Annotated in this window: 100 protein-coding genes and 2 riboswitches (2 of these 102 running past the window's edge); of the genes, 52 read left to right on the top strand and 48 right to left on the bottom strand. The window is 68.8% G+C overall.

What is annotated here, in order from left to right; translation table 11 throughout:
* On the top strand, positions 1-517 hold the 3' portion of the coding sequence (locus ACX80J_RS03395; protein ID WP_459346808.1) for a GAF domain-containing protein. The gene continues 290 nt to the left of window position 1, outside the view; only the last 517 of its 807 coding nucleotides appear in the window; its start codon lies off the left edge, out of view; its stop codon occupies positions 515-517.
* 36 nt (positions 518-553) lie between these two features.
* Here ACX80J_RS03395 and ACX80J_RS03390 read toward each other — a convergent pair whose 3' ends face one another.
* Positions 554-796: a hypothetical protein gene (locus ACX80J_RS03390; RefSeq protein WP_459345241.1), complete on the bottom strand. Its 243-nt coding sequence runs from the start codon at positions 794-796 to the stop codon at positions 554-556.
* 317 nt (positions 797-1,113) lie between these two features.
* Between ACX80J_RS03390 and ACX80J_RS03385 the strand changes: the two genes are divergently transcribed.
* The gene (locus ACX80J_RS03385) at positions 1,114-1,395 is read left to right on the top strand and encodes a hypothetical protein (RefSeq protein ID WP_459345240.1); all 282 of its coding nucleotides are present in this window, start codon (positions 1,114-1,116) and stop codon (positions 1,393-1,395) included.
* Between the two features lie 18 nt (positions 1,396-1,413).
* Here ACX80J_RS03385 and ACX80J_RS03380 read toward each other — a convergent pair whose 3' ends face one another.
* The 7 genes from ACX80J_RS03380 to ACX80J_RS03350 all read right to left on the bottom strand — a co-directional run bounded on the left by ACX80J_RS03380 (position 1,414) and on the right by ACX80J_RS03350 (position 8,985).
* Entirely contained in the window at positions 1,414-3,150 is a 1,737-nt protein-coding gene (locus ACX80J_RS03380) for an amidase (protein WP_459346807.1), read from the bottom strand.
* Positions 3,150-4,199: an agmatine deiminase family protein gene (locus tag ACX80J_RS03375; RefSeq protein WP_459346943.1), complete on the bottom strand. Its 1,050-nt coding sequence runs from the start codon at positions 4,197-4,199 to the stop codon at positions 3,150-3,152. Before ACX80J_RS03375 ends, ACX80J_RS03380 begins: the two co-directional genes overlap by 1 nt.
* Before the next feature lie 219 nt (positions 4,200-4,418).
* On the bottom strand, positions 4,419-6,455 hold the full coding sequence (gene pabB / locus ACX80J_RS03370; protein ID WP_459346806.1) for an aminodeoxychorismate synthase component I: 2,037 nt from the start codon (positions 6,453-6,455) through the stop codon (positions 4,419-4,421).
* 3 nt (positions 6,456-6,458) lie between these two features.
* Positions 6,459-7,076: a LysE family transporter gene (locus ACX80J_RS03365; RefSeq protein ID WP_459346805.1), complete on the bottom strand. Its 618-nt coding sequence runs from the start codon at positions 7,074-7,076 to the stop codon at positions 6,459-6,461.
* A 23-nt stretch (positions 7,077-7,099) separates the two neighbouring features.
* Entirely contained in the window at positions 7,100-7,609 is a 510-nt protein-coding gene (locus tag ACX80J_RS03360; protein WP_459346804.1) for a low molecular weight protein-tyrosine-phosphatase, read from the bottom strand.
* A 79-nt stretch (positions 7,610-7,688) separates the two neighbouring features.
* Positions 7,689-8,486, bottom strand: a complete 798-nt coding sequence (locus ACX80J_RS03355) for a methyltransferase domain-containing protein (protein ID WP_459346803.1) — start codon at positions 8,484-8,486, stop codon at positions 7,689-7,691.
* Between the two features lie 28 nt (positions 8,487-8,514).
* Positions 8,515-8,985 (bottom strand): MarR family winged helix-turn-helix transcriptional regulator, encoded by a 471-nt coding sequence (locus tag ACX80J_RS03350; RefSeq protein WP_459346802.1) that lies wholly within the window; start codon positions 8,983-8,985, stop codon positions 8,515-8,517.
* Between the two features lie 98 nt (positions 8,986-9,083).
* Here ACX80J_RS03350 and ACX80J_RS03345 point away from each other — a divergent pair, with 98 nt between their 5' ends.
* The 6 genes from ACX80J_RS03345 to ACX80J_RS03320 all read left to right on the top strand — a co-directional run bounded on the left by ACX80J_RS03345 (position 9,084) and on the right by ACX80J_RS03320 (position 15,497).
* Positions 9,084-11,258 (top strand): MMPL family transporter, encoded by a 2,175-nt coding sequence (locus ACX80J_RS03345; RefSeq protein WP_459346801.1) that lies wholly within the window; start codon positions 9,084-9,086, stop codon positions 11,256-11,258.
* Between the two features lie 218 nt (positions 11,259-11,476).
* On the top strand, positions 11,477-12,223 hold the full coding sequence (locus tag ACX80J_RS03340; RefSeq protein ID WP_459346800.1) for a response regulator transcription factor: 747 nt from the start codon (positions 11,477-11,479) through the stop codon (positions 12,221-12,223).
* Positions 12,220-13,734, top strand: coding sequence for a sensor histidine kinase (locus ACX80J_RS03335; protein ID WP_459346799.1), 1,515 nt, complete (start codon positions 12,220-12,222; stop codon positions 13,732-13,734). Before ACX80J_RS03340 ends, ACX80J_RS03335 begins: the two co-directional genes overlap by 4 nt.
* 22 nt (positions 13,735-13,756) lie before the next feature.
* Positions 13,757-14,470, top strand: a complete 714-nt coding sequence (locus tag ACX80J_RS03330; RefSeq protein ID WP_459346798.1) for an AAA family ATPase — start codon at positions 13,757-13,759, stop codon at positions 14,468-14,470.
* A gap of 190 nt (positions 14,471-14,660) precedes the next feature.
* Entirely contained in the window at positions 14,661-14,921 is a 261-nt protein-coding gene (locus tag ACX80J_RS03325; protein ID WP_459346797.1) for a DUF6221 family protein, read from the top strand.
* Positions 14,922-15,041: 120 nt separating this feature from the next.
* Positions 15,042-15,497 (top strand): hypothetical protein, encoded by a 456-nt coding sequence (locus ACX80J_RS03320; protein ID WP_459346796.1) that lies wholly within the window; start codon positions 15,042-15,044, stop codon positions 15,495-15,497.
* A gap of 38 nt (positions 15,498-15,535) precedes the next feature.
* Here ACX80J_RS03320 and ACX80J_RS03315 read toward each other — a convergent pair whose 3' ends face one another.
* A complete protein-coding gene (locus ACX80J_RS03315) occupies positions 15,536-16,342 on the bottom strand; it encodes a response regulator transcription factor (protein WP_459346795.1) in 807 nt (268 codons plus the stop codon).
* Complete coding sequence (locus ACX80J_RS03310) at positions 16,335-16,475, bottom strand: hypothetical protein (RefSeq protein ID WP_459346794.1); 141 nt, start codon at positions 16,473-16,475, stop codon at positions 16,335-16,337. The genes ACX80J_RS03315 and ACX80J_RS03310 overlap by 8 nt, the downstream gene beginning before the upstream one ends.
* Before the next feature lie 19 nt (positions 16,476-16,494).
* Positions 16,495-16,569, bottom strand: a riboswitch (cyclic di-GMP riboswitch).
* Between the two features lie 424 nt (positions 16,570-16,993).
* On the opposite strand from ACX80J_RS03310, the gene ACX80J_RS03305 reads away from it, so the two are divergent.
* Positions 16,994-17,947 (top strand): DMT family transporter, encoded by a 954-nt coding sequence (locus ACX80J_RS03305; protein WP_459346793.1) that lies wholly within the window; start codon positions 16,994-16,996, stop codon positions 17,945-17,947.
* On the opposite strand, the gene ACX80J_RS03300 is transcribed toward ACX80J_RS03305, so the two are convergent.
* Positions 17,948-18,172, bottom strand: coding sequence for a hypothetical protein (locus ACX80J_RS03300; RefSeq protein ID WP_459346792.1), 225 nt, complete (start codon positions 18,170-18,172; stop codon positions 17,948-17,950).
* A 129-nt stretch (positions 18,173-18,301) separates the two neighbouring features.
* Here ACX80J_RS03300 and ACX80J_RS03295 point away from each other — a divergent pair, with 129 nt between their 5' ends.
* The 7 genes from ACX80J_RS03295 to ACX80J_RS03265 all read left to right on the top strand — a co-directional run bounded on the left by ACX80J_RS03295 (position 18,302) and on the right by ACX80J_RS03265 (position 25,324).
* Complete coding sequence (locus ACX80J_RS03295; protein ID WP_459346791.1) at positions 18,302-19,615, top strand: DUF2252 domain-containing protein; 1,314 nt, start codon at positions 18,302-18,304, stop codon at positions 19,613-19,615.
* A 139-nt stretch (positions 19,616-19,754) separates the two neighbouring features.
* The gene (dnaK, locus tag ACX80J_RS03290) at positions 19,755-21,626 is read left to right on the top strand and encodes a molecular chaperone DnaK (protein ID WP_459345222.1); all 1,872 of its coding nucleotides are present in this window, start codon (positions 19,755-19,757) and stop codon (positions 21,624-21,626) included.
* Between the two features lie 2 nt (positions 21,627-21,628).
* Positions 21,629-22,291, top strand: coding sequence for a nucleotide exchange factor GrpE (locus tag ACX80J_RS03285; RefSeq protein ID WP_459346790.1), 663 nt, complete (start codon positions 21,629-21,631; stop codon positions 22,289-22,291).
* Between the two features lie 159 nt (positions 22,292-22,450).
* The gene (locus tag ACX80J_RS03280; protein ID WP_459345220.1) at positions 22,451-23,443 is read left to right on the top strand and encodes a DnaJ C-terminal domain-containing protein; all 993 of its coding nucleotides are present in this window, start codon (positions 22,451-22,453) and stop codon (positions 23,441-23,443) included.
* A 51-nt stretch (positions 23,444-23,494) separates the two neighbouring features.
* Positions 23,495-23,923 carry a heat shock protein transcriptional repressor HspR gene (locus ACX80J_RS03275; RefSeq protein ID WP_459345219.1) on the top strand — a complete coding sequence of 143 codons (429 nt, stop codon included), beginning with the start codon at positions 23,495-23,497 and terminating at the stop codon, positions 23,921-23,923.
* Positions 23,924-24,006: 83 nt separating this feature from the next.
* Positions 24,007-24,573: a hypothetical protein gene (locus ACX80J_RS03270; RefSeq protein ID WP_459345218.1), complete on the top strand. Its 567-nt coding sequence runs from the start codon at positions 24,007-24,009 to the stop codon at positions 24,571-24,573.
* A 49-nt stretch (positions 24,574-24,622) separates the two neighbouring features.
* Positions 24,623-25,324: a PspA/IM30 family protein gene (locus ACX80J_RS03265; protein WP_459346789.1), complete on the top strand. Its 702-nt coding sequence runs from the start codon at positions 24,623-24,625 to the stop codon at positions 25,322-25,324.
* On the opposite strand, the gene ACX80J_RS03260 is transcribed toward ACX80J_RS03265, so the two are convergent.
* Positions 25,281-25,859, bottom strand: coding sequence for a DUF5655 domain-containing protein (locus ACX80J_RS03260; RefSeq protein ID WP_459345216.1), 579 nt, complete (start codon positions 25,857-25,859; stop codon positions 25,281-25,283). The genes ACX80J_RS03265 and ACX80J_RS03260 overlap by 44 nt on opposite strands.
* A gap of 102 nt (positions 25,860-25,961) precedes the next feature.
* Here ACX80J_RS03260 and ACX80J_RS03255 point away from each other — a divergent pair, with 102 nt between their 5' ends.
* Positions 25,962-26,645 carry an SDR family NAD(P)-dependent oxidoreductase gene (locus ACX80J_RS03255; RefSeq protein ID WP_459345215.1) on the top strand — a complete coding sequence of 228 codons (684 nt, stop codon included), beginning with the start codon at positions 25,962-25,964 and terminating at the stop codon, positions 26,643-26,645.
* 74 nt (positions 26,646-26,719) lie between these two features.
* Here the strand turns inward: ACX80J_RS03255 and ACX80J_RS03250 are convergent, their stop codons facing one another.
* The 5 genes from ACX80J_RS03250 to ACX80J_RS03230 form a co-directional block, all read right to left on the bottom strand.
* Entirely contained in the window at positions 26,720-27,763 is a 1,044-nt protein-coding gene (locus ACX80J_RS03250) for a DUF695 domain-containing protein (protein WP_459346788.1), read from the bottom strand.
* A 115-nt stretch (positions 27,764-27,878) separates the two neighbouring features.
* Complete coding sequence (locus ACX80J_RS03245) at positions 27,879-29,108, bottom strand: MFS transporter (RefSeq protein WP_459346787.1); 1,230 nt, start codon at positions 29,106-29,108, stop codon at positions 27,879-27,881.
* Between the two features lie 53 nt (positions 29,109-29,161).
* Entirely contained in the window at positions 29,162-30,040 is an 879-nt protein-coding gene (trmB, locus tag ACX80J_RS03240) for a tRNA (guanosine(46)-N7)-methyltransferase TrmB (protein WP_459345212.1), read from the bottom strand.
* Between the two features lie 155 nt (positions 30,041-30,195).
* Complete coding sequence (locus ACX80J_RS03235; RefSeq protein ID WP_459345211.1) at positions 30,196-31,611, bottom strand: ferredoxin reductase; 1,416 nt, start codon at positions 31,609-31,611, stop codon at positions 30,196-30,198.
* Positions 31,608-32,912, bottom strand: a complete 1,305-nt coding sequence (locus ACX80J_RS03230; protein WP_459345210.1) for an aromatic ring-hydroxylating oxygenase subunit alpha — start codon at positions 32,910-32,912, stop codon at positions 31,608-31,610. Before ACX80J_RS03230 ends, ACX80J_RS03235 begins: the two co-directional genes overlap by 4 nt.
* A gap of 150 nt (positions 32,913-33,062) precedes the next feature.
* Between ACX80J_RS03230 and ACX80J_RS03225 the strand changes: the two genes are divergently transcribed.
* Entirely contained in the window at positions 33,063-33,995 is a 933-nt protein-coding gene (locus ACX80J_RS03225) for a LysR family transcriptional regulator (RefSeq protein WP_459346786.1), read from the top strand.
* A gap of 200 nt (positions 33,996-34,195) precedes the next feature.
* On the opposite strand, the gene ACX80J_RS03220 is transcribed toward ACX80J_RS03225, so the two are convergent.
* On the bottom strand, positions 34,196-36,166 hold the full coding sequence (locus ACX80J_RS03220; protein ID WP_459346785.1) for a BCCT family transporter: 1,971 nt from the start codon (positions 36,164-36,166) through the stop codon (positions 34,196-34,198).
* A 345-nt stretch (positions 36,167-36,511) separates the two neighbouring features.
* Here ACX80J_RS03220 and ACX80J_RS03215 point away from each other — a divergent pair, with 345 nt between their 5' ends.
* A complete protein-coding gene (locus ACX80J_RS03215; protein ID WP_459345207.1) occupies positions 36,512-37,207 on the top strand; it encodes a GntR family transcriptional regulator in 696 nt (231 codons plus the stop codon).
* Between the two features lie 357 nt (positions 37,208-37,564).
* Here the strand turns inward: ACX80J_RS03215 and ACX80J_RS03210 are convergent, their stop codons facing one another.
* The 4 genes from ACX80J_RS03210 to purU all read right to left on the bottom strand — a co-directional run bounded on the left by ACX80J_RS03210 (position 37,565) and on the right by purU (position 42,655).
* Positions 37,565-38,440, bottom strand: coding sequence for a bifunctional 5,10-methylenetetrahydrofolate dehydrogenase/5,10-methenyltetrahydrofolate cyclohydrolase (locus ACX80J_RS03210; RefSeq protein WP_459345206.1), 876 nt, complete (start codon positions 38,438-38,440; stop codon positions 37,565-37,567).
* A complete protein-coding gene (locus ACX80J_RS03205; protein WP_459345205.1) occupies positions 38,437-39,063 on the bottom strand; it encodes a cyclodeaminase/cyclohydrolase family protein in 627 nt (208 codons plus the stop codon). The genes ACX80J_RS03210 and ACX80J_RS03205 overlap by 4 nt, the downstream gene beginning before the upstream one ends.
* 129 nt (positions 39,064-39,192) lie before the next feature.
* Positions 39,193-41,685 carry a GcvT family protein gene (locus ACX80J_RS03200; RefSeq protein ID WP_459346784.1) on the bottom strand — a complete coding sequence of 831 codons (2,493 nt, stop codon included), beginning with the start codon at positions 41,683-41,685 and terminating at the stop codon, positions 39,193-39,195.
* Between the two features lie 55 nt (positions 41,686-41,740).
* Positions 41,741-42,655, bottom strand: coding sequence for a formyltetrahydrofolate deformylase (purU, locus tag ACX80J_RS03195; protein WP_459345203.1), 915 nt, complete (start codon positions 42,653-42,655; stop codon positions 41,741-41,743).
* 122 nt (positions 42,656-42,777) lie between these two features.
* Between purU and ACX80J_RS03190 the strand changes: the two genes are divergently transcribed.
* From ACX80J_RS03190 to ACX80J_RS03125, 14 genes are all read left to right on the top strand, one after another.
* Entirely contained in the window at positions 42,778-43,455 is a 678-nt protein-coding gene (locus ACX80J_RS03190; RefSeq protein WP_459345202.1) for a GntR family transcriptional regulator, read from the top strand.
* A gap of 185 nt (positions 43,456-43,640) precedes the next feature.
* The gene (gene glyA, locus ACX80J_RS03185) at positions 43,641-44,939 is read left to right on the top strand and encodes a serine hydroxymethyltransferase (protein ID WP_459346783.1); all 1,299 of its coding nucleotides are present in this window, start codon (positions 43,641-43,643) and stop codon (positions 44,937-44,939) included.
* Positions 44,936-46,156: a sarcosine oxidase subunit beta family protein gene (locus ACX80J_RS03180; RefSeq protein ID WP_459345200.1), complete on the top strand. Its 1,221-nt coding sequence runs from the start codon at positions 44,936-44,938 to the stop codon at positions 46,154-46,156. The genes glyA and ACX80J_RS03180 overlap by 4 nt, the downstream gene beginning before the upstream one ends.
* A gap of 13 nt (positions 46,157-46,169) precedes the next feature.
* Entirely contained in the window at positions 46,170-46,577 is a 408-nt protein-coding gene (locus ACX80J_RS03175; RefSeq protein WP_459346782.1) for a sarcosine oxidase subunit delta, read from the top strand.
* Positions 46,574-49,516 (top strand): sarcosine oxidase subunit alpha family protein, encoded by a 2,943-nt coding sequence (locus ACX80J_RS03170; protein ID WP_459346781.1) that lies wholly within the window; start codon positions 46,574-46,576, stop codon positions 49,514-49,516. The genes ACX80J_RS03175 and ACX80J_RS03170 overlap by 4 nt, the downstream gene beginning before the upstream one ends.
* Positions 49,509-50,144 (top strand): sarcosine oxidase subunit gamma, encoded by a 636-nt coding sequence (locus tag ACX80J_RS03165; RefSeq protein WP_459346780.1) that lies wholly within the window; start codon positions 49,509-49,511, stop codon positions 50,142-50,144. Before ACX80J_RS03170 ends, ACX80J_RS03165 begins: the two co-directional genes overlap by 8 nt.
* Positions 50,145-50,211: 67 nt before the next feature.
* Positions 50,212-51,609: an L-serine ammonia-lyase gene (locus ACX80J_RS03160; protein ID WP_459346779.1), complete on the top strand. Its 1,398-nt coding sequence runs from the start codon at positions 50,212-50,214 to the stop codon at positions 51,607-51,609.
* 6 nt (positions 51,610-51,615) lie between these two features.
* Positions 51,616-51,789, top strand: a complete 174-nt coding sequence (locus tag ACX80J_RS03155; RefSeq protein ID WP_459346778.1) for a hypothetical protein — start codon at positions 51,616-51,618, stop codon at positions 51,787-51,789.
* Positions 51,790-51,907: 118 nt separating this feature from the next.
* Positions 51,908-53,107, top strand: a complete 1,200-nt coding sequence (locus tag ACX80J_RS03150; RefSeq protein WP_459346777.1) for a pyridoxal phosphate-dependent aminotransferase — start codon at positions 51,908-51,910, stop codon at positions 53,105-53,107.
* Positions 53,104-54,063 (top strand): 2-hydroxyacid dehydrogenase, encoded by a 960-nt coding sequence (locus ACX80J_RS03145; protein ID WP_459346776.1) that lies wholly within the window; start codon positions 53,104-53,106, stop codon positions 54,061-54,063. Before ACX80J_RS03150 ends, ACX80J_RS03145 begins: the two co-directional genes overlap by 4 nt.
* A 160-nt stretch (positions 54,064-54,223) precedes the next feature.
* Positions 54,224-54,808, top strand: a complete 585-nt coding sequence (locus ACX80J_RS03140; protein WP_459345193.1) for a TetR/AcrR family transcriptional regulator — start codon at positions 54,224-54,226, stop codon at positions 54,806-54,808.
* A gap of 347 nt (positions 54,809-55,155) precedes the next feature.
* Complete coding sequence (gene betA / locus ACX80J_RS03135; RefSeq protein ID WP_459346775.1) at positions 55,156-56,859, top strand: choline dehydrogenase; 1,704 nt, start codon at positions 55,156-55,158, stop codon at positions 56,857-56,859.
* 32 nt (positions 56,860-56,891) lie between these two features.
* Entirely contained in the window at positions 56,892-58,448 is a 1,557-nt protein-coding gene (locus ACX80J_RS03130) for an aldehyde dehydrogenase family protein (RefSeq protein WP_459346774.1), read from the top strand.
* A 149-nt stretch (positions 58,449-58,597) separates the two neighbouring features.
* Complete coding sequence (locus ACX80J_RS03125; protein ID WP_459346942.1) at positions 58,598-60,148, top strand: APC family permease; 1,551 nt, start codon at positions 58,598-58,600, stop codon at positions 60,146-60,148.
* A gap of 164 nt (positions 60,149-60,312) precedes the next feature.
* Here the strand turns inward: ACX80J_RS03125 and ACX80J_RS03120 are convergent, their stop codons facing one another.
* A complete protein-coding gene (locus ACX80J_RS03120) occupies positions 60,313-61,551 on the bottom strand; it encodes a cobalamin-independent methionine synthase II family protein (RefSeq protein WP_459346773.1) in 1,239 nt (412 codons plus the stop codon).
* A 388-nt stretch (positions 61,552-61,939) separates the two neighbouring features.
* Positions 61,940-62,066, top strand: a riboswitch (SAM riboswitch).
* 207 nt (positions 62,067-62,273) lie between these two features.
* On the opposite strand from ACX80J_RS03120, the gene ACX80J_RS03115 reads away from it, so the two are divergent.
* The 5 genes from ACX80J_RS03115 to ACX80J_RS03095 all read left to right on the top strand — a co-directional run bounded on the left by ACX80J_RS03115 (position 62,274) and on the right by ACX80J_RS03095 (position 67,555).
* Entirely contained in the window at positions 62,274-62,747 is a 474-nt protein-coding gene (locus tag ACX80J_RS03115; RefSeq protein WP_459345189.1) for a PIN domain-containing protein, read from the top strand.
* Between the two features lie 49 nt (positions 62,748-62,796).
* The gene (locus ACX80J_RS03110; RefSeq protein ID WP_459346772.1) at positions 62,797-64,152 is read left to right on the top strand and encodes an O-acetylhomoserine aminocarboxypropyltransferase/cysteine synthase family protein; all 1,356 of its coding nucleotides are present in this window, start codon (positions 62,797-62,799) and stop codon (positions 64,150-64,152) included.
* Position 64,153: 1 nt separating this feature from the next.
* Entirely contained in the window at positions 64,154-65,359 is a 1,206-nt protein-coding gene (locus ACX80J_RS03105) for a cystathionine gamma-synthase (protein WP_459346771.1), read from the top strand.
* A 158-nt stretch (positions 65,360-65,517) separates the two neighbouring features.
* Positions 65,518-66,033, top strand: coding sequence for a flavin reductase family protein (locus ACX80J_RS03100; protein ID WP_459345186.1), 516 nt, complete (start codon positions 65,518-65,520; stop codon positions 66,031-66,033).
* A gap of 259 nt (positions 66,034-66,292) precedes the next feature.
* Positions 66,293-67,555 carry an alpha-hydroxy acid oxidase gene (locus ACX80J_RS03095; protein ID WP_459345185.1) on the top strand — a complete coding sequence of 421 codons (1,263 nt, stop codon included), beginning with the start codon at positions 66,293-66,295 and terminating at the stop codon, positions 67,553-67,555.
* Positions 67,556-67,663: 108 nt separating this feature from the next.
* Here the strand turns inward: ACX80J_RS03095 and ACX80J_RS03090 are convergent, their stop codons facing one another.
* Positions 67,664-68,914 (bottom strand): M20 metallopeptidase family protein, encoded by a 1,251-nt coding sequence (locus ACX80J_RS03090; protein ID WP_459346770.1) that lies wholly within the window; start codon positions 68,912-68,914, stop codon positions 67,664-67,666.
* 253 nt (positions 68,915-69,167) lie between these two features.
* Here ACX80J_RS03090 and ACX80J_RS03085 point away from each other — a divergent pair, with 253 nt between their 5' ends.
* Both ACX80J_RS03085 and ACX80J_RS03080 read left to right on the top strand, forming a co-directional pair.
* On the top strand, positions 69,168-69,449 hold the full coding sequence (locus ACX80J_RS03085) for a hypothetical protein (RefSeq protein WP_459345183.1): 282 nt from the start codon (positions 69,168-69,170) through the stop codon (positions 69,447-69,449).
* 170 nt (positions 69,450-69,619) lie between these two features.
* Positions 69,620-70,564 (top strand): universal stress protein, encoded by a 945-nt coding sequence (locus tag ACX80J_RS03080; protein ID WP_459346769.1) that lies wholly within the window; start codon positions 69,620-69,622, stop codon positions 70,562-70,564.
* An 82-nt stretch (positions 70,565-70,646) separates the two neighbouring features.
* Here ACX80J_RS03080 and ACX80J_RS03075 read toward each other — a convergent pair whose 3' ends face one another.
* Positions 70,647-70,856: a hypothetical protein gene (locus tag ACX80J_RS03075; RefSeq protein ID WP_459345181.1), complete on the bottom strand. Its 210-nt coding sequence runs from the start codon at positions 70,854-70,856 to the stop codon at positions 70,647-70,649.
* 240 nt (positions 70,857-71,096) lie between these two features.
* Positions 71,097-71,750: a response regulator gene (locus ACX80J_RS03070; RefSeq protein ID WP_459345180.1), complete on the bottom strand. Its 654-nt coding sequence runs from the start codon at positions 71,748-71,750 to the stop codon at positions 71,097-71,099.
* A gap of 281 nt (positions 71,751-72,031) precedes the next feature.
* Here ACX80J_RS03070 and ACX80J_RS03065 point away from each other — a divergent pair, with 281 nt between their 5' ends.
* On the top strand, positions 72,032-72,868 hold the full coding sequence (locus ACX80J_RS03065; RefSeq protein ID WP_459346768.1) for a universal stress protein: 837 nt from the start codon (positions 72,032-72,034) through the stop codon (positions 72,866-72,868).
* A 17-nt stretch (positions 72,869-72,885) separates the two neighbouring features.
* Here ACX80J_RS03065 and ACX80J_RS03060 read toward each other — a convergent pair whose 3' ends face one another.
* The gene (locus ACX80J_RS03060) at positions 72,886-73,695 is read right to left on the bottom strand and encodes an ABC transporter permease subunit (protein WP_459346767.1); all 810 of its coding nucleotides are present in this window, start codon (positions 73,693-73,695) and stop codon (positions 72,886-72,888) included.
* Complete coding sequence (locus ACX80J_RS03055) at positions 73,685-74,644, bottom strand: ABC transporter ATP-binding protein (protein ID WP_459345177.1); 960 nt, start codon at positions 74,642-74,644, stop codon at positions 73,685-73,687. Before ACX80J_RS03055 ends, ACX80J_RS03060 begins: the two co-directional genes overlap by 11 nt.
* Before the next feature lie 367 nt (positions 74,645-75,011).
* Between ACX80J_RS03055 and ACX80J_RS03050 the strand changes: the two genes are divergently transcribed.
* Complete coding sequence (locus ACX80J_RS03050; RefSeq protein ID WP_459346766.1) at positions 75,012-76,685, top strand: DEAD/DEAH box helicase; 1,674 nt, start codon at positions 75,012-75,014, stop codon at positions 76,683-76,685.
* A 106-nt stretch (positions 76,686-76,791) separates the two neighbouring features.
* Positions 76,792-77,193, top strand: coding sequence for a YccF domain-containing protein (locus ACX80J_RS03045; protein ID WP_459345175.1), 402 nt, complete (start codon positions 76,792-76,794; stop codon positions 77,191-77,193).
* A 40-nt stretch (positions 77,194-77,233) separates the two neighbouring features.
* Here ACX80J_RS03045 and ACX80J_RS03040 read toward each other — a convergent pair whose 3' ends face one another.
* Positions 77,234-78,736: a flotillin family protein gene (locus ACX80J_RS03040; RefSeq protein WP_459345174.1), complete on the bottom strand. Its 1,503-nt coding sequence runs from the start codon at positions 78,734-78,736 to the stop codon at positions 77,234-77,236.
* Positions 78,737-78,872: 136 nt separating this feature from the next.
* Positions 78,873-80,861 (bottom strand): penicillin-binding transpeptidase domain-containing protein, encoded by a 1,989-nt coding sequence (locus ACX80J_RS03035; protein ID WP_459346765.1) that lies wholly within the window; start codon positions 80,859-80,861, stop codon positions 78,873-78,875.
* Positions 80,862-81,056: 195 nt separating this feature from the next.
* On the opposite strand from ACX80J_RS03035, the gene clpB reads away from it, so the two are divergent.
* Entirely contained in the window at positions 81,057-83,681 is a 2,625-nt protein-coding gene (gene clpB, locus ACX80J_RS03030) for an ATP-dependent chaperone ClpB (RefSeq protein WP_459345172.1), read from the top strand.
* A 71-nt stretch (positions 83,682-83,752) separates the two neighbouring features.
* Here clpB and ACX80J_RS03025 read toward each other — a convergent pair whose 3' ends face one another.
* Positions 83,753-84,826 carry a septum formation family protein gene (locus ACX80J_RS03025; protein ID WP_459346764.1) on the bottom strand — a complete coding sequence of 358 codons (1,074 nt, stop codon included), beginning with the start codon at positions 84,824-84,826 and terminating at the stop codon, positions 83,753-83,755.
* A gap of 299 nt (positions 84,827-85,125) precedes the next feature.
* On the opposite strand from ACX80J_RS03025, the gene ACX80J_RS03020 reads away from it, so the two are divergent.
* Positions 85,126-85,365 (top strand): DUF3073 domain-containing protein, encoded by a 240-nt coding sequence (locus ACX80J_RS03020; protein ID WP_087074409.1) that lies wholly within the window; start codon positions 85,126-85,128, stop codon positions 85,363-85,365.
* Between the two features lie 104 nt (positions 85,366-85,469).
* Here ACX80J_RS03020 and ACX80J_RS03015 read toward each other — a convergent pair whose 3' ends face one another.
* Both ACX80J_RS03015 and ACX80J_RS03010 read right to left on the bottom strand, forming a co-directional pair.
* Positions 85,470-86,609 carry an ROK family transcriptional regulator gene (locus tag ACX80J_RS03015; RefSeq protein ID WP_459345653.1) on the bottom strand — a complete coding sequence of 380 codons (1,140 nt, stop codon included), beginning with the start codon at positions 86,607-86,609 and terminating at the stop codon, positions 85,470-85,472.
* Positions 86,610-86,703: 94 nt separating this feature from the next.
* Positions 86,704-87,762, bottom strand: a complete 1,059-nt coding sequence (locus ACX80J_RS03010) for a LacI family DNA-binding transcriptional regulator (protein ID WP_459345652.1) — start codon at positions 87,760-87,762, stop codon at positions 86,704-86,706.
* 175 nt (positions 87,763-87,937) lie between these two features.
* Here ACX80J_RS03010 and ACX80J_RS03005 point away from each other — a divergent pair, with 175 nt between their 5' ends.
* The 5 genes from ACX80J_RS03005 (at position 87,938) to ACX80J_RS02985 (ending at position 93,739) form a co-directional block, all read left to right on the top strand.
* Positions 87,938-89,239, top strand: coding sequence for an extracellular solute-binding protein (locus ACX80J_RS03005; protein ID WP_459345651.1), 1,302 nt, complete (start codon positions 87,938-87,940; stop codon positions 89,237-89,239).
* An 8-nt stretch (positions 89,240-89,247) separates the two neighbouring features.
* Positions 89,248-90,195 (top strand): carbohydrate ABC transporter permease, encoded by a 948-nt coding sequence (locus tag ACX80J_RS03000; protein WP_459345650.1) that lies wholly within the window; start codon positions 89,248-89,250, stop codon positions 90,193-90,195.
* Positions 90,195-91,013, top strand: a complete 819-nt coding sequence (locus ACX80J_RS02995) for a carbohydrate ABC transporter permease (protein ID WP_459346763.1) — start codon at positions 90,195-90,197, stop codon at positions 91,011-91,013. The genes ACX80J_RS03000 and ACX80J_RS02995 overlap by 1 nt, the downstream gene beginning before the upstream one ends.
* A gap of 2 nt (positions 91,014-91,015) precedes the next feature.
* A complete protein-coding gene (locus ACX80J_RS02990; protein WP_459345649.1) occupies positions 91,016-93,358 on the top strand; it encodes a beta-xylosidase/alpha-l-arabinosidase in 2,343 nt (780 codons plus the stop codon).
* 192 nt (positions 93,359-93,550) lie between these two features.
* Complete coding sequence (locus ACX80J_RS02985; protein WP_459346762.1) at positions 93,551-93,739, top strand: hypothetical protein; 189 nt, start codon at positions 93,551-93,553, stop codon at positions 93,737-93,739.
* 120 nt (positions 93,740-93,859) lie between these two features.
* Here the strand turns inward: ACX80J_RS02985 and ACX80J_RS02980 are convergent, their stop codons facing one another.
* The 3 genes from ACX80J_RS02980 to ACX80J_RS02970 form a co-directional block, all read right to left on the bottom strand.
* Positions 93,860-95,347 (bottom strand): xylulokinase, encoded by a 1,488-nt coding sequence (locus ACX80J_RS02980; RefSeq protein WP_459345647.1) that lies wholly within the window; start codon positions 95,345-95,347, stop codon positions 93,860-93,862.
* A 3-nt stretch (positions 95,348-95,350) separates the two neighbouring features.
* Positions 95,351-96,541: a xylose isomerase gene (gene xylA, locus ACX80J_RS02975; protein ID WP_459345646.1), complete on the bottom strand. Its 1,191-nt coding sequence runs from the start codon at positions 96,539-96,541 to the stop codon at positions 95,351-95,353.
* Between the two features lie 102 nt (positions 96,542-96,643).
* Positions 96,644-97,669 carry a LacI family DNA-binding transcriptional regulator gene (locus tag ACX80J_RS02970; protein WP_459346761.1) on the bottom strand — a complete coding sequence of 342 codons (1,026 nt, stop codon included), beginning with the start codon at positions 97,667-97,669 and terminating at the stop codon, positions 96,644-96,646.
* Positions 97,670-97,847: 178 nt separating this feature from the next.
* On the opposite strand from ACX80J_RS02970, the gene ACX80J_RS02965 reads away from it, so the two are divergent.
* Positions 97,848-98,984 (top strand): endo-1,4-beta-xylanase, encoded by a 1,137-nt coding sequence (locus tag ACX80J_RS02965; RefSeq protein WP_459345644.1) that lies wholly within the window; start codon positions 97,848-97,850, stop codon positions 98,982-98,984.
* 147 nt (positions 98,985-99,131) lie between these two features.
* Positions 99,132-102,173, top strand: coding sequence for an endo-1,4-beta-xylanase (locus ACX80J_RS02960; RefSeq protein WP_459346760.1), 3,042 nt, complete (start codon positions 99,132-99,134; stop codon positions 102,171-102,173).
* 116 nt (positions 102,174-102,289) lie between these two features.
* Here ACX80J_RS02960 and purM read toward each other — a convergent pair whose 3' ends face one another.
* The 12 genes from purM to ACX80J_RS02900 all read right to left on the bottom strand — a co-directional run.
* The gene (purM, locus tag ACX80J_RS02955) at positions 102,290-103,402 is read right to left on the bottom strand and encodes a phosphoribosylformylglycinamidine cyclo-ligase (protein ID WP_459346759.1); all 1,113 of its coding nucleotides are present in this window, start codon (positions 103,400-103,402) and stop codon (positions 102,290-102,292) included.
* A complete protein-coding gene (purF, locus tag ACX80J_RS02950) occupies positions 103,399-104,958 on the bottom strand; it encodes an amidophosphoribosyltransferase (RefSeq protein WP_459346758.1) in 1,560 nt (519 codons plus the stop codon). Before purF ends, purM begins: the two co-directional genes overlap by 4 nt.
* Before the next feature lie 124 nt (positions 104,959-105,082).
* A complete protein-coding gene (locus ACX80J_RS02945) occupies positions 105,083-105,559 on the bottom strand; it encodes a hypothetical protein (protein ID WP_459345640.1) in 477 nt (158 codons plus the stop codon).
* 19 nt (positions 105,560-105,578) lie between these two features.
* Positions 105,579-107,114: a DUF2079 domain-containing protein gene (locus ACX80J_RS02940; protein ID WP_459345639.1), complete on the bottom strand. Its 1,536-nt coding sequence runs from the start codon at positions 107,112-107,114 to the stop codon at positions 105,579-105,581.
* Entirely contained in the window at positions 107,111-107,476 is a 366-nt protein-coding gene (locus ACX80J_RS02935) for a sterol carrier family protein (RefSeq protein WP_459345638.1), read from the bottom strand. The genes ACX80J_RS02940 and ACX80J_RS02935 overlap by 4 nt, the downstream gene beginning before the upstream one ends.
* Before the next feature lie 9 nt (positions 107,477-107,485).
* Complete coding sequence (locus ACX80J_RS02930; RefSeq protein ID WP_459345637.1) at positions 107,486-108,490, bottom strand: asparaginase; 1,005 nt, start codon at positions 108,488-108,490, stop codon at positions 107,486-107,488.
* A 96-nt stretch (positions 108,491-108,586) separates the two neighbouring features.
* Entirely contained in the window at positions 108,587-109,405 is an 819-nt protein-coding gene (locus ACX80J_RS02925) for an HpcH/HpaI aldolase family protein (protein ID WP_459345636.1), read from the bottom strand.
* The gene (hpaH, locus tag ACX80J_RS02920) at positions 109,390-110,175 is read right to left on the bottom strand and encodes a 2-oxo-hept-4-ene-1,7-dioate hydratase (RefSeq protein WP_459345635.1); all 786 of its coding nucleotides are present in this window, start codon (positions 110,173-110,175) and stop codon (positions 109,390-109,392) included. Before hpaH ends, ACX80J_RS02925 begins: the two co-directional genes overlap by 16 nt.
* Before the next feature lie 2 nt (positions 110,176-110,177).
* Positions 110,178-111,257: a 3,4-dihydroxyphenylacetate 2,3-dioxygenase gene (gene hpaD, locus ACX80J_RS02915; protein WP_459345634.1), complete on the bottom strand. Its 1,080-nt coding sequence runs from the start codon at positions 111,255-111,257 to the stop codon at positions 110,178-110,180.
* A 39-nt stretch (positions 111,258-111,296) separates the two neighbouring features.
* On the bottom strand, positions 111,297-112,835 hold the full coding sequence (gene hpaE, locus ACX80J_RS02910) for a 5-carboxymethyl-2-hydroxymuconate semialdehyde dehydrogenase (RefSeq protein ID WP_459346757.1): 1,539 nt from the start codon (positions 112,833-112,835) through the stop codon (positions 111,297-111,299).
* Complete coding sequence (locus tag ACX80J_RS02905) at positions 112,832-113,518, bottom strand: GntR family transcriptional regulator (RefSeq protein WP_459345632.1); 687 nt, start codon at positions 113,516-113,518, stop codon at positions 112,832-112,834. The genes hpaE and ACX80J_RS02905 overlap by 4 nt, the downstream gene beginning before the upstream one ends.
* On the bottom strand, positions 113,511-113,836 hold the 3' portion of the coding sequence (locus ACX80J_RS02900; RefSeq protein WP_459345631.1) for a fumarylacetoacetate hydrolase family protein. The gene runs 1,135 nt beyond the window's last position; 326 of the gene's 1,461 nt are visible here — the last part of the coding sequence; its start codon lies off the right edge, out of view; its stop codon occupies positions 113,511-113,513. Before ACX80J_RS02900 ends, ACX80J_RS02905 begins: the two co-directional genes overlap by 8 nt.

Here is a 113,836-nt window from a genome sequence, read left to right as displayed (position 1 = left end):
GGCACTCGGCCTCGCCGGAGCCTTCCTGTTCACCGACGAGGAGCAGGAGGTCGAGCGGCTCGACGCGGTGTCGCGCACCGGACTGCTCGATACGGGGCAGGAGGAGCGCTTCGACAGGATCACGAGGGAAGCCAGGGAGTACTTCCAGTGCAGTTCGGTGATCATCGCGCTGATCGACGACCACCGGCAGTTCCTCAAATCCGTGATCGGCCCGATCCAGCAGAACATGCCGAGGGAGATCTCCTTCTGCAATGCCACCATCCGGAACGCAGGCGCCCTGATCGTGCGGAACGCACTCGAGGACGATCGTTTCCGGCACAACCCGCTCGTTCTCGGGGAGCCCTACATCCGCTTCTATGCCGGCTACCCGCTGCGCGGTCCGGGCGGGTGGACCGTCGGCACCCTCTGCGTGATCGACCAGGAACCCCGGGACTACTCCCACCGCGACGGCAGGAAGCTGCGGGCCCTGGCGCGTGCCGTGGAGGACGAGATCAACGGCCCCCGAAGCCTTCCCTGAGGTACCCGGGTCGTACCTGTGGCAGTCGCAGGGTGGCTAGAGCTGGGCGGCGTCGGCGGTAGAGGTCGACGCACGCGCGGCATCCGCGTCGTCGCGTCGGTCCAGTTCCTCGGTGAGCTCCTCGTTGCGCTGATCCGTCTCGGGGTCGACTTCGCCGTCGTGGACGTACTCATGCGCCATCTCGCGCTGGATCCTGCTGTTCAGGACTTCGACCTCGGACAGCTCGAGGGGCGTCAGATCCTCGGGGAAGGGTTCGGAAGGGGTAAGCCGGGAGTTCATAGCACCTGTCTTCGGGAAACGAGCACGGTGGATACCCGGCTCGCTTCTGAACCGTCGCCGGCACCGCCGGTTGATCATCATCCTACTGACCCGGCGCGCTGAACGGCCATCAGGGCCCGGCGGGCGCGGCGCGTCGCGCCTGTCCATCGTCCGGGAGGAGCGCCGCTTCGATAACGAAGTGGGACGCGCGCTGGTGTTGGAGGGCTGGACAGGCACAATGGAGGTGCAAACGAATGCCACGAGCGACGACAGGGCCCTCCGGTTCCCATCGTCGCTCTCCCTGTGTTCGCCATTGGAAGAGAAGGGCTGGGCGCATCATGTCAGCAGAGGACCGTCACCGGCTTGCCGTCGCAGCAGCGGACAAGGAGGCAGCGGCGTTCGAATTGGATCATGCCGAACTGAACCTCCAGGAAGCCATCGTGGTCGCGCTCGAGCACGGCGAAGACCCGGAGGTCATCGCGGAGGTGGTTGATCTGGAGCCGGAGAAGGTCCTCGAGCTGAAGGGCTCCGTCGACCAGCCGCCCTTGCCCAGCCTGGAGGACCTCACCTCGGTGGCTCCCGACATGGCCCTGCCGGGAAGCGTCCCCGACGCGAGCTAGCGCCCCGGACCACGCCGGTCAGGGGTGTCCGGGCCGTTCCAGGGGAGGTGTCCGTGGTGGCGCTGATCGTCGCGGTGACCCCGTGGCTTCGAACGCCGCAGCGAGGCGCAGCAGTTCGGTGTCACGGTAGGCGGGTCCGGCGAACGTGAGCCCCACGGGCATCCCGATGTCATGCATCATCCCCATGGGTACGGTGACCGTCGGTATGCCGAGGTGTCGGGGGACGAGGTTCCCGTTCGACACCCACACGCCGTTGCGCCAGGCGACGTCCGCCGACGCGGGGTTCGTGTCGCAGTCGGCCGGCCCGACATCCGCTGCGGCAGGGAAGAGGACGGCGTCCAGTCCGAGGCCCTCCATCCAGGACTCGAGGTCCACCCGTCGCGTCTCCTCGAGCCCCTGCAGTCCCTCTTCCAGGTGCGGGATGTCCGTGAGATCGACTGCCCCATGAACCCGGATGTGCGCGGGGTACCCTGCGATGTCGTCGTCGAAGCCCGAGTACCGGTCGGGCAGCGCGCGGCTGTCCGGAGGGAAGATCCTGGCGCCGTCGACGTCGGCGAGCGAATCGAGGTCCGGGTCGCCGTTCGCCTGCAGGAAGTCGTGCCAGGCCCACGCCGAGAGGTCGATGATCTCGCTCCGCAGGTATCCGGCGCTCACCAGCCCACGGGTGCGGATGGTCGGTGCGCCGGGGCGGTCACCCTCGTAGTTGGAGACGACGGGGAAATCCACCTCGATCACTTCCGCTCCGGCGCGTTCGAGGTCGGCCCGGGCCGCCGCCCACAGGTCCAGGATCGAGTCCCGCGTCCGGATGCGCTGCCCGGTCGGTCCGCCGAGTCCCGGCGCGGGGGCGGTGCCGGCGTCGGGGTCCCTGTTGATGTACATGCGCGGAACGCCGAGGCGCTTCCCGGCGAGGTGCCGGTGCGCGTCGTCGGGAGTGCGGGGGGCGAGGGACGGGTAGGAGTCCGGTCGGAGCGATGACGCCGGAGGGATGGCGATCCACGGCTGGACGCGCCAGAAGTTCCCGCGTGCCTCGTCGTCGTCGGCGACGATGACGTCGAGAATCTCGAGCAGGTCTGCCATCGTGCGGGAGTGGGGGACGACGACGTCCATGGTGGGCACGAGGGGCCAGTTCCCGCGGACGGAGATCACGCCGCGCGAGGGCGTGTAGGCGCAGAGGCCGTTGTTCGAGGCCGGCGCCCGGCCGGAGGACCAGGTCTCCTCCGCGAGTCCGAAGGCGGCGAAGCTCGCTGCAGTCGCCGTCCCCGACCCGTTGGACGATCCGGAGGCGAACGCGGCGGTCAGGTAGTCCGCGTTGTAGGGGCTTTCCGCCCGCCCGTACACCCCGCGCTGCATGCCCCCGTTGGCCATGGGGGGCATGTTCGTGAGGCCGAGGAGGATGGCTCCGGCGTCGCGCAGCCGGCCGATGGTGAAGGCGTCCTGCTGGGCCACGAGGTCCTGGAACGCCGGCGACCCGCCGGCGACGGTCAGGCCCTTCACCTTGTAGCTGTCCTTCGCGGTGTACGGGATGCCGTCCAGCGGTCCCCGTGCCTCGCCGCGCGCCCTCCGCTCGTCCGAGGCGCGTGCCTCATCGAGGGCGGAGGGGTTCATCACGACGACGGCGTTGAGCCGTATCCCGTCCCGGTCGTAGGCCTGGATTCGCTGCAGGTAGGCGGTGACGAGTTCTTCGCTGGTGGTCCGGCCCGCCACCAGGGCCTCGCGGAGGTCCCGGATGGTGGCTTCGACGACATCGATCGGCATCAGTCCATCTCCTGAAGGGTTCGCGGGGCCGGCTGCTGCTGGGTGATGCAGTGGATTCCTCCGCCGAAGGCGAAGATGTCGCGGGCGTCCACCAGTTCGATCGTCCGGTCCGGATAGGCGGCGGCCAGGACGTCGGCGGCCACCGCGTCGTTCGGATCGTCGAAGGCGCAGAGGAGCACGACGCCGTTGGCGACGTAGTGGTTGATGTAGGACCAGTCGACGAATCCGTCCTCGTCGCGGATGACCGTGGGCGCGGGCACATCGACGATCGTCAGCGGCGCGCCCTCGGCGTCGACGGCCGAGCCGAGCGCGGAGCGCAGGAGGCGGGTCACCTCGAAGTCCGGGTGCCGGGGGTCGTCCTGCCGGTGGAGGAGCAGTGTCCCGGACGCGGTGAACGCCGCGACGATGTCCACGTGTCCCCGGGTGCCGAAGTCCCCGTAGTCCCGCGTCAGGCCGCGCGGCAGCCAGACCGCGTGGCGCGTCCCCAGGCGCGCGTGGACCTCGCCTTCCACGGACTCCTTCGTCGCCGCCGGGTTCCGCCCGGGGTCGAGCTGCACGGTGTCGGTCAGCAGGACGGTGCCGCGGCCGTCGATGTGGAATCCGCCGCCTTCATTGACGAGCGCGCTCTGCGAAGCGCTCACCCCGGCGAGGCGTGCGACGGCCCGGCCGACGTGCTCGTCCCGGGACCATGCGGCCCAGTCCTGGGCTCCCCATCCGTTGAAGACCCAGTCGACCGCGTCCACTGCCCCGTCGCGCCCGTGGACGAACGTCGGTCCGGAGTCGCGGAGCCATGCGTCGTCGAGGGGAACGGCCTCGATGCCGATGTCCGCTCCCAGCATGGTCCGCGCCGTCTGCACGTCGGCGGGATCGGCGAGAACCGTGACCGGCTCGTACCGGGCGAGAGTCTCCGCGACCCGGACCCACGCCGCCCGGGCCCGGTGCAGCGTGGTGCTGCCGGGCTGCCCGAAGGTGTCGTTGGCCGGGGGGAAGGCCATCCAGGTGCGGTCGTGCCTCGCCCATTCGGCAGGCATCGTTCCGCGGGCAGGCATTGTTCCGCCGGCGGGCACCAGGTCCGGCACCTCGTCGGCCGGAGCGGGGCGGGGGGATCGTACGGAGTTCACGGGAATTCCTTCGCGGGGCAGGAGGTCCGCCGCATGGCAGACAGATCTGCCGGCGACCTAAAATGAATGGCATTCATTATTTCGGACCACTGTAGGGGACGGAGGAGACCTCGCACAAGCATCGGACGGATATCCGTGGAACCGGCCTCAGTCGGGGGCGGGGAAGGTGGCGCCCAGCGCCGACAGGACACCGCGGGCCTTGACACGTACCTCGTCCCACTCCTCCGCCGGGTCGGAGTCGGCGGTGATCGCCCCGCCCACGCCGAGCGTCAGGCGGGTGCCTTCGTCGTCGTCCTGCAGGACCAGGGTGCGGATGACGACGGCGAGGTCGGCGGCGCCCGTGAGGCTGAAGTAGCCCGCGGCTCCGGAGTACGGGCCGCGGGGGGCTCCCTCGAGGCGGTCGAGGATGGCCATGGTGCTGATCTTGGGGGCGCCGGTCATCGAGCCGGCGGGGAACGCCGATGCGATGACACCTGCGCGGGCGCTTCCGGGGCGCAGTCGGGCGTCGATCGTGCTGACCATCTGGTGCACGGTGGCATAGGTCTCGATGGCGCACAACCTGCTGACCGTCACCGAGCCCGGCACTGCATGGTGGGAGAGGTCGTTGCGGAGGAGGTCCACGATCATGATGTTCTCCGCGCGGTCCTTCTCCGAGGTCCTGAGGTCCTCGGCGAGCGCGGCGTCGGCGTCCGGGTCGGCCGAGCGGCCCCGGGTCCCCTTGATCGGTTCCGCCCGCATCCGGCCGTCGGCGGTGAGTTCCAGGAAACGCTCGGGCGAGGTGCTCGCGATGGCGAAGCCCGGGAAGCGGAGGAAGTGGGCGAACGGCGCGGGACTCGCGGCGCGCAGGCGGAGGTACGCGGAGAGCGGGTCGGCCCGTTCCACGCGGGCGGACAGCGACGTCGTCAGGCACACCTCGTAGGTGTTCCCCTCCGCGATCTCGTCCTGCGCTTGGCGGACCTTCCCGAGGTACTCCTCGCGCGAGTCGCGGACGGCGAAGTGGGGTACGCCCAGCGGGGGCGACGGCGGAGCGGGGGGCGGCGCCGCGACGGCGTCCCGTGCCTGCCGCAGCCAGGCGTCGCGTTCCGGATCCGGCCGCCCGTCCGAGAGGGACAGCAGGAAGACGGCGCCGTGGTCGTGGTCGATGACGACGGCGCGGCCTGCGAAGAGGAGCGCGGCGTCGGGCAGGGCATCGCCGGCATGCTCGGAGTCCGAGCCCCCCGTCTCCCGCTTCAGCTCGTACCCGAGGTAGCCCAGCCACCCGAGCCCGAACTCGCACCCGGGCACCTGGGGCGTCCGGACGGCCCTGCGCCCCCAGACGTCCTCGAGCCACCGGAAGAAGGGCTTGCGGATGCGCGTGGTCACTGCTCCGGCGGTGACCTCCGTGATCCCGGACCGGTGCAGTGCCTGCTGCCCGAAGACGCCGCCGGAATCGGCCAGGATGCTGAACCTGCTGCGGCCCCCCGTGCTGGGGGCCGTGCCGGCGTCGGAGCTGTCGAGCCATACCGCGGCGGGGGCGCTGCCGTACAGCGCGGAGAAGAGTGCGGCGGGGTCCGGGACCGCGTCGATGCGCTCGCAGTCGACCGTGAGCCCCCGCCGTCCCGCACGCTCCGGCGCCATCAGGGCGGCGCAGGCGGGTAGGGCGGTGAGCGCGAGCCGGATCGCGCGGGGCTGCGGGCCGTTGTGGCCCTGCACGACGACGTCGGCGGCGGGGCACGGATCGTCGGCGGCCAGCCATGCCGATTCCTGGTCCGCCCAGCGTTGCCAGAAGGGCGCGTAGGTCTCGCCGTCGCGCTCGAGGGCGGAGCGGCGCCGGATCTCCTCGTCGGCCTCCACCCAGAGAACGACGTCCAGGTGGGCGCGGGCCGCGGCGGCCGCGGCGCCGACTCCTTCGAGGAGGACGATCTCGGCGGCCGGCGTCGTGCGTTCGGGCCCGTCCCGGCCCTCCTCCCAGTCCCAGGCGTTCCATCGTGCGGACCGTCCCGCCTTGAGGGGGCGGACCACCTGGTCGACGTAGCGGGCTATGCCGTCATCGAGCCCGTCCCACCCGGGGTAGATCTCCTCGAGGTGGAAGAGGGTGACGGTGTGGTGCTCGCGGAGGAGTGCCGCGAGTTCCACGGCGAGGGTGGTCTTGCCGGCACCGGAGCGGCCGTCGATCGCGATGAGCAGGGGTGTCTCGGCAGGCACGGCTCAGGCCAGGGCGAGCAGCGCGCCGACGCCGACGAAGAGGGAACCGAAGGTGCGGTTCAGGAGGACCTGCCCGCGGTCGTCCTGCGTGAAGCGGCGGAAGGAGCGCGCGGTTCCGGCGTAGAAGAACCACATGACCAGGACGTCGATGCCGATGACGGTCGCGGCGAGCACTCCGTACTGGGCGGGCAGCGGTTCCTCCGGCCGGATGAACTGCGGGATGAGGGCGAGGAAGAACACGATGGCCTTCGGGTTGAGCAGGTTGACCCAGACGCCGCGCCGGAACATCGAGAAGACGCCCTCGTCGCCCTGCAGTGCACGGATGTCGCTGTGCTCGGGCTTCTGGAGGAACTTCCGCACGCCGAGGTACGCGAGGTAGGCAGCGCCCGAGTACCGGATGAGGTTGAAGGCGAGGGGTGAGTTGGCGACGAGGATCCCGACGCCGGCCGCGGCGATACCGATGTGCACGAGCAACGCGGCCTGCTGCCCGAGGATGCCCCAGATGGAACGGCGGAAGCCGACCGTCAGGGCATTGCTCATGGTGTTCACGGCACCGGCGCCGGGAACGAAGCTGATCAGCGTTCCGGCGCCGAGCAGCGCCAGCCAGAGGGAGGGATTCACCCGTTCATGGTAAGCGCCGCAGGTCAGCCGTCCGAACCGTCGGCGTCGAGCTCGTTGCGGACGTAGCGGACGACGCCGCCCACCGCGCCGTCGACCATCCGCCACGTGGCTTCGAAGTCGCTCGCGTCGCCGTACCAGGGGTCGTAGATGCCCAGCTCCTCGAGGTCGGTGTCCGTCGTCGAGGGATCGAACTCGCGCAGCAGGTGGATCCTGTCACGGGCGTCGTCGTCCGGCGCTTCCGACCGCAGCTGGCGGTAGTGGTCCAGGTCGAGGGCGAGGATGAGGTGCCGCTCGCGGTACCAGCCCGGTTCGAAACGGCGGGCCCGGTGCAGGTGGCTCTCGATCCCGAGTTCGGTCAGCTTCGTCGCCGCGCGCTCGTCGATGGGGCGGCCCGCCTCCCAGTCGGTGGTGCCCGCGGAATCCACGACGACGTCGCCTGCCATGCCGGCCTTCGCGAAGGCGTGGGTCAGCATGAGCTCGGCCATGGGGGAGCGGCAGATGTTGCCGGTGCAGACGGTGACGATGCGGTACATCCCGCCAGCCTAGCCGCGGATCCCGCGCTTGCACCTACTGCCCGGGCGGGGCGATCGCCGCCCGACCGGGGGCCCGCGCTCAGTCCCGCGCGAGGATCTCGACGCTCGGCATGAGGAACACGGCGTCGTCCATCCGCGCCCACCTGCGCCAGCCCTCGGCGAGGCGCTCGAGCGTCTGCTGGTCGGCGAGCCCGCGGTCGAGGGTCTGCTCCGCGAAGGCCGAGTGCAAGACGCGATCCGCCCATGACCCGGCGTGGAAGCGGCGATCCTCGGGAGTGGCGTAGGTCCAGTTCGACGACGACACCTCCACCTGCGCGAAGCCGGCGGCGGACGCCCAACCCGGCAGCCTCCGTCCCGCATCCGGCTCCCCGCGGTTGCCGCGGGCCAGGTCGCGGTACAGCGTCCTCCACTCCTCCAGTTCCTCGATCGCCGGATGCCAGGCCATGGCCCCGAAGTCGGCGTCACGCGCGGCGACGATGCCGCCGGGACGCACCACACGCCGCATCTCGCGGAGCGCGGCCACCGGGTCGGCGACGTGCTGGAGGAGCTGGTGCGCATGGACGACATCGAAGGACTCGTCCGCGAAGTCGAGGTCGTAGACGTTCCCCTCACGGAATTCCACGTTCGCGAGGTCCCGGTGCGTCTCGGCCGCCTGGGCGACGACGTCCGCCGAGCTGTCGATGCCGATCACCGACCCCGGTGCCACGATGTCCGCGAACCCTGCGGTGATGCTCCCGGGGCCGCACCCGATGTCCAGCAGGTCCATGCCCGCCTCCAGGTAGGGCTCGAGGTAGGCGGCCGAGGAAGCGACCGTCCGCGCCGCGTGCGCCGTGGTCACGCTCGGGTGGTGTCCGTGGGAATAGACCTCATCGTTCATTCCGGAAGGCTAACCCGGAGCAGGGGCCTCAGCCAGCACCGACGTCGTCCTGCGCCTCATTCTTGGCGGCAACCGTCGCGTCGGTTATTTTCCGCATCATGTCGAGCAGCAGGGCGAGCTGCTCGTCCGAGTACTGGTCGAACACGCCGCTGATGTGGCGGGCGAGCGGGGCGAACAGCATCGCGCCGGTGGCGCGCGCCTTCTCGGTCATCTCCAAGTGCACCTGCCGGCGGTCGACGTCGCTGCGGCGGCGCGTGACATGGCCTGCGGAATCGAGGCGGTCGACGAGCGCCGTGGTGGCCGGCGAGCTCAGGTTCAGCTCCTCCCGGAGCAACCCCGGGGTGACGGTGAGCCCGGAGCTGGCCGCGCCCATCATGATGCCCAGGGCCTGGAGGTCGGTGCGGTAGAGGCTGTCGCGCTCGCTGGCGGCCTCGACGTAGCGGTCCGTCTCGATGGTGAACTGCCGCAGGAGTGCCAGGAGTTCGTCCTTCGTCGCCATGGGTCCCGCCTCCTTTTCCTCCAGTTTAGGTCGGTTCCTATTATCTCCACCATGGATATACTTTATCGCAGAGATAATTTCGAAGAGTGGAGAGCGTCATGAGGAACAGCTGGTTGAGGGTGCTGCTGCCCGTCGTCGTCGTGCTGATCTGGCTGGTGGGCGCGGCCGTGGGCGGCCCGACCTTCGGGCGGCTCGACGAGGTCTCCAGCAACGACGCGGCGTCCTTCCTTCCCGCGAGCGCCGAATCCACCGAGGCGGGCGAGCTGCAGCAGCGGTTCAGCGACTCGGATGCCATCCCCGCGGTGATCGTCGCCGAATCGGACACGGCCATCGAGCCGCGGAACCTCGGCCTGTACGAGGAGATCGGGGTGGAGCTCGGCGAGGTGGAGGGACTCGAACCACCGGCCGCCGGAGCGCCCGCCGTCGCCGGGCCCGTCCCGTCCGAGGACGGTCTCGCGGTGCAGTACATCGCCTTCGTCTCGGCCGACGCCGAACTCGCCGACGTCGTCGGAGACCTGCGGGCGGTCCTGGCGGACGAACTGCCCGACGGCGTGACGGGATACGTCACCGGACCGGCAGGCTTCACCAACGACCTGGTGGATGCGTTCGGCGGCATCGACGGGATCCTGCTCGGCGTGGCGCTCGGAGCCGTGTTCGTCATCCTGCTGGCCGTCTACCGCTCCGTCGTCCTCCCGTTCCTGGTCCTCCTGACCTCGGTGTTCGCGCTCGCGACGTCGATCCTGCTGGTCTTCGCCTTCGCGAAGCTCGATGTGATCCAGCTGACCGGCCAGAGCCAGGGCATCCTGTCGATCCTCGTGATCGGCGCGGCCACGGACTACGCGCTGCTGCTCGTCGCACGCTTCCGCGAAGCGCTGGCGGAGCACGAGCTGAAGTGGGACGCGATGCGCGTGGCCTACCGGACGTCGGTGGCGCCGATCCTCGCGTCCGGTGCCACGGTGATCCTCGGGCTGCTGTGCCTGCTCTTCTCGGATCTCAACTCGAACCGGAGCCTCGGACCGATCGCCGCGATCGGCATCGCCTTCTCGCTCGGAGCAGCACTCACGTTCCTCCCGGCCCTCCTGCTCCTCTTCGGCAGGGGCGCTTTCTGGCCGCTGCGGCCGCGCTATCACCCTCGGACCGCGGCCGCCGCGCCTCCGGGCAGGCATGCGGCAGCCGCCGCACCCGATGCCGGACCCGACGCCGGACCCGACGCCGCACCCGACAGGGGACTCGAGCAGGTCCGAGGCCTGTGGAGGAGGGTTGCCCTGCTGGTGGCCCGCCGCCCCCGCGTCCTGTGGATCGCCTCGCTGCTGCTCCTGGTGGCCGGGTCCCTCGGACTGACCCAGCTGCAGGCCGGTGGGGTGCCGCAGTCGGCCCTGATCCTGGCGCCGTCGAACGCGGTCGACGGCCAGGAGGCGCTCGGCCGCCACTTCGACGCCGGGTCCGGCAGCCCGGTCTACGTCGTCGCACCGGAGGCCGATGCCGACGCCGCGCTCGCCGTCGTGTCCGCGCAGGAGGGCGTCTCCGATGCCGCGCTGACCACGGACCCCGGTGGCACCCCCGTCGTCGAGGACGGGCGGGTGCTCATCAGCGGGACGCTCGAATACCAGGCGGATTCGGACCGGGCCGAGGACGTCGTCCGTGACCTCCGGACCGCCCTCGACGACGCCGGCCCGGATGCCCTGGTAGGGGGTGTCACGGCGGTGGCGGTGGATACCAACGACACCGCACTGGCGGACCTCGGGAAGATCATCCCGATCGTGCTGCTCGTCATCCTCGGAGTGCTGGTCGTCCTGTTGCGGTCCATCCTCGCGCCGGTACTCCTCGTGGCCAGCGTCGCCCTCTCGAACGCGACGGCCCTGGGCGTCTCCGCGCTGGTGTTCAACGGCGTCTTCGGGTTCGAGGGCGCGGACGCCTCGGTGCCGCTCTTCGCCTTCGTGTTCCTGGTGGCGCTCGGCGTGGACTACAACATCTTCCTCATGACGCGGGTGCGGGAGGAATCGCTCCGGATCGGTACCCGGCCGGGGATCCTCCGAGGACTGGGGGTGACCGGAGGCGTGATCACCTCCGCCGGCGTGGTGCTGGCGGCGACCTTCGCGGCGCTCGGCGTGATCCCGATCCTCTTCCTCGCGCAGATCGCCTTCATCGTCGCGTTCGGTGTCCTGCTGGACACCGTGCTGGTGCGCTCGCTGCTGATCCCCGCACTGGCGTACGACATCGGTCCGAGGATCTGGTGGCCCTCGAAGCTGGGCGCGGTGCCGTCGGCGCGGTAGCCCAGTAAGCAGAAGGACCCTGCCGGCGGTCCTTTCGCCCGCCTCCGCCTGAAAGCTTCCTGCACAGCAACTGCACAGGTTCTGGAAAGCGGGGGCCCAAGTCGGCACGGGAGAGTAGGGGAACCCAGCAAGACCCGTACGGGATACTGGACCGCAACGCTCCGCCCGCAATCCACTCCGGCTCCGGCCGGTACTCCCGCAAGACACCAGGAAGACCGATGGCCGACGCCTCGCACTCCACGACCGACAACCTGCCGCGCCTCGCACACCCCGACGGCAGCCCGATCCGGGCCCTCGTCGTCGACGACGAGACGAGCCTCGCGGAACTCGTCAGCATGGGCCTTCGGATGGCGGGCTGGAGCGTGACGACGGCCGGTGACGGCGCCGCAGCCGTGTCCGCGGCGCGGAACTTCCGCCCCGACGTCCTGGTCCTCGACGTCATGATGCCCAACGTCGACGGCATCGAGGCGCTCAGGAGGATCCGCACGTTCGCCCCGAACGTCCCGGCCCTGTTCCTCACCGCGAAGGACGCCGTGCAGGACCGCATCTCCGGGCTCTCGGCCGGCGGCGACGACTACGTCACCAAGCCCTTCAGCATGGAGGAGCTTCTGCTGCGCCTCCACCGCCTCGTCCAGCGTTCCGGCGTCGCGGCGTCGGACTCCGCGGAACTGGTGGTCGGGGACCTCGTGATGAACGTCGACACGCGCGAAGTCACCCGCAATGGAGAGGACATCGCCCTGACCTCCACCCAGTGGGAGCTGTTGCGCTACCTCATGGACAATCCGCGCCGCGTGGTCAGCAAGTCGCAGATCCTCGACAACGTGTGGAACTACGACTTCGGCGGCCAGGCGAACATCGTCGAGCTGTACATCTCCTACCTCCGCAAGAAGATCGACGCCGGGCGCACTCCCATGATCCACACCGTCCGCGGCGCCGGGTACGTGCTCAAACCCGCGGCTCCGTGACCCCTCCGCATCCCGCGGGCACCCGACCCGGACGCCGTCCGCTGCACCTCCGCACGAAGCTGATCCTGGCGACCCTCGCACTGCTCACGGCGATCTGCGTGGCCATCGGCGTCCTCAGCCACCTCGCCATGCGCAGCTACCTCACGGGGCAGCTCGACGACGCCCTCACGCCCGCCGCCGGGCGCGCCGGTTTCCCCGGTGGGCGCCCATTCGGCGACGGCGACCGGCCCTTCCGAAACGTGGATCCGGAGAACGCGGCAGGCCAGCGACCGGGCACGCTCAACGCCGTCTTCTCTGACGGCGAGGCGCAGAACTCCGCGCTCGTGCAGGACGACGGCACCACGGAACCACTTCCCGACGCCGACCTCGACGTGCTCGCCGCCGTCGATCCCGGCAGCGGACCTGCGGAACTGGAGCTCTCGAGCGGGCACTACCGCGTCGATGCCGCGGCCCTGCCCAGCGGCCTCACCCCCGACGGCTCCGTGCTCGTCACCGGCCTGTCCACCACCGAGCGCGACAGCACCCTCGTCTCCCTGGACCTCACCGTGGCGGGGCTCTCGCTGGCCGGACTGGCGCTGACCGGGATCGCCGGAACCGTGATCATCCGCCGGTCCCTGCGCCCCCTCGAGGAACTGTCCGCCGTGGCGACGTCCGTCTCGCAGCTTCCCCTGTCCTCCGGCGAAGTAGCCATCCCCGTACGGGTCCCCCCTTCCGCAGCCCAGCCCGGCACGGAGGTCGGCACCGTAGGACTGGCCCTGAACGAGATGATCGACCACGTCACGCGCGCCCTGCGGGAACGCCATGCGAGCGAGCTGAAGGTGCGGCAGTTCGTGGCGGACGCGAGCCACGAACTCCGCACCCCCCTCACCTCCATCCGCGGCTACACCGAGCTGGTGCTCATGAGCGAGGCCGTGAGCCCGTCCGGACGGTCAGCGCTCGAACGCGTGGACAGCGAGTCGAAGCGCATGTCGTCCCTCGTCGAGGACCTCCTGCTGCTCGCGCGCCTCGACAAGGGCCAGCGCGGCGAGGCATCCGACGTCGACCTCACCGAACTCGTGATCGAGACGACGAGCGATGCGCAGGTGTCCGCACCGGGCCACACCTGGAGCCTGGACCTGCCGGACGAGCCCGTCGAGGTGCGGGCCGTCGAGGCCGAGCTCCGCCAGGTGCTCATCAACCTGCTCTCCAATGCGCACAAGCACACGCCGCCGGGCACGGGAATCTCCACCGCCCTCGCAGTGGGGGAGGGGAGCGCGAGCATCACCGTCACGGATTCGGGTCCGGGCATCGATCCGGCCTTCCTCGGCACCATCTTCACCCGGTTCAGCCGGGGGGACGCAGCGCGGTCCGCGAGCGCGGGCAGCACGGGCCTCGGACTCGCGATCGTGCAGGCGCTCGTCGAGGCGAACGGCGGGAGCATCAGTGTGACCAGCGAGCCGGGATGCACGCGGTTCCGCGTGGACCTCCCGGTCTCACAGGCTGGTCACGACCCGGACCAAGAGCATTCCTAGGTTCGCCGACTACAAGTGGCGTATGACCATGTCAGCAATGCGCCCCGGATCCCGCTCCTCCGCCCGCCGTGTAGTCGTCCTCGTGGGGATCGACGGGGCCGGCAAGACGACGGCGGCCCGCGCCCTCAGCCGGCTCCTCGGGCCGACCACGCCGACGCTCGTCCTCGCCAACCACTCGGGACGGCGCACCATGACGTCCTGGCTCGAGAGGACGGGCGTCTCCGTTCCGCCCCAGGTCCTGGACCTCGCGGAGTCCGTCATCAGAGCGGTTCATGTGATCTCGAACCACCTCCGGTCACGGACGTTCGAGGGCGTCGTCATCCTGGACCGGCACCTGCACTGCCAGCAGGCGCTGCGCGCCGCACGCGGGCTGGGCCGCGGCCGCTTCGTGGCGGCCATGACGCGCCTGCTTCCGGCCGTCGACGCCGTGGTGTTCCTCGATGTCAGCCCCGAGGAGGCGTACCGCCGCATCGTGGCACGCGGCACGGATACCGAGACCATCGAGGACCTGCGTGCCTACCGGGACGGCTATCTCGGGCTCCCCGAGCAGGCCTCCTTCCACCGGATCGCTGCGGACGCGCCGCTCCTCGCCGTCCTCGACGATCTCGAGGAGGTCCTCAGCCGGCTTCCGCGCGTTCCGACGCCTGCCCGTTCGGCTGCATCGTCTGCATCCTCCCCTGCAGGAATGCATGGCCGCGGCAGAGCAACGCCCGCGAGGGTCGAGGTGAAGCACTAACCGTAGACCGAAGGGCACCAGGCCCGGCACGGGGCTCGAGGACACCGCGGCGACCGTCTCCACGTCCGACGCCCTGACACAGGAGGAAATCGACCAGCAGGTGCAGGCCTTGGTCTCGTTCGTGGCGGAGCGGACGGGGCCCGGGCCGACGACGTCAGCCGAACGGGCGGACGCTCGCTAGGCTCGGAGTATGACTGAACTCGCCGCCTTCGTCGATGCCCGCCTCACCGAGGACGAGAAGGCCGCCCGCGTAGGCACTCTTCCCGAAGAAGTCTGGGGAGCGCGGGGCTGGTACGACCCGGAGCGTGTCCTGGCGGAGTGCCGGGCTAAGCGCAGGCTGGTCCGGTACGCGACGGCCTCCCTGGACGAGTCGCAGGGTACCCACGTCCTCCGGCTGCTGGCCCTTCCCTGGGCCGGACACAGCGACTACCGGGCGGAGTGGACGGCGTAGCAGCAATCGGGTCGGCTGCGGCAGGCGCGGCCCCGCACCTGCCGCCGTCCTTCCGCAAGCTTTGCGCAAGAACCCGTGGATGCAGCACCACGGGTACGGACCGTCGCTACCCTTGGGAGTGTGCCCACCCATCCGACTCCGCCACGTCCTGGCCAGCGCCAGGACGGCGGGACGGTACCCCCGCGCAACGACGCCGTCCCGGCTCCGAACGCGCCCGGGAAGGCCGCACCGCTCCTCGATCCTGCCGTCCTCCGGGACATGGAACGGGACTTCCCGGGCACATCCGTCGTCGAGCGGTTCGCCCGGGACTTCGCGCAGACCCTGGTGGGGAAGCTCGATCGGCTGGACCTCCGTGTCGGCGAAGGCGATGCACCACGCGCCGAGGATGCCGTCCTGAGCCTCACGACGTCGGCGGCGATGGTGGGCGCCACCCGCCTTACCCATGCCGCGATCGCGACGCAGCGGCTCATCGTGGCCGACGACCTCGAGGCCGCGCAGCGGTCGGTGGCACTCCTCCGGGCATGCGCCGACGACACCATCCGCGAACTGCAGGAGATCTATCCGGGACGTCCCTGACCGACGCCCGACCCGACACCTCGTCCGACGGTGGGGCGCTAACGCGACCGGGCCTGCCCGGGCAGGATCCGGAACCCGACACCGCGGACCGTGATGATGAGCTCCGGGTTCCCGTCGGCGCGGGCCAGCTTCTGGCGGAGGTTGGCGATGTGCACCTCGATGGCCCGTTCGTCGGTCCGACTCACGAAGTTGTACCCGCGGTAGTCCCGGCCACGGGAGACGCGCACCAGGTCCTCCTTGGTCCGCACGGCACCGTTGCTGCGCATCAGTTCGTGCAGCAGGTTGAACTCCGTCTTCGTGAGCGGCAGCTCGATGCCCGAACAGGTCGCGGTGCGGGCCTCGCCGTCGACCACCAGGCCGCCGTTCCGCAGGAGACGGTCCGACGACGTCCCGGCTCCGGCCTCGGCGGAGGGGGCGGCGGCGACGGGAGCCGGCGGCGCAGGCGTCGAGTGTGCGTGCTGGGCGATACGCGGCCTGCGGAGCATCGCGTCGATGCGCGCCCTCAGTTCGCGGGGCCGGAACGGCTTCAGGATGTAGTCGTCGGCGCCCGCCTGGAGGGCCGTGAGGATGTCCGTCTCGTCCGTGCGTCCGCTCAGGACCACCACGTAGCAGTCGCTGGTGGAGCGGATCCGCCGCAGGACCTCGTACCCGTCGATGTCGGGCAGCCCGATGTCCAGCGTCACCACGACGGGGTGTTCCTGGCGGACCACGTCCACGCCCTCGCGCCCCGTGGTCGCGCCGGTGACCTGGAAGCCACCCTGCTCGAGGACGGCGGAGACGAGGTTGCGGATGTCGAGATCGTCCTCGATGACGACGGCGGCACGGCGATCGCTCGAGCTACTCATGGCCTGATGCTTCCCGATGGTGCTGGAGCGCCGCGCCCGGTGGATCGGCCGGCGATGCCTGTGCGAGGGCACGGGAGCCGGCTGCTGCGGCCATGGTGGAGGCGACGCTGATGGATTCGCGTGTCCGAGGCATATTCTCTGGACCTGTTCTCTTCGGCGGCCCGGCTGACCTCGTGGGTCCCGTGGCTTTGCGTCCCCGGCTCACACCGGGTTTGCCTTTATCGACGAGCGGCTGCCCGCCCGATGATTTTAGCAACCTCCGGGAGCACGTCTACCCCTTGCCCGTGGTGCCACGGCACCCGCAATGATGCTCGTCCTCCGGGGCACCGCGGACTGCTCACAGCCCCTCACACGAGCGGCACACGGCAGCCATAGGGCCGCTCCGGAGAACTGGGGTATGCCGACCTCCCCCCTCCTTCCGCCAGCGGCCTGGGTAGACTGGTCTACCCAGGCCGGAAGGGATCGAATGCAGGGGACTACGGGATCGGCGCGGGAGCGGTTGCCGGGTGCGGCGTCGAGCTTGTTCTCCGTCGACGGCGTACCTCGATGCACGTTCCTGCTGGAGGGGGCGATGAGCCGGGCGGGCCTCGAATGCCGGCCGGACCGGCTCGGGCGTGCCAGGACCATTGCCCGCGGACTCGCCGGTTCCCAGTGAACCGGAACCGGCTCGTCGGCATCGGTGCCGTCGGTGCCACGTCCCTGCTCTGGGGGACGACGGGAACTGCCGCGACCTTCGCCCCGGGCGCCGGCCCCCTGGCGATCGGAGCCGCCGCCCTGGGCATCGGCGGCCTGCTGCAGGCCCTCATCGCCCTCCCGGCGCTGAGGGCTGCCCTCCCGGCGCTGCGGGCGAACCTGCCGACAGTGCTCCTGGGCGCGGTGGCGGTGGGGATCTATCCCCTCGCGTTCTACAGCTCCATGCACCACGCCGGAGTCGCCGTCGGCTCGGTGGTGTCCCTGGCCTCCGCGCCACTGGCCTCCGGAGTCCTCGAGCGGCTCATCGACCGCCACCCGCTGAGCCGGTGGTGGATGCTGGCCGCGGGGCTCGGTGTCCTGGGCAGCGCGCTGCTGTGCCTGTCGAAGATGCAGGGGCCGGCCGGGGACGCCGCCGGGACCGTCATCGGCACGGGACTGGGCCTGATAGCGGGAGGCACCTACGCCACCTACTCGTGGGCGGTCCATCGCCTCATGACCCGCGGAATCAGCCGGGCCGCCTCGATGGGGGCCGTCTTCGGCGGGGGAGGGCTCCTGCTGATGCCGGTCCTCCTCGTCACCGGCGCCCCGCTCGTCGCCACCACGGAGGCGTTCCTGGTCGCCATCTACATGGCCCTGGTGCCGATGTTCCTCGGCTACCTGCTGTTCGGGTTCGGCCTCACCCGTATCTCCGCGAGTACCGCCACCACCATGACCCTCACGGAACCGGCGATCGCGGCGATCCTCGCCGTCGTCATCGTCGGTGAACGGCTCGCCGCCGCAGGATGGATCGGCCTGGGCGTCATCGGCGGAGCACTGCTGATCCTCGCCGTCGCCCCGACCAATGCCGCGGTCCGGCAGCCGGATCAGCAACGGCAGGAGAGCCGGCAACCGTCCCTTGGCGCGTCCACCTGACTACTGCTCGCCGTTCGCCCGTTCCTCGATCCAGTCGATCGCCGCGTCGGAGAGGAAGAGGCCGTCGGGTCCGCGCTCGCCCATCCACCACGAGTCGGACGCGATCAGGCCGCCGGCACGGCTGATGTCGGCGGCCACCTCCGGCGTCAGGGCACTCCCGTTGTTCTCGATGAGCCAGTCCCGCGTCCGGGGCGTCACGGCCGTCCACCACTGTTCAAGGTCCATGCCGGAAGTATGCCATCGGTCCTGTCCGAGTGTGCACCGCCGGGCCGGCCACAGGTGGCCGCCGCAGACAGGGGCGCAGATCAGGACGCAGGGGTATGCCGGTTCTGCGGCGGCGCGTACCGTGGGCGGATGACCGCCACAGACCCGCGTCAGCAGCACATCGTCAGCACCCTCGTCGAGGCCCACCAGGACCTGATGGGCGCGGATCCGCTCGCCTTCCGCGCACGTTTCCGCAAGATGGCGGCGGACCCCTACGCCTTCTACCGCGGCAGTGCGTCGCTGTTCTACACCGACATGGGGGAACTCGACGACCGGTGGGCGGACGAGCGCACGGGGCGGGTCTGGATCCACGGCGACCTGCACGCCGAGAACTTCGGCACCTACATGAGCAATGAGGGACGGCTGACGTTCGACGTCAACGACTTCGACGAGGCCTACGTGGGCCACTTCTCCTGGGACCTGCGCCGTTTCGTCGCCTCGCTGACCCTGCTGTGCTGGCAGAAGGCCCTGCCGTCCCGGACGGTGCGCGATCTGGCGCACACCTACCTCGAGGCCTACCTCGGCGCCGTCGAGGACTATGTGGAGGACGAGCAGTCGGCCTTCGCCTTTCGGCTGGACAACACCGAGGGCACCATCCACACGGTGTTGCAGGAGGCCCGAGCGGCGCGGCGGACAGGCCTGCTCGACTCGCTGACCTCGATCGAGGGCTACGAGCGCCAGTTCCGTGACGACGGATCAATTCGGATCCTCGACGACGAGGAGCACGCCGAGGTGGCGGACGCGTTCGAGCGCTACCTCGACACCATCCCCGACAGCGGGCGATCGCGCCGTCGCGTGTTCTACCGGGTCAAGGGCATCGTCGGCAAGAAGGGCTTCGGGATCGGCAGCGCCGGGCTGCCGACCTACAGCGTCCTCATCGAGGGGTTCGACGAGGCGCAGGAGAACGACATCATCCTGACGATGAAGCAGTCGACCGTCGCCGCGCCGAGCCGCATCGTCCAGGACGAGCGGGTCCGCAGCTACTTCACGGACGACGGACACCGCGCCGTCATCAGCCAGCGGTCGCTGCAGCCGCACACCGATCCGTTCCTCGGCTACACGAGCATCGGGGGCGTCTCGTTCGTGGTCTCCGAGCTCTCGCCGTACAAGCGGGACCTGTCCTGGGACGACCTCATCGAGCCCGAGCAGATGAAGCCCGTCCTCGAGGCCCTCGGGAAGGCGACGGCGAAGATCCACTGCTCGACGGACGAGGACAGCGACCACGACCTGGTGCCGTTCCGCACCGAGACGGCCATCCTGGCCGCCGTCGACCCCTCGCGGGACGAGTTCATCGAGGACATCACCGACTTCGGCGAGACCTATGCCGACACCGTGCGGCAGGACCACGCCCTCTTCGTCGACGCCTTCCGCGAGGGGCTCATCACCGCGGTGCCGGCAGCGTGAACAGAAGAAGTTGAGTCTGTCGGACTCAACTTCATTTTGACCTGCGACGCCCCGCGCCTATACTTGAGTGCAGAACGCTCAATCTACGCGCCCGGCGGATGAGCGCCTCGCAAATCCCGGGCAGTCGAAAGGAAATTGCATGTCACGTGCAGTAGGTATTGACCTCGGAACCACCAACTCGGTCGTCTCGGTTCTCGAAGGTGGCGAACCCACCGTCATCGCGAACGCCGAGGGCGCACGCACCACGCCGTCGATCGTCGCTTTCTCCAAGTCCGGCGAGGTCCTGGTCGGCGAGATCGCCAAGCGCCAGGCCGTCAACAACATCGACCGCACCATCTCGTCGGTCAAGCGCCACATGGGCACCGACTGGAGCGTCGCCATCGACGACAAGAAGTACACGCCGCAGGAGATCTCCGCGCGTATCCTCCAGAAGCTCAAGACGGACGCCGAGAGCTACCTCGGCGAGAAGGTCACCGACGCCGTGATCACCGTCCCCGCGTACTTCAACGACGCCGAGCGCCAGGCCACCAAGGAGGCCGGTGAGGTCGCGGGCCTGAAGGTCCTGCGCATCGTCAACGAGCCCACCGCGGCAGCTCTCGCCTACGGCCTCGACAAGGGCAAGGAAGACGAGCTGATCCTCGTGTTCGACCTCGGCGGCGGAACGTTCGACGTCTCGCTCCTCGAAGTCGGCAAGGACGAGGACGCCTTCTCCACCATCCAGGTCCGCTCGACCGCCGGTGACAACCGCCTCGGCGGCGACGACTGGGACCAGCGCGTCGTCGACTACCTGCTCTCGCAGGCCAAGGCCAAGGGTGCCGACCTGTCCAAGGACAAGATCGCCCTCCAGCGCCTGAAGGAAGCCGCCGAGCAGGCCAAGAAGGAACTGTCCTCGGCGACGTCCACCAACATCTCGCTGCAGTACCTCTCCGTCACGGCGGACGGTCCCGTTCACCTCGACGAGCACCTGTCCCGCGCGAAGTTCCAGGACCTCACCAAGGACCTGCTGGACCGCACCAAGAAGCCGTTCCACGACGTCATCGCCGAGGCCGGCATCAAGGTGGCCGACATCGACCACATCGTCCTCGTCGGTGGCTCCACCCGCATGCCCGCCGTCGTCGAACTCGTGAGGGAACTCGCAGGCGGCAAGGAGCCCAACAAGGGCGTCAACCCCGATGAGGTCGTCGCCGTCGGCGCCGCTCTGCAGGCCGGTGTCCTGAAGGGCGAGCGCAAGGACGTCCTCCTGATCGACGTCACCCCGCTGTCCCTCGGCATCGAGACCAAGGGCGGCATGATGACCAAGCTCATCGAGCGCAACACGGCCATCCCCACCAAGCGCAGCGAGACCTTCACCACGGCGGACGACAACCAGCCGTCCGTGGCGATCCAGGTCTTCCAGGGCGAGCGCGAGTTCACCCGGGACAACAAGCCGCTGGGCACCTTCGAGCTGACCGGTATCGCACCGGCCCCCCGCGGCGTCCCGCAGGTCGAGGTCACCTTCGACATCGACGCCAACGGCATCGTGCACGTGTCTGCCAAGGACAAGGGCACGGGTACCGAGCAGTCGATGACCATCACCGGTGGCTCGTCCCTCTCCAAGGAGGACATCGACCGCATGGTGCGCGAGGCCGAGGAGCACGCAGCCGAGGACAAGAAGCGCCGCGAGGCCGCTGACACCCGCAACGGCGCCGAGCAGCTCGCCTACTCCGTGGACAAGCTGATCGCGGACAACTCGGACAAGCTTCCCGAGGACGTCCGGACCGATGTGCAGGCCGACGTCGACGCACTGAAGAAGGCGCTCGAGTCGCAGGACAACGACGACGAGGTGAAGTCGGCCTTCGAGAAACTGCAGGCTTCCCAGTCGAAGCTCGGCGAAGCGATCTACGCCTCCGCCCAGCAGGACGCCGGCTCCGCCGGGGGCGCCCCAGCCGATGACCAGTCAGCCTCCGCAGGCAGCGACGAGGACATCGTCGACGCCGAGGTGGTTGACGAAGACGCCAGCGAGAAGAAGTAGCCATGCCGCACCACGGAAATGAAGAAGAGCACCAGTCGGAGCCGGTGAGCTCACCCGACGACCGGAAGATCGACCCCGAGACGGGCGAAGTCCGTGGGCAGCAGAACGACACCGGTGCTCCGGCCGCGGAGGAATCCGCGGCCGGAGGGCCGGCCGCCCCCACCGGTGATGCCTCCGAGGGAGACGCCCTGGCTCAGGCCGAGGCCATCCTGAATGAGGCCGGCGCCGACAGCGAGACCGACCCTACCGAGCAGGTCATCGCGGAACTCCGGAACGATCTGCTCCGCCTGCAGGCCGAGTACGTCAATTACCGGCGGCGCGTCGAGCGTGACCGCGACGTCGCCCGGGACCAGGCGGTCATCGGCGTCATCAACTCGCTGATGCCCGTCCTCGACGACATCGACGCCGCACGCCAGCACGGCGACCTGGCCGAGGGCCCGTTCGCGGCGATCGCGGGCAAGCTCGAGAACGTCCTCAAGGCGTACGAGCTCACCCGCATCGACGAGGTCGGCGTCGCGTTCGACCCGAACATCCACGAAGCGCTCATGCAGCAGCCGAGTGCGGACGTCCAGGCCGACAGCGTCAGCCAGATCCTCCGTGCGGGCTACCGCAAGGGCGAGCGCGTCCTCCGGGCCGCGCAGGTCATCGTGGCGGTTCCGGAGTAATCAGCACCATGAGCGCCGGGACGGTCCCCGAACGGTGGCAACGAAATTCCTGCGGGCCTGGCGGCCCTTGGAATATTGAAGCCGCCTTCCTCGGGGACTGTCCCGGCTCCCGCCGCTTACTCACCTCTCTATTGGAAGAACTACGAAAGGAGACGCCAGTTGGCTAGTCAGGATTGGGTCGACAAGGATTTCTACAAGATCCTCGGTGTCTCCAAAGATGCGTCCGACGTCGATATCAAGAAGGCCTACCGGAAGCTCGCCCGCAAGCATCACCCCGACCAGAACCAGGGTGATGCAGGTTCCGAGCGGACGTTCAAGGACGTATCGGAGGCGTATTCCGTCCTGTCGGACGCCGAGCAGCGCCAGCAGTACGACGCCATCCGCGCGATGGGCGGCGGTGCACGGTTCTCCGCGGGCGGCGCGGGCGGCGGTGCAGGCGGTGCCGGATTCGAGGACATCTTCGGGAACCTGTTCGGCCAGACCACGGGCACGCGCCAGCGCACCGGCTTCTCGAACGGCAACCTGCCTCCCGAATTCGCCGACCTGTTCGGCAGCGGGGGCATGGGCGGCAGCGGCTTCCCCGGTGGTTTCCAGTCGACGCGTCCGCAGAAGGGCGCCGACCGCACCGCCAGCACGTCCATCTCGTTCGGCGGGTCCATCAACGGGACCACGATCGGCCTCCGCGAGCCCTCGGGCGAGCAGATCGACGTGCGTATCCCTGCCGGCATCCGGGACGGGCAGAAGGTGCGCGTCAAGGGCAAGGGACAACCCGGCCAGGCCGGACCGGGTGACCTCATGGTCACCGTTCACGTGAAGGACCACCCGCTCTTCACGCGCGACGGCGACAACATCCGCGTCCACGTGCCCGTCAGCTTTCCCGAGGCGGCGCTCGGAGCGCAGATCGACGTGCCGACCCTCACCGGTGAGCTGGTAAAGATGAGGATCCCCGCCGGAACACCGTCCGGAAGGACCCTCCGGCTCAAGGGCCGAGGCGTGAAGACCGCGAAGGCGACAGGTGACCTCCTGGTGACCGTCGACGTCGTCGTCCCGCAGAATCTGTCGAAGGACGCCGAGGCCGCCGTCGAGGCGTTCCGGGACGCGACGAAGGACGCCGATCCGCGTGCCGGCCTCGCTGCGAAGGCTCGGCTGTAACAGTACATTTGAGCAACCGCCGGGAGCACCGGCAGCGGAAGGAGGCATGCAATGGACCACACGGTGCCCATCTACGTCATCTCCGTGGCCGCCGAGCTCGCTGACATGCACCCGCAGACGCTCCGGCAGTACGACCGGCTGGGCCTGGTGACTCCCAGCCGGGCACCGGGCCGTGCCCGGCGCTACTCCCCGAAGGACGTCAGCACGCTGCGCGAGATCCAGAGGCTGTCGCAGGAAGGGGTGTCGCTCGAGGGCATCCGTCGCATCCTCGAACTCGAGAACCAGGTGTCAGCACTGCAGTCGCGCGTCACCGAGCTGTCCTCCGAACTGGCCGCGCGCCGGGTCCAGGCCGAATCCAGCAGGATCTTCGCCGCCGGGCTCGCCGGCGACGTGGTCACGCTGGCCCGCGGCCAGCGTCCGCGCCCGCGCAGCCAGGCGCTCGTCGTGTGGCGACCGGACGCGGCCCGCACGGCACGCTAGGTCAGCACGACGCCGGCCCCTGGTGGAATTTGTCAGGGGACGCGGGCAGACTGGTCAGATGGAATCCACCCCGGAGATGCCCCATGTTTGAAGTTTTCGTCGAGGCCCTGGCGATCGGTGCCGGCGTACTCACCGCGCTGGGCGCGGGCACGGGCGTGGCCGGCTGGCTGGTGGTCCGGAAGGTCAAGCGGTCGAGGATCATCGAGCGCACGAAGGACCGGGGTCTCCTCGCCGCACGCGCCTACGCACCGGATCGACTCACCCGGGAGCCTGCGCGGCTCATCGGTGACCTCAAGCGCTCCTCCCGCGCGACGCATCTGGCCCTGGCCGAGGCGACGGCACAGGGCCGTCCCGTCGGCGACCTCCCGCGCGCCGCCGCGGAGATCGACCAGGCAGCGGCATCGCTGGACCACCTCCTGCGGGCCGCGGACCGCGAGCCCAACCGTGCGCTGAAGCAGGAATGGACCGCGGACCTCGCCGCACAGGCACATGCCCTCGATGAGCTCTCGGCCGACCTGCGCCGTTCCCTCCTCCAGACCTCGCGCTCCATCGACACGCTCCAGCTCGAGCAGGCCACGCATCGGCTGCGCACGGAGATCTCCGCGATGACCACCTGGCGGGACAGCTACGGGAACCGGCAGGCCTGGTAATCGGTTTCACCAGGTAGCCTTCTTCCAACCAGTCCCCGGGGGGTCCGACGTGTCGATCAGACGCCGTATCACGCGCATCGTGCAGGCCAACCGTTCCGCGGCGGCCGAGTCCAAGCAGGATCCGAGCGTCCAGGCGCAGGACGCGCAGCTGGCGCAACGCAGGCTGCTCGACCAGGCGCGGCGCGGGGCGGCCGACGTCGCGGCCCACCACTACCGCGTAGGGCTGGCAGCCAATGACGCTGCCGACTACCTCAACCGGGTCGAGGCGGCGGCTGCGGCCGCGGCGCAGCGCGGTGACGACGACGCCGCCCGCGCGGCGATCCGTGAATCGATGACCGCACGGCGACGCCTGGAGACACTCACGGGCCAGCTGCGCGAAGCGGAGCAACAGGCCCGCAGGCTCCACGACGACGTGCAGCGGCTGGAGGAGCGCGTGAGGCAGAACGCGATGGACTACGACGCCCTGCGCGCCCGCCGTGCGGCAGCACAGGCGGCCATCGGCGTCCACGATGCGCTTGCCTCCTCGTCGCGGGAGGCCGCGGCGATCGACGCCGCGCGCCGCAGCGCCGAACTCGAGGTCCGGCGCTTCGAGGCGCAGGCCCAGGCACGCGAGGAACTGTCGTGGACCGACCCGTCGTCGCCGCGACTCCAGCAGGCCTTCGAGGAGCTCGAAGCCGAGGCGGCCGCCCAGCAGGAGCTCGAGGACCTCAAGCGGAGGAACTCCCGAGGCTATCCTCCAGGGCAGCACTGAGGGCCCGGAGGACTGCGTCGTCGACGTCCTCCTCCCGGCGGAGCCGGATGCGCCACGCGAACGGATCACTGGTGCGGACCGGTTCGAGCCCTGGCAGATCCGGCACCGCCAGGCGGAAGAACAGGTCCACCGCGGTCCTGGTGCTGGGCGTGACCTGCGCGAACTTCCGGCGCGACGTCTGCAGGGACACGTAGGTCTTGCGCATCTGGATGACGGTGCCGGGGGTCTCGGCGGCCCACAGGAGGAGCCGGTCCGCGATGGGTTTCAGGAGCGGCCGGTCCGCGTACTGGCCGTCGTAGAGTTCGTCGGCGGTTCGAAGGAAGAACTCCGGGAGCCCGAAGACCTCCCAGTCCACGCTCATCAGGTTGTACCCGGTGACACCCTGGTCCTTCAGCCAGCGGGACAGCTCGTCGCGCCCGGTGATCCCCGCCTCGCGTGCCGCCGTCGCCCACTCCGCGGGCGTCCGGCCCGTCGTGCGGAGGAGACGCGCGGCATTCGTGTCCACCATCGGCTGCCAGCTCCGCATTCCGCTCATGCCCCCACTGTAGCGGCGCCCCGCTTCCCGCCCGGTGGCGCAACCGATGAGCGGTGGCTGCGAAGCGCGGAGAAGCCCGGAGGGCGTTGCTACACTCGGGCGATGACAGAGCTGAGCGGGTCCCACGTCCTCGTCGTCGGCGCTACCGGGGTGCTCGGCGGGGAGCTGTCACGCCAGTTGGCGGCCCAGGGCGCCCAGCTCACGCTCTCCGGCCGGTCCGAGGAGAAGCTCGCGCAACTCGCGGATGAACTCGGCGACGCCGTCGTCGGTCGCGTTGCCGCCGACCTGGGGAAGCTGACCGGTCCCGCGGACATCGCCGCAGCCGTCTACGGACGCGAGCTCGACGGGGTCGTCTTCGCGTCCGGGGTCGTCGCCTTCGGCCCCGCCGTCGAGGTGGACGACGACACCCTCGACGAACTCGTGCTCGTCAACCTCCTCGGCTACATGCGGCTCATGCGCGACGTCGCCCCGAAGCTGGGCAGGGACTCGTTCGTGGCCCAGATCAGCGCCGTCGTCGCCGAGAGCCCGACGGCGGGCATGGCGGCGTACTCGGCCACCAAGGCCGGCCTCAGTGCCTACGGCAAAGCGCTGACGCTGGAGCTGCGGAAGCAGGGCGTCCGTGTGCTGGATGCCCGTCCGCCGCACACCGAGACCGGGCTGGCGTCGAGGCCCATCGCCGGGGATGCCCCGAAGCTCCCGCAGGGCAAGGACCCGGTGGCAGTCGCCGGGCGCATCGTCACCGCGATCCGGGAGGGCGAGCGGGACCTGCCGTCGTCCGCATTCTGACACCCGGCGGACACCCCGCGTTCGGACTCCGGCCGGCACCGGCCGAAGGATGCAGCCGGCCATGGCGCCCGCCATCACGCGAAGTCCTGCACCTTCCGCCAGCCCGGATCCAGCGTGTGCCTGGCGGTGACGGAATGGCGGCCGCGAGCGGCGGCATCGAAGACGTCCCGCCCGTTCTGGTCCTCCGAATCGGAGTAGAAGTGGAACGTCCGGGCACCCTTCGAGGTCTCGGCGGCCACGAGCATGCCGCGTTGTCCGAGGGCACGCACCAGCCCGCCCTCGAGTTCGTCCAGCTCCGCCAGAACCGGAGGCCGGGGCAGTCCCTGCTCATCGGCGTCGAACGCGACGCGCAGGGCCGTGTGGAGGTCGAAGTCCGGATGGTCGATCCAGCGCAGCGGCCGCAGCACACGCACCAGGATGGGATGCCCGGAGCCCAGCTTCCCCTCCATCAGGAGCCAGCCCGGCTCGGGTGCGGTGCGGGCGAGCTCGGCCACGCGGGCGGGCAGGTCGGCCGCCGGAATGCTGTCCACGACGTCGTGGACGATACAGTCCACGCGACGGACCCAGCGTTCGACGTCGTCCTCTCCCAGGAGCCATTCGAGCATCAGCACGCAGAGGCCGTGCTCTTCGTCCCACTGGCCCGTGAAACCGGGGTTGTGGACGGACACGATCAGACCGTCCCCGGCCCGGGTCAGCGACGTGTGGACCCGGGTGCGGCGCAGGTCGAAGGTCCTGCCGCGGTAGGTGATGGTGGACTCGAGCATGTCCGGTTTGGCGCTGCGGGCGGGAACGAACTCCCACCGCCTGCTCGCCGGGGGCGATGCCCGGTACCAGCGCTCCGCCACAGGGCGCAGCGAAGGATTCCCGCCGCTGGAGACGCAGAGGGTGTGCTCGGCCTCGGTGCCCGTCCGCGTCTCCCATTCGAGGCCGCGGGCGATCGCCTTGACCCGGGTGGTCATCACATCGACGTACGCGTCGAAGTCGCCGGCGCGCGTCGCGGAGGTCAGCAGCTCCTCGCCGTCGTCGGCCCACCACTGCCAGAAGTCCGCAATGGGGTCCCTGCCGATTCCCCGGCCGATGCGCCGGCTCGCGGCGGCCCGGCGCCTGAAAATACCCATGGTCCTGCGTTCTCCTGGTGCGCGCGTCCCGGATCGTCCGGTCGCTCCGACTCCAGTGAATCTACCCGGGCGGGGCCCGGATGGGCGACCGTCGGCGGGTGTGCGGGGAGTGCCGTCAGGCGGTCCGGTGGGCGGGAGGGGTGCTGCCGGGCGCGCCGCGCAACCCGAGGACGGCGAGGAGGCCGGCCACCACGGCCAGCGTGCCAGTGAACGCGGCGACCCCCGGCCAGCCGTACTGGCCGAAGAACAGTCCGCCCAGCCAGCCGAAGAGGCTCGACCCGGCGTAGTACGCGAAGTTGTAGAGCCCGGACGCCTGGGCGCGGCCAGTGCTCGCGAGGACGGGTGTCCAGCCGGAGGAGACGGAATGGGCGGCGAAGAAGCCGCCCGTGAAGATGACGAGGCCGAGGACCACCAGGGGAACGGACCCCGCGAGTGTTATCACGAGCCCGGCCAGGATCACGGGAACCGCCGCGAGGAGGACGGGAAGGCGCCCGAACCGGACGCTCAGGCCTCCGGCCACCCGCGAGGTCACCGTGCCCGAGAGGTAGGCGAGGAACAGCAGGCTCACCAGGGACGCAGGCAGGAGGAACGGCGGTGCCTCGAGGTGGAACCCGAGGTAGTTGTAGACCGCGACGAATCCGCCCATGAGGAGGAACCCCTGCGCGTAGACGGCCAGGAGCCGGGGGGAGCGCAGATTGGTGGCGACACGTCGGACGAGTGACGGGCCCTGCCCCCGGACGACGGGGTGGAAACCGCGCGGCCGGGGTGCGAGCAGGACGAAGGCGACGGCGGCGCCTCCCGCCATGATGCTGACGCCGAGCACGCCCGCGCGCCATCCGAACGCATCCCCGACGGGCCCGGCCACGAGGCGTCCTGCGAGTCCGCCGAGCGTCGTGCCGGCGATGTACGTGCCCGCAGCCACGGCGGCGTGGAGCTTCTGCACTTCCTCGTGCAGGTACACGAGCGCCGTGGCGGGGACGCCGCCGAGCGCCACGCCCTCGAGGAAGCGGAGGGTGATCAGCAGGCCGAAGGTGGGTGCCAGGGCGGCGAGGAGACCGAGGACGACGGCGGCGCCGATGGCCCATGTCATCGTCCGCCTGCGCCCGGCACGGTCCGCGACGGCGGACCACGGAAGCACGGCGAGCGCCAGGCCCAGCGTCGCCGCGGAGACCGAGAGCGCGGCCTCCGCGGGCGAGACCCCGAATTCGGCGGCGAGACCGGTCAGCACTCCCTGCAGCGAATACAGCTGGGCGAAGGTCGCCAGCCCGGCGAACAGCAGGGCGAGCAGGATCCGCCGGTAGGCGGGCGAGTCCTTGGGGTGGCCCGGCCAGGGGGCGTCCGTCATGGGCTTTCCCCAGGGCCGGCCGCCGCGCGGCTCCGACGTCCCATGCCGCCCGCTCAGCGGCGGCGGTAGGTGAGGTCGAAGACCATCCGCCCGGCCTTGATCGCCTTGTTCTCGAAACTCGTGAGGGTGCGGCCCTCGAAGCGGGGCGCCCACCCACCGAGTTCGTCGACGCCCTCGTTGACGCCCGTGTTGCCGGTGCTCACCGGGTCACGGCCCTCGCGCACCGGGGCACCCCCCACCACGGATTCCACGCCGCTCTCCCACACCTGGGTGAGGGGGCTGTCGGCACCCGAGCGCTCGCCGTCGTGCAGGTTCTCGAACTCCCCGCTCGCGTCCAGGACGGCACGCATCTGCACCGCGTAGCTGGACCAGTCGGTGGCGAGGCGGAAGATGCCGCCGGGTTCGATGACCCGCGCGGCGAGGTCCACGTAGTCGTCCTTGACGAGCCTGCGCTTGTGGTGGCGCGCCTTGTGCCACGGATCGGGGAAGAACGTCCAGAGCTCGGCGACGGACGACGCGGGAATCATGCCTGCGAATGCCTCTGCGGCGTTCACCTGGGCGGTCCGCACGTTGGTCAGGTCCTTCTGGCTGATGCGCAGCATGGTCTGGGCGAGACCCGGACGGTAGACCTCCAGGGCGAGGTAGTCGCGGTCCGGATCGAGTTCGGCCGCATGCGTGATGGCCTCGCCCAGCCCTGAACCGACCTCGACGACGAGGGGCGCGGACCGCCCGAACGTCGCTTCGATGTCGAGCACGAAGCCGGGGGCCACGGAGGTGTCGGCGTTCTCCACCCGCGGCACGTCGATCAGGAAGGCTTCCGCGAGTTCGTCCCAGGCCTCACGGCGCCTGCCCTGGAGGCGTGAACCCCGCCGGACGAAGGAAACGGGCTGGGTGCGGTGCGGCTGGTCGGGGGTCTGTGCTTGTGGCTCCATCACCCCCAAGGCTACCGGCAGGGCGGGGGAGCCAGCGCAGAGGCTGCGCTGCGAGCCTGCCAGCGAAGCAGATCAGCCCGACGTCGAATACCGCGGCGAGAGTTGTTCTCGTGAAACGATCCCTGATCCCGTCCGGCTGGAGCAGGGGAAGCGGGCTAGGCGTCGATCACCAGGTCGGTCCGCGCTGTGGAGCAGCAGGGCAGGAACTTGCCTGCATCGATCTCCCGTGCCCGGATCCCGCCCTGGTGGTTCATCTCGATGTCGCCGGAGAGCTTGACGACCTTGCAGGAGCCGCACATTCCTTCCTTACAGTTCGCGCCGATTCGAACCCCTGCACGCTGGGCTGGCCCGAGGATGTGTTCGGTGGGGTCGACGCGCACATTGATGCCGGTGCGCAGGAAGGACAGAGTGAGGCTTCCCGTTCCGACCGTGTCGAAGCCCGAGACGTCGAGTGAGCCGGTCTCGGCTCCCTCGCCCGGGCTGCCGGCGGGCACTTCGGGACCACGCATGTCCGGGCCGGCTGCTTCCAGGGGAAGTCCCGTGGCCTCCAGGGTGCCCCTGGCGTCATAGCCGGGTTCGTAGAGCCCGAAGGCGCTGGGCTGGCTTTCGTAGTAATCCTCGGCGGAGTCGGCGATCTCCTCGGCGATCTCCTCGGCGATTTCCTCGGCGAGCGCGACCTCTGCCTGGTATTCGAGGATCGTCTGGCGATTTCCCGTGAAGAATTCCATGTTGATCGAGGTGTCGTCCACGCCGACCTTCCGCAGGAGCTCGGCGGCGGTGTTCAGGTAACCCTCGGGACCGCAGGTGTAGACCTGGCGGCCGTTGGCGTCGGGGGCGACCTCGTCGAGCATGGCTGCCGTCAGCCTCCCGCTGAGCCATTCCCACTTTTCGGGTTTGCTGCGGTCGCCGAGGGCGTAGAAGACCTTGATGCGCGAGTCCACGGAGGCGATGTAGGCCAGTTCCTGGTGAAAGCCGAATCCCCCGGCCTCCGCTCCGTGATAGAGCACGATGACGTCGGCCTGTCCGGGCAGGGAGTGGATCGTCCGCACCATCGACATGATGGGGGTGATGCCTGCGCCGGCGGCCAGCAGGAGGTAGCGTGCCCGGCGGTCGGCATCAGGCAGGTGGAATGCCCCGACCGGTCCGAGCATCTCGAGGACGGTGCCGGGTCGAACGTTCTCGTGCACCCACGGGGAGACCAGCCCGGTAGGGTCGCGCTTGACCGTGATATTGAAGGTCCACGGCTGGGTGGGCGAACTGGACAACGAGTAACTGCGGTCCACCGCATCCTGGTCCTCGCCGTTCACGGGAAAGGCGACGTTCACGTACTGGCCCGCACGGAACGCGAGGGGCGCGCCGTCGCAGCGGCGGAACACGAAGGTCATCATGCCGCCCACCTCGGGAAAGGTCTCGACACATTCCGCCATGAACTCCTGCGGATGCCAGGGGCCCAATGCATGGGCGGCGCGGGCGGGTCCCTCGGTGCTGCCCATCACCCGATTCCACGGCATCTCAAGTCCGCGGATGCGCTGTGGCTCCTGGGTTGCCGTCTCTGTGCCGAGTTCGATCATGCCAAGTGCTCCTGCACGCGCTGCACGTACCAGTTGATGAACGCCTCGACCTGGTATTCGCTCTTCATGTACGGGCCGGGCTCGTAGGCGGGGCTACCCGCGCCTTTCTGGCACAGTTCCACGAACGCCTTGTCCTGCAGATTCGTCTGCTTCCAGGTGTAGGTGAGTTTCTCCAGGTCGTAGTCGACGCCTTCCACGGCGTCGTCAGCCACCAGCCAGGTGGTGCGGACCAGGGTCTGATGTTCGTTGACCGGGTAGACGGCGAACGTGATGACGTGGTCGGCCTGGAAATGGAACCAGCTGTTGGGCTGCAGGTGCATCGAGCAGCGGCCGAGGCGGAAGTCCCGCAGGTCGCCGAGCAGCTTCTTGGAGAGCCGGTGCCCATCGGGCGAGAACGATTCGCCGTCACCGTCGAGCGATTCCCGGGAGATGCGGATGCCCGCTACGCGGGTGTCGAGCTCCTCGACGACCTCGTAGGGAAGGCCATAGCGGCGGCAACGCTCCTCGAGCGAGGACTGGGCTTCCTTGTTGCGGTCCCACACCTCCTCTAGGTGGGCCGGGATCAGTCCCTCCGTCAGGCCCCAGGTGGGAAAGAGGGAACAGGCGAGCTCCGGGTGGCCGTCGCAGTGGTAGCACTCACGGTTGTTCTCCATGACGAGCTTCCAGTTGCCCTCTTCGATGATGTTCTGCTGGTAGGCGATTTTCGTCTTCGCCAGATCGTGGGGTGCGAGGTAAGGCTCGAAGATCTTGGAGGTCTCGTCGAAATCCGTCGGCGGCTCGTCGGCGATGCAGACGAAGACGAGTCCGGCGACCACACGGCTGGAGGCGCGCTTGAGGCCGAAGCAGCCCTTGTCGAACTTCGTCTCCCCCGGTGCGGAGGCGTGGATCAGATTGCCCTCGGAGGAGTAGGTCCAGGAGTGGTAACCGCAGACCAGGTTCCCTGTTGTCCCCGCGGGTTCGGTCAGGACGCGGGCGCCGCGGTGGCGGCACACGTTGTGCAGGACGTTCACGCCGCCGTCGTCGTTGCGCAGCACGATCAGGGAGTATGGCCCGTAGTCGACGGTGACGTAGTCGCCCGGTTCCGGCAGCTCCGCGATGCTGGCGGCGAAGATCCAGTGCTGCCCGAAGATGGCCTGCATGTCGACGCTGAACATCGTCGGATCGGTATAGAAGGGGGCATCGAGGGAGTAACCCACGCGCCGGAAATTGAACAACTCGGTGATTTCCGCCAGCTGCTCGGCAGGCACCGAGGAAACGAGCTTTCCCCGCGAGTTGAGGGGTGTGTTCACTGGAGCAGACATGGGTTCCTCCCAAGAGGGCTGGGTAACTGTGTGATGCGTGGGGTCCACGGGTGCGGCGAGCGTCGCCGGAACGATGTTGGTATGAGGTTAGTCACAAGCGCTCTGCAATAAAAGCGCAAGATCCAGAAGATAACAGTGCACAATAAATGCATGATAGATCCGCGGCTCACCACACTGCGTGTGTTCGCCCGGTGCGGCACGGTGGGCGCGACTGCGGAGCTCACCGGGTACTCTCCCTCTGCCGTCTCCGCGCAGTTGCGGGAGCTCCAGCGCGTATTGGGAATGCAGCTGCTGACGAAGGACGGCCGGGGTGTGCGGCTGACCGCCACTGGACGCTTTCTCGTGGAGGGCTCGGACACTCTCATCGCCGAATGGGAGAGTCTGCGGGCGGCAGCCATGGAGGCCGGCGACCAGGTGCAGTCCCGTTTCGGGCTCGGTGGATTCTCCACGGCGGCTGCACGGTTGCTTGCGCCGCTGGCAGCCACTTTGCGCTCCACCCGCCCCCTGCTGAAGGTGCAGGTACTCGAAGCCGACCCGGCGCGCTGCTTCGATCTGTTGGTTGCCGAGCGGATCGACCTCGCGGTCGTCGTCGCCATGCAGTCCGAAGCGTATGTCGAGGACGACCCGCGCTTCGAGCAGAGGGTTCTGCTCGACGATCCCCTGGACGTGATTCTTCCCGCCGACCATCCCTTGGCATCGCAGGGGACGGTGACGCTCGACGAGTTGGCGTCCGAGCCCTGGATCACCGAGGGCGCAGGGTCCACCTACCATTCCCTCTTCACTGCGGCGTTCACGGCGGTCGGAGTGACACCGCGGATCGCTCATGAGGCCGTGGAATGGGAGACCCAGATCGCCTTCGTCGGCGCGGGGCTGGGCGTAGGCCTGCTGCCGCGTCTGGCGCCCCTGCACAATGCCGAAAACGTGGTTCGATTACGCATTACCGGCCGGGGGAAGCCCTCGCGCCGCATCGTCGCCGCGGTGCGCAGGGGCAGCATTGCATCGCCCCTGATTCAGGAGTCACTCGGCATCCTCCAGATCAGCGCCGATCGGATCCTCACCGCCCGGCCAGAAGACGATCCCTGAGACCGCATGGCCGCGATGCGTTGCCGACGGACCGGACCGGTCCAGGAGGCCGTCGCGGAAGCTGCAGATGCCATGCCCACCCGGCCGGAAGCCCTGCTCCTCGTCGGACGTGGAAATGCCTCGGCGGCACGGGCCGGAACAGGCCGCATGCCGCCGAGGTGGGTTGCTTTTCGAGGTGGATTGCTCCTCGAGGAGCCTAGCTAGTGACCGGCTGGGCTGGAGCCCCGGTGCTCGACGGTCGGGATGACCCCCGTCGCGGGTCCTCCGGGGCACTCCGAGTCGGAGCATTTCTCGGCGCACTCGTGCTTCGTCACGAGGTCGAACTGCGCGCCGCCGTGCTGTTCCACGCCGGTGCGGATGGCCCGTTCCACCACGGAGGTGGCCAGGCGACGCCGCAGGGCGAGGGGATCGCGACGCAGGTCCTTGGTGAGGGCGAAGCAGAGCAGCACCATGACGATGACGAACGGTAGTGCTGCCACGATGGTGATGCGTTGCAGGCCGGCCAGGGCTTCGGAGGGTTCATCACCGCCCGCCAGCAGCATGACCGCCGCTACCGCGCCGGTGAGGCAGCCCCAGAAGATGACGACCCCGCGGCGGGGGTGCTCGGCGCCGTTGGAACTGAGCGATCCCATCACGATGGAGGCAGCGTCGGCGCCGGTGATGAAGAAGATGGCGACTAGCACCATGGCCAGCACGATGACGGCGCTGGTGGCCCAGCCAGGCATGCTCAGGTTCTTGATCAGGTCGAACAGTGCCCCGTCGAAGTTGACGGACGGTGTCCCGTTCACCATGGTGACCAGGCCGGGGGTGTTGGCTCCATCGGCTTTCTGCTGGATGTCGAAGGCAGCGCCTCCGAAGATGGCGAACCAGATGACGCTGACGAGGCTGGGTACCAGCAGCACGCCGGTGACGAACTGGCGGATGGTGCGGCCGCGGCTGATGCGGGCGATGAAGAGCCCCACAAAGGGCGTCCAGGATACCCACCAGGCCCAGTAGAAGATCGTCCAGCTGGTCATCCAGCTGCGCAGTGACTCATCGCCGACTGCTTCGGTCCGGGACGACATCTCGGCCAGGTCGCGGGCGTAGTCGCCGACCGCGGAGGGAATCAGGTTGAGGATGAAAAGGGTGGGGCCGACGACGAAGACGATCAGTGCGAGGACGACGGCGAGGACCATGTTGATGTTGGAGAGCCACTGGATGCCGCGGCTGATGCCGGAGACGGCCGAAGCGACGAAGCACATGGTCAGGACGGCGACGATCCCCACGAGCACGGGGGTGCCGATCTCGCCGAACCAACCGTTGGAGGTCATACCGCTGCCGATCTGCAGGGCACCAAGGCCCAGCGACGCAGCAGTCCCGAACAGGGTTGCGAAGATGGCCAGGATGTTGATGAACTTCCCGACCGGCCCTTCGACCGTCCTCACGCCGAAGAGCGACGTGAAGGCGACCGAGATCAGTTGCCTGCGTCCCAGGCGGTAGGTCCCGTAGGCCATGGCGATACCCACGACGGCGTACATGGCCCATGGGTGCAGGGTCCAGTGGAAGATCGAGGTGGCCATGGCCGTCTGGATCGCTGCCGGAGTCCTTCCATCCACGGTTCCGGGCGGAGGAGAGACGTAGTGGTAGAGCGGTTCGGCCACGCCGTAGAACATCAAACCGATGCCCATGCCGGCGGCGAACATCATCGCGACCCAGGAGACAGTGCGGAATTCGGGCTTCTCGCCGTCCTTTCCGAGCGGGATGTTGCCGAACTTGCCCAGGGCCAGCCACAGGACGAAGATCACGAAGAGCGATGCCGTGAGCATGAAGAGCCACCCGGTGTACTCCATGACCCAGTTGAGGGCTCCGGTGGAGGTGGCGGACAGACTGTCGCGTCCCACGAAGCCCCAGATGACGAAGGCGATGGCGATGGCCCCCGTGATGCCGAACGTGGTCCGGTCGAGGATGAGCCTGTGGTTCCGGCGATCCGCGACTGCCTGCTCGGTCTTTGCATGACGCAGCTCTTCGAGAATCTCCTCGTACTCCGCGTCGGGCACGGGAGATGCTCCTTCGCCTGCCGGATCGAGGGCTGCAGAGCTTCCAGGTTGCTCGTTGCGCAAGCCTCCTGGTGCCCCGCGATCAGCAGGGAACTCCTCGGGTGTGTGGGGTTTAAGGTCACTATCAAAAGCCATGAGCGGGTCCTTTGCTCGGTGAGGCATGGGTCTGCGATTTGCCGCGGCCCTCGGGAGGTAGGCCGAGCGGGAGGTTGCGGCCTCGTATGACGCGACGATCACGATGGTGCCGTCTGCGATGGGAACTGCGTGGGTCTACCCCTTCCACCATCAGGGGTTCATGTTTCGCGAACACTCTTCTTACGTTTTCAGCGGGTTAACGCTGATATGTTGTGCCCGTGCTGCTTGATATATCAGTGATACTCTAGAGCCTCGTGGCGTGCGCGTCCATAGATCCGGCGCAGGAATAGGATGGATCGGGAACTGAGGCGTCGAGCCCTGGGCCACATCGGAGGAGACCTGGAGATGGCATACGCTGGCGGATCACCGGTGGAGGCAGGGGTTTCGTCTGCGCCGCTGAGGCAGGACGACGAATCATTTGCCGACTTCGCCTACCGGATGTTGTGCGACGAGCTGATCGTCCTGGACATCAAGCCGGGTGAGCCCCTCAACGACGAAGTGATCTCGCGGCGCCTCGGCGTCGGCAGGACCCCGATCCGGGAGGCGATGAAGCGGCTCGAGAGCGACCACCTGGTGGTCGCCTATCCCCGGCGCGGAACGTTCGCCGCCGGCGTGGACATCAAGGATCTGGCTGAGATCTCCGAGATCCGACAGCTCCTGGAGCCGGCGGCAGCCGCACGGGCTGCGCGGCTTGCATCGCCGCAGCTCCGGAGCGAGCTCCGGGACTTCGCGGGGGAAGTCGGGCAGCTGTTGCCGGGGATGCAGTCGCAGCAGGACCTCATGCGCCTGGACATGCGGGTCCATCGGACGATCTACAGAGCCACCGGAAGTAGGCATCTCGAAGACATCCTGATTCGCTACGACAACCTCGCCACGCGGATCTGGAGCCTGGTGCTGGAGAAGCTCCCGCCGGTGTCCGAGCACATCGCCCAGCATATCGAACTGCTCGAATGCATCGCGGCTGGGGACTCCGAAGCTGCGGCACGGCTGACCACCCGGCACGTCACCGATTTCGAGAATCACATCAGGGCCGTGCTGTAGCCCGGGCGGAAACCCGCTCAGCATCAGCGGATACGGGAAAAGTCGCCACCACGGCCCGGGTGCAGCGGATCAACGAGGCATCCGGCAGCGGTGATTCCACGGTGGTGACGCCGTTCGCGTGCTGTGCCCTCATACCGCGGCTGCCCGGATCGTCAGCCATGATGACAACATCAGGGCATTCGTCGGGCGCATGGGACACATTCCTGTCGGATTCCCGCTCGGAATGACTCCGCACCGTGCAGGAGGAAGCCAACAACCGGTCGAGCGCGGACATGAAGGCCTGCCCTGCGAGCGGTTCCAGGCCTTCGGCGGAGACGACAACGGGTTCCGCAGGGCAGCAGTCGTGCCCGGGGTGGATTATCCGGCCGACTCCGGGACCAGGGTGCGCGCCTGTTCCCGCGCGGCCTCGGTGGTGTGCAGGAGGAGCAGGGATGTGGTGACGGAGCCGACGCCGCCCGGGACGGGAGTCAGGGCCGCTGCGACGCCCCGGACGCTGCCCTCGTCGACGTCCCCGACGAGGGATCCGTCGGGAAGGACATTCGTGCCGACGTCGATCACGACGGCCTCCGATGAAACGTGGCCACCGTTCAGCAGACCGGTACGCCCGGCTGCGACGACCACGACATCGGCAGTCCGGGTGTAGTTCTCCAACGGACCCGACCTGGAGTGGCAGACGGTGACCGCGGCGTCGCGCTCCAGCAGCAGCAGGGACAGCGGTTTTCCCACTACGGCGGAACGGCCGATGACGACCACGTTCCGGCCTGCCAGCGGAATGTCGAAGTGGTCGAGGATCTCGATGACGGCGCGGGCGGTGGCCGGTGCGAACGAGGGCCGACCTACAGCAAGACGGCCGAGACTCAAGGGGTTCGCACCATCGATGTCCTTCTCCGGGGCGATGTGCCCCACCAGTTCGTCCGTTTCCACGCCGGGAGGCAGAGGCGTCTGGAGGATGATGCCGTGAACGGATGGATCCTCGCTGAGGTCCTGCAGGACCGAGGCCAGGGTCTCTCCGGTGGCATCGGGCCCGAGGTCCACGATCCGGCAATCGATGCCGGCACTTCCGGCGGCACGCTCGATGGACCGGACATACCAGTGCGTGGAGCCGTCGTCGGTGGCCACAACCACTGCGAGCGTGGGGCGGAGCCCGTCGGCTTCGAGGTCGCGGGCCTCCTGGTGGGCCTTTTCCCTGATCGTCCGGGCCAGCTGTTTCCCGGAGAGGAGTACGGCACTCACCCGAGGATCCTTGTCCGCACGCGCCCCACGAGGGAGTCAGCCGCAAGAACCACCTTCTCCTCGAGGCCGTCGGTCTGGTCCGCCAACCGCGATCGGGCTGCGGCGTCCTTGATGGCCACCACGTTGATGTCGATGTTCACCCGGGCGGTGGTTGCGGCTGCGCGGGCCGCGTCGGCGGCAGCAGCGACATCGCTGATCACATTGGCATTCGCGACCTCGAAGAGCTCCGTGGCAGCATCCACGACGTTGCCGGCGAGCCTGATGAGCTGGGCGGGCGTCTGCGCTGCCGCCACGAGCGCCTCCTGGATGGCTGCCGTCCGCACGGCTTTGAGTCCGTCCGTACCGGACGGTAGCCGGTACGCATCGATGACACCCTGGAACGCAACCTCGTCGGCATCCGCCAGACGCAGGGCCTCGGCCACCAGTACGTCGGCGTCACCGATGATTCTTCGGACGAGTTCGTCGTGTTGCTCGTATTTCGGGCCGGTGGTGTATCTGGCAACCATAGCGACGAGCGCTGCCCCCTGGGCGGCGTGGAGCGCTGCGGCCGCACCACCGCCGGGGGTCGGTTCGCGCGAGGCAAGCCGTGTGAGGTATGCGTCGATCTTTTCTGAACTGATCATGTGTCTTCCTGGGCTGAAGCGTGAGGCGACTGGGCAGGGTCGGAAAGATGCCACGGAAGAGCAGCGGCCCGGACTCTGGTAGCAAGGAAACGAGTCCGGGCCGCGCCCTTGGGGTATCTGGTGGTCAGGTCAGCCGCGGAGCCTGGTCATCGTGGGGTCATAGAGTGGATCCGCGGTGACCGTGGCCGGGATGCGCCGTCCGAAGTACTCGATCTCGACCGAGTCCCCGATGCTGACTTCGGCGGGGAGGTACGCATAGGCGATCGGTTTGGCGACGGTGTAGCCGTAGGCGGCACTGGTGACGTAACCGACTGCCTGGTCCTTGTAGAAGACCGGTTCCTTGCCCAGCACGATGCTCCGGCCGTCGTCGACCGTCAGGCAGCGCAGACGGCGGGTGGAGTTCTCCTCGGTGCGGCCTTCCAGGGCAGCCTTTCCGACGAAGTCCTCCTTGGTCATCTTCACGGCGAATCCGAGGCCGGCTTCCAGGGGGTCGTGCTCCGTGGTCATGTCGGTGCCCCACGAGCGGTAACCCTTCTCGAGGCGCAGCGAGCTGAAGGCGGCCCGGCCTGCGGCGATGACGCCATAGGGCTGCCCGGCCTTCCATAGGGCATCCCAGAGACGCTGCCCGTTGTCTGCGCTCGTGTACAGTTCCCAGCCCAGCTCGCCGACGTAGGACAAGCGCATCGCGGTCACGGTGACGCCGCCGATGACGACCTGCTTGGCCCGGAAGTACCGGAGGCCGTCATTGGAGAAGTCGTCGCTGCTGACGGTGCTGATCAGGTCCCGGGCGAGGGGGCCCCACAGGCCGATGCAGCAGGTGCCGCCTGTCGTGTCGCGCACCTGGACCCAGTCGCTGGCGGTTCCGCTTTCGGTCTGGTGGCGTGCGGCCCGCTCGAAGTACGCGGTGTCGATGTTTCCGTTGGCTCCGAGCTGGAAGGTGTCCTCGCTCAACCGGGCGACGGTGATGTCGCTTCGGATGCCGCCGGCGTTGTCCAGCAGGAGGGTGTAGGTGACCGCCCCGGGCTTCTTCGCCATGTCCGCTGTCGTGAGCTCCTGCAGCAGCTTCAGCGCTCCCGGGCCGGAGACTTCGAGGCGCTTGAGGGGGGTCATGTCGTACATGGCCACCGCGGTACGGGTCTTCCAGGCCTCGGCGGCCGCGATGGGAGAGCTGAACATCGCGGACCAGGCGTCCCGGGCCGGGGGCTGCCACTCGGCCGGCATCTCCTTGAGCAGGTCCGCGTTGGACTCGAACCAGTAGGGGCGCTCCCATCCGCCGGACTCCAGGAAGAACCCTCCCAGTGCCTTATGTCGGGCATGGAACGGGCTGACCCGGAGGTTGCGGGGTGAGAGCTTGGGCTGCAGCGGGTGCAGGACGTCGTAGATCTCCACGAAGTTCTGCTGGGACGTCTCGCTGACGTACTCGGGGGTCAGCTGCACCTCCTCGAAACGGTGGATGTCGCATTCCCCGAGGTCGATCTGGGACTTGCCGGTGGTCAGGACCTCGGCAACGGCCCGGGCGATGCCTGCCGAGTGGGTCACCCACACGGCTTCGGCCACGAAGAAGCCGTCGAGCTCCTTGGACTCGCCCACCAGGGCCCCGCCGTCGGGGGTGAAGGAGAAGATGCCGTTGAAACCGTCCTCGATCTCGCTTTCCCGCAGCGCGGGAAGCAGCTGCTTGGTGTCCTCCCACGCCGGGAGGAAGTCCTCCAGGGTGAAGTCGAGCCGGGAGGGCATGTTGTGATCGCTGATGCTGTCGGGGTCGTAGGAGCCCAGATCCGCGAGGTCCACAGGCATCGGACGGTGCGCGTAGGAGCCGATGCCGTAGCGGTCGCCGTGCTCGCGGTAGTACAGGTCCCGGTCCTGGTGGCGCAGGATCGGCAGTGAAGCCCCGTTGGGAAGTTCGTTGCGGCCCTTTAGTGCCGGCACCGGCGTGGTTTTGACGTACTGGTGGGCCAGGGGGAGAAGGGGGACGACCATGCCGATCATTTCGCCGATCTTGGCGCCCCAGAAGCCTGCGCAGGAGACCACGATATCGGCGGGGATGACGCCTTCGGAGGTCTCGACGCCGGTCACACGGCGACCGGACTGCTCGATACCCGTGACCGTGGTGTTGCCCCGGTACGTGACGCCTGCGGCCTCGGTGCGCTTGATCAGCAGCTGGACGGCCCGCGCGGCACGCGCCAGGCCGTCAGTGGGCACATGGAGCCCGCCGAGGATGTCCTCCTCGTTCAGGAGTGGGTAGAGCTCCTTGCACTCGGCGGGGGAGAGGATCTTCCCACTGATTCCCCAGGATGCGGCGTATCCGAGCTTGCGCTTCAGATCGGCCAGGCGGGTCTCTGTGGTGGCGACTTCGAGGCCTCCGACCTTGTCGAAGCAACTGACGCCGTCCTCGGTCAGGGTCAGGAGCTTCTCGACGGTGTACTTGGCGAATGCAGCCATGGTCTTTGAAGGGTTCGTCTGGAAGACGAGGCCCGGGGCGTGGGACGTGGAACCGCCGGGCATGTTCAGCGGTCCCTGGTCCAGGACGGTGATGTTGTTCCAACCCCGGGTGACGAGTTCATCGGCCAGGTTCGTGCCGACGATTCCAGCTCCGATGATGACAATGTGTGGCGTCGATGCCATGTGGCTTCTCCTGCTGATATCCGTGTGGTGTCTTTGCTGGCCTGGTGGTGCTTGCTTACCGGAACACGACGGTGCTGGTCCTATCCAGCAGCACGCGGTGCTCGCAGTGCCACCGCACGGCGCGTGATAGAGCCAATGCTTCGGCGTCCTGGCCGACCGTCGAGAGGGCCGTCGGTCCATAGCTGTGGTCGACCCGGATGACTTCCTGCTCGATGATGGGCCCCTCATCCAGTTCCGCGGTCACGTAGTGGGCTGTCGCGCCCACCAGCTTGACGCCACGATCGTAGGCCTGGTGATAGGGGCGTGCACCCTTGAATCCCGGGAGGAAGGAATGGTGGATGTTGATGGCCCGGCCTTCAAGGGCGCGGCAGAGGTCGTCGGACAGTACCTGCATGTACCGGGCGAGCACGACGAGGTCGATGTCGTGCTCGTCGACCAGTTCCAGCAGGCGCTGTTCGGCGGCCGTCTTCGTCTCAGGGGTCACCGGCAGGTGGATGAAGGGGAGGCCGGCGGCCTCGGCCATGGCCCTGTGGGTCTCATGGTTGGAGACCACGAGGGCGATGTCACCCCCCAGGCTGCCGCCCCGCCAACGGAAGAGCAGATCGTTCAGGCAGTGGCCGAATTTGGAGACCATCACGAGGATGCGTTGCTTCGTCTGATCGTGGAAGCTGAACTTCATGTCGAAGCGGTCAGCGATCGACTGGAATTCCTCCTGGAGCCTCTCCGGCGTGTAGGTGGAGTCTCCCGAGAACGCGGAGCGCAGGTGCAGGGTCTGGCGCAGGCCGTCATCGAACTGCTGGTGCTCGTCGATGTTGAAGCCACGCTCGAAGAGAAAGGTGGTGACTGCCTGGACGATGCCCGCGCGTTCGACGCACGACAATGTGAGCACGAACTTCCGCGCCTGGTCCTCCGCGCGAGTCTCCGTCTGAGGCAGCGTGCTGGTGGATGAGTCTGTCGCCATCAGGGTCATGTCCCCTCCTTATAGATATATTCGAACATTTATGACTGATATATTAGGACTGGTCATCAGCGTATACTGGCCACAGGTGGAGGTCAACAGCCTTCCTGATCCTATTGAGAGGGGTTCGTGCCATGGCTCTGGAAGTTCTGGCAATTGCTGATGCGGCCAAGAGATCATTGGCCGAAGTGGCCTACGAGCGCATCCGGGACAAACTGCTGATGCTGGATATCAGGCCTGGCGACCTCATCAACGACGACGACCTCGCCAAGGATCTCGGCGTCGGCCGGACCCCGGTACGTGAAGCCCTGAAGCGGCTGGAGCTGGATCGCCTCGTCGTCTCCTATCCGCGGAGGGGTACTTTCGCGACGCGCGTGGAGGTGACCGATCTCGCGTTCATCTCCGAGATCCGCTCGCAGCTCGAGCCTCTGGCTGCCTCCCGGGCCGCGCGGGTGGCCACTGAGCCGATGAGGGATCACCTGCGGGGTGTGATCCGCGCCGTCGAGTCCTTCGACACGAGTGCGGCCTCAGTCGTCGAGACCCTGCGTCTCGACGCCCGTGTGCACCAGGGCATCTATGCGGCAGCCGGCAATCCACACCTCGAGGATGTCCTGATTCGCTACGACAACCTGGCGACACGCATCTGGTGCATGGTGCTGGACCGCCTTCCTGACCTCTCCCGTCACGTGCACGAGCATGTGGACCTGCTCCAGGCGGTCATCGATCGGGATGAAGTCCGGGCCACGGAGCTCGCGCGGGTCCATGTCAGTGGCTTCGAGCACGCTGTGCGCGAAGCTCTTTTCGCCGCGTGACCCCGGTCCCCGCAGCGGGGACGGGGTGTGGCTCGGAAGGGCGGCACCCCGGCGCCCGTTGCCTTCCCTGGACTTCGCTGCTGAAACCTCCTCCGATCTGTTGACACTTACCGGCCTCGGTAGAATACTTGTTCCAGATTACTAATATATCAACCGGATATTAGTTAGCAGACTTAGGAGAAACGATGGTCGACGTTCTGACCCGCTCGCTCGCAGAAACCGATCCCCTGGTCCACGCCGCTGTGCAGCAGGAACTGCTGCGTCAGCAGGGCACCCTGGAGATGATCGCCTCCGAGAACTTCGCGCCGACCGCGGTCATGGAGGCGCAGGGATCCGTCCTGACCAACAAGTACGCCGAAGGCTATCCGGGCAAGCGTTACTACGGCGGCTGCGAGCACGTCGACGTCATAGAGCAGCTGGCCATCGATCGCCTCACCTCCCTGTTCGGCGCCGGATTCGCCAACGTGCAGCCCCACTCGGGTGCCCAGGCCAACGCAGCGGCGATGTTCGCCCTTCTCCAGCCCGGCGACACCATCCTGGGGCTGAACCTCGCCCACGGTGGCCACCTGACGCACGGGATGCGCATCAACTTCTCCGGCAAGCTCTACAAGGTCGTCCCATATGGGGTGGGTGAAGAAAACCACCTGATAGACATGGCCGAGGTCGAGCGCCTGGCGGTCGAGAACAAGCCGAAACTGATCGTCGCCGGGTGGTCCGCGTACTCCCGGCAGCTGGACTTCGCCGAGTTCCGCCGTATCGCGGACCTGGTGGGCGCCTACCTGATGGTCGACATGGCGCACTTCGCAGGCCTCGTGGCAGCGGGGCTCCACCCCAACCCCGTGCCCCACGCCCATATCGTCACGAGCACAACCCACAAGACCCTGGGCGGCCCGCGCGGTGGGGTGATCCTGACCAACGACGCGGACATCGCCAAGAAGGTCAACTCCGCGGTGTTCCCCGGACAGCAGGGTGGGCCGCTGGAGCACGTCATCGCCGGAAAGGCTGTTGCTTTCAAGCTAGCTGCCGAGCCCGAGTTCCGGGACCGCCAGGAACGCACCCTGGAAGGCGCCCGCATCATCGCGGAACGCCTGCTGTCCGCCGACGTTGCAGAGTCCGGCGTGACCGTCGTCAGCGGTGGGACCGACGTGCACCTCGTCCTGGTGGATCTGCGCAATTCGGAACTGGACGGCCAGCAGGGCGAGGACCGTCTGCACCGGATCGGCATCACGGTCAACCGCAACGCCGTGCCCTTCGACCCGCGTCCGCCGATGGTCTCTTCCGGTCTTCGTATCGGCACGCCGGCGCTGGCCACACGTGGCTTCGGGAAGCCGGAATTCATCGAGGTCGCGGACATCATCGCCGCAGCACTCAAGCGCGAGTTCAGCGACGAGACCGTGGCGGAACTCCGGCAGCGGGTCGAGATCCTGGCGGGGAAGTTCCCCCTCTACCCGAACCTCTCCTCCGACGCAATCGAGGTGGCATGATGGCCGATCTGCTTCCGGAGCACCCGGACTTTCTCTGGCACAACCCCGAGCCCAAGAAGAGCTACGACGCGGTGATCGTCGGCGGCGGTGGGCACGGCCTTGCCACCGCCTACTTCCTGGCCAAGAACCACGGCATGACCAACATCGCGGTTCTGGAGAAGGGTTGGCTGGCGGGCGGCAACATGGCCCGGAACACCACCATCATCCGCTCCAACTACCTGTGGGACGAGAGCGCTGCCATCTATGAGCACGCCCTCAAGCTGTGGGAGATCCTGCCCGAAGAGCTCGAATACGACTTCCTGTTCAGCCAGCGCGGCGTGATGAACCTGGCTCACACCCTGGGGGATGTCCGCGAGAGCATGCGCCGGGTCGGAGCGAACAAGCTCAACGGCGTGGACGCCGAGTGGCTCGACCCCCAGCAGGTCAAGGAACTGTGTCCCATCCTGAACATCAGCGACAACATCCGCTATCCGGTGATGGGCGCCACCTACCAGCCGCGTGCCGGCATCGCGAAGCACGACCACGTGGCCTGGGCCTTCGCTCGCAAATGCGACGAGCTCGGCGTGGACATAATCCAGAACTGCGAAGTCACCGGCTTCATCAAGGACGGCAACCGTGTGGTGGGCGTCAAGACCAACCGCGGCACCATCAACACCGAAAAGGTGGGCCTCTGCGCTGCCGGCCACAGCTCGGTCCTGGCGGAGATGGCCGGCTTCCGGCTCCCCATCCAGTCCCACCCGCTCCAGGCCCTGGTCTCCGAACTGCACGAACCGGTTCACCCCACCGTGGTCATGTCCAACCACGTGCACGTCTACGTCTCCCAGGCCCACAAGGGTGAACTGGTCATGGGCGCCGGCGTCGACTCCTACAACGGGTACGGTCAGCGCGGCTCCTTCCATGTGATCGAACACCAGATGGCCGCCGCCGTCGAACTGTTCCCCATCTTCGCGCGGGCACACGTGCTGCGGACCTGGGGCGGGATCGTCGACACCACACTGGACGCCTCACCCATCGTCGGTACCACCCCGGTGGACAACATGTTCGTGAACTGCGGATGGGGTACCGGCGGATTCAAGGGGACGCCCGCGGCGGGGCTCACCTTCGCCCACACCATCGCCACGGGAACCCCCCACGAACTGAACAGGCCGTTCGCGCTGGAGCGGTTCGAGACCGGCGCCCTCATCGACGAACACGGCGCCGCCGCCGTGGCCCACTAAGGAGAGTCCGGACATGCTCCTCATCTCATGCCCCAACTGCGGCTCCCGCGACGAGACCGAATTCCACTACGGGGGCCAGGCCCACGTGCCCTACCCCGAGAATCCGGCACAGCTGGACGACCGCCAATGGGCGGAGTTCCTGTTCTACCGCGACAACACCAAGGGCGCCTTCGCCGAACGCTGGCTCCACAGCACGGGCTGCCGCCAATGGTTCAACATGCTCCGCGACACGGTTACGTACGAGATCCAGGCCGTCTACCCGATGGGCGCGCCCCGCCCGGACAAAGCCGCCGCGGCACCTGAATCCGGCACCGCCAGTACCGCCCCGGACAGCACCACCACCGGGACAGCGGCCCCGGACATCTCTGGGACAAGCACAATTCCTGCCAGCACGATCGCCCCGGAAGGAGCATCCAAGTGACTTCCGACAACGCGCGCCTCGCCACCGGCGGACGCATCGACCGCACTATCTCCTGGCGTTTCACCGTGGACGGCGAGGAATTCACCGGGCACCCCGGCGACACCCTGGCCTCGGCGCTGCTCGCCAACGGCCGCATCGCCGTCGGCAACTCGCTGTACGAGGACCGCCCCCGAGGCATCCTGTCCGCCGGTGTGGAGGAATCGAACGCCCTGGTCAAGGTGCACCCGCGGTTCCCCGGTCACGTGGCCGAGTCCATGCTCCCGGCCACTACCGTCACTCTGGTGGACGGCCTGACGGTAGAGCTGCTCAACGGACTGGGCAAGCTGGACCCGGACGATGACCGCGCCGAGTACGACAAGAAGTACGTCCATACCGATGTGCTGGTCATCGGCGGCGGTCCCGCAGGCCTGGCCGCCGCCCGTGAGGCCGTCCGCACCGGCGCCCGCGTCATGCTCCTCGACGACCAGCCCGAGCTCGGCGGATCCCTCCTCTCAGGGTCCACGGCTCCGGGCCTGGCCGAAACCATCGAGGGCAAGCCGGCCCTGGAGTGGGTGGCGGACGTCGAGGCCGAACTCGTGTCCGCTTCCGAATCCACCGTCCTCAATCGGACCACCGCCTTCGGCGCCTACGATGCCAACTACGTCATCGCCGTCCAGAACCGCACCGACCACCTGTCCAGCCCCGCAGCCTCCGGTGTCTCCCGCCAGCGCATCTGGCACATCCGTGCCGCGCAGGTGGTGCTGGCCCCCGGCGCCCACGAACGTCCTCTGGTCTTCGAGAACAACGACCGCCCCGGCATCATGCTGGCCTCCGCAGTGCGCAGCTACCTCAACCGGTACGCAGTGGCTGCGGGGCGCCGTGTGGTCATCAGCACCACCAATGACAGCGCCTACGCCCTCGCCGCGGACCTGCGCGCCGCAGGCGTCGAGGTGGCGGCCATCGTCGATGCCCGTTCGAGCCTCACGGAGGTGGCGGCCGCAGCCCTCGGAGCCGGCTCCCGGGTGCTGATCGGCAGCGCGGTGGCCGACACCTCTGCGGACGGCACCGGACGCCTGAGCGCCGTCACCGTCCGCGGCATCAGCGACGACGGTGAACTCACCTCCGATGTCGAGGAGATCGCCTGCGACCTGCTGGCGGTCTCCGGCGGCTGGAGCCCGCTGGTGCACCTCCACTCCCAGCGGCAGGGCAAGCTGCGCTGGGACGACGAGCTGGCCGCCTTCGTGCCGAGCACCGTGGTCCCCAACCAGCAGACCATCGGTTCCGGCCGCGGCAGCTTCGACCTCGCGGACGTCCTGGCCGAAGGTATCTCCGCAGGCGCAACCGCCGCCACGGCCGTGGGCTTCGAGTCAGCCACGCAGCCGTCCGTTCCCGGCGAGCCGAAGTCCTCCGCCCCGACCCGCCAGCTGTGGCTCGTCCCAGGTCAGACCGGCACACCGGAGAACTGGCACCACCATTTCGTGGACTTCCAGCGCGACCAGTCCGTGGCCGACGTCCTGCGCTCCACCGGGGCAGGCATGCGCTCGGTGGAACACATCAAGCGCTACACCTCCATCAGCACCGCCAACGACCAGGGCAAGACCTCGGGCGTCAACGCGATCGGTGTCATCGCCGCAGCACTCCGCACAGCCGGCGAAGCGTCCCGCGGTATCGGCGACATCGGCACGACGACGTACCGTGCACCGTTCACCCCCGTGGCCTTCGCGGCACTCGCCGGACGCCAGCGCGGCGAACTCTTCGATCCCGCCCGCAAGACGTCCATCCACCCGTGGCACGAAGCCAGGGGCGCCCTGTTCGAGGACGTGGGACAGTGGAAGCGCCCCTGGTACTACCCGCAGGCAGACGAGGACATGGACGCGGCCGTGCTGCGCGAGTGCGCCGCCGTCCGCGACTCCGTCGGCTTCATGGACGCCACCACCCTCGGAAAGATCGAGATCCGCGGCAGGGACGCCGGCGAGTTCCTCAACCGGATCTACACCAACGCCTTCAAGAAGCTCGCCCCGGGTTCCGCCCGCTACGGTGTCATGTGCATGGCTGACGGCATGATCTTCGACGACGGCGTCACCCTCCGTCTCGATGACGAGCGCTACTTCATGACCACCACCACGGGCGGTGCCGCCAAGGTGCTGGACTGGCTCGAGGAATGGCTCCAGACCGAGTGGCCCGAACTCGACGTGCACTGCACCTCGGTGACCGAACAGTGGTCCACCATCGCAGTCGTCGGGCCGAAATCCCGGGCCGTCATCGCCAAGCTGGCGCCGGAGCTGGCAGCGGACGGCGGGCTGGAGCCGGAAGCCTTCCCCTTCATGACCTTCCGTGAGACCACTCTCGCCTCCGGCGTGCAGGCCCGGGTCTGCCGGATCTCCTTCTCCGGCGAGCTGGCCTACGAGATCAATGTGCCGTCCTGGTACGGGTTGAACACCTGGGAAGCCGTGGCCGCCGCCGGCGCCGAATTCGACATCACCCCCTATGGCACCGAGACCATGCACGTGCTCCGCGCCGAGAAGGGCTACCCGATCGTCGGCCAGGACACCGACGGCACCGTCACCCCGCAGGACGCGGGCATGGAGTGGGTCGTCTCCAAGGCCAAGGAATTCATCGGCAAGCGGTCCTACGCCCGGGCCGACGCCTCCCGCGAGGACCGCAAGCACCTGGTCAGCGTGCTGCCCGTCGACCGTTCCTTCCGGCTCCCCGAGGGCACCCAGCTGGTGGAGCAGGGCATCAGCACCGACCCCGCCGCCGGGCCCGTTCCGATGCAGGGCTTCGTCACCTCCAGCTACACCAGTGCCGCCCTGGGCCGGACCTTCGCCCTGGCGCTGATCAAGAACGGCCGCAACCGCATCGGTGAGACCCTGGTGGCCGCAGCAGGCGACCGGCTGGTCGACGTCGTCGTCGCCGAGACCGTGCTTTTCGACCCCGAAGGGACCCGCAAGGATGGCTAACACAGCAGCACTCAACGGCATTTCTGGACTCCGGGACATCCGGCGCAGCCCCGCCTCCCACCTGACCGCAGCGATGGAGGCCGGCTCCGTCGAGGGGACGGTGACCCTCGAGGAGGGCCCGTTCCGGACCATGGTGGGCCTTCGGGTGGACCCCCGCTCCGATGAAGGCTCACGGGTCGCCGCCGTGGCCGGCGGCCTGCCGACCCGCTGCGGTGCAGTGGGCGGCGCCGACGGCGTCAGCGTCCTCTGGCTCGGACCCGCCGAGTTCCTGGTGGTCGCGCCGGAGGACGCCCACGACTCACTCGGCGGCGACCTCATCGGTTCCCTCACCGCCGCCCTGGGCGGGTCCCCGGGCCAGGTGGTGGACCTGTCCGCGAACCGCACCACGTTCGAACTCTCCGGCACCCGTGCCCGTGCCGTCCTGGAGAAGGGCTGCTCCCTGGACCTGCACCCCCGCAGCTTCCCCCCGGGAACAGCACTGAACACCGAGGTGGGAAACATCCCGGTGGTCCTCGAGAAGACGGGAGAGGAGAGCTTCCGGCTGTTCCCGCGCGCTTCCTTCGCGGACTACCTGGGCCGGTGGCTCCTCGATGCGATGCGCGAGTACGCCTCGCCGGAAGTCCCCTGACGGTCACCACTGCCCTTTTTCCGACAGGATCATCTGCCGGGCCATCCTGACACGAAGGAACGACACAGTGGCTGTAGGAGTTTTCGACCTCTTTTCCATCGGGATAGGACCTTCGAGCTCGCATACTGTCGGTCCGATGCGGGCCGCCGCGGCGTTCAGCGAAGAACTGAAGGCCTCCGGCATCCTCGCGGATGTGGAGTCACTGCGGGTCGACCTCTACGGGTCCCTCGCTGCGACAGGGCACGGGCACGGGACCATGACGGCCATCCTTCTCGGCCTCGAGGGTTTCCACCCGGAGCTGATCCAGCCCGAGGAGGTGGAGGAGCGGCTGGCGACCATCGCCGGCACCGGTATCCTGCAGCTCGGTCGAAGCGTGTCCTTGCCCTACGGGGTCGAGGACATGGTCCTGCGCCCACTGACGATCCTGCCGCGGCACACCAACGGCATGACATTCACGGTCCACGGCCCGGCCGGCCGGGTTCTCCACACGGCCACGTTCTTCTCGGTCGGCGGAGGTTTCATCGTGCGGGACGGGGAGGAGGACGCCGCGCAGCAGGAACTCGAGACCTCGAAGAAGGAGCTTCCGCTGCCGTTCCGCACCGCTGTGGAGCTACTGGAACACTGCCGTCGGACCTCCCTCGGCATCAGCGACGTCATGCTGACCAACGAGAAGGACAGCCGCACGGAGGAGGAGATCCGGCAGGGCCTCCTCCACATCTACTCCGTCATGGAGAGCTGTGCAGAGATCAGCCTCACCCGCGAAGGGCTCTTGCCCGGCGGGCTCAAGGTCCGTCGGCGGGCCCCCAACTGGCATGAGCGCCTGCTGAAGGAGGACAAGGACCGCGACCCCAAGTACTGGCAGGAATGGGTGAACCTGATCGCCCTTGCCGTTAACGAGGAGAACGCCTCCGGGGGCAGGGTGGTCACCGCGCCGACCAACGGAGCGGCAGGCATCATCCCCGCCGTGCTGTACTACGCCCTGCACTTCGCGCCGGGCATGCAGCACGCCGATCAGCAGGATCGCGACGACGTGGTGGTCAGGTTCCTTCTCACCGCCGGTGCCGTCGGAGTCCTGTACAAGGAACAGGCCTCGATCTCGGGTGCGGAGATGGGCTGCCAGGGCGAAGTGGGCTCTGCGTCGTCCATGGCTGCCGCCGGCCTGGCCGAAGTGATGGGCGGCACCCCGTCGCAGGTCGAGAACGCGGCCGAGATCGCGATGGAACACAATCTCGGTCTGACCTGCGATCCCATCGGTGGCCTGGTCCAGGTGCCCTGCATCGAACGGAACGCCATCGCCGCGGCGAAAGCGATCAACGCCGCGAAAATGGCGCTCTGGGGAGACGGCGTCCATCGGGTATCCCTCGACGAGGTGATCATCACCATGCGGGAGACAGGCAGGGACATGAGCTCCAAGTACAAGGAGACGGCCATGGGTGGACTGGCCGTCAACGTCGTGGAGTGCTGAGCAGCCGTGGCATGGCAGAAGGATCCCGACGCTCAGGGCACCCGCGCGCAACCACCCCTGGAAGCACGCTTGGGGGCACCGCGTGCGCGGCAGCAGGTCACGGACTGTTGCGTCGCTCTCACCGCTCTTCTGGTCATGGCGGTCATCCTGTACTTCACGTTCCAGTACAACGGCCGGTAGCCCACTCCACCCGGGTCATGGCCGGCCCTGGAAGAACGCCGGTCAGCCCTGCCTCACCTCCGCCATGACGCAGATCATTACCGCAGTAGATCGATCACAATCTCGATGAGGAGACAGCATGCAGAAACTCGCGCACCGGCTCGAACGTCTGGGCACCGAGACCGCCTTCAGCGTCGCCCAGGCCGCAGCTGCCTGGAAGGCGAAGGGGAACCTCGTGTACCCCTTCCATCTCGGTGACATCAACATCCCTACGGCCCCGCATATCGTCGAAGCCATGAACCGGGCCATCGCCGACGGCTACACGGGCTATTGCCCGGGTCCCGGCATCCCGCAGTTGCGCGAGGCACTCGCCGAGGACATCGGGACCCGCCGAGGAATCGAGTTCACCCCCGACAATGTGGTCGTGATGACGGGCGGCAAGCCCGTGATCACGAAATTCCTGCAGGCGGTCATGAACCCCGGCCAGGAGGTGCTCTATCCCAACCCCGGCTTCCCGATCTACGAATCGCAGATCGAGTACCTCGGTGGCACAGCGGTGCCGTACCGCTACCTGCCCACCAGTAAGGGCTTCGCGATCGATCTCGACCAGGTGCGCGCATCGATCACCCCGAAGACCGTCGCCATCATCTACAACGACCTGCAGAACCCCATCTCGGCTGAATCGACGTCGACCGAGCGGGAGGCGATCGCGCAGCTCGCCCAGGAACACGACCTCTGGGTACTCTCCGATGAGGCGTACTTCGAGACGCGCTACGAGGGCGTGTCCAGCTCCATCGCCTCGCTTCCCGGCATGAGGGAGCGCACCGTGATCCTCTACACGTTCAGCAAGAAGTTCGCCATGACGGGGTCCCGTCTGGGCTGTGCCGTCGCCCCGATCGAGATCGCCTGGATTCTCAGCACCCTCAACACCAACGACGAGTCCTGCACGACGCACTACGTCCAATGGGCCGGCATCGAAGCCCTGCGGGGCACCCAGGAACCCGTACAGCAGATGCTCGACATCCTGCGCGAGCGACGAGATGCAGCCTGTGAACTGGTGAACGACATCTCCGGTGTGCAGGTCGCCGTACCGAAGTCGACGTTCTACCTCTTTCCCGACGTCACCGAGGCCATGCAGCGCATGGGGTACACGGCGGTCGGCGACTTCGCGTCCGCAGCCCTCCACGAGACCGGTGTCTCCTTCTGCACCCGTGAGCACTTCGGGCGCCGCCAGCCGGGCGAGGAGCGGCAGTACATCCGGCTCGCCTACTCGGGCATCGACGTCGCCGACATCCGCGACGGCCTCGGCCGCCTGCGCAAGTGGATAGAGACGGCATGAGCCGGGTCGTCGTCACGGGGCGGATACCCGAAGCCGCCATCGAGAAGCTTCGCGCCGAGCACGACGTCGACGCCTGGCAGGGTCAGGAGTCGATCGGCCGCGAGGAGCTCCTGCGACGGGTAGCCGGTGCCGACGCCGTGGTGAGCCTGCTCACCGAACGCATCGACTCCGAGCTGCTCGACGCCGCCGGCCCGCAGCTCAGGGTGGTCGCGAACGTGGCCGTCGGCTACGACAACATCGACGTGCCGGCCTGTACCGAACGGGGCATCGTGGCCACCAACACCCCTGGCGTCCTCACGGACGCCACAGCCGACATCGCGTTCGGCCTGATCCTTCTGGCGACCCGTCGGCTCGGCGAGGGGGAGCGGCTCATCCGCTCCGGCCAGCCTTGGAAGTGGGGCATGTTCTTCCTGCTCGGCAGCAGTCTGCAGGGCAAGACCCTCGGCATCGTCGGCATGGGCGGCATCGGCCAGGCCACCGCGCGCCGGGCCAAAGCCTTCGGCATGGACGTCGTGTACCAGTCGCGCAGTGAGCTCGACTCGCGGATCGCCGCAGAGCTGGGCGCGCGGCGCGTGGACCTCGACGAGCTGTTGACCGTCTCCGACATCGTCTCCCTGCACTGTCCCTACGGGCCTGCCACCCACCATCTGATCGGCGCCGGACAACTCGCGGACATGAAGGATTCGGCCTACCTCATCAACACCGCCCGCGGGCCCATCGTCGACGAAGCAGCCCTCGCTTCCGCCCTTCGCGAGGGACGGATCGCCGGCGCGGGGCTCGACGTCTTCGAGAACGAGCCCCGCGTGCACCGCGGGCTGCTCGAGCTCGAGAACGTCGTGCTCGTCCCTCACCTCGGTTCCGCCACCGTCGAGACCCGTACCGCCATGGCAATGCTCGCAGCGGACAACACCCTCGCCGTGCTCAGCGACGAACGACCACCCGCGCCGATCAATTAGAGGCGCCGCGCGCACCTGCACGAGACGACGACGCCATCGATGGATGGCGGGACGCAGCCCCGCCATCCATCCGGCCGCTCCGGAAGCCGGTGGTGCGTGTCCGGGTAGGCGCCGCTGTCAGCGGGATGCACCGTCACGCCTTTGGCCATACTCTGGCCGAGTGAGTACAAACACCGTCAAGTCCGGCCAACAGATCGACCGGCAGGCGCGCATTCTCGAAGCGGCGCTCGATCTGCTGTCGCGCCACGGCATCTCAGGTGTCAGTATGCGCGCGGTGGCCCGGGAAGCCGGCGTCGCCCTCGGGCTGGTGAACTACTACTACGAAGACAAGATGAGTCTCATCCGCGCGGCCCTGCGCAGTGTGGACGAACACGACCTCGCTCTGGTTGCGCCGGACCCGGCGTTGCCCCCGGACGAACAGCTCCGGAATGCCCTGCGCCGGGTTGCGGGCCCCGAACTCCTGACCACGCGGTACCTGTCCCTGCGCCTTCATCTGTGGGGGCTCGCCAGGGCGCACGAAGATTTCGCCCTGATCAACGCCGCGGCCTTCGACCGGTATCTGGACGGGCTTGCCGCCCTGATAGGAAAGGCCAAGCCTGAGCTGCCTGCCAGGGAATGCAAGGAGCGGGCCGCCGACATCGTCGTCCTGCAGAACGGCATGTGGCTGACCGCGCTTCTCGGCGTGGACAAAGAATCCATTCGGCGAAGTATCGCCCGCACCGAAGAGATCGCCTTCGAGGCATAGCGGCCGCGAACCGCCACTCTCCGGCACGGCGGCACCCTGCAATCCCTGAGGTCATGCCTGACCCTGGGTCCCGTCACATACCGCCAGAAGCGCGACACATGGAAAGGGCAAGGGCGCGTTCCCGCACCCCCGTCCAGGTCGAATGTTTCACGCTCGTAATTTTTGAACGTTTGTCCAGTTTTGCTATTGAACAGTCGTTCAAGGTGCACTACTCTCCCTGAATATGACCTACGCCACACCAGGGGATACCGCGGATCCTCCGGCTGACACGGTCGACCTTTCGCTTTCGAAAGAACAACGACCCGCCCTGGCCACTGCCGGCGCGAGGTAGAAGGAGAGTTTGCAGCATGACGAAAACCAGCTACGACTACGTCATTGTCGGCGGCGGAAGCGCGGGCTCCGTGCTCGCCAACCGGCTGAGCGACGGCGGCCAGGCCAGCGTCCTGGTCCTCGAGGCCGGGCGGAGCGACTACCCCTGGGACCTCTTCATCCAGATGCCGGCCGCGCTCACCTTCCCCAGCGGCAATCCCCTGTACGACTGGCGCTACCAGTCGGACCCGGAGCCCCATATGGGCGGCCGCCGCGTGGCACACGCCCGGGGCAAGGTCCTGGGTGGCTCGAGCTCCATCAACGGCATGATCTTCCAGCGCGGAAATCCGCTCGACTACGAGCGCTGGGGTGCCGACCCCGGCATGGAGACCTGGGACTTCTCGCACTGCCTGCCGTACTTCAACCGGATGGAGAACGCACTCGCCGCGGACCCGGACGATGAACTGCGCGGACACTCCGGCCCTCTCGTGCTGGAACGCGGGCCGGCCACCAACCCGCTGTTCCAGGCCTTCTTCGCCGCCGCCCAGGAGGCCGGTTACCCACTGACGGACGACGTCAACGGGTACCGCCAGGAAGGCTTCGCGGCATTCGACCGCAACGTGCACAAGGGTCAGCGGCTCTCGGCGTCGCGCGCCTACCTGCGGCCGAACTTCGGCCGGGACAACCTGACCGTCCTGACCCGCGCGATGGTCACCAAGGTCAACTTCACGGGCAACGTCGCCACCGGCGTCACCTACCGCCGCAACGGCAAGACGCACCAGGTGAACGCAGGCGAAGTGATCCTTGCCGGCGGCGCCATCAACACCCCCCAGCTTCTCCAGCTCTCCGGTGTCGGCGACGCCGCCCACCTGAATTCACTGGGCATCAACTCCGTGGTCGACCTGCCCGGCGTCGGGCAGAACCTCCAGGACCACCTCGAGGTCTACATCCAGCACGCCTGCACCCAGCCGGTGTCCATGCAGCCGGCTCTGGACGTCTGGCGTATGCCGTGGATCGGCATGCAGTGGCTGCTGGGCCGGAAGGGACCGGCCGCCACCAACCACTTCGAGGGCGGCGGCTTCGTCCGCTCCAACGAGGATGTCGCGTACCCGAACCTGATGTTCCATTTCCTCCCGGTCGCCGTCCGTTACGACGGCCAGAAGGCCGATGCCAAGCACGGCTACCAGGTGCACATCGGCCCCATGTACTCCGACGCCCGCGGCTCCCTCAAGATCACGTCCACCGATCCCACCGTGCACCCGTCCATGGTGTTCAACTACCTCTCCACGGAACAGGACCGCCGCGAATGGGTCGAGGCCGTCCGTGTGGCCCGTGACATCCTGGGCCAGTCCGCAATGAGCCCCTTCAACGGGGGCGAGCTCTCCCCGGGGCGGTCCGTGCAGACGGACGCGGAAATCCTCGACTGGGTCGCCCGGGACGCCGAGACAGCGCTGCACCCGTCCTGCACGGCGAAGATGGGGCCCGCTTCCGATCCGTTGGCCGTCGTGAACCCCCTGGACATGACTGTCCACGGTACCGAGGGTCTCCGCGTGGTGGACGCGTCCGCCATGCCCTACGTCACGAACGGCAACATCTACGCGCCGGTCATGATGCTCGCCGAGAAGGCGGCCGACCTGATCGCCGGCAAGACCCCACTGGCGCCGCAGCACGCGGAGTTCTACCGGCACGGCGTCAGCCCGCTGGAGCGCACCGGCGACGCCGCGCCTGCGGCCAGGGGCTAGGAAGCCGGATGGAGACACTAGAAGGAGAAACGATGACTGCCACGGCTGAGCAGGTCCACCAGACCGGGTCCTCCCAGGCCATCAAGGGCCTCTACATCGGCGGTGCCTGGCAGCAGGCGTCCGACGGCGGCACCACAGCCGTGCACTGCCCGGCCGACGGGCACGAAGTGGCGGTCGTTACGTCGTCCACCGCGGAGGACGCCCGGCGGGCGATCGCCAGTGCGCGGGCAGCGTTCGACGGCGGCCCGTGGCGCAGGCTGACGGACATCGAGCGGGGTGCCGTGCTGCTGCGCGTGGCCGACCTGCTCGAGCGGGACAAGGCCGTCTACGCCCGGGCGGAGGCGCTCGACACCGGCAAACGCCTCGTCGAGGCCGAGTACGACATGGACGACATCGCGTCCTGCTTCCGCTACTACGGAAAGATCGCGGGCCTCGACGCCGGCAGGGTGATCGACACGGGCCGGGCCGACGCCATCAGCCGCGTGGTCTACGAGCCGCTCGGCGTGTGTGCCCTCATCGCTCCGTGGAACTACCCCCTCCTCCAGGCCGCCTGGAAGGTGGCGCCGGCACTCGTCGCCGGGAACTCGTTCGTGCTGAAGCCCAGCGAGCTCACGCCGTCCACGTCGATCCTCCTCATGGAGACCCTCGAAGAGGCAGGCGTGCCTGCCGGCGTCGCCAACCTCGTCACCGGACCCGGCTCGACGGTGGGCGGGCCCCTCAGCTCCGACCCGCGCGTCGACCTCGTCTCCCTGACCGGAAGCCTGGCCACAGGCCAGACGATCATGGCTGCGGCCGCGGAGACGGTCAAGAACGTCGCCTTCGAACTCGGCGGAAAGAACCCGAACGTCGTCTTCGCAGACGCGGACTGGGACGCCGCCGTCGACAACGCCCTTACCGCCATTTTCCTGCACTCCGGGCAGGTCTGCTCGGCAGGGGCGCGGCTCGTCATCGAGGAGTCGATCGCGGACCGGTTCGTGGCCGAGGTCGTGGAACGGGCCCGGAAGATCCGGATGGGCGGGCCGTTCGATCCCGACGCCGAGACGGGGCCGCTCATCTCCGCGAAGCACCGGGACCAGGTCCACGCCTACGTCCAGGCCGGCATCGCGGAGGGCGCCGAGCTCCTGTGCGGGGGCTACATCCCCGACGAGGGACCGCTCGCCGACGGCTATTTCTACCCGCCCACCGTCCTCGGCAACTGCCGCTCGGGCATGAGCGTCCTGCGCGAGGAGTCGTTCGGCCCCGTGCTGACCGTCGAGACGTTCCGGACGGAGGAGGAGGCCATCGCGATCGCGAACGACACCGAGTACGGCCTGGCCGGCGCGGTCTGGACCTCGGACGCCTCGAAGGCGCAGCGTGTCGCCGGTGCCCTCCGGCACGGAACCGTGTGGATCAACGACTACCACCCGTACGTACCCCAGGCCGAGTGGGGCGGCTTCGGCAAGTCCGGGATCGGCCGTGAACTCGGCCGGGCCGGCCTCAACGAGTACCGCGAGGCGAAGCACATCTGGCAGAACATCCAGCCCGCACCCAGCGGCTGGTTCGGCACGGCTCCGGCTCCGAGGGAAACGGGGGAGGGCGCAGCCGACTAGGCAACAGCATTGGGGAAACAGCGGGGCGCCGCAACGGCGCGGCGCCCGGTCTCGTCTGCGCCCACGGCGGTCGCAGGCCACCACCATCGTGCTTTTCTGACTTAGGAGTTCAATTGGCGGAACCCAGCAAGAGTACTGACTCAAGCGGCATGGACCAGTTCGGCTATGCCCAGACCCTGGACCGGAGCATCGGCAAGTTCGCCAGCTTCGCGGCCGGAGTCAGCTACATCTCCATCCTCACCGGTGTTTTTCAGCTGTTCTATTTCGGTTACTCCATGGCGGGCCCGGCCTACGCCTGGTCCTGGCCGATCGTCTTCGTCGGCCAGCTGATGGTGGCCCTGTGCTTCGCCGAACTGGCAGGGCGCTACCCTGTGGCCGGTTCGGTCTACAACTGGGCCAAGAGGCTCTCCTCCGGCACCGTCGCCTGGCTGGCCGGATGGCTGTTGCTGATCTCCTCGATCATGGCCCTGGGGGCCGTGGCACTGGCCCTCCAGCTCACCCTGCCCCAGATCTGGTCCGGGTTCCAGGTCATCGGTGACGGCACCGGCACCTACGACTTCGCCCTCAACGGGGTGATGCTCGCGAGCATCATGATCGGCATCTCCACCCTCATCAACGCCTTCGGCGTGAAACTCATGACCAAGATCAACAGCGTGGGCGTCTTCGTCGAACTTGTCGCCGCGGTGTTGCTCATCCTCGCACTTGCCTGGCACGTGGTCCGCGGACCCGGCATCCTCTTCGAAACCCAGGGATTCGGGACGGACCACCCCCTGGGCTTCTTCGGAGTCTTCATCATCGGCGCCATGGCGTCGGGCTACGTGATGTACGGCTTCGATACCGCCAGCTCCCTCGGCGAGGAGACGAAGGACCCGAAGCGCACGGCCCCCAAGGCCATCCTGCGGGCGATCACCGCATCCTTCGTGCTGGGCGGTCTGATCCTGCTCACCGGGCTCCTCGCGGCGCCGGACCTGGATGATCCCAAGCTCGGTTCGGCCGACGGCGGCCTGCAGTACATCGTGCTCTCCGTGCTGGGCGGCCCCTTCGGCAAAGCCTTCCTGCTGTGCATCGTGGTGGCCGTCATGGTCTGCACGCTGGCCGTCCACGCCGCCGCCATCCGCATGATGTTCGCGATGGCCCGGGATAACAACCTTCCGTTCAGCCATCATCTGGGCAAGGTACACCCCGTCCGGAAGACCCCGACGGTCGCCGCCATCGTGATCGGCGTCATCGCGATCATCCCGCTGATCGTCAACGTCTCCCAGCCCGCCATCTTCACCATCCTCTCCAGCATCAGCATCGTCCTGATCTACCTCTCCTACCTGCTGGTGACCGTGCCCATGCTGCGCAACCGCCTGACGAGGAAGTGGCCGCTGCCCGATGACGGCACCGAGCCCGGCTTCAGCCTGGGCAAGTGGGGGCTGCCGGTGAACATCCTCGCGGTCCTGTGGGGCGGCGCCATGACAGTGAACCTCATTTGGCCACGCTCGGAGATCTACAACTCCGTGCCGCCGTTCGAGTGGTACCTGCAGTGGGGCGGGGTTCTCTTCGTCGCCGCCGTCATCCTCACCGGCGTCCTGATGTACCGGCTGAAGCTTCGGCACCGGACGGGTGTCCTCGCCGGGCATGCAGCCGCACCACCAGCACCTCCGACGCAGGGCTCCACCGAGACGCGATCCCTGGCGTCCACCGAACGGGTCTAGGCCCGGCTGCCCACCCCGTCGCCTCCGACCCGGATTGTCCAGACACCGCCTGGACAATCCGGGTCGGAGCACTTTAACCGGCGCTTTCCGGCTCGGTTGTCCGGACCTCCTCCGGACAACCGAGCCGGGTCCGTCACCCTGGTGACAAGGGTGGCCACCCGTGCCTAGGCGAGTGTCGCGGAGCGGGCGAAGAGCCTGTTCGAGGCGATCTGCGCGCCGCGTCCCAGGGACTCGAGCTTCGCGGCGGCGATCTGCGGGTGGATCCTTCCGCCCAGCCCGCAGTCGGTAGAGGCCACGACATTCTCCCGACCGACGAGCGCGGCGAACCGCTCGATGCGCTGGGCGACCAGCTCGGGGTGCTCGACGACGTTGGTCGCGTGCGAGACGACGCCGGGAACCAGCACCTTTCCGGCAGGAAGGTCGACGTCCTGCCAGAGGGTCCATTCGTGTTCGTGGCGTGCGTTGGCTGCCTCGAAGGAGTACGAGCCGGCGTTGATACCCAGCACGAGGTCCACGATGTGGCGGAACCCGATGTCCGTGGTGTGCGGGCCGTGCCAGGATCCCCAGCAGACATGGAACCGGACCTGTTCCTCGGGTAGTCCCCGCAGCGCATAGTTCAGGGCGTCGACCCGGATCCGGGTGAACTTCTGGTAGTCCTCGATGGTGGGTTCGGGGTTGATCTGGTCCCAGTTCTCCGCGATGGACGGATCGTCGATCTGGACGACCAGGCCTGCGTCGACGATGGCCTTGTACTCCTCGCGCAGGACATCGGCCCAGGCGTAGATGAACTCCTCCTCGCCGGCGTAGTAGTCGTTGCCGATCCTGCTGGCGGACCCGGGCGAGAGGGCCGTGATGAATCCCGTCGGGATGTCCGCAGCAGCCAGGCCCGCTTTCAGGTTCGTGATGTCACTGGCCAGGGCAGCGTGTCCGGTGTAGGAGATCGGCCCGGTCGCGGACGGAAAGGCCGTCGCGTTCCTGCCGATCTGGATCCCGCTCTCGGGATCCTGGTAGGCCGCCGCGAAGCGGGTCCAGTCACGTCGGTCGGCGAACGATGTCAGCCTGATGGCACCGGGCTCGCTGAGGACGGGTTCGGCGAGGATCGGATTGAAATCCGTGAGTTCCAGGCCGGCGGTGCGCTGGAAGCTGTAGGTCCACCAGGCACCGTAGTCGACCGGGTTGGACATCGCCTTGCCGTACTCACCGTCGCCCGGGATCGTGATCCCGAACTCCTTCTGGCGTTGGACGAGGTCCACCACGGCGGTGGTGAGCAGCCCGTCGAATTCGGGTGTCCGCTCCAGGGTGAAGCCGTCCTCGGCAAAGGTCCGGGCGGCGTTGGCGGCGATCAGTTCCGGTGTGCGGGGCAGCGAGCCGGCGTGGCTGGTGGAGATGCGATCGAGGGTCATGATGCTTTCCTTTCCATCGGTCCTGCCATTAGCACCCTTCCGGACAGGAAATCCGGGGGAAGCTGCAGCGTCATGGAGGCAGGTCTCTCAGCTGCTCTGGATGGTGTGGCTTAGGGCTCTAAATCCACCGGTGACGCAGGCACGCCCCCTCCACAGCCAGGAGGCTGAGCACCAATCGGAGGGGCTGGCCCCATCATGGACGACGATTAGCGCGCCATAAAAACCAGGGGCGTAACATTCCGGAAAGATTTATGGGGGAGTCCCACCCTGCGGCCGATGAAATTCCCTGTTCTCGTGCCGGGAACAGTCGATAAGCGAACGGACGAACGAGGACGACAACGCTCGGGTGTTTACTTCGGGCACGATTGCGTGGTTATACTTCCAACAGCTTCATGAATTGTGACCGCCAAGCTCCGACTTGGTCACATACCAACCCCGCGCTCGGTGGGTGGTTCGGATGACGAAGCGGCCCGCATTCACCCCCCCGGGGTACCTGGTGCGGGCAAGAGCTCCCGAAAGGACGCGGCCCCGTGCCGCCCGCCATGGCTGCAACCTCATCCATTGCCGATTCCCACTCCCAGGTTCCGCTGTCGGTCGTGAGCATTCACGACTACGAGGCACTGATGGCTCCGCGCGAGGCGTTCGTGGATTTCCTCCTCAGACCGCAGGGGGTTCCACGTGGCAGGGAGGACGCTGGTCCGCCTGCGCTGGCAGTCTGAGGAATGGCACGCACAAGCGGCCTCCTCCTGGATACCGACGTCGTCGTGGAGTTGCGGAGCCCACGCCCTTCCACGACTGTCGTCGATTTCCTCCAGCGGAGGCGACACTTCCGGATATTCGTCTCCGCCCTGACGATCGGGGAATTGCATCTGGTGAGCCGGGAGAACCAGCAATACCGGACGGTCGGCGCCTGGGTGCAGGAGTTCGTGAACTCCTACAGCTCCAACATTCTTCCCGTGGATTCTGATATCGCCGCTGTCTGGGGTCCGATGCTGAGCGACGCCGAGGTGTCCGCAGTCGATTCCCTCATTGCAGCGACTGCAATTCACAAGAGTCTTTCCATTGTGTCGGGAAATGTGGAGGTCTACCGGAAATTCGCGGTGTCGGCCATCAATCCCTGGATTCCGGAAGCGCATGCGGTTGGGGCGCCACCGCTCCCGCCCTCCCGGACGGGACCGGCGACGCAGTCCCTGTAGATCCGTCCGACCCCGAACCCTGACCATTTCTGCCGAAGGAGCAGCTTCGATGAGTACCGGTGACGCCGGCTGTACGGCCACTTCCCAAATCCATGCAGGGTATGAACCGCAGGCCCCCTACCGGCCCGTGGCAGTCCCCATCTATCAGACCGCGGCGTACGAGTTTCCGGACTACGCGTCGGCCCGGCGCATGTTCGCGCTCAAGGAACCCGGCTTCACCTACACGCGGACCGGCAACCCGACCGTCGCCGTGCTGGAGCAGCGGATCGCCGCGCTCGACGGCGGCGTGGCCGCGCTGGCGACGGCGACCGGGCAGGCAGCGGTCGCCGTCGCCCTGTTGTCGCTGGTCCGCGGCGGGCAGCACATCGTGGCCTCGTCGAAGCTGTACGGGGGGACGGTGGACCTGCTCACCGACACCTTCGACGATTTCGGGATCGCGGTCAGCTTCGCCGACCCGGCCGATCCCGGTGCCTGGCAAGCCGCTGTACGCCCTACGACGCGGGCCTTCCTGACCGAATCCATCGGCAATCCGCTGGCCACGCTGCAGGACCTGCCGGCGATCGCCGCGGTCGCCCATGCCGCCGGGGTGCCGCTGGTGGTGGACAACACCCTGGCGACCCCGGCCCTGTTCCGGCCGCTGGATCACGGGGCCGACATCGTGGTGTATTCGGCCACGAAGTTCCTCGGCGGGCACGGGAGCACCCTCGCAGGTGCCGTGGTCGACGGCGGGCGCTTCGACTTCTCCGCCTACCCGGACCGGTGGCCGCAGCTCACACGGCCGAAACGCCGGTACGGCGGGGAGATCCTGTGGGAACGCCACGGCCACGGCGCGTACCTGGCCCTCGCGCGCAGCAAGTACCTCCACGACCTGGGCCCCTCGCTCGCTCCGGGCAGCGCCGCGCAGATCCTGCAGGGGCTGGAGACCCTGGACATCCGGGTAGCCCGGCACGCCCAGAACACCCGCGAGGTCATCCGGTTCCTGGCCGGCCACCCGGCCGTCGCCGCGGTGCACCACCCCTCCGTTCCGGGCCACCCGCAGGCCGGACTCGCGGCCCGGGACTTCCCGCGAGGAGCCGGCAGTGTGTTCTCCTTCGACCTGGCCGCCGAGCCCGGGCAGGTCGGGGCCTTCATCGATCGGCTCCGGTTGTTCAAGCTGGTGGCCAATGTGGGGGACACCCGGTCCCTGGTCGCACACCCGGCAGCGATGACGCACTGCCGGCTCACCCCCGGACAGCGTGCAGCCGCCGGGATCGCGGAGACCACCATCCGGCTCTCCGTCGGACTGGAGACCGCGGCGGACCTCGTCGCGGACCTGGACCTCGCCCTGGCCCCGCTGGGCTTCGAGGAACCCGCGGCTACTTCTCCGGCAGCAGGGGCCCCTGCCGTCTACGCAGGAAGGGCCTGACATGGCGCAGTACAGAGGATTCAACACGACGGCCGTCCACGCCGGGCAGGACCCTGATCCGTTGACCGGTGCGGTGATCCCGCCCATCTACCAGACCTCCACCTTCGTGCAGGACGGGATCAACGTGCTGCGCGCCGGGCACGAATACAGCCGGGGCTCCAACCCGACCCGTAACGGGTTCGAAGCCCAGCTGGCCGCCCTGGAACATGGGACGGCGGCCTTCGCCTTCGCCTCCGGGCTGGCGGCCGAGGATGCTCTGCTGCGGGCACTGCTGCGCCCGGGGGATCACATCGTCCTCGGCGGGGACGGTTACGGCGGTACCAACCGGTTGATCAACGGGCTGCTGGGCCCGTGGGGCGTGGCGAACACGGCCGTGGACATCACCGACCTGGCGGCGGTGGCCGTCGCGGTCCGGCCGGGCTCCACCGCACTGCTGTGGGTGGAGACGCCGTCGAACCCGCTGCTGGGCATCGCGGACCTGGCCGGGTGGGCGACGCTGGCGCACGACGCCGGGGCCCTGCTCGTGGTGGACAACACGTTCGCCTCGCCCTACCTGCAGCGGCCCCTGGACCTCGGCGCGGACGTGGTGGTGCACTCCACCACCAAGTACATCGGCGGGCATTCGGATGTGCTCGGCGGAGCCGTGGTCGTGGCGGACCGTTCCTTCCGCGGCACCGCACTGGCCGAGACCATCGGCTACCAGCAGTTCGCCGGCGGCGCGGTCGCCGGGCCGCAGGACTGCTTCCTGGCCGCCCGCGGCCTGAAGACCCTCGGCCTGCGCATGGAGCGGCACACCTCCAATGCCCAGGCCCTGGCCGAATGGCTCCGGGACCAGCCCGGCGTCGCGGAGGTGCTCTACCCCGGCCTGCCCGAGCATCCGGGCCATGCCCTGGCGGCGCGCCAGATGTCAGGCTTCGGCGGGATCGTCTCGCTGCGCTTCAGCGCCGGAGAGGCCGCCGCCCGGGCCTTCGCCGAATCGACCCGGCTCTTCGCGCTCTCCGTGAGCCTGGGCGGGGTGGAATCGCTGGTCTGCTACTGCTCGGAGATGACCCACGCCTCGGTACGCGGAACCCCGCTGGCCGTGCCCACCGACCTGGTCCGGCTGTCCGTCGGCGTCGAGGACCTGGCAGACCTGCAGGAGGACCTGGCCGCTGCGCTGGAGAGAACACATCGGGCGTCCAGGAGAGCCGTGGCTCTCAGCGCCTGACCCCGGTCCAGCAGAACACCCCCGTTCCAGGTCGGTTCACTACGCAATACGACGGGCGATGACCCCGTGTTTCTTCATACGACAGCTCGTTTCCCCGGCTCTTGGGTGCGGGCACAAACGGTGGTTGATTGAATTCACACGCCACGAAAGGACCTCTCATGACGGACATCTCGGACCTCAGCCCCCAGCGCCTCCGGCAGGTGCTGGGACACTTCGCCACCGGGCTGACAGTGGTCACGGCGGCGACGCCCACGGGTCCGGCCGGGTTCACCTGCCAGTCCTTCGCCTCCCTCTCGCTCGACCCGGCGCTGGTCACCTTCAGTCCGGCCCGGACCTCCAGCACCTGGCCCCTGCTCCGTGCAGCGGGACGCTTCACCGTGAACATCCTGTCGGCAGAGCACCAGCACCTGGCCGGCCAGTTCGCACGCTCGGGCACGGACAAGTTCGCCGGCGTCGACTACACCACGTCACCGCTGGGCAACCCCGTCCTGGACGACGCGCTCGCCTGGGTGGACTGCGAGCTGCACCAGGAGTACGACGGCGGCGACCACACCATCGTGGTGGGGAGCGTCCGGTTCCTGAGCGCGCGGCTCGACGCCGAACCCCTGCTGTTCTTCAAGGGCGCCTACGTCGGGGTGCAGTCCCGGGCAGCAGTGCTGGAGAGGACTGCATGAGCTGATCACGCAGAGGCCGCTGAGACCCTGGATCACGGTCCCGGGCTGCGCGCCGTCGTGCCGGACGGGTCGGGGTCCGGACTTCCGGAGGCTGCTCCCGCGCTTCCCGCGCGGGGCCCCTGTCCGTAGCAGCCCGATACCTTTCTTGGTAGAGTGCGGGAACTACTTTGAATCGTTTCAACCTTCGCGCCCGATGGCGGGTACTGGAGGTCGAGGCGATCCACCCTCAGCGCACTGCTGCAACTGGAAGGACCACCGCGTGACCAAGCGCCAACTCCCCGTCCCGGCGGAAATGCTCGAGCTGATGCAGTTCAAGAAGATCGAGCTCAACGGCAAGAAACGGCGGCTGGGAGCCGCGCTCACCATCGCGGACCTGCGCACCATCGCCAAGCGGCGCACCCCGAAGGCCGCCTTCGACTACACCGACGGCGGCGCCGAGGGCGAGTTGTCGCTGGCCCGGGCCCGCCAGGCGTTCGAGGACATCGAGTTCCACCCCTCGATCCTCCGCCCCGCCGAGCACGTCGACACCTCGGTGGAGATCCTCGGCGGGCCCAGCGCCCTGCCGTTCGGCATCGCGCCGACCGGATTCACCCGGCTCATGCAGACCGAGGGTGAGACCGCCGGCGCCGGCGCGGCGGCTGCGGCCGGCATCCCCTTCACCCTCTCGACCCTCGGCACCACCTCGATCGAGGGCGTGAAGGCAGCGAACCCGAACGGCCGCAACTGGTTCCAGCTCTACGTCATGCGCCAGCGGGAGATCTCCTACGACCTCGTCAAGCGTGCCGGTGAAGCCGGGTTCGACACGCTCATGTTCACCGTCGACACCCCCGTTGCCGGTGCCCGGCTCCGCGACAAGCGCAACGGATTCTCGATCCCGCCGCAGCTGTCGATCAGCACGGTCCTCAATGCGATCCCGCGGCCGTGGTGGTGGGTCGACTTCCTGACCACCCCGAAACTGGAATTCGCGTCCCTGAGCGACACCGGTGGCACGGTGGGCGATCTGCTGAACGCGGCGATGGATCCGACGATCAGCTACGACGATCTGGCCATCATCCGGGACCTGTGGCCCGGCAAGATCCTCATCAAGGGTGTCCAGAACGTCGAGGACTCCGTGCGCCTCGTGGACATGGGGGTGGACGGGATCATCCTGTCCAACCACGGCGGCCGTCAGCTCGACCGCGCACCCATCCCGTTCCACCTGCTGCCACAGGTCGTCCGCGAGGTCGGCCGCGACGCCACGATCATGGTGGATACAGGCATCATGAACGGAGCGGACATCGTCGCCTCGATGGCCCTCGGCGCGAAATTCACCCTCATCGGCCGCGCCTACCTCTACGGACTCATGGCCGGCGGACGCGAAGGCGTCGACAAGACCATCGCGATCCTCCGGGACGAGATCGAACGCACCATGCGCCTGCTCGGTGTCTCGCACCTCGGTGAACTCGAGCCTCGGCACGTCACGCAGCTCACCCGCCTCGTTCCGGTCAGCTCCGCGCCCAGTGAGGTCTCACGGCTCGTCTGACAGCAGCGACCGGGAGGCTCGAGGGCCTGCGCCCTTCTGTCACGCCCTTCGGCCCCGGTCGATCCTGCCCGCCGCGGCGGGCAGGAGCGGGGGCCATGGATACCCCCGTCAGCCGCCTGCCGCTTCCCGCCGTGCGGCTGCCGAGCGCAGTCGGGAGATCGCGAGCTGTGCATAGAGCGCTGCGCCGTCGGTCAGGACGCTGTCGTCGAAGACGGCATAGGGGGAGTGGTTGAACGGCGCCGTCACCGGCTCGACGCCGGGAGGCACCGCCGAGAGGAAGACGAAGCTGCCCGGCACCGCGTCGAGGATCCGGGAGAAGTCCTCCGACCCGCTCATCGGCTGCGGCATGGTGACGTACCGGTCGGCGCCCAGCAGCTCGGCGACCTGGGCCTCGGCATGCGCCGTCTCGTCGAGGTCGGTAATGGTGACGGGGTACTCGTGGAGGTACTCGACCTCGGCCTCCAGCCCGTGGGCGGCTGCGATGTGCCGCACCAGCCGAGGGGCGGCCTCGGTCATCCTGTCCCGGTTCGCCGTCGAGAAGGTCCGGATGGTCGCCTCGATCCTCGCGGTCTCCGGGATGATGTTGCGCTGAGTGCCTGCCCTCAGCACTCCGACGGACAGCACCACGGGGTCGAACATGTCGAACTGCCGCGTGACCAGGACCTGCAGTGACGTGACGATCTCCGCGGCGACGGTCACCGGGTCCTTCGCGGAGTGCGGCGAGGATCCGTGCCCGCCCGCGCCGTGCACCGTCACCATCAGGGCGTCCGACGCCGACATCAGGGGACCGCCGCGGCTGGTGAGCATCCCGTTCGGCATCAGCGACGACGTCACGTGCAGCCCGTACGCGGCATCCGGCGTCCGGCCGGCCGCACCGAGGACTCCTTCCCGGATCATGACGCCCGCGCCGTCGTGACCCTCCTCGCCGGGTTGGAACATGAGGACGACGTCGCCCGGCAGCTCCCCGCGGTGCTCGGCGAGCAGAGTGGCCGCGCCCGCGAGCATCGCCGTATGGAGGTCGTGGCCGCAGGCGTGCATGACGCCGTCGATCCCGGAGCTGTACGGGACGCCGGTTGTCTCCTGCACCGGGAGCGCATCCATGTCCCCGCGCAGGAGCACCACGGGTGCGGCGCGGTCCGTGGCCGCCGCCCCACCGCGCAGGACGGCCGTGACCGACGTCGTGTCGGTGCCCAGGGTCACCTCGTAGGGGAGCCCGTCGAGGGCTGCGAGCACCTTCTCCTGGGTGCGCGGCAGATACAGGCCCAGTTCCGGCTCACGGTGCAGACGGTGCCGGAGATCGACGATGTCCCCGGTGAGCGACCGGGCATCCTCGAGAAGTGCCGCTGGGGACAGGGTCATGGATTCCTCCTGGCAGGGACCGGACTGTTCTCCCACCCTTGCAGAAGAACTCCGGAGAGGCGAGGACGTCCCGCAGGCGGGGCCTGTTCACTATCCGCCCCGGGCCCGGCGTCATCGCGACACAGACAGCTTCATCAACGGGAAGGGACTTAAGGCCCTAGCGCAATGCCGAAGTGTCCCGTGAGATGGGACCGATTCGCCGTCGGCTTTTACGGCAGCTCCGCGGATCACCGACGATGGAGGAGCTTTCACCATGACCAGTATCAGCAGCATCTGGACCCGACTCGACCCGACCGTGCAGCAGTGGCTCCTGGAGAACCCGGGGTGTGTCGTCCTCCCACGGACCATGGCCAACCGTACGGCGACCGGAATGGCCGAGGAGTTGCCCGTCGACGAGCACGGGGAGCACTGGCTCTCGCCGGAGGACATCACGTTCCTGAAGGCCCGGCGACGGGCCCTGGAGACGGGCGGATCCACCGGGCCCACCGGTGCAGAGGTGCGCCCTGAGGTTCAGGAAGAAGCGCTGCGCCGTTGAGCGGTCGCCTCAGGGCGACGGCGGGCTCGGGCTCCGGAGCACCCTCCGGGTGCTGCTCGCACGGTCGGCCCGATGAAGCGCGCTGAGCTGTGCCGCCGCGGATCAGTTGTGGGAAGGACACCGATGAAGGCTCTCCCTCCGTTCCGGCACGACGACCAGGAGGGCCTGTCGTGAAGGCTTCGTGGGACGATCCCGCAACCGCCGCCCGGCCGGACAAGCGGGACCGGCCTCTCGTGGTGGCGGTCCGTGACGCTGCGACGGGCCCGGCCGTCCTGTGGGCCGCGCGCCGCGCGGAGTCGCTCGGCGTTCCGCTCACCCTCGTCCATGCCGTGCCGGATCCCGCACTGATGCCGCCGGGCAGCTCCTACGGGGACGTCGTCGTCGGCGGCCGGAAGGTGCTCCGGGCGGAAGCGAACCGTATCTCCACCGACTTTCCCGCGCTGCACGTCGGGACGTACCTCCACTGCGGCGATGTCGTGGAGGCGCTACTGGGACTCGCCGCGGAATCACCGCTCCTCATCCTGGGCTCGGACCGGATGGACGCGGTCAGCGGTGAGTTCCGGGGCTCGGTGTCCCTGCAGGTCGCCCTCGGATCACGCGTACCCGTCGTCGTCGTACCTGCAGACGACGGGAGGGCGACCGGCGCCGGGGGGACCACCGACGCGACCATCGGGGGAGTGGTCGTCGGGGTCGATGGATCCCCGTTGGCCGGCGTCGCGCTGCTCAGGGCGGCCGATGAGGCCTCCACGATGGGCACGACCCTGACGGTCGTGTCGGCGCCCACCGGACCGGGGTCCCCGCAGACCCCGGTGATGCAGGAGGGGGTTTCGGCACTGCTGCTCGACGTCTCCACGCGCTACCCGCACCTCGCGGTGCGCCAGGTCCTCGACGAGGTGCGCGGTGCGGCGCAGGCGCTCGCACACTACGGCACGGGCGCAGACCTCCTGGTGATCGGACGCCACGGGAGGGGAGCTCGGACGGGTATGTACCTCGGATCGGTCACCCACACGCTGCTCCTGCACCCACCCTGCCCGACCCTGGTCGTCCCTGATCCCGGGCCCACGCCGCCGTTCGACGGACAGCTCCAGGAGCCGGAGCGGACACCCGCCCGCTGACCGCCCCGCGGCGTACCGGGGCGCCGAGCCCGGATCCACGCACGGCGTTCCACCGAACGCGCACGAACCGCTCCCGCACGGGCTACTCCGGGTGGAGGGGGTGGGTCTCCCGGTACTTCTGGATGTGAAGGGCGAGTTTCCGCTCGGTCTCCCGGCGGCGTTCACCCTGCCGCTGGAGGAGCTTCTTCGGGTCTGTCTCCTTTCCCTGGCTCGGCTGCTGCCTGCCCGCCGACGGGTCGGTGGTCGGAGTGGTACCAGCAGGAAGGGTGGATGGGGTCTGGTCGGTGATCACGGTCGGTCTCCTCTGCTTGCCTGCGCCTGGAGTGGGGTCGGCCCCGGGTCGGCCGACCGTATCCGGCGGCATGTCCTTTCCCTGCGGGCCCGTAGTCCATGGTCCGCCCAGAGGGGGTTTGCCCCCTAGGGTCTTAAGGCTCCATTAGGGGGTGGGGTGCATCGCCCGGGCCCCGGTCGTTCGTCGCCTGCATCGCCCGGCCGGCGGGCTGATCGGGGCAGGCTGATCGAAGCAGGCTGATCAGGGCCTGCTGATGAAGACAGCGGCCTGGGTGCGGCGTTGGAAACCCAGCTTCGACAGCAGCGACGACACGTAGTTCTTCACCGTCTTCTCGGCGAGGAACAGCTCTCCCGCGATGTCCCTGTTCGTCAGGCCGGCTCCGATGAGCGCCAGGACCTTCCTCTCCTGGCTGGTCAGTCCCACGAGGCGCGGATCCTCCACCGGGGCAGCGCTGAGCCCGGCCACGATGCGTTCCTTCAGTCCCGCCTCGAAGAGGGATGCCCCGCGAGCGGCGCGATGCAGCTTGTCGATCAGGTCGGAGCCGAGAATCTCCTTCAGGATGTACCCGGAGGCGCCGGCAAGGACGGCTCCGCGCACGGCCTGGTCATCGTCGTAGCTGGTCAGGATGACGCATGACAGGGAGGGATCGATGGAGCGCACGTCGCGGCACACCTCGATGCCCGTCCCGTCAGGGAGCCTGGCGTCGAGGATCGACACGTCCGGGGACAGAGCGGGGATCCTCCGCGTGGCCTCCTCGGCGGAACCCGATTCCCCGACGACGACGAAGCCCTCGCCCTCGAGCAGCTCCCGCAGACCCCGCCGCACCAACTCGTGATCGTCGAGAAGGAACACCGTCGGCCGCTCCGCCCGCCCGTCAGCCATTGCGTCTGTCATCGTCTTCCTTCTGTCTGGGGAACCGCTCATCCCCGCTCGGGCACCATCATGGACCGGCCGCCCGACCCCGGGCAGGGCCGAAAGTCACCTTCGACCGTGGGTCTTTCGACCCTGTCGCAACCCTCGCGCCCGGGCAACCATGAAGATGTCCGCGTTCCCTCTTGCCAGGACCAGGAATCGATCATGGAGCCCACCGTCCCGCCCCGCCGTCGGGCCGTCGTCGAAGTGGACGGCTCCACGTCGTCCAGCCGCGCGCGGGATCTTCGAGCGGGTGCATCAGCGTGAACCCGCCCCCAGGGGGCAAACCCGTCGTGGTCGGGTACGACGGCTCGGACGGTGCGAAACGCGCCGTGCTCTGGGCAGCCCGGTACGCAGCAGCGGCCTCCCTGCCGCTCGTCGTCGCCCACTGCTGGCCCTGGCCCCTCTTCACCCGGGACCTCGGCCCCGTGCCGGGAGTCAAGGACAGCGGCCTGCGTCGGCAGGCCGAGACGACGGCAGAGGAGGGACGCGCGCTCGCGGCAGGCTCCGAGCCCGGCCTCGACGTCGGCAAGCGCATCGTCGTCGGGTTTCCTGCTGAAGCCCTGACGAGACTCTCCACCGAAGCGTCCCTCGTCGTCACCGGGACGCGAGGCCTCGGTGGCTTCTCCGGGCTGCTGGTCGGATCGGCCAGCCTCCACCTCGCGTCGAGCGCGGCGTGTCCCATCGTGGTGGTCCGGGAAGCGCGGCCCCTGTCCGACGCCGTCCTGGTCCCCGTGGACGGGTCTCCCGAGAGCGACCGGGCAGTGGCGACGGCAGCCGAGCTCGCGGTGGCCCTGCGCAAGTCCATCCACCTCCTCCACGTCGAGCAGTCCCGACGGCGCCATCCCGCCGAGACCATCCCTGATCCCGACCCTGTCCTGGAGCAGGCCGCCGCCCTGCTGGCGGCACGTCCGGGCATCGCCGTCACGACGGAACACGTGACCGCTCCCTCGATCCCCGGGCTGATCCTGCAGCGCGCCGGCAGCGCGGCCGGCGTGGTCATCGGCGCCAAGGGGCACAGCACGCTCGGCGTGCGGCTGGGCTCGACGGTCCACGCGGTTCTCCACCACGGCCAGGGGAACGTCGTCGTCGTCCGCTGACCGTCGCGGCCGGCCGGTCAGCGGATGTCGCGACGGGAGAGTCCGACGACGGCGGCCAGCACGAGGACGCCGCACAGGCCGAGGATGGCCGCCATGCCACCCCACGCACCGTTCCCGAAGCCGTTCGCGAGCGGAGCCGGGTCGAACGCCCAGGTGTACGGGGAGAAGTGCCCGAGCCAGCGCGTCGCCTCCACCTGGTGGCCGAGGGCATTGAAGGCGTACCCCAGGACGGCGATGCCCGCCCCCGCCGCGACGGATGCGGCCCTCGAACCGGTTGCTGCTCCTGCCGCGACCGCTGCAAGACCGCTCAGGAGGCTCAGCAGGTACAGCGCGACCGTGCCCGCGACGACGTGGCCGGGTGCCAGCCCGAGCTCGGAGGGACCGTTCAGCACGAGGACGGTCACCAGCAGCACGCCGCAGACGACGGCGAGGCGCAGGGCCAGCGCGAGGGCCGCTTCGAGAGCGACCTGCGGGCGCGTGACGCCGTGTGCCAGGGTGAGCTCCAGCGCACCGCTCTCTTCCTCGCCGCCGATCGCGGCTGCACCCCACCCCACGGCGGCGATGGTCAGCAGCACGAAACCGAGCAGCCCCAGGAGGGTTGCCTGGGCGTAGCCCGCACCTGTGGAGATCGAGGCGAAGCCGAGGGTCGTGACCAGTTCCGACGGCAGGGACGAGACGACGGCCTCGAGGTCGCCGGTCGCCCCCATCGACGGGTAGATCGGGAGGTAGAGCAGGCTCGCCGCGATGAGGCCGACGGACCAGCCGGCCATCCCGACGCGGGAGCGGCGCAGGATGTGCCGGACGACCGGCAGTGCGCTACCGGCCATGACGTCCGCCCTCCACTCCAGGTGTCGCCTGCGCGTACAGCCCGAGGACCGCCTGCTCGAGGTCCGGTTCCTCGATCACGACATCCACCAGCCCGAGGCGGGACAGGACGCCGAGCAGTGCGACGGGGGAGCCGGACACCTGGCCCTCGACGACCGTTCCCGCACCGCCCGGGCGGGGGGTGCCGGGCGGATCGTCGGCCGCCCGGAACGCCAGGCCCGCCTGCCGGAGGGCTTCCGCCTGCCCCGCCGTCAGCGGGGCGGCCAGCTCCAGCCGGACGCTGCGGGGTGCTTCGTCCCGCAGTTCGGCCACGCGTGCGGAGCGGACGAGCTGGCCCTGCCGGATCACGGCGACGTGGTCCGCGCAGTGCTGCACCTCGGAGATCACATGGGATGAGAGGAAGACGGCCTGGCCGGCTGCTTTCGCCTCCCGCATAAGGGCGAGGAACTCGCGCTGCATCAGGGGGTCGAGGCCGGACGTCGGCTCGTCCAGGACGAGCAGCTCGGGCCGGTGCATGAGCGCCTGGACGAGCCCGAGTTTCTGCTTGTTGCCCTTCGAGAGCGTCCTCACGCGGCGTGACGGGTCGAACTCCAGCCGTTCGACGAGTTCGTTCCGGAAGCGCTCGTCCACGGGACCGGAGATGAGGCCGAAGTACCGCAGGGTGTCACGCCCCGTGGCGCCGCCGTCGAGCTTGAGGTCCCCGGGCAGATAGCCCACGCGCCTGCGGAGGGAGGGGCCGCTCCGCCAGGAGTCGGTACCCAGGACGATGGCCGTACCACCGCTCGGCCGGATCAGGCCGAGGATCAGGCGCATGGTCGTGGACTTGCCCGCGCCGTTCGGGCCGATCACACCCACGACGCTGCCCGGCGGCACCGAGAGCGAGACCCCGTCCAGCGCTGTCAGGGACCCGTACACCTTGGTCAGGTCCCGCAGTTCGAGTGCGTCCTTCATGCTTCCTCCGTAGGACGGACAGCCGATGGGCCGCCCCGCGCTCCGACTCCTCGGTGCACGGGCCTGGGGAAATCCAACCACGCCCGGGACCGATTCGGTGTGCCTGGGAGACGGCAATTCACCGGAGGCGCCGCTGCGGCCGATGCGGGGATCCGGGCGACCTGCTGATAAACTGGGAGGACTTGCCTGCGCACGGCGGAGAACTCCAGCCAGTTGAACGCGCAGCCTGCGTCGATAGAACGCATTCTTTTGTCCCGCATCCGGCTCCGAGGATCGTGAGCGCGGTGGACACTGTCTGACTTTTCTTCGGCGAACCCCTGCGCCAACCGGTGCCGGGGAAGATGAGAAGAAAGTTCGTGTTAACTACATGACTACTTTTGCCGCCCTTGGTGTGCCCAAAGCACTGGTCGAGAACCTCGCCGCGCAGGGCATCACCGAACCATTCCCCATCCAGGTCAAGTCACTCCCTGATTCCCTGGCCGGGCGCGACGTCCTCGGACGAGGCCGCACCGGCTCGGGCAAGACCCTCGCCTTCACCCTTCCCATGGTGGCGCGCCTCGCCGAGCAGGAAGCGGCCTACCGCCGCAAGCCCGGGCGCCCCCTGGCCCTGGTCCTCGCACCGACCCGCGAGCTGGCGACCCAGATCAACGCCACGATCGAGCCTCTGGCCAAGGAGCTCGGACTCAACACCACCGTGATCTACGGCGGCGTCTCGCAGCAGCGCCAGGAGAAGGCCCTGCGCGCCGGCGTCGACATCGTCATCGCCTGCCCCGGGCGCCTCGAGGACCTGATGCGCCAGAAGCTCATCACGCTCGAGTCGGTGGAGATCACCATCCTCGACGAGGCCGACCACATGGCCGACCTCGGCTTCCTGCCGGTCGTCAAGAAGCTGCTCGACACCACCCCTGCCGACGGCCAGCGCCTGCTGTTCTCGGCGACGCTCGACAACGGCGTGGACAAGGTGGTCAACCGCTACATGACCAACCCCGTCACCCACTCGGTCGACGACCCGCAGGCCGCGGTCACCACGATGGAGCACCACGTGCTCCTGATCGGCGACCAGACGCAGAAGAAGCAGCTCATCGTCCAGCTCGCCTCGGGCACCGGACGCCGGCTGCTGTTCATGCGGACCAAGCACCACGCGCGCAAGCTCGCCAAGACGCTCACCGACGCCGGCATCCCCGCCGTCGACCTGCACGGCAACCTGTCGCAGAACGCCCGTGACCGGAACCTCGCCGAGTTCTCCTCGGGCGACGTCCGCGTCCTCGTGGCCACGGATGTCGCCGCGCGCGGCGTGCACGTCGACGACGTCGAACTCGTGGTCCACGTGGATCCGCCCACGGAGCACAAGGCGTACCTGCACCGCTCAGGCCGCACGGCCCGCGCGGGTTCCTCGGGAACGGTGGTCACGATCACCCTGCCCGAGCAGAAGTCCGAGGTGCAGAAGCTCATGAAGGCTGCCGGCGTCGACGTCGCCTTCGAGAACGTCAAGGCGACCTCGCCCCTCGTCCTGTCACTCACCGGTGACGTGGCCGACAGGATCGATCCGCGCACCCGCGCCGCGCTCCTCGCCTCGCGGGAGGCAACGCGCGGCGAAGGTACCTCGACGGGTGCGAACGCCGAGCGCAAGCGCGCCCGCCGCACCGCAGCTCCGGCTGCGGGAGGCCGTGGCGGACGGGGTGGACGCGGACGCGTCACCGCCGAGCCGCAGGCCGCGCAGGGCAACCGCGCGGAGCGCCGCAAGGACCAGCCGCAGGCCCCGCGCTTCGGCTCGGACACCGGTGCTGCCGGGAAGTCGGGCGGGTCGCCCCGCCGGGCCGCCGAGCCCCGCACGGCCTCGGAGACCACGACGCGCAGCCGCCGCCCGGCGTCCGGCCAGCGTGTCGGCGACGCCGTACGCCGCCCTGCCGCAGGAGCTCCCGCAGCAGGCGGCCAGCGGAGCCACGCGCCGTCCTCGGCTCCGCGGGCCGAAGGCGCACGCCGTGCCGGTGGCTCCCGCAGGGCCAGCGCTCCGGCGTCGAACGACCGCCGCCCGCGCTAGCACCGGTCTCCGGTCCAGGAACCGCTGAAGGGCCCCCTACCCGCACGGGTGGGGGGCCCTTCGTCCGTTGCGTGCAGTGCGTCGCCCCATGGGGAACAATGGCCGGATGAACACACTCCTGAATGTCATCTGGCTTCTGTTCGGCGGCATCTGGCTGGCCCTCGGCTACTTCGCTGCGGGCATCATCTGCTGCCTGCTGATCGTGACCATCCCGTTCGGCATCGCCTCGTTCAGGATCGGCGCCTACGCCCTGTGGCCCTTCGGCCAGACGGTGGTGAACCGGGGTGGGCCGGCCAGCGGCTTCTCGGCGGTCGGCAACATCATCTGGCTGCTCGTCGCGGGCATCTGGATCGCCATCGGCCACGTGCTCACCGCCATCCCGATGTTCGTGAGCATCATCGGCATCCCGCTGGGCATCGCCAACCTCAAGCTCATCCCGGTGTCCCTCGCCCCGCTCGGCAAGGTGATCGTCCCGTCGTCGGGAACGTACCTGCCCACCTACCGCTGAAGGGCCGCCGCATCGACCGGCAGCGGCTCTCCCGACGCACCTAGTCGGACCCGGTGACCGTGGACCCGCCCGTGCCGTTCCGGGTGGAACCGTTCATGCCGGCCTTGTCCGGAGTCCTGAGCAGGTCGCCGAGCAGCGTGATGATATCGAGCCCGGTGGTGTCCTTCACCAGCTGCGTCGTCTGGTGGACCCCGCTCGAGACATTCCTGCTGAGCTGGCTGGCGCCGTCGTTGGAGACCACCGTCATGGTGTCGATCGCCGACATCGGCGCGGCGATCTCGCGTGCCATCGCCGGGAGGACCTCGAGGACCTTCGACAGGATGGCGGCTTGGTTGAACTTCTCGTAGGCCTCCGCCTGTGCGGCGATACCGGCCGCTTCCGCCTTGCCGCGGGCTTCCGCCGACCCGGCCTCGGCGTCGCCGCGCGAGGCGATGACGGCGGCGTCCGCCCGGCCCCGGGCTTCGTTGATCGACGCTTCGGCGGTACCGCGCGCGGTGTTGGCGGCGGCGTCGGCCTCTGCTGCCACCCGGTCGCCCTCGGCGACGAGCTTGCGGCGCGCGAGGTCCACGCGGGCCTCGATCTCCGCGGCCTCCGAGGCGCGGCGGCGTTCCTCGAGCTTCGCGTCGGCCTGCTGGATGAGGCGGTACTTCTCGGCGTCGGCCGGCTTGCGTACCTCGGTGTCGAGCTCGCGCTCGCGGAGCTCGGCCCGCCGCTGCGCGACCTGCTGCTCGCGGATGATGACCTGCTCCTGCTGTTCGGCCTGGGCGAGGGGGCCGGCGGCGTCGGCCCGAGCCTGGCGGGCATCGGCCTCTTCCTTCAGCTCTGCCCGGCGGATGATCAGCTGCTGCTGCGCGAGGGCCACCTGCTCGTCGGACAGGGCGCGTGCCTGCTCGGACTCCTGCATCGAGCGGGCTTCGGCGATCTTCGCATTGCGCTCCGCAAGGGCGGCCTCGGGCCGGCCGAGGTTCTTCAGGTAGCCCGAGTCGTCGTCCACGGACTGGATCTGGAACGTGTCGATCTCCAGGCCCTGGTTGTGCATCGAATGCTCGGCCTCCTCCTTCACGCTCTTGGCGAAGGTGGCGCGGTCGCGGATGATCGACTCGACCGTCAGGGTTCCCACGATGGAGCGCAGGGAACCCGAGAGGGTCTCCTGCGTGTAGTGGTCGATGGCCTCCTGCTGGTTGAGGAAGCGCTGGGCCGCCTTGCGGACGGCGTCGGCGTCGCCGCCCACCTTGACCTGGGCGACACCCGTCAGGTGGAGCTTGATGCCGTTCTTGGAGATGCCCTCGATGCGGAGCGAGACCTGGCGCGATGCCAGGGACAACGGATAGGCGCGCTGCGAGAACGGGTTGATGAAGATGCGGCCGAAGACCACGCGCTGGCTGTCCGGATCCGGCTGCCCCTTGCTGTCCTTCGACGAGATGATGAGCGCCTGGTCCGGGCTGGCGATGTGCAGGGCCATGCGGGCGAGCACGATGGCGGCGATGATGGCTGCGAGCAGCACCACCGCGCCGATGATGAGCGGGACGAACGTGAGATCCACTGGAACCCTTTCAACGGTCCTCGAAGTGCTCCGCCGCAGCGAGTGCGCGCCGGAGGAAGAGCAAGCTACTGCGTACTGACCTGACCCCCATGTTCTTCGAAGTGGACCCGCGGACTGGCCCGCGGGTGCTGGACGTCTACGAAGCGGCACCCGTCAGGAAGGCCTGCATGAGGGGGCCGCCGGACGTCGAGCCCAGTTCGCCCTCCTCGACGAAGACCGCGACGGCGAGGTCGCCCTGGAGGGCGACGACCCATGCGTGCGTGCGAGGGGGAGTCTCGCTGCCGAATTCGGCGGTACCGGTCTTGGCCAGGACTGGCTCGCCCGGCACGTCCTGCAGGAGCTGGGCTCCGCCCTGCTCGACGACGGCGGCCATGAGCGTCTTCAGGGTTGCGGATTCCCCGGCCGTGAAGGCGCTCGGCGGGGCCTCGGACGGCGCGTCCTCCCCGGCGGAGGCCGACGCCGTCGCGTCGCTGGTGGGGGCCGCGGTGGCCGCGGCGCTCGCCGACCCCGGATCGAGTTCGGCGGACTCGCCGGGAGCCAGGAGCGTCGGCGTGACCCGCGATCCGGCGCCGACGGAGGCGGCCATGGTGGCCAGTGAGAGGGGCGAGACGAGCACTTCGCCCTGACCGATCATCGCGGCGGCGTGTGCCGTGCCCTCCGCCTCGGTCGGCACGGAGCCGAAGAACGCCGGCGTTCCGATGGCTGACTCGACCCCGATGCCGAGGTCGGCGGCCGCACTCGCGAGGTCGGCCTGCGTGATCTCGTCCCGCGTCGAGATGAATCCGGTGTTGCAGGACTGCGCGAAGGTCTCCAGGAGGGGGATGGTGCCGAGGAACTGTCCGGGATACGTGCTCGCGTTGTTGAACGTCCGGCCGTCCACGGTCACCTCCTCGGTGCACTGCGTGGGACTCTGCGGCGTGAAGCCCTTCCTCAGGAGTGCGAGGCTCGTGGCGATCTTGAACGTGGACCCGGGCGGGTACTGGCCCAGGAGGGCCGTCTGCAGGCCTTCGCTGCCGGGGCCGTTGGCTGCGGCGAGGATCTCTCCCGTGCTGGGGCGGATCGCCACGATGGACGACGCCGAGGGCTCGTCCGCGAGCACCTTCTCCCCGAGGCCCTGCAGCCGGGCATCGATAGTGGTGGCGAGGTCGGTGCCGTCGACCGCGGGTGTGGCGAAGAGCTGCCGGGTGGGTGTGTCCGGGGCGTCCACCGGCACGGCAAAGACCTGGAGGCTGGGGGTGCCGCCGAGCTGGGCGTTGTGCTGCAGCTGGAGCCCCCCGAGTCCCGTGACGTCCCCGGCTCGGACGGCGCCGCCGGACTGCTCCACGAGTTCTTCCGTCGCCTCGCCCACGCTTCCGAGGAGTTCCCGGGCGAAGGTGCGGGTCGGTCCGAGCTCGCGGGTGTCCGCCTGACGGAGTGCGCCGGGGACGGCATCGATCTGTGCGTCCGTCACGGTCCTGGTGTCATCGTCCCGCAGCACGAGGGCCACCACGAACGCGTCCGCTCCCGCCGTCGCGACCTGCTCCTCGTACGCGGCCGGATCGATGTCGAGCAGCGCCGCGAGCGCGCGGGCGGAGGCGGCCTGCTGCGCCTCGGGGACGAGCGTCTTGTCGATGCCCACGCGGATCACCGGCCGCTCGGTGACCAGGACCTCTCCACCCGCGCCGGTGATGTTCCCGCGGTCCCCGGGAACGCGCGTGAGGGTGAGCTTCTCCTCCGGCAGGAGGTCCGGGACCACAACGTCCGGCTCCCACGTGGTCTGCCACACGTCCTCGACACGGGTGAGGTCCGCGGTCGTGCTGTAGGTCCAGTCGGAGTCGGTCTCGTCGAGGTCCCATACGTAGTCGAGGGTCGCCGTGGCGCTGTCCTCACCGGTGTCCTCGACGTCCGCGACGCTGACCCGCGGCATGTCCGGTGCAAGGCCCTCGGTGATGGCGGCGAGTTGGGCGGTCACCTCGGCCGGCTCGGCCGACGTGAAGGCGGACTGGCCGACGTCGAGCCGGGAGAGTCCTTCGGCCAGGGTCCCTGCGGCGTCCTCCGCCGTCGGCCTGCCATCGGTGCACGCCGCCAGGCTGACCGCGAGAACGGCGGTGGTCAGGACGGACGTGGCACAGCGAAGTTTCCCCATACGGTCATTATGACCGAGCCGCGCAACTACCCGAGGGGAGGCGCGGGCCCGGCGTCCGTCCGTCGCGTACCCACGTCCCGCTGTGCTGGCGGCAGGGGAATATCCTGTCCGCAGACAAAGTTGAGTCAAGTACACTCAATGTGAATGCCGTGGGGAATGCCGGATTCCCCTCCTCGGACCAGAAAGGAACCGCGCGTGGATACCAACTTCACCACCAAGAGCCGTGAGGTGCTGTCAGCCGCCGCCATGAACGCATCCACGGCGGGCAACGCCCAGATCGAGGCGCCGCACTTCCTCAAGGCGCTCTTGGATCAGCGCGACGGGATCGCCGTCGCACTCCTGAAGGCGGCCGGCGCGGACCCCGACAGCGTGAGCGTGCAGGCGAGCTCCGCGATCAAGGCCCTGCCGTCGTCGTCGGGCTCTTCCGTCGCGCAGCCCCAGTTCTCCCGCGGCGCCCTCCAGGTGATCAACGCGGCGAAGCAGGAAGCGGAGACCCTCGGGGACCAGTTCGTCTCCACGGAGCACCTCCTGCTGGCGCTCGCGGCCGACAGCGGTGCCGCCGGCACCATCCTGCGCTCCCTCGGCCTCACGCGCGAGGCCCTCGCATCCGCGCTGCCCGGGGTGCGTGGAGACCGGCGGGTGACCACGCCCGATCCGGAGAACACCTTCCAGGCGCTCGAGAAGTTCGGTGTGGACCTCACCGAGGTAGCGCGCAGCGGCAAGCTCGATCCCGTCATCGGGCGCGACGCCGAGATCCGCCGCGTGGTGCAGGTGCTGAGCCGCCGCACGAAGAACAACCCGGTCCTGATCGGCGAGCCCGGGGTGGGCAAGACCGCCGTCGTCGAGGGCCTGGCCCAGCGCATGGTCGCCGGGGACGTCCCCGAGTCGCTCCGCGGCAAGTCGCTGATCAGCCTCGACCTCGGATCCATGATCGCCGGAGCCAAGTACCGCGGCGAGTTCGAGGAGCGGCTGAAGGCCGTGCTCGAGGAGATCAAGGGCTCCAACGGGCAGGTCGTGACGTTCATCGACGAGCTCCACACGGTCGTGGGCGCGGGTGCATCCGAGGGCTCGATGGATGCGGGCAACATGCTCAAGCCGATGCTGGCGCGCGGCGAGCTCCGGCTCATCGGCGCGACGACGCTGGACGAGTACCGCGAGAACGTGGAGAAGGACCCGGCCCTGGAGCGCAGGTTCCAGCAGGTCTACGTGGGTGAACCCTCCGTACCGGACACGATCGGCATCCTGCGCGGCCTGAAGGAGCGCTACGAGGCGCACCACAAGGTCTCGATCGCCGACTCGGCGCTCGTCGCCGCCGCCACGCTGTCCCACCGGTACATCCCGGGCCGGCAGCTGCCCGACAAGGCCATCGACCTCGTGGACGAGGCCGCGTCGCGCCTGCGGATGGAGATCGATTCCGCTCCTGTGGAGATCGACGAGCTGCGCCGCGCGATCGAGCGGATGCGCATGGAGGAGATGGCGCTGTCCCACGAGAAGGACGAGGCGTCCCTCGAACGGCTGCAGGCACTGCGCGCCGAGATGGCCGACCGCCAGGAGGAGCTCGACGGGCTGAACGCCCGGTGGGAGGCCGAGAAGGCAGGCCTCAACCGCGTCGGCGACCTGAAGGCGTCCCTCGACGACCTGCGCTCGCAGGCCGACCGCGCCCAGCGCGAGGGCGACCTCGAGACGGCGTCCCGCATCCTCTACGGCCAGATCCCGCAGGTGGAGCGCGAGCTCCGTGAGGCGCAGGCCGCCGAGGAGCAGACCGCAAACTCTCCCGACCTGATGGTCGCCGAGGAAGTCACCGCGAACGACATCGCGGAGGTCATCTCCGCCTGGACAGGTATCCCGGCCGGCCGGATGCTCCAGGGTGAGAGCGAGAAGCTGCTCGCCATGGAGGAGGTCATCGGCGCGCGGCTCATCGGCCAGCAGCGGGCGGTGTCCGCGGTGTCCGACGCCGTCCGGCGCGCCAGGGCCGGCGTGTCCGACCCGAACCGCCCCACGGGTTCCTTCCTGTTCCTCGGTCCCACCGGCGTGGGCAAGACGGAGCTCGCCAAGGCCCTCGCCGACTTCCTGTTCGACGACGAGCGCGCGATGATCCGGATCGACATGTCCGAGTACTCGGAGAAGCATTCGGTCGCGCGCCTCGTGGGTGCCCCTCCGGGATACGTGGGCTACGAGGAGGGCGGCCAGCTCACCGAGGCCGTGCGGCGCCGCCCCTACAGCGTGGTGCTGCTCGACGAGGTGGAGAAGGCGCACCCGGAAGTGTTCGACCTGCTCCTGCAGGTGCTGGACGACGGGCGCCTCACGGACGGCCAGGGCCGGACCGTGGACTTCCGCAACGTCATCCTCGTGCTGACGTCGAACCTCGGGTCGCAGTTCCTCGTGGACCCCGCGCTCGACGACGCCGCGAAGCGCTCCGCCGTGATGTCCGCCGTGAACGCGAACTTCCGGCCGGAGTTCCTCAACCGGCTCGACGACGTGGTGATCTTCGATCCGCTGAGCCTCGACGAGCTCTCCCGGATCGTGGAGCTGCAGGTCAGGTCGCTCGGTGAGAGGCTGCGTGACCGTCGGCTCGAACTGGACGTCAGTGCCGCGGCCAGCGAGTGGCTCGCGCTCACCGGATTCGATCCGGCGTACGGTGCCCGTCCGCTGCGCCGGCTCGTCCAGCGCGAGATCGGCGACCGGCTGGCGAAGGGCATCCTCGCCGGCGAGATCATCGACGGTGACACCGTCGTCGTCGACCGGCAGGAACCGGACCCGGACGCGGCCGGCGACGTGGGCCTCGACGGAGGCGGACTGCTGGTGCACGCCGCGCGCTAGCCGGGAGGACCACGGGTACCGTGCAAGGGGAGGAACCGGGGTTCCTCCCCTTCGTGCATCCGCCCCCGGCGTCAGGATCCGAGCAGGCTCTGGCTCACAGTGCCGCTGTTCCCGATCACCGCGAAGCAGTCGACCCTGCGGTCGCCGTCCGCCCAGGTCCCCTCGGTCGGGGTGGCGCGGAGGAGGGTCACCTGGAGCTCCTCGGTGACCACGTCGGGGTTGACGTCGGCCGAGGCGGCCGCGCAGGCGGCCTCGGCGCGGAGGTCGAGCTGTTCGCGTCCGGGGAACTCGGCATCCTCCGGGTAGTCCTCGCTCGCCAGGAGCTGCGCGTTGTGCGGTTCGCTGCAGTCCACGCGCACGGCATCCTCGGTGACCTCGGTGAAATCGGCGAGGCACTCGCCTGCTGCGAGCGACGAGGGATCGACGCGCTCCTCGTTCCTCCCGCCGCCCAGGAGGGAGACGAGCAGCCAGACGAGGAGCCCCAGGAGCACGACGGCGCCGCCGATGAGCAGCAGCAGCGGCAGGACGCTGCTGCCGGCGGACGTCCTGTCCTGCGCCGCATGCGCACCGGTGTCCTCAGGATCCGACGCCGTCGGGATCCACGCCGCCCGGGCATCGTCGGCCGGTCGGGGTTCTGCCGGGGACTCCTGTCCTGCCGGCCCGATCGAGGCGGGATCGGTGCCCGGGTACAACCCCGGATGTCCGAGGCCGGGCTCGCCACCCTGGGGAGGGAAGGCGTACGGGCCGCCGACGGGTCCGGGCGCCGCGCCCGCTGTGCCTCCGGCCGGAGCAGTGCCATCGGGGACTGCACGGACCACCGGCGCGGTGGCCGGCAGGGGTCCGCCCACCAGTGTCCCAGCCTCCTCGGCTGCGGCCGCCACGGCCCGCGCCTCGGCGGCAGCATCCTCCAGCGAGGCGGCCTCCGCGGTGTCCCTGCTGATCTGTGCGGGTCCGAGGGCGGGGTCCTGCAGGTCGAGAGTCTCGGGCGACACCGACAGTTCGGGCTCCAGGGTGCCGGCGGAGACGTCGCCGTCGTCGAGCACGATGGCGTCGGCGTCCACCACGTCCGGCCCGTCGGGGCCGTCCGGCCCGTCCGGTCCGGGGTGGTTCCCGGGCTCCCTGGGTGCCTGCTCCTCGTTGCTCATGGTGGGCCGCTGTCTCCTTGTATTCCTGGTGCGCGTGCTGCCGGGGGCTCCGGCGTGGCTTCGACTCTATCCAAGATCCTCCGGGGAGGACCGGACCCGGCACCGGAGGCCGCGTGCACGGACCGCGGTCCGCCGTCGAGGCCTTCTCCGGAGCCCGGCGGAACCCGCGCTCGGATGCCGCGGAAAGCATGTAATCTATACCTACGACAAACTGACCAAATACTCCGGGGCCTCGCTGCAGCCTTGGGCCTCGTGCCCCAGTGACCACCTCCGGATCGACGCACAAAGGGGGTCACGCCATGGGGCGCGGCCGTCAAAAGGCAAAAGCTACAAAGCAGGCCAGGGACATGAAGTACTTCAGCCCGGCCACTGATTATTCGGCACTGCAGCGAGAGCTCACAGGCCCGGGTAGTCGTGCGTCCACGCGGCGTACCGAACCTCTCGAGCCGGTTGAGCCGGATTACTCGGAGTACGCGGACAAGTACGCCGATGATCTCGACGACGATGGTGAGGAGAGCGGCTCGCGCCGCATCGGCTGACCTTCGGTCGACCGATCTTCTCGATACCGCACACGGCGCATCCGTCCTCCGGGACGATGCGCCGTTCTGCGTGCCCGAACGCCGGGGGCATTCCCGGACCGGCCTTAGGAGGGTGACGCGAGGAGCGGCTGGAAGGCGAGTTCCGCCGCTCCTACCAGCAGGAGTTCCGGGCCGAGGGCTGCGCGGCGCACCTGCACCCCGCCGGCCAGTGATCCCCGGTTCACCGCCTCCGTGAGCTGGGCGCCGTGGAAACCGAACAGCGAGCCGAGGAAGCCGCCGAGGACGATCAGCTCGGGGTCGAAGATGTTGACGAAATTCACCAGGGCGACGGCGAGCAGCTCCAGCTGGCGCTCGGCTTCGTCCCGGACGGCCTGTGCGGGGTCGTCGGACAGCACGGCCTCGAGCGCCTCGATACCGCCCCCCGACAGGCCCGCCGCGTCGAGCAGCCGCTCCAGCCGGACCTCGGCGTCGAGGCAGCCCGAGCGCCCGCAATGACAGGCGGACCCGCCCGCGCGGACCAGCGTGTGGCCCAGTTCGCCGCCGTAGCCGCGGCTCCCGACCAGCTGTGCACCTCCGGTCACGATGCCGCCGCCGATGCCGCTCGCACTGCCGTTGAGGTACACCGCGTGGTCAACACCGATCGCGGCGCCGAAGATGCTCTCGGCGAGCGATCCGAGGGACGCATCGTTGGCGGCGACCGCGGGAAGGCCCAGGGCGCTGCCGAACGGTCCGGCGAGGTCGGCGTCCCGCCAGCCCAGGTGCGGTGCGATGAGCACACGCCCTGCGCCCGCGTTGACGAGTCCCGGAAGCGCGATGCCGACACCGAGGACCTGGTCGAGGCGCGCCAGGACGGGGCGGAGGTCGGCGACGATGTCGTCCGTGAGCCGCACCGCGTCGTCGAGGGACGGCACGCTGCGGGTCTCGCGGCGCACGCGCGCATGCACCTTCCCACCCAGGCCGACGACGCCGACGGTCAGGGCGTCGATGTCGGGGTTAACGGCGATCACGGCGACCCCCGGGTTGGCCTGCACGATGGGGCTGGGACGTCCCACCCTGCCGTCGCCCGCCGGTTCCGTCTCGTGCACCAGGCGCTTCTCCGCCAGGGCGGATACGAGGGCGCCGACGGTCGAACGGTTGAAGCCGCTGCGCCGGGTCAGTTCGGAGCGGGAGAGCGGGCCGTTCCGGTGCACCGTCGTGAGGATCTGGGACAGGTTCTGTGTGCGAAGGCTCTCAGTGCCGTTCATTCCGCCGGGTAGCCGCACGGCCCTGGGTTCTCCTTCGTCCTGCAGGAGCCCTCGGCACCTGGTCTCGGCCTATCGTATCCAGAAGCGCGCGCGGTCACGCCCGCTGCGGCGCCGGCCGCGCGGCGGACGCGGCAGCGGTGGAGGGAGCAGCGGTGCTCTGGCGCACCACGAGGCTGGTGGCGAGGTCGAGCCGCAGGTTGTTGGGGCGCTCGCCGTCGCGCAGGCGCAGGACCATGCGCGTGGCCTCCTCGGCCATCTGGATGAGCGGCTGGTGCACGGTGGTCAGGGCAGGGCTGGACCACTGAGCCAGCTGCAGGTCGTCGTAGCCCACGATCGACAGCTCGTCGGGAACCCGCAGCCCGATCTGGCGTGCCGCGTCGAGCACACCCAGCGCCTGGAGATCGCTGCCCGCGAAGATCGCCGTGGGGGGATTCGGCCCGCGCAGCAGCGTGAAGGCGTGGTCGCGTCCGCCGTCGACGTGGAAGTTCCCGTAGCGGATGAGTTCCGGGTCGATGGGCAGGGAGGCCAGGTTCATGGCGGAGCGGTAGCCGTCGATCCGGGCGAGGGAGCACATCATGTCCTCCGGCCCGCTGATCGCGGCGATCCGGGTGTGGCCGAGGTCGATGAGATGCCGTGTGGCCATCATCCCGCCGGACCAGTTCGCCGAACCGACGGAGGGGACGTCGGGAGCGGGGTCCCCGGCGGGATCGATGATCACGAAGGGGATCGAGCGTGCGTCGAGCTTCCTGCGGAATTCCTGGGGCAGGTCGGAGAAGACCAGGACGACGCCGGCGGGGCGCCTCGACAGGATGCCTTCGATCCACTCGGGGCCCGGAGCGTGCCGTGTTCCCGTCTCGGTCAGCACCACGCTCATGCCGTGCTCGCTCGCCACGTTCTCCACCCCGCGGATGAGTTCGAAGGCCCAGGCGCTTTCCAGCTCGTGGAACACGAGTTCGACGAGACCCGCCTTGGCCGCCGATTCCTTGCGTCGGCGGTAGCCGTGCTCCTCGAGGAGCTCCTCAACTTTCGCCCGGGTTTTCGGGGACACGTCAGCACGACCGTTGAGGACCTTGGAGATCGTGGAGAGGGATACACCCGCAGCCGTCGCAAGCTGGGCGAGGGTGACACGCGGTTCTTCCGCCGGAATCGACATGCGCACAGCTTACATGCGGGGTCGACAGCGGCCGCGGCACGGGACTGCGCCTGTCCCTTCCGCAATTTGTGACCGGCAGCACATCCGGCTTGCATAGTGAGACCCCGGTTACATACACTCAACCCATCACACAACTTTCGATATAATCGTCGAAACTTTCGAGAGGCGTTCAACGATGAACAACCGAACCTGGATGTCCCGCAGCCTTGCGGGCACCGCGGTCATGATGCTGGGCCTCACCCTCGCCGGGTGCGGCGGAGGAGGCGGCGACGCTTCGAGCCGGCCCGAGAACGAGCTGCACCTCGCCGTGTACGGCGATGCCAGCAACAAGGTCGAGCAGGCCATGGTGGACAAGTTCAACGAGACCTCCGACGTCAAGGTCGTGCTCGACACGATCCCCGGCGCGGACTACCAGACCAAGCTGCAGACCATCATCGACACCGACTCCGCCCCGGACATCTTCTTCAACTGGGGTGGCGGAAGCATCGCGAACTTCGTGAAGGCCGACCTGCTGCTGCCCCTCGACGACTTCATCGAGGAGGACCCGCAGCTGAAGGACGCCTTCCTGCCGTCCGTCTTCGACACGGCGGTCGTCGATGACAAGAGCTATGGCATCCCGATGCGCGGCACCCAGCCCGTCATGCTCTTCAACAACTCCGAGGTGCTCAAGAAGGCCGGCATCGATGCTCCGCCGGCAACCTGGGACGACCTGCTCGAGGACGTCAAGAAGCTGAAGGCGGCGGGCGTGACCCCGATCGCGCTCGGCGGCGCGGACCAGTGGCCGACCCAGATGTGGTTCCAGTACGTCTTCGACCGCGTGGCCGGCGAGGACCTGTTCCAGGCCGCGCTCGACGGCGACACGAGCGTCTGGGACTCCGAGGAGAGCCGCGAGGCCCTCGGCAAGCTGCGGGAACTGATCGACGCGGGTGCCTTCGGTACCAACTTCGACTCCGTGAAGTTCACCGACGGCGGGTCTCCCACCCTGCTCTCCAGCGGCCGGGCAGGCTTCGAACTCATGGGTTCGTGGGCCTATGCGACGCACCTGGACGCCAACCCCGAGTTCGCCGAGAACGTGCTCGGCTACAGCGAGTTCCCCGCGATCGAAGGCGGAGAGGGCGATCCCGACAACCTCGCCGGCAACACGAACAACTTCTACTCCATCACCAAGGACACCCGGTACCCCGAAGAGGCTGCCGAGTTCCTGAAGCTCATGTACTCAGACGAGTTCGTGCAGGAGCAGATCGCCATCGGCAACCTGCCCACCACCACGAACACGGAGGAGTTCCTCGATCAGGCCTCGAACCCGGAGTACGCGAAGTACCAGTTCGACCTCGTGAAGGACGCGCCGCACTTCCAGCTCTCCTGGGACCAGGCCTACCCGCCCGAGGCGACCGTCACCATCCACACGGCCGTAGCGCAGTTCTTCAGCGGCCAGATCGATGAAGATGGCTTCATCAAGGCCATGCAGAGCCTGTAGGACACACCATGACAACGCTTGCTACCCGCAGGCGGCCAGCGCCGGGCGGCTCCACCGTGAGCCGCCCGGCCCGCTCGGGCGCCTCGTCCGTCGGACGCCCGGGCTTCGCCTGGGCCCTGCCCGCCACCATCTTCTTCGCGCTCTTCGCACTCGTTCCCCTGGCCGCCGTCGCCGTCCTGTCCTTCACGTCGTGGAGCGGACTCGGTGACCCGGAGTTCGTGGGGCTCGACAACTGGAAGACGCTCATCGCCGATCCGGTGATGCTCAAGAGCCTCTGGCTCAGCCTCCTGTTCATCGTCCTCGGGGTGGTCACCCAGACGCCGCTGAGCATCCTGCTCGGTGTCTGGGCAGCGGGCAACCAGCGCAACCGCGCCGTGCTCAGCGCCATCTACTTCATCCCGCTGCTGCTGTCCTCGGCTGCGATCTCCGTCCTCTGGCGGGCGCTGCTCGATCCCAACTTCGGCATCCCCGGCCAGCTGTCGTGGCTGTTCGGCGACGGCAACCTGCTGGGCACGCAGACGGGGGCCATCGGCGTCCTCATCTTCGTGGGCATGTGGCAGTTCACGCCCTTCCACACCCTGATCTACCAGGGTGCGGCCAAGGGCATCCCGCCCGTCCTCTATCAGGCGGCGTCCATCGACGGCGCGGGCATGGTGCGCCAGTTCTTCTCCATCACCCTGCCGCAGCTGCGGAACACGGCCATCACCTCGATCATCCTGATGGTCGTCGGCGGGCTGACGACGTTCGAGACGGTGCTCATCCTGACCAACGGCGGACCGGGTACCGACACCACCATCACCGCCTTCTACATGTACCAGCAGGCGTTCCGGAGCTTCGACTTCGGCGTCGGCAGCGCCATCGCCCTGGTACTCGTCGTCGTCGCGACCGCGATCTCCCTCGTGGTGGTCAAGGTCTCCGGCTACGACAAGATGAACAGCTCGCTGGAAGGACTCTGATGAAGACCCGTCCCAACCACCTCGCGGGCATCGGCTCCTTCCTTTGGCTGCTGATCGTCGCGATCCCCCTCTACGTCATGATCTCGGGGACGTTCCAGACGCGCGCCGAGTTCGGCGACAACGGGCCCCTGTCCTTCCCGACCAGCTTCACGCTGCAGAACTACGCGGATGCCATCACGAGCGGCTTCGGACGGTATTTCCTGAACACCCTCGTGGTCACCGTCGGCGTCGTCGCGATCGTCCTGCTGCTCGTGCCGCCGCTGAGCTACGCGATCGTGCGCAGCCGGAGCCGTGCGGCGTCGTTCGTGTTCCGCTTCTTCCTGCTGGGTCTGGCGATTCCCGCGCAGGCCGTGATCGTGCCGGTGTTCTACCTGATCAACACCGTGGGGCTCTACGACAACCTGATCGGCGTCATCCTCCCCACGGCGGCCTTCGCACTGCCGATCTGCACGCTCATCCTCAGCGGGACCATGCGCGACATCACGGGGGAACTGTACGAGGCGATGGCCATGGACGGCGCGAGCCCGGCGCGTGCCTTCTTCCGGCTGGTCCTCCCGCTGTCCAAGGGCGGGATCTCCACGATCGCCGTCTTCTCCGCGCTGCAGGCATGGAACGGCTTCCTGTTCCCCCTGATCCTGACCCAGTCCGAGAGCACCCGCGTGGTGACCCTCGGCCTCTTCAACTTCCAGACCCAGTACGGCATCAACATCCCGGGTCTGCTCGCCGCGGTCACGCTGTCGATGGTGCCCGTACTGCTCGTCTACCTGTTTGCGCGCCGCGCGCTTGTCCAGGGCCTCATGGGCGCTGGCGGAAAGTAACCATGACTGAAACAACACTGAACGACGCCCCGTGGCGGAACACCGCCGCAACACCCGAGGACCGGGTCGAGGCCCTGATCCAGGCGATGACCCTTCGCGAGAAGGTCGCCCAGCTGGTCGGCGTCTGGGTCGGCGCCAACACCGAGGGCGGCGAGGTGGCTCCCCACCAGAACGAGATGAACGAGCCCGTCGACCTCGACGAACTCCTGCCGCACGGCCTGGGCCAGCTGACCCGGCCCTTCGGCACCGCACCCGTGGAACCAGGGCTCGGCGCCCTGTCGCTGCAGCGGACCCAGGAGCGCATCGCGGCGGCCAACCGCTTCGGCATCCCCGCCCTTGTGCACGAGGAATGCCTGGCCGGCTTCGCAGCCTGGAAGGCGACCGCCTATCCGGTGCCCCTGGCATGGGGTGCCACGTTCAATCCCGACCTGGTGCGGACCATGTCCTCGGCGATCGGCGCGGACCTCCGCTCCGTCGGCGTCCACCAGGGACTCGCTCCGGTGCTCGACGTCGTGCGCGACGCCCGCTGGGGCCGGGTCGAGGAGACCATCGGCGAGGACCCCTACCTGATCGGTACCATCGCCACGGCCTACGTGCAGGGACTGGAACGGGCCGGCGTCGTCGCGACGCTCAAGCACTTCGTGGGCTACTCGGCGTCCAAGGCCGGCCGCAACCTCGCCCCGGTCTCCATCGGCGAGCGCGAGCGCGCCGACGTGCTCCTGCCTCCGTTCGAGATGGCGGTCCGCGAGTCCGGGGTGCGTTCGGTGATGCACGCCTACACGGACATCGACGGCGTGCCGACGGCGGCCGACGCCTCGCTCCTGACCTCGCTCCTGCGCGATACGTGGGGCTTCGACGGGACGGTGGTCGCCGACTACTTCGGCATCGCCTTCCTCAAGGAGCTCCACCGCGTGGCCGCGACGCTCGGCGATGCCGCGGCGGCAGCGCTGACGGCCGGCGTGGATGTCGAACTCCCGACGATCCACACCTTCGGCGAGCACCTGCTCGCCGAGATCGACGGCGGCAGGCTGGACGAGGGGCTCGTCGACCGGGCGCTCCGCCGCGTCCTGCAGCAGAAGCTGGACCTCGGCCTGCTCGATCCCGAATGGTCACCGGTTCCTCCGGCCCTGGCCGGCGCCGGGGCCCGTGTCCCGGTCGTCGACCTCGACACCCCCGCCAACCGTGCCATCGCCAGCGAGCTCGCCGAGCAGTCGATCGTCCTGGTGCGCAACGGCGGGATCCTGCCGCTCGCCGGCGCTCCCCGCATCGCCCTGATCGGTCCCAACGCGGACACGCACCGGGCCTTCCTGGGCTGCTACTCCTTCCCCGCCCACGTGGGGGAGCAGCACCCCGAGGTGGAGATGGGCCTCACCATCCCCACGGTCGCGGACGCCGTCCAGCGAGAGTTCGCCGACAGTGACATCACGATCGCCGCGGGCTGCACCATCGATGGCACCGCGACGACGGGCTTCGACGAGGCGCTTGCCGTCGCCGGCGGTTCCGACGTCGTCGTCGCCGTCCTCGGGGACCGTGCGGGGCTCTTCGGCCGCGGCACGAGCGGCGAAGGGTGCGACGCCGAGTCCCTCGCGCTCCCGGGCGTCCAGCAGCAGCTGCTCGACGAGCTGCTCGCGACCGGCAAACCGGTCGTCGTCGTCCTGCTCACGGGGCGCCCCTATGCCCTCGGGTCCGCCGCGACCGATGCCGCCGCCATCGTTCAGGGGTTCTTCCCCGGCGAGGAGGGTGCGGCCGCTGTCGCCGGTGTCCTGAGCGGGAGGATCAACCCGAGCGGGCGCCTACCGGTCAGCATCCCGGGGACGCCAGGCGCGCAGCCGTCCACCTACCTCGCGGTTCCGCTGGCGCAGGCGAACAGCGTGTCCAACATCGATCCGACGGCGGCGTTCGCCTTCGGCCACGGCCTCGGCTACACGGACTTCACCTGGCAGGACGTGGAATCATCGGCGGATACCGCCGCCACGGACGGCGAGGTGACCGTGGAGATCACCATCACCAACGCGGGCGGGCGCGACGGCGTCGAGACCGTGCAGCTCTACCTGCACGACCCGGTGGCATCCGTCGTCCGGCCGGTGCAGCGACTGATCAGCTACGCACGCGTGCCCCTGGCGGCGGGGGCCTCGGCGCGGGTCGCCTTCACCGTCCCTGCCGACGTCACCGCCTTCACCGGGCGCGACGGACTGCGCGTCGTCGAGCCGGGGACGCTCGAGCTCCGGCTCGGCGCCTCGAGCAGCGACATCCGCGCCACCGTGCCCCTCACGCTGACGGGGCAGGCCCGGCACGTGGACCACACGCGCCGCTTGCACTGCGACGTCACGGTGCACTCCCTCTGACACGCCGCGAGTGACCTGCCGGCATCACGCCGGACCGCAGCCCGCTTCCGCCCTCGCGGGAGCGGGCTGCGGCGTTCCCGGATGCAGGCGGGCATTCCCGGGAGGCGACCGAGGCCTGCGTCAGGTCTTCACCGGCGGTACCGCTGACGAGGGGCGCACCGCCCGCGGCACACCCCCGGCAACCAGTTCAACGTGCTGTCAAGCCTGAACGGTGCGCCGAGCATCCCCGTCGACGGCAGTGCCCTGACGGTCGGCGGGCTGATCGACCTGGCCATCGCGATCCTCGTCCCGCTTACCGGCGCCATCCTCGGCGGCAAGGCCGGGATGCGCTTCCACCGCAAGGTCGACCAGGTGGGCATCAACCACCAGGCCGGCATCTAGCTCCACTGCTCCGCCAGGGCGACACCCGGACGAGACCGGGACGCCACCAGAACGACGACGAGGCACCGACCCGGGTGGGTCGGTGCCTCGTCGTCGTACGGGGTGGATCGCCGTACTGGCCTAGAACGTCACGGACCCGACTGCTGCCCGGTACTGCTCGCGAATGACCGGACGGTGATCCGGCGTCTGGTTCTTCAGGGTGTCCACCGACCACTGTGGCCGTGATCCCGTCAGGGCCCACGCGGCCTGTACCGCGGCCCCCCGTGCCACGTATTCCCCGGGCGCCGGGATGCGGACCGGGAGGTCGAACACCTGCGCGGCGACCTCCTGGACGGCGCCGTTCTGGGCTGCTCCGCCGATCAGCAGGAGATGCCGCGGCTCGACGCCCGTTGCCCGCACGGCGTCCAGCGCGTCCGCCAGCCCGCACAGCATCCCTTCGATGGCGGCCCGCGCCAGGTTCGCGCGGGTGCTCGAGGCGATGCTGAGGTTGTGGAAACTGGCCTTGGCCGTCGGCAGGTTCGGGGTGCGCTCACCTTCGAAGTAGGGCACCAGGACCACGCCGTCGGCTCCGGGCGCGGCCTCGCGGGCCAGCCCGGCGAAGCCGTCGTGGTCCACGCCGAGGATCCCCGCCACCGACGACAGCACGCGTGCCGCGTTGAGGGTCGCCACGAGGGGAAGGAACAGTCCGCTGGCGTCGGCGAATCCGGCCACCGCTCCCGAGGAGTCGGCGACCGGTTTCGGAGCGACGGCGAAGACCGTCCCACTCGTTCCGAGGGACACGACGACGTCACCCTCCTCCGCACCGAGCCCGAGGGCGGCGCCGGCGTTGTCGCCCGCACCCGCCCCGAGGACGATCCGGTGGGTTTCCGATGTGAGGAACGAGGAGTGCACGGTGCCCGCGACCGTCTCGGCCGGGAGGACCCGGGGGAGGATGACCTCGGTCCCGTCGCCCGAGGCCGTGTCCCCGGCACCCTGCGCTTCGCGCGCGGGGCGGCCGAGGATGTCCTCGAACAGGGCGAGATCGTATCCACCCGTCGCCGGGCTCCAGTAGCCGGTGCCGCTGGCGTCGGAGCGGTCCGTCACCAGTTCCTTCAGCACGGGGCCGAGGGGAGATTCCCCCGCCGGCCCGAAACCGCGCAGGCGCCAGGTCAGCCAGTCGTGGGGGAGTGCGACGGCAGCGATCTCCGGGACCACGGCGGGTTCGGCGTCGCGAACCCACCGCACCTTGGCGCCGGTGAACGACGCCACGGGGACCAGCCCGGTGCGGGCCACGAGCTCATCGGCACCGAACTCGCCGATCAGGTCCCGTGCCGCGCCGGCCGATCGCGTGTCGTTCCACAGCAGTGCGTCGCGCAGTACCCTGCCGTCGCGGCCCAGCAGCACCATTCCGTGCTGCTGGCCCGCGACTGCGAGGGCACCGACGTCGTCCGCCAGTCCTCCTGCGGCCTCCAGTGCGGACCGCAGGGCCTCCCACCATGCGCCGGGGTCGACCTCCGTGCCCTCCGGGTGGAGGGCACGGCCGCTACGGACCTCCGCGCCGGTCGCCGTGTCGACGACGACGACCTTGCAGCTCTGTGTGGACGAGTCGACGCCAGCAACGAGGGCCATGGATCAGCGGGCGCCGAGCAGGTGCTCGATGAAGAGCTGCTGGAGCTTCACGAAGCCGAAACCCTTGCCGTTGAAGTAGGACTCGGTGTCGAAGTCCTCGTAGGAGGTGCGGTCGGCGCGCAGCGCGTCGTAGCCCTCCCCGGGGTTGAGGGTGGGCTCGTTGATCTCCGAGACACGTGAGGCGGCCAGGGCAGCCTGGACCTCGGGATCCGCGCGGAACGCTGCAGCGCGCTCCTTGAGCAGGAGGTAGGTCTGCATGTTCGCCGCAGCGGAGTCCCAGACGCCGTCCATGTCCTCGGTGCGGCTCGGCTTGTAGTCGAAGTGCCGGGGGCCGTCGTACGAAGGGCCGCCGGCAGGTCCGCCGAATTCGAGGAGGTCCACCAGCGAGAAGGCGTTCTGGAGGTCGCCGTGGCCGAAGACGAGGTCCTGATCGAACTTGATGCTCCGCTGGCCGTTGAGGTCGATGTGGAACAGCTTGCCCTGGTACAGCGCCTGGGCGATGCCGTGGGTGAAGTTCAGCCCCGCCATCTGCTCGTGGCCGGTCTCCGGGTTGATGCCGACGAGTTCGGGGCGCTCGAGGGTCTCGATGAACGCCATCGCGTGGCCGAGGGTGGGCAGGAGGATGTCGCCGCGGGGTTCGTTCGGCTTCGGCTCGATGGCGAAACGGATGTCGTACCCCTTGTCCGTCACGTAGTCACCGAGCAGGTTGACCGCTTCGCGGTAACGTTCCAGGGCGCCGCGGATGTCCTTGGCCGAGTCGTACTCGCTGCCTTCACGGCCGCCCCACATGACGAACGTCTTAGCGCCGAGTTCCGCGGCGAGGTCGATGTTGTCCAGGACCTTGCGCAGGGCGAAGCGCCGCACGCCGCGATCGTTGCTCGTGAAGCCGCCGTCCTTGAAGACCGGGTGGCTGAAGAGGTTGGTGGTGACCATCGGCACGATCAGGCCGGTGGACTTCAGGACGCCGGTCAGGCGGTCGATCTCACGCTGCCGGTCGGCCGGGGAGCAGCCGAAGGGGAACAGGTCGTTGTCGTGGAAGGTGATGCCGTACGCGCCGAGGTCGCTCAGGCGGTTGACGGCCTCGACGACGTCGAGCGGTGCTCGGGTCGCTGAGCCGAACTGGTCCTGGGCCTCCCAGCCCACAGTCCAGAGTCCGAAGGAAAATTTGTCATCGCGGGTGGGCTCGATCGCCATTGAGTGCTCCAGGAAGTGTGTGTGACCAATATGTTGCCGTTACAAACATATTAGGTTTACGCCCAGAGTCAAGCCCGAATCTTCTGGTGGCGCGGCCGGCCCTCAGCTGCTGAGCGCGCGCACGCTCGCGCGGGTCACCAGGCGGGTGGACAGTTCGATGCGGGGACTCTCCACCGGCTCGCCGCGGATCAGGCGTACGAGGGTTCGGGCCGCCAGTGTGCCCATCTCCGAGAGCGGCTGCCGGACCGTGGTGAGCGGCGGTGATGCCCACCCTGCCTCGGGGAGGTCGTCGAACCCGATCACGCTGACGTCGTCGGGGACGCGCAGGCCCTGCTGGCGCGCGGCCTCGTAGACGCCGAGGGCCATCTGGTCACTCGCGGCGAAGATCGCGGTGGGACGGTCGGCCCGCGAGAGGAGGTCCCGTCCCGCGGCGAACCCGGAGGCGTAGTCGAAATCCCCGCCGAGAACGAGGGAGGGGTCGAACTCGATGCCGGCAGCGTCGAGCCCTGCTCGGTACCCGTCGAGGCGTGCACGGCTGCACCACAGTCCGGGCCGGCCCGCGACGAAGCCGATGCGGCGATGGTTCTGCTGGATGAGGTGCTCGGTGGCGGTGACCGCGCCGGTCCAGTTCGTCGCCCCGATGGTCGGCACCTCCAGGTCCGGTACGCCGGCAGGATCGACGACGACCACGGGCAGGTTGAGGCGCTGCAGTTCCGCGTGCAGGAACGAGTCGAGGTCTGTCGTGACGAGGATGGCGCCGTCGCTGGTCCTCGCACCGAGGGTGTCGAGCCACTTGCGGGTGGAGTCGGCGCTTCCCCGGCGGTGGATGGCGGACACCACGACGGACAGGCCCTCGGAGTTCAGGGACTCCTCGACGCCCCGGATGATCTCGACGGCCCAGGGGCTGTCCAGATCGTTGAAGACCAGGTCCACCAGTCCGGAGGGCGCCGCCTGTGCTGTCCCGCGGCGGCGATAGCCGTACTCGCGCAGCAGGACCTCGACGCGCTCGCGGGTTGCGGGAGCGACGTCGGAGCGGCCGTTGAGGACGCGCGACACCGTGGGGATGGAGACTCCGGCCGCCGAGGCGATCGCCGAGATCGTCACCGCGGGGTGGGCGTTGTCCTGCACGTGAGCCTCCTCGGGCCACCTCGGGCGACAGATGCCTCCCGGAACCATTTTCCTTCGCACTCTTGACCTGTGGTGCGCAGTGTTCCTAACCTACAGCAACGGCATTTCCGGAAAGTTCCGGAAAAGTTCCGACGAAAGTTTCGGACAGCCGCACCTGAAGTACCTCAAAGGAGAGCTCATGAAGGCCCGTCAGTCCCTTGCCGCCGCAGTCCTCGCGTCGGCGCTGATTCTTCCCACCGCAACCCCCGCACTCGCAGCACAGGAAGCACCCCAGAAGCCCGGAATCGAGAAGCAGGACACCCTCCGCTGGGCGGCCCCGCAGGACCTGAAGATCGGCACCGCCGTCGCGGGCGGCGGCCACCACGAGACCCAGCCCTACCCCGCCCCCTTCACCTACGACGCCGCGTACCGGGAGCACCTCGCCGCCGAGTTCAGCTCCGTGTCACCGGAGAACCAGCTGAAGTGGGAGTTCGTGCACCCCACACGCGACACCTACCGCTTCGCCGAGATGGACGCCATCGTCCAGTTCGCGCAGGAGAACCACCAGGTGGTCCGCGGACACACCCTGTTCTGGCACAGTCAGAACCCTGCCTGGCTGGAACAGGGCAACTTCTCGAAGGACGAGCTGCGCGCCATCCTGAAGGACCACATCCAGACCGTCGTGGGCCGTTACGCAGGCAAGATCCAGCAGTGGGACGTCGCCAACGAGATCTTCAACGGCGACGGGACCCTGCGCACCACGGACAACATCTGGATCCGTGAACTGGGTCCGGAGATCATCGCCGACGCGTTCCGCTGGGCCCACGAGGCCGACCCCAAGGCGAAGCTCTTCTTCAACGACTACGGCGTGGAGGGCGTCAACGCGAAGAGCAACGCCTACATCAAGCTCATCCCGCAGTTGAAGGCCCAGGGCGTACCCGTGGACGGCTTCGCCATCCAGGGTCACCTGAGCACGCGCTACGGCTTCCCCGGCGACCTCCAGACCAACCTGCAGCGCTTCGACGACCTCGGGCTGGAGACGGCGATCACCGAGATCGACGTGCGGATGGACGTGGCAGCGGGGACCAAGCCCACTGCCGCACAGCTCGAGAAGCAGGCGAGCTACTACCAGCGGGCACTCGACGCCTGCATCTCCGTGGAGGAGTGCAACTCCTTCACGATCTGGGGCTTCACCGACAAGTACTCCTGGGTCCCGGTGTTCTTCTCCGGTGAGGGCGAGGCGACCGTGATGTGGAACGACTTCACCCGCAAGCCCGCCTACTACGCACTCCAGGAGAGCCTCGAGCAGGCGTCCCCCGGGCGCGGTAACCGCTAGGCACCACCAGCACGACCACCAGCACGACAACCAGCACGGCAACCAGCACGGCAACCAGCACGACAACCAGCACGACAACCAGCACGACAACCCCCAGCAGTCTGTGGCCCGTCCGTACGCGGACGGGCCACACCATCAAGGAGAACCATGAGACAACGACGTCTGGTCGCAGGCGCTACGGCGTTCGGCCTGATGACGGGAGCCGGCGCCCTCGCGCTGCCGGCGGCCCAGGCCGACGAACCGACAGTACTGCTGAACGAGGATTTCGAGGACGGCAGCTTCAGCCCGCTCGCGCAGAACGGCGGGCCCGCTCTGTCGGTCGTCGACGCCGACGGCGACAAGGCCCTGCTGGTGAAGGGCAGGACCAACGACTACGACGGCATCAAGACGCCGGCCAACCTCCTGCAGGCGGGAGGAACCTACACCTTCTCGGCGCAGGTGAAACTCTCGGCGGCAGCCGGCACGACGACGTCGGCGCGCTTCGTCGTCGAACCCGCCTACAGCTGGGTGGGCAACACCACGGTGTCGGCGGATGCCTGGACGACGGTGACCGGCACCTTCAACGCGCCCGCCGGAGCCGACCCGGCAACGCTGCGGGCCTACCTCGGAACGGGAGACCTGGGTGCACCCTACGACTACCTCGTGGACGACGTCGTGATCACCGGAACGGCCGCACCCGCCGACGGCGGAGCCTGGCAGCCCACACCCGACCCCTCCTTCGTCCCGGGCGGTGCGGTGAACCCCACCACCACGCCCCTCGCCTCGGCACGCGCGACGGGCAACGCCGTCGCCCTGACGTTCGACGACGGGCCGAACCCGGGCGAAACGGCCGCCGTGCTCGACCTCCTGCGGGACAAGGGCATCACGGCGACCTTCTGCATCATCGGACAGAACGTCCAGGCCTCCGGCGGCGCCGAGCTGCTGCGGCGCATCGTCGCCGAGGGGCACACGCTGTGCAACCACGGCACGTCCTACGCGGACATGGGTTCGTGGACCCAGGCGCAGGTCGAGACCGACCTCAAGGAGAACCTCCGGATCATCCGGGCGGCCCTCGGCAACCCGACCCAGCAGGTTCCCTACTTCCGGGCACCCAACGGCAGCTGGGGCGCCACCGGTGAGGTCGCCGCAGCGCTCGGCATGCAGCCGCTCGGCCTCGGCAACATCATCTTCGACTGGGACGGCAACGACCTCAGCGAGGCGACCCTGACCGCGAATCTCCGCAAGGCCTTCACGCCCGGCGCCGTGGTCCTCGCCCACGACGGCGGCGGAGACCGCTCGAACACCGTTCGGGCCGTCACGACGGTTGTCACCGAGAAGCTCGCCGAGGGGTGGACGTTCACCCTGCCGCGCGGCGGAGCCGCGGTTGCAGGATCCGTCGGCATCACCTCCGGGTTCGAGTCCGGCACCGACGGCTGGACGGCCCGGGGCACCGGCGTCTCCGTCACGGCGAGCAGCGATGCCCGCACCGGTTCCGGCAGCCTGCTCGTCACGAACCGCACGCAGCCCTGGCACGGAGCAGCACTCGACGTCACGGCCGGCCTGCCGGTCGGGACAGCGGTCGAGGTGTCCGTGTGGGCGAAGCTCGCACCGGGCCAGGCGCCGGCATCGCTCAAGGTGTCCGTACAGCGTGACAACGGCGGCGGAAGCGCGTACGACAGCGTCGCCGGTGCCGGAGCCTCGGTCACGGCCGATGGCTGGACCCAGCTCAAGGGCACCTACACGCTCGGTGCGGCTGCGGACAAGGCGCAGGTGTACGTCGAGGGTGCGGTCGGAGTGGACTTCCTGCTGGACGACTTCAGCCTCGCACCGTTCGCGGAGACGTCCATCCAGACTGATGTCCCCGGTCTGAAGGACGTGCTCGGCGCTGACGGGATCGAGCACGTCGGTGTGGCCATCGATGCGCGGGAGACCGTGGGAACGGCCGCCGACCTCGTGCGCAAGCACTTCAACGCCTTCACGCCCGAGAACGCGGGCAAGCCGGAGAGCGTGCAGCCGGTCGAGGGACAGTTCACCTTCACCCAGCTGGACCAGCTGCTGGACTTCGCGGACGCCAACGACGTGAAGGTCTACGGACACGTGCTCGCCTGGCACTCGCAGACCCCGGCATGGTTCTTCAAGGACGGGACCCGCGACCTCACGAACAGCCCGGCCGACCAGGCGCTCCTCAAGGCGCGCATGGAAGCGCACATCAAGGGCATCGCGGACCACATCAACGCCCGCTACCCCGACGGGAACAGCCCCATCTGGGCCTGGGACGTGGTCAACGAGGTCATCGCGGACGGCGACAACGCCAACCCGCACGACATGCGGGACAGCCGCTGGTTCCAGATCCTCGGCGAGGGCTTCGTGGACCAGGCCTTCCGCCTGGCCGACCGCTACTTCCCCGACGCGGCCCTGTTCATCAACGAGTACAACACCGAGATGCCGGAGAAGCGGGCCGACTACCTCGAGCTGATTCGCGCACTCGAGGCCCGCGGCGTGCCGATCGACGGCGTGGGGCACCAGGCCCATGTCGACGTCGCCCGCCCCGTGCAGTGGCTCGAGGATTCCATCAAGGCCGTCGAGGCGCTGGATCCGAAGCTCCTGCAGGCCATCACCGAACTGGACGTCAACGCCTCCACGGAGAACCAGGGAGCCGATGTCAGCGGCGCTCCGGTGGATCCCTACAGCCCGGCGTTCGAGGACGACGCGGACGCAGCGGCGGAGGTCGGCTACTACTACCGCGACCTCTTCGCCATGCTGCGCGAGCACAACGAATCCGTCGACTCGGTGACCTTCTGGGGCATCAGCAATGCCCGCACCTGGCTGCGGACCTGGCCGATGGCCCGACCCTGGGAGCAGCCGCTGCCCTTCGACGACGAGCTGCAGGTCACGCCGGCCTACTGGGGCATCGTCGACCCGGCCAAGCTGCCCGCACGGCCGGCCGATGTGCTGCCGCCGCGGATCGCGGACACCTCGGACATCACGGCGGTCGCCAACGGGGCCAGCGGCGCCAAGGTGGCCTATGTCCTGCCGTCGGCCATCGACACGCTCGACGGCGTGGTGCCACTGGCCTGCGTACCCCTATCGGGGAGCCGCTTCCCGGTCGGCATCACGACGGTCACATGCACCGCGACGGACGAGGCCGGGAACTCCCGGACCAGCTCGTTCGACATCGTCGTGACGCGCAAGCAGGCGGGGAAGTCCTGACGCAGGGCACTGAACCGCACTGAGTACGCCGAAGCCCCTGTCCTCTTGCGAGGGCAGGGGCTTCGTCGTGCTGTTCTCGTTCTGCTGTTCCCGTCGTGCCCGTGCGGACCGCCCGGTCAGGCGTAGGCGCCGAGCAGCCGCACGGATCCGCCGTCGACGCCCTTGGCGCCCTGCACGTAGTCGGGCCCGTCGGTGCTGCCGTTGCCCGCGGCCCGCACGCTGCCCATCACCCAGGACGGCACGCCGGCCGCATTCAGCTGGGCGAGGGCGGCATCCGCGCCGCCGGATCCGACGATCGCGATCATGCCGACGCCGAGGTTGAGTGTGCGCTCGAGGTCCGGCAGGGGCACGGAACCGAGCTGCGAGACGAGCGTGAAGATCGGCGGAAGCTCCCATGTGGAGCGGTCGACGGTCGCTTCGAGCCCGCGGGGGAGCACCCGGGCGAGGTTCGCCGCGAGCCCGCCGCCGGTGACGTGGCTGAAGCCGTGCACCTGCGCTGCGTCCGTGCGGGCCAGCGCGAGGCAGTCGGAGGCGTAGATGCGCGTCGGCTCGAGGAGCTCCTCGCCGAGAGTCCGCCCGAGTTCGGAGACCTGGCGGTCGAGAGCCCAGCCGGCCTGGTTGATGACCCGGCGCACCAGCGAGTAGCCGTTGGAGTGGAGGCCCGAGGACGCCATCCCGATCACGACGTCGCCCTCGCGGACGCGCTCGGGACCGAGGACCCGGTCGGCTTCGACGACGCCGGTGGCGGCGCCCGCGACGTCGTACTCGTGCTCACCGAGCAGCCCCGGGTGTTCCGCGGTCTCACCCCCGACCAGTGCGGTGCCGGCGGCCGAGCAGCCGGCCGCGATGCCGCGGACGATGTCCGCGATGCGCTCGGGGACGACCTTCCCGCACGCGATGTAGTCGGTCATGAAGAGCGGCTCCGCGCCGACCACCACGATGTCATCGACGACCATGCCCACCAGGTCGAACCCGATGGTGTCGTGGATGTCCATCGCCTGCGCGATGGCGACCTTGGTGCCCACGCCGTCGGTCGACGTCGCGAGGAGCGGCCGCGTGTAGGTGAGGAGGCGGGACACGTCGTAGAGCCCGGCGAAACCGCCCACCCCGCCGAGGACCTGCTGGCCGTGCGTTGCGCGCACGGCGTCCTTCATGAGCTCGACGGCGCGGTCACCCGCTTCGACGTCCACTCCTGCGCTGGCATACGTGATGGGGTTGGACGCGCTCATACCCGCTCTTTCTTGTCTTCGTCGGTCAGTACGGCTTCGAATTCGGCGTCCGGCCCCGGATCGCATCCCGTGGCTCCGGACTTGTCGGCAGGATTGGTGCGCTCGAGCAGGTTCTTGCCGAGGCGGTCGTCGTCGGGCAGTTCGATGGGGTACGTCCCGGTGAAGCACGCCGTGCAGAGGCGCTCGCGGGGCTGCTGCGTCGCGTCGATCATGCCGTCCTCGGAGATGTACGCGAGGCTGTCGGCGCCGATGGACTTGCTGATCTCGTCGATCGCGGCACCATTGGCGATCAGCTCGGCGCGCGAGGCGAAGTCGATGCCGTAGAAGCAGGGCCAGCGCACCGGCGGCGAGGAGATCTTGACGTGGACCTCGGCCGCCCCGGCCTCGCGCAGCATGCGGACGACGGCGCGCTGGGTGTTGCCGCGGACGATCGAGTCGTCGACCACGATGATGCGCTTGCCGCGGATGACCGATTCGAGCGCGTTGAGCTTGAGCCGGATGCCGAGCTGGCGCAGGGTCTGGCTGGGCTGGATGAAGGTGCGGCCCACGTAGGCGTTCTTCACGAAACCGTGGGCGAAGGGGATCCCCGACTCCTCGGCGAATCCGACGGCGGCCGGCGTCCCGGACTCCGGGACCGGGATCACGATGTCCGCCGCGGCGGCGTTCTCGCGGGCCAACTGGCGGCCCATCTCGACGCGCGACTCGTACACCGAGCGTCCGGCGATCGCGGCGTCGGGCCGGGCCAGGTACACGTATTCGAAGACGCAGCCCGCGGCGGTCGTCTGCGCGAAGCGGCTGCTGCGCACGCCGTCCTCGTCGATGGCGATGAACTCGCCGGGCTCGATCTCGCGGATGTAGCTCGCGCCGACCGTGGCGAGGGCTGCCTGCTCGGAGGCGACGACCCAGCCGCGCTCGAGGCGGCCGAGGACGAGGGGACGGACGCCGTAGGCGTCGCGCGCGGCGTAGAGGGTGCCCTCGTCCATGAAGACGAAGCAGAAGGCGCCGCGGATGCTCGGCAGCAGGTCCATGGCCGTCTGCTCCAGCGAGCGGCCGTCGTTCCCGGCCAGCAGCGCGGTCACGAGGGCGGTGTCGGTGGTGTTGCCCTGTGCGAGTTCTCCCGCACGGGGCTTGCCGTGGCGGTCGAGGACCATCTGGTACAGCTCGGCGGAGTTCGTGAGGTTGCCGTTGTGCGCGAGGGCGACGGTGCCGGCCGCGGTGGCTCCGAGCGTGGGCTGGGCATTGGCCCAGTGGGAGGACCCGGTGGTGGAGTAACGGCAGTGCCCGACGGCGATGTGGCCGGTCAGGGTGTTGAGCGTCGCCTCGTCGAAGACCTGGGACACCAGGCCCATGTCCTTGTAGACGTTGATCCTGTGGCCGTCGCTGGTGGCGATACCCGCCGATTCCTGCCCGCGGTGCTGCAACGCGTACAGGCCGTAGTAGGTGAGCTTGGCGACCTCCTCACCGGGCGCCCAGACGCCGAAAACACCGCAGGCATCCTGGGGTCCTTTTTCGCCGGGAAGAAGATCATGGGAGAGTTGTCCGTCGCCGCGCACCATGCGCCTATTCTCTCACGGCACGCAATGCCGCCCGCGCGAAGGAAAGCCGGCGCAGGGCATACCTCCGCGGGGTGAGGCGTGCGGCGTGCGTGCCGGTGTTCCGCCCCGGCCCTCCGGGTGCCGGTCAAGCCACGCCGTCGTCGTAGGTGCGCTCCGCACGGGCACGTTCGGCCCGCTTCACGCTCCGCCGGTCGAAGACCAGCACGAGCAGCGCCGCGAGGATCAGGCCCGGGATGGCGAAGGCCACGGTGAAGAAACCGAGGATGGACTCACGGGTGAGCGTGGGATCGGCCGGGCCCGTGTAGGCGAGCACCAGTGCAGCGAGGAAACCGAGGATCGCACCGAGCATCATGAAGGGCACGAACTTCGGTGCCCTCCGGACCGTCACCTCGCGGTAGGCGGGAGCTTCTGCGGCCGCAGGCTCTGTACGAGCCCCGGCGGTGGGTGCGGCGGGAGCGGCAGGTTCGGAGTGGGCATCGCCGGGGCCCGGGGTCGCCGGATCCTCACGGTCGCCGGGGGCCCGCTGCCCGTCCGCCGGCACCGCGCCGTGGGTGTCGGGCTGCTCGGGAGGAGTGGTCGGCGAGTGCTGCTCGGAGGTCATGGTTTAAGGCTACCGGGCGTCAGGGACGCCGCTCGACGAGCTGGTAGCCCGCCTCGCCGAAGACGAGCGTGTAGTCGGTTCCGGGGTAGCGCTGCTCTGCGTGGGCCTCGGCGTCGCTCGGCCGGACGGCACCCCAGCTCCAGTCGTCCGCGTCGACGATGAGGTAGTCCGGTGCCGGGTTGGTGTTGCCGAGCCAGTACACGCGGGTGTCGGGGACGAGGTAGGCCATCAGCACCACCCCGCTCTCCACGGTCGATCCCTCCGGGATGAGGTCCATCATGCGGTGCGCGGCGTCCCAGCGCTCCGACTGCCGGTAGGTCTCCGGCTCCACGAGCACGGTGAACGTCTGCCCGGGCAACAGCACCAGGCAGGCTACGACGGCGGCGGGGATGCCGACCATGGCGGTGCTGCGCACCCAGCTCCGGCGGCTGGCCCGCAGTGTCTGCACGCCGTCCAGGAGGGCGAGGAAGAGCACGGGCATCAGCACGGCGCTGTAGTGCCACTCTGGCCCCCAGTAGCCTCCCTGGCTGGAGGCGAACCGCCACAGGAGGGTCGGGAGCAGCACCAGGCTCAACGAGGAGCGGAGGAACAGGAAACCGCCGGCGACCAGGAGCAGCAGGAGCGTCTCGTGCTTCGCCGTCCCGGAGACGAGGTCGACGACGGCGCCCACGGGGTCGGCGAGCATCGCACCCACGTCGATCCGGTCGGAATAGTCGTACTGCCCGGCGGAGTTCAGGGCCGGGAGGATCAACCGGACCGAGAGGATCAGCCACAGGAGTCCCCAGGCGGACAGCCAGAGCCCCGCGGGGGTGCGGAGGCGCCACGCGAGAACCAGCCCGAGGGCGATGACGGTGAGCCCGAGGTCCTCCTTGACGAAGACGAGCAGCCCGCCCCAGACGACGGCCGGCAGGATGCGGCGCCGCAGGACGGCCTCGAGGCTCAGTGCGAGGAGCGGGACGGCGAACGCGATCTCGTGGAACTGCGCAGCGACGGCCGACTGCAGCCCCCAGGACAGGGCGTAGGCGATGCCGAGCGCTATGCCGGTGACCGGACCGAGGGAGCGTGTGCCGGCCCGTGCCACGACGGCCACCGATAGGGCGAAGAGGAGGTCCTGCACCACCAGGAGAGTGAGGCCCGACGGCGCGACCGCGTACGCGGGCCCCAGCAGCACGAGCAGCGGATGGAAGTGGTCGCCCAGCAGGTTGAAGTCCTCGCCCTTGATGGGGACGATCGGCGCACCGAACCCGGCGTACGCCTTCGCCAGCTGCGTGAAGATCCCCAGGTCCCAGGACGGCGAGCTCAGCCGGTTCCACTGGGTGACGGAGAAGACGGTGTACAGGGCGGCCGCTGCGAGACCGGTCAGCCAGGCACCGAGGGGCTGCTCCCGGACGGCCCGGGCAGTGCGGACCGGGAGGGTGCTCAGGTGGCTGCCCAGGGGGTCCGCCCGGCGCCCGGTGGCGGGCCGCCCGTCTGGGGTAGCGGGCCTTCCGGCCGCGGTCGCGGCGCTCGGCCGCCCGCCCGGCCCCGCGGCGCCGGCCCTCCGGTCCGTGCTCACGTGCGGAGCCCGGCGAGGGGGAGCCAGGCGCTGAGGTCGGCGCGCTGCCCGGACGCAGCGACCTTGCCCGCCGCGACCGCCGACGGCCAGTCCGTGGTGCCCCTGACGAGGGCGAGCCACGTGGTGGCGTCCGTCTCGACGACGTTCGGCGGTGTGCCGCGGGTATGGCGGGGTCCTTCGACGCACTGCGTGACGCCGAAGGGCGGGACACGGACCTCGACGCTGTTGCCGGGAGCCAGCTCGGCGAGTTCCTCCAGCGTGAAGCGCACGGCCGTCGCGATCTCGTTCCGGCCGGCCGAACCGTCCGCCACCCGGGCCAGCGCCCGGCGACCGTCCTCGCCCGCGATGCGTCGTCGTGCCATGGTCCGTTCCTAGTCGAGCAGGGCCAGCACCGGGGCGGCGAGCCGCAGGCTGCCGACGGGGCGTCCGCCGCCGAGGATCGGGGGGACCACCTTCTCGAGGACGGTCCCCACCCTGTCGGCGTCGATGGCGCCGGACGCGGCGAGCAGGGTGAGGCCCACGAGGGTGGCGGCCCGGGAGTTGCCGTCGAGGACCTTCAGGGCCAGGGACGCTCCGGTGCGTGCGGCGAGGACGAGGACGCCTTCCGCCCCGCTCTTGGCGAGGACGCCGAGGTCCTCCATGACCACCGAGTTCTCCATGCCGTTGCCGTGGACGGCCCAGGGGTAGTCGAGCATCGCGGTGGCGATCGTCGCCGCCCGCGCGTCGGCGTGCTTGTCCGAGGGAGCCTTGGCGACCTTGCCGATGCCGCGGGCGAGCCCTGTCAGCGACAGGGCGGCGACGGGGGCGCCGCAGCCGTCGACGCCCCACGCCGCCACGGACTCCTCGGTGTACTCCTCGATGACCGAGGCCACCGAACGTTGGAGCGGGTGCGTGGGCTCGAGGTAGGTCGCGGTGTCCCAGCCGTTCTCGGTGCAGGCCCACAGGAAGGCCGCGTGCTTGCCCGAGCAGTTGAAGGCGATGCGCTGCTTGCCCTTGCCGCTGCGGACCAACTCGTTGCGGGCCTCCTCGTCCTGTGGCCAGTCCTCGGGGCACTGCAGGTCCTCCTCGGTGACGCCGGCGGCATCGAGCATGGTGCGGACCACGTCCATGTGCTCGCGGCTGGCGACATGGCTCGCAGTGGCGAGGGCCACCTGCGGGCCGCGCAGCGGCACACCGGCCTTCATGCTGGCGAGCGCCTGGAAGGGCTTGAGGGTGGAGCGGGGGAAGATCGGGCTGCTGATGTCCCCGAGTTCGGTCACCACGGAGCCGTCCGCCGCCAGGACGACGGCGGCACCGACGTGGCGGGACTCGATGAAGCCGTTGCGTTCGAGGACGGCGAAGTCGACGGCGTCAGCCGTCGTGAAAGTGGAGGGCATGGTCCCAGTATTCCCTACCGGCCGTCGACGTCGGTGCCCGGGCGGCGCGCGGATCCATGGCGTGGGACGCGGCGGCGGTGGTGCCAGGGAGGAGAGTCAGTGGCGGGCGGGGGAGGTACCGTCGTCAGCGCCGTCGACGGCGGGAGGGACGAAGGCGGCGGCGAGGGATTCGGACCCGCGGGCGAGGAGGGCGACGTCGGCGCCGACGAGGATGAAAGACGCCCCCTGGTCGAGGTAGTGATGGGCGGTGGCGGCGTTGAAGGCGTTGACGCCGGCCGGCTTTCCCACGTGGTGAGCTGCAATCAGGCACTGTTCGACGGCGGCGCGCACGTCGGGGTGTTCCTGCTGGCCGAGCAGGCCCATGGACGCGGCGAGGTCGGAGGGCCCGACGAAGATCGCGTCCACGCCGCCGACCGCGAGGATGTCCTCGACCGCGTCCACAGCGGCCACCGATTCGATCTGCACGGTGACGCTGATCGTCCCCGACGCGCGGGCGAGGTACTCCGGGATCCTGTTCCAGCGGGCTGCGCGGGCCAGTGCCGACCCCACGCCCCGGACCCCCTCGGGCGGGTAGCGGGTGGCAGCGACGGCGGCTTCGGCATCGGCGACGGTGTTGACCATGGGGATGAGCAGGTTCTGGATCCCGAGGTCGAGGTACTGCTTGATGAGGACGGTGTCATTGACCGGTGGCCGGACGAGGACCTGCGCCGGGTACCCGGAGACGGCCTGGAGCTGGGCGAGGATCGATTCGAGCCCGTTGGGGCTGTGCTCGGCGTCGACGAGCAGCCAGTCCAGTCCCGATCCGGCGCAGATCTCGGCGACGAGCGGGCTGCCCGAGCATACCCACATGCCGGCGAGCGGTCGGCCGGCAGCAGCCAGTGCCTCCGCGAAGGTGGGTCCTAGACGAAGCGGCATGTGACGGCTCCCAGGGGTCCGTAGTCGGCGTGGACGGTATCGCCCTCGTAGACCCACAGGGGTCGGGTGAAGGACCCGGCGAGGATGATGTCCCCGGCCTTCAGGCCATCGCCGTGGGGGGCGATCTTGTTCGCGAGCCAGTGCACGCCCGCGGCGGGATGGCCGAGCACCCCCGCTGCTACGCCGGTCTCCTCGACGATCTGGTTCTTGTAGAGGATGGCGGACACCCAGCGGAGGTCGACGGCGTCGGGCCGCACCGGCCTGCCGCCGACCACCATGGCACCCATGGCCGCGTTGTCGGAGATGGTGTCCACGATCGTCCGGCCCTCCATCTCGATCCGCGAGTCCAGGATCTCCAGGGCCGGCACGACGTAGTCGGTGGCGGTGAGGACATCGAAGATCGTGCAGCCCGGACCGGTGAGATCGGCTTTCAGCACGAACGCGAGCTCCACCTCCACACGAGGGTGCGTGTACGCATCCCACGCCACCGAGCACCCGGTCTCGAGGACCATGTCGTCGAAGATCGCGCCGTAGTCCGGCTCCGTGATGCCCGTGGCCGCCTGCATCGCCCTGCTCGTGAGGCCGATCTTCCGTCCCACGAGCGTGCGGCCGGCGTCTTCGTTGCGTTGCCGCCACAACCGCTGGACGGCGTAGGAATCCTCCACCGTCATGTCCGGGTAGCGGGCGGTCAGCAGTGGGACAGGAACCCGGCTCCGGCCGGCCGCCAGCAGCTCATCGGCAATGGATTCGATCGTCGTGTCGTCCAGCATGGCTACAGCTGCGTCCCGAGCTTGAAGCTCTCGGCTGACGCGTCGCCGTCCTTGCGGGTGTAGGAGAAGCCGTCAGCACCGACGGTCACTGCCTGCTCGCTCTTATCCTCCCGCTCGATGACGGTCTGGGGGTTCCCGTCGAGGTCCAGGACGAGGGACGCCTCGGTGTACCAGGACGGCACGACGGCGTTGCCCCACCAGTCGCGGCGCTGGTTGTCGTGCACGTCCCAGGTGATGGTCGGGTTGTCCGGGTCTCCCGTGTAGTAGTCCTGCGTGTAGATCTCGATGCGGTGACCGTCGGGATCGAGGATGTAGAGGTAGAAGGCGTTGGAGACGCCGTGGCGTCCGGGTCCGCGCTCGATGCGGTCGCTGATGCGCAGGGCGCCCATCTTGTCGCAGATCTGGATGATGTTGTGCTTCTCGTGGGTGGCGAACGCGACGTGGTGCATGCGCGGTCCGTTGCCGCCGGTGAGCGCGGTGTCGTGGACGGTCTGCTTGCGGTGCATCCATGCGGCGTAGGTGACGCCGTCGGAGTCCTGGATGTCCTCCGAGACGCGGAAGCCGAGGTCCTCGAGGTACGCCCGGCCGCGCGGCACGTCAGGGGTGACCTGGTTGAAGTGGTCCAGGCGCACCAGTTCACCCGCGGAGTAGAGGTCGTAGCGCTGGGTGAGGCGTTCGACGTGCTGCACGTCGTAGAAGAACTCGTAGGGGAAGCCCAGCGGGTCCTCGACGCGCACGGAATCCCCGACGCCCTTGGTGAAGCCGTCGGGTCGGCGTTCGGTGCGGCAGCCCAGCTCCGTGTAGTACGCCTCGGCGGCGTCGACCTCCGCCGGTGACCTCACACGGTAGGCCAGGGCGGCGACGGCGGCCACGGGTCCCTTGCGGAGCACGAGGTTGTGGTGGATGAACTCCTCCAGCGACCGGAGATAGATCGCGTTCCCGTCCTCCTCGGTGACGTGCAGGCCGAGGACGTCGACGTAGAACTCGCGCGATTGCGCGAGGTCGGTGACCACGATCTCCATGTAGGCGCAGCGGACGATGTCCGGGGCGGGGAGGGAGGGGGTGGGGACGAAATCAGTCATCGGTCGTCTCTTCTTCGAGCAGGGATGGGGTGGAAGGACTCAGCCCTCGTTGGCAGCGGAGTCCTTGGCGCTGCCGAACTTCGGTGTGTGGACGGTGCCGAGGGTGATGTGCACGGCCTGCTGGTCGGTGTAGAAGTCGATGGAGCGGTAGCCGCCCTCGTGGCCGAGCCCGGAGGCCTTGACGCCGCCGAAGGGGGTGCGGAGGTCGCGGACGTTGTGGCTGTTCAGCCACACCATCCCCGCTTCGACGTCGGAGGAGAAGGTGTGGGCACGGGTCAGGTTCTGCGTCCAGATGTACGCGGCGAGTCCGTAGCGTGTGTTGTTGGCGAGGTCCAGGGCTTCGTCGTCGTCGTCGAACGGCGTGATGGTGACGACGGGGCCGAAGATCTCCTCCTGGAAGATCCGCGCATCGGGCGCCACATCGGCGAAGACGGTCGGGGCGATGTAGTTGCCGTGCGGAAGATGGTCGGGACGGCCGCCGCCCGCCAGGAGGCGACCTTCGGTCTTGCCGATCTCCACGTAGGACGCGACCTTGTCGTAGTGCTCGGGGTGGACGAGGGCACCGACCTCGGTGTTCGGGTCGTGCGGGTCGCCGACGACGATGGTCTTCGCCCTCGCTGCGTATTTCCCGCAGAACTCGTCGTAGACCGGGCGTTCGACGAGGATGCGGGAGCCGGCGGTGCAGCGTTCGCCATTGAGGGAGAACACCCCGAAGAGGGCCGAATCGATGGCGGCGTCGAGGTCCGCGTCGGCGAAGACGACGCACGGGGACTTGCCGCCGAGTTCCATCGAGAGTCCCTTGAGGTTCGCTGCGGCGTTCCGGAAGATCGTCCGGCCGGTGGTGGTCTCGCCCGTGAAGGAGATGAGCGGCACGTCGGGGTGCTTCACGAGCGCGTCGCCGGCTTCCTCGCCGAGTCCGTGAACGAGGTTGAACACGCCGTCGGGCAGGCCGGCGTCCTGGAAGATCTGCGCCCAGAGCGATGCCGAGAGGGGCGTGAATTCGGCGGGCTTCAGGACCACGGTGTTGCCGGTCGCCAGGGCGGGAGCGAGCTTCCAGGACTCCAGCATGAAGGGCGTGTTCCAGGGAGTGATGAGCCCGGCGACACCGATGGGCTTGCGGTTCACGTAGTTGAGCTGCGTCCCGGGCACCTTCATGGCGTCGTCGAACTGGGCGACGATGAGATCCGCGAAGAAGCGGAAGTTCTCCGCCGCGCGGAGCGCCTGGCCCCTGGCCTGCGTGATGGGCAGCCCGGTGTCGAAGGTCTCGAGCTCGGCGAGCCGTTCCTCCTGGGCCTCGACGGCGTCGGCGATCCGGTTGAGGACGCGGGCGCGCTCACGGGCCTTCATCCTCGGCCAGGGCCCGTTCCTGAAGGCCGCCCGTGCTGCCGCTACCGCGAGGTCGATGTCCTCCTTCTGCCCGGCCGCGGCTGTGGCGTAGGTCGTGTTGGACACCGGGTCGAGGACGTCGAACGTCGTCCCTCCGATCGAGTCGACGAACCTGCCCCCGATGTAGTGCTGGATGGACGAGGGCAGGCTCTCGGGCACGTAGTGCCGGACGGCTGCGGCAGGGCTGGTCATGGTGTGTCCTTCCGGGAATCGGCGCCCGTCCGAGCGAGGTAGGCGTCGAGGGTGGCACTGCGGTGGAGGCGGGCGGCGCGTTCTATCTCGGCGGCGTCTGCCCCGGACTCGATGAGCCGGAGGAGTGCCTCGTGTTCGTCGACGGACTCGTGGGCGCGTCCGGGAACGAAGCGGAAGGTCGAGGAGCGCAGGGAGGCGAGGCGCGCCCAGCCGCGATGGACGAGGTCCAGCATGTGCGGGTTCGGGCAATTCTCGAACAGGACGCTGTGGAAATCCTGGTTCAGACGGGTGAAGCGCACGGGGTCGAAGTGCTGCAGGCAGTCGCGCATGTCGTCATTGACGGCGCGGGCCCGCGCGATGTCAGCGGGACTGATCAGGGGAATGGACAGGGCGGTTGCCGCGCCCTCGATGATGCTGAGGGTCTGCATCGCATAGAGGTACTCGGTGGGGTCGATGCCCGCGACCGTCGCACCGACGTTGCGTTGGAAGGTCACGAGACCTTCCGCCTCGAGCCTCCGGATCGCCTCGCGGACGGGTACTACGCTGACCCCGAGGTCCTCGGCGATCCTGGCGAGGACCAGGCGGAAGCCGGGGGAGTACGTACCGTCGGCGATGCGCGCCTTCAGGGAGTTGTAGGCCCGCTCTGACTTGCTGCTGCTCGTGGCCGTTCCTGCATCACGCATGGTCGGTCTTCTGTTCCTCATAGCGGGCCCGCCATGCTGCGTTCATGGGGTAGAGCCCCTCCACCCCGTGCCCTTCGCGGATCATGTCGGCGATGAAGACCTCCTCGTGTTCCTGTGCCAGGGAGTCGTCGGCGAGTTCCTCCGCGAGGGCAGGGGGGATGACGAGGATGCCGTCGGCGTCGGCGACGATGATGTCGCCGGGCTGGACGGTGGCGCCGCCGCAGGCGATGGTGATGTCCGTGTCCCACGGGATGTGGCGGCGCCCGAGGACGGCCGGGTGGGGGTTGGCGTAGTAGGCGGGCATGTCCATGGCCGAGA

Source organism: Arthrobacter rhamnosi, from assembly GCF_054510975.1.
The sequence above is the reverse complement of the archived record's forward strand: the minus strand, read 5'-3'. Positions and strand labels throughout refer to the sequence as shown.

Excerpts from the sequence above, each read along its gene's own strand:
- ACX80J_RS03390 (WP_459345241.1), bottom strand. The coding sequence starts at position 796 with ATGAACTCCCGGCTTACCCCTTCCGAACCCTTCCCCGAGGATCTGACG.
- ACX80J_RS03385 (WP_459345240.1), top strand. The coding sequence starts at position 1,114 with ATGTCAGCAGAGGACCGTCACCGGCTTGCCGTCGCAGCAGCGGACAAG.
- ACX80J_RS03380 (WP_459346807.1), bottom strand. The coding sequence starts at position 3,150 with ATGCCGATCGATGTCGTCGAAGCCACCATCCGGGACCTCCGCGAGGCC.
- ACX80J_RS03375 (WP_459346943.1), bottom strand. The coding sequence starts at position 4,199 with ATGCCTGCCCGCGGAACGATGCCTGCCGAATGGGCGAGGCACGACCGC.
- ACX80J_RS03360 (WP_459346804.1), bottom strand. The coding sequence starts at position 7,609 with ATGTACCGCATCGTCACCGTCTGCACCGGCAACATCTGCCGCTCCCCC.
- ACX80J_RS03355 (WP_459346803.1), bottom strand. The coding sequence starts at position 8,486 with ATGAACGATGAGGTCTATTCCCACGGACACCACCCGAGCGTGACCACG.
- ACX80J_RS03350 (WP_459346802.1), bottom strand. The coding sequence starts at position 8,985 with ATGGCGACGAAGGACGAACTCCTGGCACTCCTGCGGCAGTTCACCATC.
- ACX80J_RS03345 (WP_459346801.1), top strand. The coding sequence starts at position 9,084 with ATGAGGAACAGCTGGTTGAGGGTGCTGCTGCCCGTCGTCGTCGTGCTG.
- ACX80J_RS03340 (WP_459346800.1), top strand. The coding sequence starts at position 11,477 with ATGGCCGACGCCTCGCACTCCACGACCGACAACCTGCCGCGCCTCGCA.
- ACX80J_RS03330 (WP_459346798.1), top strand. The coding sequence starts at position 13,757 with ATGACCATGTCAGCAATGCGCCCCGGATCCCGCTCCTCCGCCCGCCGT.
- ACX80J_RS03325 (WP_459346797.1), top strand. The coding sequence starts at position 14,661 with ATGACTGAACTCGCCGCCTTCGTCGATGCCCGCCTCACCGAGGACGAG.
- ACX80J_RS03315 (WP_459346795.1), bottom strand. The coding sequence starts at position 16,342 with ATGAGTAGCTCGAGCGATCGCCGTGCCGCCGTCGTCATCGAGGACGAT.
- ACX80J_RS03310 (WP_459346794.1), bottom strand. The coding sequence starts at position 16,475 with ATGCCTCGGACACGCGAATCCATCAGCGTCGCCTCCACCATGGCCGCA.
- ACX80J_RS03300 (WP_459346792.1), bottom strand. The coding sequence starts at position 18,172 with ATGGACCTTGAACAGTGGTGGACGGCCGTGACGCCCCGGACGCGGGAC.
- ACX80J_RS03295 (WP_459346791.1), top strand. The coding sequence starts at position 18,302 with ATGACCGCCACAGACCCGCGTCAGCAGCACATCGTCAGCACCCTCGTC.
- dnaK (WP_459345222.1), top strand. The coding sequence starts at position 19,755 with ATGTCACGTGCAGTAGGTATTGACCTCGGAACCACCAACTCGGTCGTC.
- ACX80J_RS03285 (WP_459346790.1), top strand. The coding sequence starts at position 21,629 with ATGCCGCACCACGGAAATGAAGAAGAGCACCAGTCGGAGCCGGTGAGC.
- ACX80J_RS03275 (WP_459345219.1), top strand. The coding sequence starts at position 23,495 with ATGGACCACACGGTGCCCATCTACGTCATCTCCGTGGCCGCCGAGCTC.
- ACX80J_RS03270 (WP_459345218.1), top strand. The coding sequence starts at position 24,007 with ATGTTTGAAGTTTTCGTCGAGGCCCTGGCGATCGGTGCCGGCGTACTC.
- ACX80J_RS03260 (WP_459345216.1), bottom strand. The coding sequence starts at position 25,859 with ATGAGCGGAATGCGGAGCTGGCAGCCGATGGTGGACACGAATGCCGCG.
- ACX80J_RS03255 (WP_459345215.1), top strand. The coding sequence starts at position 25,962 with ATGACAGAGCTGAGCGGGTCCCACGTCCTCGTCGTCGGCGCTACCGGG.
- ACX80J_RS03250 (WP_459346788.1), bottom strand. The coding sequence starts at position 27,763 with ATGGGTATTTTCAGGCGCCGGGCCGCCGCGAGCCGGCGCATCGGCCGG.
- ACX80J_RS03245 (WP_459346787.1), bottom strand. The coding sequence starts at position 29,108 with ATGACGGACGCCCCCTGGCCGGGCCACCCCAAGGACTCGCCCGCCTAC.
- trmB (WP_459345212.1), bottom strand. The coding sequence starts at position 30,040 with ATGGAGCCACAAGCACAGACCCCCGACCAGCCGCACCGCACCCAGCCC.
- ACX80J_RS03235 (WP_459345211.1), bottom strand. The coding sequence starts at position 31,611 with ATGATCGAACTCGGCACAGAGACGGCAACCCAGGAGCCACAGCGCATC.
- ACX80J_RS03230 (WP_459345210.1), bottom strand. The coding sequence starts at position 32,912 with ATGTCTGCTCCAGTGAACACACCCCTCAACTCGCGGGGAAAGCTCGTT.
- ACX80J_RS03225 (WP_459346786.1), top strand. The coding sequence starts at position 33,063 with ATGATAGATCCGCGGCTCACCACACTGCGTGTGTTCGCCCGGTGCGGC.
- ACX80J_RS03220 (WP_459346785.1), bottom strand. The coding sequence starts at position 36,166 with ATGGCTTTTGATAGTGACCTTAAACCCCACACACCCGAGGAGTTCCCT.
- ACX80J_RS03215 (WP_459345207.1), top strand. The coding sequence starts at position 36,512 with ATGGCATACGCTGGCGGATCACCGGTGGAGGCAGGGGTTTCGTCTGCG.
- ACX80J_RS03205 (WP_459345205.1), bottom strand. The coding sequence starts at position 39,063 with ATGATCAGTTCAGAAAAGATCGACGCATACCTCACACGGCTTGCCTCG.
- ACX80J_RS03200 (WP_459346784.1), bottom strand. The coding sequence starts at position 41,685 with ATGGCATCGACGCCACACATTGTCATCATCGGAGCTGGAATCGTCGGC.
- purU (WP_459345203.1), bottom strand. The coding sequence starts at position 42,655 with ATGACCCTGATGGCGACAGACTCATCCACCAGCACGCTGCCTCAGACG.
- ACX80J_RS03190 (WP_459345202.1), top strand. The coding sequence starts at position 42,778 with ATGGCTCTGGAAGTTCTGGCAATTGCTGATGCGGCCAAGAGATCATTG.
- glyA (WP_459346783.1), top strand. The coding sequence starts at position 43,641 with ATGGTCGACGTTCTGACCCGCTCGCTCGCAGAAACCGATCCCCTGGTC.
- ACX80J_RS03180 (WP_459345200.1), top strand. The coding sequence starts at position 44,936 with ATGATGGCCGATCTGCTTCCGGAGCACCCGGACTTTCTCTGGCACAAC.
- ACX80J_RS03175 (WP_459346782.1), top strand. The coding sequence starts at position 46,170 with ATGCTCCTCATCTCATGCCCCAACTGCGGCTCCCGCGACGAGACCGAA.
- ACX80J_RS03165 (WP_459346780.1), top strand. The coding sequence starts at position 49,509 with ATGGCTAACACAGCAGCACTCAACGGCATTTCTGGACTCCGGGACATC.
- ACX80J_RS03150 (WP_459346777.1), top strand. The coding sequence starts at position 51,908 with ATGCAGAAACTCGCGCACCGGCTCGAACGTCTGGGCACCGAGACCGCC.
- ACX80J_RS03145 (WP_459346776.1), top strand. The coding sequence starts at position 53,104 with ATGAGCCGGGTCGTCGTCACGGGGCGGATACCCGAAGCCGCCATCGAG.
- betA (WP_459346775.1), top strand. The coding sequence starts at position 55,156 with ATGACGAAAACCAGCTACGACTACGTCATTGTCGGCGGCGGAAGCGCG.
- ACX80J_RS03130 (WP_459346774.1), top strand. The coding sequence starts at position 56,892 with ATGACTGCCACGGCTGAGCAGGTCCACCAGACCGGGTCCTCCCAGGCC.
- ACX80J_RS03125 (WP_459346942.1), top strand. The coding sequence starts at position 58,598 with ATGGACCAGTTCGGCTATGCCCAGACCCTGGACCGGAGCATCGGCAAG.
- ACX80J_RS03120 (WP_459346773.1), bottom strand. The coding sequence starts at position 61,551 with ATGACCCTCGATCGCATCTCCACCAGCCACGCCGGCTCGCTGCCCCGC.
- ACX80J_RS03115 (WP_459345189.1), top strand. The coding sequence starts at position 62,274 with ATGGCACGCACAAGCGGCCTCCTCCTGGATACCGACGTCGTCGTGGAG.
- ACX80J_RS03110 (WP_459346772.1), top strand. The coding sequence starts at position 62,797 with ATGAGTACCGGTGACGCCGGCTGTACGGCCACTTCCCAAATCCATGCA.
- ACX80J_RS03105 (WP_459346771.1), top strand. The coding sequence starts at position 64,154 with ATGGCGCAGTACAGAGGATTCAACACGACGGCCGTCCACGCCGGGCAG.
- ACX80J_RS03100 (WP_459345186.1), top strand. The coding sequence starts at position 65,518 with ATGACGGACATCTCGGACCTCAGCCCCCAGCGCCTCCGGCAGGTGCTG.
- ACX80J_RS03090 (WP_459346770.1), bottom strand. The coding sequence starts at position 68,914 with ATGACCCTGTCCCCAGCGGCACTTCTCGAGGATGCCCGGTCGCTCACC.
- ACX80J_RS03085 (WP_459345183.1), top strand. The coding sequence starts at position 69,168 with ATGACCAGTATCAGCAGCATCTGGACCCGACTCGACCCGACCGTGCAG.
- ACX80J_RS03070 (WP_459345180.1), bottom strand. The coding sequence starts at position 71,750 with ATGACAGACGCAATGGCTGACGGGCGGGCGGAGCGGCCGACGGTGTTC.
- ACX80J_RS03060 (WP_459346767.1), bottom strand. The coding sequence starts at position 73,695 with ATGGCCGGTAGCGCACTGCCGGTCGTCCGGCACATCCTGCGCCGCTCC.
- ACX80J_RS03055 (WP_459345177.1), bottom strand. The coding sequence starts at position 74,644 with ATGAAGGACGCACTCGAACTGCGGGACCTGACCAAGGTGTACGGGTCC.
- ACX80J_RS03050 (WP_459346766.1), top strand. The coding sequence starts at position 75,012 with ATGACTACTTTTGCCGCCCTTGGTGTGCCCAAAGCACTGGTCGAGAAC.
- ACX80J_RS03045 (WP_459345175.1), top strand. The coding sequence starts at position 76,792 with ATGAACACACTCCTGAATGTCATCTGGCTTCTGTTCGGCGGCATCTGG.
- ACX80J_RS03035 (WP_459346765.1), bottom strand. The coding sequence starts at position 80,861 with ATGGGGAAACTTCGCTGTGCCACGTCCGTCCTGACCACCGCCGTTCTC.
- ACX80J_RS03025 (WP_459346764.1), bottom strand. The coding sequence starts at position 84,826 with ATGAGCAACGAGGAGCAGGCACCCAGGGAGCCCGGGAACCACCCCGGA.
- ACX80J_RS03020 (WP_087074409.1), top strand. The coding sequence starts at position 85,126 with ATGGGGCGCGGCCGTCAAAAGGCAAAAGCTACAAAGCAGGCCAGGGAC.
- ACX80J_RS03015 (WP_459345653.1), bottom strand. The coding sequence starts at position 86,609 with ATGAACGGCACTGAGAGCCTTCGCACACAGAACCTGTCCCAGATCCTC.
- ACX80J_RS03010 (WP_459345652.1), bottom strand. The coding sequence starts at position 87,762 with ATGTCGATTCCGGCGGAAGAACCGCGTGTCACCCTCGCCCAGCTTGCG.
- ACX80J_RS03005 (WP_459345651.1), top strand. The coding sequence starts at position 87,938 with ATGAACAACCGAACCTGGATGTCCCGCAGCCTTGCGGGCACCGCGGTC.
- ACX80J_RS03000 (WP_459345650.1), top strand. The coding sequence starts at position 89,248 with ATGACAACGCTTGCTACCCGCAGGCGGCCAGCGCCGGGCGGCTCCACC.
- ACX80J_RS02995 (WP_459346763.1), top strand. The coding sequence starts at position 90,195 with ATGAAGACCCGTCCCAACCACCTCGCGGGCATCGGCTCCTTCCTTTGG.
- ACX80J_RS02990 (WP_459345649.1), top strand. The coding sequence starts at position 91,016 with ATGACTGAAACAACACTGAACGACGCCCCGTGGCGGAACACCGCCGCA.
- ACX80J_RS02980 (WP_459345647.1), bottom strand. The coding sequence starts at position 95,347 with ATGGCCCTCGTTGCTGGCGTCGACTCGTCCACACAGAGCTGCAAGGTC.
- xylA (WP_459345646.1), bottom strand. The coding sequence starts at position 96,541 with ATGGCGATCGAGCCCACCCGCGATGACAAATTTTCCTTCGGACTCTGG.
- ACX80J_RS02965 (WP_459345644.1), top strand. The coding sequence starts at position 97,848 with ATGAAGGCCCGTCAGTCCCTTGCCGCCGCAGTCCTCGCGTCGGCGCTG.
- ACX80J_RS02960 (WP_459346760.1), top strand. The coding sequence starts at position 99,132 with ATGAGACAACGACGTCTGGTCGCAGGCGCTACGGCGTTCGGCCTGATG.
- purM (WP_459346759.1), bottom strand. The coding sequence starts at position 103,402 with ATGAGCGCGTCCAACCCCATCACGTATGCCAGCGCAGGAGTGGACGTC.
- purF (WP_459346758.1), bottom strand. The coding sequence starts at position 104,958 with ATGGTGCGCGGCGACGGACAACTCTCCCATGATCTTCTTCCCGGCGAA.
- ACX80J_RS02945 (WP_459345640.1), bottom strand. The coding sequence starts at position 105,559 with ATGACCTCCGAGCAGCACTCGCCGACCACTCCTCCCGAGCAGCCCGAC.
- ACX80J_RS02935 (WP_459345638.1), bottom strand. The coding sequence starts at position 107,476 with ATGGCACGACGACGCATCGCGGGCGAGGACGGTCGCCGGGCGCTGGCC.
- ACX80J_RS02930 (WP_459345637.1), bottom strand. The coding sequence starts at position 108,490 with ATGCCCTCCACTTTCACGACGGCTGACGCCGTCGACTTCGCCGTCCTC.
- ACX80J_RS02925 (WP_459345636.1), bottom strand. The coding sequence starts at position 109,405 with ATGCCGCTTCGTCTAGGACCCACCTTCGCGGAGGCACTGGCTGCTGCC.
- hpaH (WP_459345635.1), bottom strand. The coding sequence starts at position 110,175 with ATGCTGGACGACACGACGATCGAATCCATTGCCGATGAGCTGCTGGCG.
- hpaD (WP_459345634.1), bottom strand. The coding sequence starts at position 111,257 with ATGACTGATTTCGTCCCCACCCCCTCCCTCCCCGCCCCGGACATCGTC.
- hpaE (WP_459346757.1), bottom strand. The coding sequence starts at position 112,835 with ATGACCAGCCCTGCCGCAGCCGTCCGGCACTACGTGCCCGAGAGCCTG.
- ACX80J_RS02905 (WP_459345632.1), bottom strand. The coding sequence starts at position 113,518 with ATGCGTGATGCAGGAACGGCCACGAGCAGCAGCAAGTCAGAGCGGGCC.